Source organism: Paenibacillus sp. 01T47, assembly GCF_056398245.1.
The window spans coordinates 288,357-403,699 of the sequence record NZ_JBFTPA010000001.1 but is presented as its reverse complement, the minus strand read 5'-3'; the positions used below and the strand labels follow the sequence as shown (position 1 = coordinate 403,699).

The window sequence follows — 115,343 nt, the reverse complement described above, 5'->3', positions numbered from 1 at the left end:
TTAGGGCAAATAACGGATCTCATGTCCGTTAGATAATAATTTATGCCCCTAAATTCAGAAATAATGGATCTCATGTCCGTTAGATAATAATTTATGCCCCTAAATTCAGAAATAACGGATCTCATGTCCGTTAGAAAAGTAACTTCACCCTAAAACCCAGAAGTAGCGGCTCTCATGTCCGTTAGAAAAGTAACTTCGCCCTAAAACCCAGAAATAACAGCTCTCATGTCCGTTAAGACGATACCTAAACAGGGCAATCACTGAATATAGAGTTAAACGTGTATGAGATAAGCTTATTCGTAAAAGCTGTGGAAGAGGAGCTGTATCCTATGTCCAAAACCATTCTCGTATTTGCAGAAAGCCGGAATGGCGCGCTGCGCCGAGTGGCGCTGGAGGCACTCGGTGCAGCGCGCCGGCTCGCAGGCAAGGACGGCCATGTCCACGCCGTCCTTGCCTGCTTCGGCGGTGCGGCGGATGAAGCCGCCGCACTGATCGCGCGGGGCGCGGACGTCGTGCATATCGCCGACGATCCGGCCCTTCGCGCCTTTGCGCCCGAGGCGTACATCGCCGCCCTCGGCGCAGCCATAACTGCGGTGCGGCCGGACGCGCTATTGCTCGGCCACACCGCTTTGGGGCGCGAGCTCGCGCCCCGAGTGGCCGCTGCCCATGGCGCCGGCCACATCGCTGACGTCATTGCCATCGAAACATCTGACGATGGCAATGACGTCTTATTTACCCGCCCGCTCTACGCCGGCAAGGCGTTCGAGCGGCGCAGCTTTGTTTCGGGCGCGACGTGGGTCATCACGGTGCGCCCGAACAACCTGCCGGCGGCAGAACCACTGGACGCCGCAGAAATAAAGGGCACCGCAGCGGAGCTGCCGTTCACGGTGCCGCCGCTTTATACCGCTGTGCGCAGCCTTGTGCGCCGCACCGGCGGGCAGCTTGATCTTGCCGAAGCCGACGTCGTCGTGTCCGGCGGCCGAGGCGTTCGCAGCGCAGCAGGCTTTGAGCCGCTGCAAGCGATGGCAACAGCGCTCGGGGGCGCAGTCGGCGCCTCTCGCGGCGCATGCGATGCCGGCTACTGTGATTATGCCCTCCAAATCGGGCAAACTGGCAAAGTTGTTACACCTCAGCTCTATATAGCCTGCGGAATCAGCGGCGCTATTCAACATCTGGCGGGTATGAGCCAATCTCGCGTCATTGTCGCTATCAACAAAGACCCCGATGCCCCTATTTTCAGCGTTGCTGATTATGGCATCGTAGGCGATTTATTCGAGGTCGTACCGCTACTAACAACAGAGCTTCAACGCGCTCGCGCTTAATTGTCCTAGTTTTCATCTTATTGCCTCTCACCCGTATCGTGCTTAAAATTTTTTACCAAAGTTGATTCCATCTACAACCAACTAAATCATTATGTTTCTTATTCAAGCACCTAACCCTGTCCACTAAATAATCAAAAAAAAGCGTCTACCCTGTTTCGGCCGCATACAGAGCCGAGTCAGAGATAGGACGCCTTTTTGGTTAACTACACTTCATTTTACTTAAGCAAAATCAGGACGGATTTCACGGATGCAATCCGGCGATTCGTACAGATCATCATGCACTGCGTTCGTTACCGGGTAGGCGCGCATGAGATAAGTGTCCATTGCCTCTAAATGTTTCCGCAATCCACTGAATTCGGTAATACGCGGATTGAGCCAATCTTCCATGCCCTCTTCGTCCAAAATAACCGGAACTCGAGGCTGCCACACCGACATCGCTCCTGTCGAAGCTGCGGTAATCATAGTGAAGGCACGCACTTCCTTGCCGCTCACGTTTTTCCAGCAGTCGTAAATGCCCGCTATGCCAAAAAGCTGCTGGCTTGGAACAACGATATGCATCGCCCTCGGATCACGCTCTTTGCCGAATTGTTTCTGACCAAAAAAGCCGCTGCATGGCAGCACACATCTTTGTCTGCGAAGCATTCTTTCTAAGAAAGGCTTCTCGGACAATGTCATATGATCTGCATTAACCGCATCCTTCGCCCAAAAAGGAAACAGCCCCCATCTCGATTCCTCCATCGTCCGCTGATCAAATCGATCATTCATGACAATCGAAACCATCTGAGTCGGAGCTGCATTAAATCGGTTTGTATGCCCTCGAATTACTTTTCCTACCTGAAACATATCCACTATATCGCCAATATCTGCTGTTAACGAAAACCGTTCAATCATCGCGACCACCCTTTTCACGTTGTTGAATCCAGTTTTTGTTAAAGTCGCGATATTTATGCAACGTTTCTAGTCAGAATATTAGAAAGTCTAAACAACAGTTTGCCGAAAATAGTTCCTCTACTCTTCAAGTCCGCCCGTCTACATCGTAAATCTTTTTCGGAATTTAAGAGGAGGCATTCCCGTATGGGATGCAAACAGCCTAGAGAAATGCGGCGTCTGCCGGAAGCCCGTTTCCTCTGCTACTTTTGCAATCGTCCAATCTGTCTTAATAAGCAGCAGCTTTGCTTGATCGAGTCTATAATAAAGCAAATATTGCTGCGGCGTACAATCAAAAACCTCACTCATGCAGCGAGTAATATAATTCGTATGTAACTCCAGCACATCACTCAGCATCGTGTTGCTGATTGGTGTACGATAATTCAGCTTTAAGTAGGCAGCCGCACGCTCTGCTACCGATACGGCAGCTTTAGCCGCATCCGAGCGCCAGCCTTCGTCCAGCATTTGAAGCAAATGCAGAAACCGCTGCTGCCGATCCCAGAACGCACCATGTGACGAGCCTTTGGAAGCCTCATGCAATTGCGAGAAAATAAGACTCGCTTCATCTGTGTAGGTAAGCTTCATTTGTTTAGGCAGACGTATGGCATAAGTGTAGTAGTCCCCTCTAAGCGATCCGCTTTGATTGCCTACCGTCTCCTCCCAAGCGCCTACTGTTTGAAAATGAATCCAATCAAACACAGTCTCTTCCTCGCATGGACGTGTAGAATAATGCCAGCGGTCCGGCCTTAAAATAAGCACATCTCCAGGACCGAGCGTCCATCTGCGATTATCCTCTGCTACATGCAGTGCTCCCTTGTTCACATACAACAAATCAAATACGCCGAGGTTCGTCCGATTCGGATGCTCCTCGCCCGCACGATAAACCAAACGGTTGGATTCTATGAAAAATGGCAATGGTGGTGAACGAAACGTTAGTAATAGCTCCTCTGACAACCTAATCTCTCTCCTTCTAAAGTTTTGCATAGCAAAACTTACTTCGTAAGCACTAGCTTAGTTTTGCGAGCAAAACTTTCTTCGTAAGCATGAGCTTAATTTTGCATAGCAAAACTTTCTTCGTAAGCATGAGCTTAATTTTACGCAACAAAACTCTCTTCATAAGCATTAATCCAGTTTTGCATAGCAAAGCCTGCCATCCTAGCCCATGCTCAATTTACCTAGCAAAACTTGCCTCAAAAAGCATACGCTTACTTTTTCACAGTAAAATAAACTTCACAATTAATAATCATGTGTAAATGTGCAAAAAATGACTACTGCTCATGTTACTTGAAAACCATTTCATTTGTCTACAACAAAAGAAATCCCCCACCATTCCGCTTCCGGAAATGACTTGGGGGATTTGCAAATTTTGTATTATTTTCAGCAGCAATTTCACATAACCAGCTGTACATCCGAGCCCGGATTAACCTTAAAGAAATCTACGTCCGGCAGCAAGCTTTTGACCAAAAACATATAATCATAAGAAAGCTCAAGCGATTGCTCGTCAGGCACGAACACGACCTGCTTACTGCTTAAAAGGGAGAACACCTCGATTCGGTCAGGGAGCTTCTCGAATGCACTCATACAAAATACCGATGTCATATGAAAATATAGATTAAGAGCGTCTTCATCTGTATCTACTGCTAGCTTTTGAACTATATAATGATCAAGCGAATCCTCTTGCTCGGCAGAAACCAAATGAAAGATTTGTGAAATCTCCAAATCGAGCTCCTCTACATAAGCCGTCATTTGCTCATAAAAGATAATCGGCATACTCGGTGCTCCGCCTCCAAGCAAGAAGGCTGCCAAATGCTCCTTAATCGTTTGCTTCATCTGCAAGAAATGCTGGTCGGAATGAAATTTATAATTGCGATTCGTCCACCAATTCTCAACGGAAGTATGTATCGTCTCTACTCCGCGTGTCTCTTTGGACCGACGATAAAAGTCGTTTACCGTGTGGCTGGCTGCATATTGAACAAGCTGCCGCCAGTTCACATCACTTTCCTGCTTGCGACCGGACTTTCTTCGAGCGAACCGTTCGGGGCAACGCAGCAGCTCTTCTAGCTTATAGTCTTCAACTCTCAAAATCGCTGGCAACTGCTCCATTACAAAGTCCGCCTTTCTCGTTCCACTATCCGGCTACCGCTACAAGACCCGCAATTTGGCGTCCTAATCTTCTTCCTTGCTCTTTCTCTTCTTCAGACGCGTTATATTCAAATTTAATGCATTCGCCCGCAATTTCTGCGCCGAGCTCCTTCAGCTTCGCTTCAATCGTATCTACAGCGCCGCAATAGATTGGGTATGATGTATCACCTGAGCCAAATACGGCTGCTTTCTTGCCGCTAAGATCAAGTCCATCCATTTCTTCGAAGAAATCGAGAAATTCATCCGGCAGCTCACCGTCTCCCCATGTGTAGGCGCCTATAATAATCGCGTCATAATGATTCAGCTCATCTGCAGTGGCATCGAAGGCCTCTTTAGAAACAACCTCGGCACCCGCTTCCTTAGCGCCTTCTACTATCGCCTCGGCCATTTCTTCTGTATTTCCGGTCATGCTAGCATACACCACAAGTATTTTGGGCATCTTTTTTCCTCCGCTTTCTATTTTTTGTCGTTAGACATTTATCGTTTGAATGCCTTGGAAAAGCGTAGCGAGATACAGATTTCCATCTTGCATATCAATATCTGTTACAGGATAACCAAGTTTAACGGATAGAAGAGTTACTTGATTACACAAATAAGTAAGCTGGAATAATCCGCGATCCGTACATACATAAACCTCATTGCCCTTCGCCTGCACAGAAAAAATAAAAAGTTTGCCGAATCTTATCCGGTCAAATCTTCCTTTTTTATCGCCAATAAACAGCTCGCCTTGATCGCTCGTTCCAATTAAGTGGCCTCTGAATACCGCTAAGCTTGTTACACTTGCATCCAGCTCAAAATGAGCCCAATCATCCATAAAACGATCATATAAAGAGATGCCGCTCTCATGCGAAATAATCAAATATTGAGGCAAATTCATAAAATCATATACACGTTTATCTTGGCATGCTATTAGCTCCCATTTGGAGCTAGCTTTGGACCAAAGCCCATATTCCGTTGCAACGTAGCTGCTTCCACCAATCTTGCGATACTGATAACTAGGAATCAATATGCCATCATTGACCCATGCTTCTCCGTTCCATTCATATAAGCCGCTGCTTGAGCAGGCATGCAGCAAATCATGCTGCAACTGCAGCCGATTTACATTAGTCTGGTCTTCCATGCCTTGATCAAGCTTCTTCCATTCTCCTTCAGCATCGATTTGGTAAATCCCGTGACCGACTGAAGCGGCATACAAGCTATCAGCTCCTGCTTTAACGGACGAGAAGGGAAAGAGCAGCCAATTCCAAGGCTTGCTCGTTTCAGTCTGCATGTCTCTCACTCCTATAAAAATAATCGTTATATCGTTATCCATTCACTAATAATGCAATATGTTTCGTTTCTTATAAGGTGTTATTGGGGATGTCTATCCAAACTCTTTCATGGCAGTAGTAAAAGAACAACACCATATAGTGATAATGATTATCACTTTCGTATATATGATAACCATTCTCAATAATAATGTCAATCCTGTTCTTCATTTATTCTTCATTCATGCTCTTCTACTTCTCTATCATTTAGTAGTTGATCATCCATCCCATACAAACACACATATCCGCAAATATAGTTGAAGGACTATGACCATAGCAGATAGATACCCAATCAATAGATAGAGTACAGCCGTATAATAAGGCATCTAACAAGGAGTTGTTTTCGCTGAGTCATTATTATTATAAGAAACGTTGTGTCAGAAAACCGACTGCAGGTTGCAGTCCAAGAAGGAAGAAACACGATGACAAAATAATAGTTGTAAAGAAAAAAATTATATCTCAAAGAGTTAAAGTCGTAGCTGAGCGAGGAGAAGAAGGCCACAAAGGCAGAAGAGGACCGCAAGGACCACAAGGTCCACAAGGGCCTCAAGGAATAGCTGGTCCTACAGGTGCAACAGGATCTGCAGGGGCAGCGGGTTCTACCGGCGCTACTGGAGTTGGAGTTACGGGAGCGACTGGTGCAAATGGTATTAGCGGCGTAACCGGTGCTACTGGTCCAGCAGGTCCTACAGGACCAGGAGTAGGAGCTACAGGAGCGACTGGTGCTACTGGAAATCCAGGTGTTGCAGGAGCTACTGGCGCTACTGGTACCGCTGGCGTTACCGGTGTTACTGGGGCTACTGGCGCTACCGGTACTGCTGGTGTTACCGGTGCTACTGGGGCTACAGGAGATCCGGGTGTTACTGGTGCTACTGGTACTGCTGGCGTTACCGGCGCTACTGGGGCTACTGGGGCTACGGGCGCTACTGGAGGTACTGGCGCTACTGGGGCTACTGGTATTGATGGTGCGGGCGCTATTATTCCTTTTGCTTCAGGAATTCCTACCGAATTAACGACAATATTAGGCGGTTTGGTAGGTACTTCGAGTCTGGTAGGTTTTGGTTCCTCCGCTGTAGGCGTTAGTATACTTGGCGGTATAATCGACCTCACAGGCGCTGCAGGAACACTTCTTAACTTTGCTTTCTCTGTGCCGCGCGATGGTACGATCACTTCTCTTGCAGCTTACTTCAGTACAACAGCAGCGCTTTCGCTTGTCAACTCTACAGTAACTATTACTGCTCAGCTTTACCAGTCAACGACTCCAAACAATTCGTTTACTGCAGTTCCAGGCGCTGTTGTAACATTAGCTCCTCCACTTACCGGCATTCTGGCTCTAGGCACTATTAGCAGCGGCATTACTCCAGGTTTATCTATTCCTGTTACTGCTGGAACACGCCTTCTTCTTGTCTTCTCTGCTACAGCTACTGGTGTATCACTTGTCAATCTTGTAGCTGGCTATGCTAGCGCTGGATTAGGCATCTCTTAAAAAACGAAATTATGAAAAACGACAGATTAAGGATTCGTCCTTAATCTGTCGTTTTCTTTTCCAAGATTCTTCGTTCATTACAGCTTTAATTGAATTTGGAGCTTGAAACGAATTTTTATCTGATTATTCTCGAACTGTACATCTCTCACCGTTACAACTTCCTGTGCCGGCAAATCTAGTGGAATGACGATCGTTTCTAGCATACTTAGCGGCAGCTGAATAGCTTTGACAGAAAGCGATTGGGGTTTAAGAATAATGTTTGGAGACTCCCAGTCCAGTGAATATACCGCATCCAATCTCGCAGGAATTTTGTTCTTATAGGTAATATTCATTTGTGCAATCAGCTTGTTCTCTTCGAGGTCAAAGTTTGCCCCATCTAGATGAATATCCCTCGCCATTTCTTGATCAGCGGATTCTGGTCTGCTGATGGCAAGCTCGTCTTTCATATTCATTTTGATCAAATGGTTAATATCGGATTCCGTGAGGACGAGCTCCAGCTTCAGCTTTTTGACCATATCCAGTGCTTTCTCTTTCACATCAATCGGCGCATAGCTCATGTCCAGCGGCTCATCCGGTGCAATGTACGACAGAAACCACCATAGTGCGCCGCCAAGCAGCAAAAGAATAACAATGAAGCTCATTAGAAGTCTTTTTAAGGTTTTTCCCATGTGAATCCTCTCCTTGCTATACAGATAAACGATTTCTATTACGTCATCTCATAATGATAGTGCTATAATGAATCCAATCATTTTTACTGTTGATCAAAAAAATGCCGAGAGGATGGTCACCTATGAACACAAATCCTATACCGCTGCATCGTATTGGGCTTGAAGAAATCGTTCAAGCTCAAATGCACTTAAAGGATATCATTACACGAACACCACTTCAACATAACCGTGTGCTGTCCGAGCGGTTTGGATGTCATGTTCTTCTAAAACGAGAGGATCTGCAAATCGTTCGTTCCTTCAAAATACGCGGAGCGTACCATATGATGCGTTCTCTGTCACCAGAAACACTCGCTAAAGGGGTGGTTTGCGCCAGCGCCGGCAACCATGCGCAAGGCGTAGCCTACTCGTGCCAAACACTTGGCATCCCCGGCAAAATATACATGCCCAGCACAACTCCTCGCCAGAAGGTGACGCAGGTTAACTTTTTTGGCGGATCGCAAGTTGAAGTCATCCTTACAGGAGACACCTTTGACGATGCTTATGCCGAAGCAGTCGCAGAGAGCAACCGCAATGGCCTTGCCTTCGTACATCCCTTTGACGATCCCAAAATCATCGCAGGAAACGGAACGGTAGGACAAGAATTAATGGAAGCCGCGGATACCGTACCTGACTTCGTATTCGTGACCGTCGGCGGTGGCGGGCTTGCAGCCGGCGTCTCATCTTATGTAAAAATCGTCTCACCGACGACAAAGGTAATTGGCGTGGAGCCGGAAGGCGCGCAATCACTAAGAGCATCGCTTGATGCAGGTGAAGTCGTTACCCTTGATCAAATTGAGAAATTCGTCGATGGCGCAGCTGTCAAACGTATCGGTGATTTATCATTTGAGCTATGCAGAGACCTGCTTGACGATGTTATTTCCGTGCCTGAAGGAAAAGTGTGTACGACGATGCTCGATTTATATAATGAGAATGCCATCGTAGCCGAGCCGGCAGGCGCACTGCCCATTGCTGCGCTAGAAGCATACCGTGATCAAATTCAAGGCAAGACGGTCGTCTGTGTCGTTAGCGGCGGCAATAATGATGTCGATCGGATGCAGGAAATCAAAGAACGTTCTCTCATCTATGAGGGCTACAAGCATTACTTTATGGTCAGCTTCCCGCAGCGCGCAGGAGCGCTTCGTGAATTTCTCGACAGCGTGCTTGGTCCTAATGATGATATTACACGATTCGAGTACACCAAAAAATCAAACAAAGACAACGGTCCGGCGCTCGTCGGCATCGAGCTTACGCACCGTGAGGACTACGATCCGCTCGTTGCTCGCATGAGCAAGAAGGGCTTTCAATTTCTTGAGCTGAACAAGGACCCTGTTTTGTTTAACTTGTTGATTTGATCGGCATAATGTGAATAAGATACGCCCCGTATCCATGAATGGATACGGGGCGTTTGTCATTACCAGGCGTAAGCACGCGGTGCATCTCCGCCAGGGCCAGGGAATATTTCATCAATACGTTTCAGTGCAGATTCATCTAATGAGATTTCAACTGCGCGAAGCGAGCGCTCGAATTGATCCAGCGTGCGGACACCGATAATCGGAGCCGTTACTGCCGGATTCGCAAGCAGCCATGCGAGTGAAACCAGATCCTCAGGCTCGCCAAGCTCGTCACAAAATGCAGCATAGGCATCTAATTGATCACGATGCTGCTCCAATCGTTTCGAATCTCCGCTGCGGCGGCCTCCGTCTTTACGACGATGATTGCCTGCAAGCAAGCCGCCGTCAAGCGGACTCCACGGAATAACGCCAAGTCCTAATTCCTTCGAAGCTGGCAATACTTCCAGTTCCGGCAAACGGCATAACAAATTATATTTGTGCTGCTCAGATACAAGACCGATCGATCCTCTTGCCTTCGCTTCGCCTTGCGCAACTGCAATATCCCAGCCGGCAAAATTACTTGAGCCTATGTAGCCAACCTTGCCTTGGTTTACTGCTGTTTCGAATGCTCCCCAAAGCTCATTCCAATTTGCACTGCGATCCACATGATGCATTTGGTACAGCTCGATATGATCCGTTTGAAGACGCATAAGCGAACCTTCCAAATGTCTGCGAATTTTATATGCGGATAGTCCCGCTTCACGGTTCGGACCGTCATGATTATCATGCATGTCGCCGTATACTTTTGTAGCCAGCACCGTACGTTCACGGCGTCCGTCGCCCTGCTTGAACCATTTTCCGATAATTTCTTCTGTACGGCCTGCGTTCTCGCCCCAACCGTAAATGTTAGCGGTATCGATAAAATTAATGCCTGCATCTAGAGCTGCGTCTAATATACGAAATGATTCCTTCTCGTCCGTGTCCACGCCAAAATTCATTGTGCCCAAACATAAACGGCTTACTCGAAGTCCAGATCTTCCTAGTTTCGTGTATTGCACTCTAATCATCGCTCCTTCAATTTTGAAATAGGATGGATTGCGTATTCATTATACTAAAAATACACAAAGTAACCAAACGGCGTTCACAATCGCATAACAAATGTTCGTTACACTAACGGCAGGAGGTGTGTCTATGATACGTTTCGAGGAAAAACCGCAGCCGAAATTGTTAATTTTGTACGCTTCATATGGAGAAGGCCATCTTCAGGTTGCTCGCGCGATTAAGAGCGCTTGGGAGGAGCACGGCAATTATCGTACGGTAATGGTCGATCTCATGGCAGAATCTCACCCTTGGATAAATGAGTTTGCTAAGCGCTTTTACTTAAAGAGCTATACGCATATGCCCTCGCTATATGGCTGGGTATATGATTTCACAAGGCTAATGAAGCATGATTCATTATTTGGCGGGCTTCTTCATTCCTTTGGTACAGAAAAAATTAGGCGTATTCTTGCAGTCGAGCAGCCGGATATCGTCGTGCATACTTTCCCCAGCTTTGCTCTGCCGAAGCTTAAGAAACGTAAAAGCGTTCATCCTCCCTCCTATGCTGTCATTACCGATTTTGATCTTCACAGGCGCTGGGTTCATCCAAGCGTCGACCGCTATTATGTCGCTACAGAGGATCTCCGATTAGAGCTTTCCTCGCTGGGAATACCGGAGAGGGCAATTCAAGTGAGTGGCATTCCGCTCCAACGCGGATTCCGTGCTACAGCCGCCTCAAGCGAGCTCTACGAGAGATATAAACTAAATTCTAATCAACCTATCGTCCTAATCATGGCGGGAGCGCAGGGCGTTTTGCCTGATGTATCGCAAATTTGCAGCAGCCTGCTGCAAAACGCCGAGGTTCAGGTCGCGCTGGTATGTGGACATAATCTGTTTATGAAAAATATTATTGAGCAACAATTTCAAGCACATGAAGGAGCTTCTCGCCTGCAGGTGTACGGGTTTATTGAGTCTATTCATGAGCTTATGGCTATATCTAATTGTCTCATCACTAAGCCAGGTGGCGTTACTTTATCAGAAGCGATCGCTGCCGAGCTGCCCATATTCATCTACAAGCCAGTTCCTGGACAAGAAAAACAAAATGCATTGTATCTTAAGTCCAAAGGCGCAGCTGTCGTTGCCTATGAGGTGAATGAGCTGACGGAACAAATTTTGAAACTCGTTCATGATCCATTACGTCTTACTAATAGCAGACAATCCACTAAACAGCTTCAAGCCTCACAAACCGCAGCCGACAGCATCGTTTTGGATATTTTATCCAACTTGCGTATAATGGAGAAAGCAATCACTTTATAATGGATAAGGGGCTTGCCCGTGATTACAAATCAGAAAAGTTGGTTTGGAGCGGAGATGCGACTTATCTCCGTTATTTTGTTTGTTGTGGAGTTTGTAAGAGGTGCTGTTCTTATTAGTTTGCTGCCTATTTTTGGGGCAAAAACATTAGGCCTATCACCTGATGTAATTGGCGCTGCGATATCAGCTCACTATTTAACCGATACGCTGCTCAAAATGGCTATTGGCTACTTGCTCGATCGTTTCTCAACTCGTATCGTCGTTCAAGCAGGTTTAATTATTTCGCTGATCGGCATATATTTGCTGCAATTCTCCGAGCTGCCATGGATGTTCATTGGTGCAGCCGCACTATATGGCATCGGAATGTCACCGATCTGGATCGTATGTTTAACGAAAGTAACTGAGCAGCAGCGTGCAACCCAAATGGGAACGCTCTACACCATTTGGATGGTGGGACTAGGAAGCGGTCCGATCGTATGTAATATTCTGCTCGATTTCAGCGTATCTTTTACGTACAAGCTGCTTGTCAGCATGTCTGTGGCTGCATGCGTATTAACGCTTTTCATGAGCAAAGAAAGGGCTGCTGCATCAAACCGTATGCCATTTCGAACGCAGCTCGTCATTCTGAAGGAACGACTCGGCCATATGAAGATGCTGCTGCCGGGGATGATTTTGCAGACGACAGGCGCAAGCATGCTCGTTCCCATTTTACCAAGCTTCGCAAATCAGGAGCTGGGTATCTCAGGCACGCAATACTCCATTCTTTTAACGGCCGGAGGACTTTTTGCTGCAGGTGGGCTCATCCCCATGGGGAAACTTGCCGATAAGCTGGCTAATAAAAAATGGTTTCTCGTGACTGGATTTGGAGCGTTTGCATTTGGTTTATATATGCTGGCATCAGGACTTTCGTTCTGGTATTGTTTACTAATAGCGGCTGCTCTTGGATTATCCTATTCAGCTATTTTGCCTGTTTGGAATGCACTGCTCGCTGCCTATGTTCCACCTAATCAAGAAGGGCTTGGCTGGGGGGTATTATCCACCTTTGAAGGCATTGGCGTTATGATCGGTCCAGCTGCTGGCGGCTTAATCGCGGCTTGGAACGGAGAAGCATCCGTTTTTTGGACAAGCGCAATCCTCTTTGGATTGATCGGCTTATTTTATTTATGGTTCCCATTTCCGGCATTCGCTACAAATGAAAAAGCTACAAACAAGTAGAACGGGGTTAGATCTATGGATGATTGGCGCAACTGGCTTGAATACTTAAAACACTTGGATCTCGATTCAATCCAATGGACATTGGAAAGCTATTCGCAATGGGGGCCTTTTCCAGGCATTTTGCTTCCCATGCTTGAATCGTTTCTCCCTTTCCTCCCATTAATTCTTATCATTGCGGCTAATGCCAACATTTACGGCCTCGGCTTTGGATTTCTTTTTTCATGGATCGGTGTAAGCGCTGGTGCCTTCTGCGTATTTTGGATCAGCCGAAAGCTCGGACGCAATGTAAAAGGGAAACTAGAGCGAAGATTTCCAAAGTCGCAGCGGTTCTTCAATTGGGTTGAACGCCGCGGCTTCACACCGCTATTCCTGCTGGCTTGCTTCCCTTTTACACCTTCAGTTGTTATAACTGTCGTATCCGGACTTAGCAAGGTGCCATTTCCTACTTTTATGCTCGCTACACTGCTTGGGAAGGCAGTTATGATATTTTGCATTTCCTTGATTAGCTTCGATATTGGCAATTTAGTCAATGAGCCTTGGCGTATATTCGTCTCGATTACCGCTGTTCTGGTCATGTGGTTCGGGGGCAAACGTCTCGAATCCCGCTATCAGCTGAATGGGTGAGGTGATGGAGTATGTTTTCATGGACCATCTTGGCTAGTTTGCCTGTACATACATCTCTCCCTCTCCTCACATGGTTTGATGTTGGGGCAACGACGATCGTGCTGGTCATTGCGTTTGCTCTGCTCGCTGGCATGTTTATGTTCATTCGAATTGTTACAGATGACTCAGATAAATTTAAGGACATGAAAGAGATGGTGGAGACGATCTTCGGAACGCCTGCCCATCTCCGTCCGAATCCCGAACAAACCTCCGCCATAAAAGAAGGCAAAGGCCAGCTCATAGATGATGCCGCAGCTGCTAAAGCACCATTTTCCGAACCATGTCCCGCTTGCGATGAGATCGTCACTGAACGTGATTCGGTTTGCCCCTCATGCGGACTCCAGTTATTATAGATTGCTCCTGTTCTTCCACCTTGTACTCATACATTTCATCCTTTTGTGGCACACTGTTGAGGATCTTCTTCTGAAGATAAAGAAAATAAAAAAAACGATGAGATTCTCGAGGAGGGTGACCACATGTCAGGCAAACAGCCATCCGATCAACAGAAGGCAGCAAGCAAGGCGCAATCCCGAGCAGACCGCAATCTAGCCAGCAAATCGTCAGCGAGCGAACTGCAGTCAGATGCCGATCGTTCAGCTGTGCCGAAGCACGGATTATAAGGACAGGAAGGTTGGTTGACACCATATGAGCAATGATAATAACCATAATGAGATGAATCCCCTATCTGGTGAGCCTGTTGAAGTAAAAGGCACCTACCGCAATGAATGGGGACGTGAAGAGCAGCTCGAACGCGGAGATGTGTTTCCAGCAGATCCGATGCTTGGATCAACCGAGTGGCAGCTCGTTGAGCTCTTCTTCAATAATCATCATGAGGGGCATACTGATCCGAGGCTGGTGCCGCATGATGATGATAATAACCCAGAGGCTCATATGCAGCATCCAAGGCGTCATGAAGGCAGCAACAAAACTGACGATGATCAGTAAACATTGAGCATGCTGTAATATAAGCAGAAAAACAGCAGGCAAGAACGCTCTTAAGCGGCGTTCTGACCTGCTGTTTTTGTTTTATTAGCTAAACTAATCAGCTAAATCCGTTCATGATGACTTTGGTCCATTCTCTGCCTCTTCAGCACAGCGCTTTGCGTTTTCCTCGCGCTGCGTCACTTGATCGAGCAGCTTCTCCAGTCGCCGCAAATGGTAAGCATATTCGAACAATGCCGAAGCGACAAAGACGAGACGCTTATGCTCGTCCGGATCTTCCAAAATGTACGCCGTCAATTCCTTCACAAAACGCGCTTCTCGTTCTTCCTCAGGCTCAATCAGCGCATTAGGCTTCATTTTCCCTTCAGCTTTCAACAAGATGTGCTCGTGATACTTCGATAAATCCTCAATTTGCCGATCGAAGCGCAGCGCCCACTCACTGGCACTTTGGGAGGAAAAATAATGCTCCTCCACCACATCGAGCAGATCAGCCCCTTTTTGCAGAGACTTAATCATTTGTTTCGATACAAGCAGCTGACGGGCATGGCTCGTCTTCGTCTTCGCAAGCACTTTGCGCTCCTCTTCGAAAACGGTGTGGCGTTCCTCCAGCTTGTGCAGCGTATCGTGAAGCTTGTCCTTCTCTTGGCGGAAAACCTGCTCCTTCATCTCATTCGAAATGGCTGTGCGAAGCAGCAGAGAAAGCTGTGAATAGGCATGATGAACCTGTTCGGTAAATTGCTTTCTTGGCCGTGGAGGGAATACGAGCACGTTAACCGCAAATGATGCTCCAATACCCGTTAGCACCATTAAAAATCTTCCTATTGCCACGTCCCAGCCTTGTCCATTCGCTTCCATAATGGCAACGACCGTAACCAGTGTCAAACTAATCGTGCTCTCCATCTTCAAGCGAATACTAATGAGAATGACAAGGATACATACAAGACCTGCCGCAATCGGCGTATGACCGAATAACCGAACGGCTACAATCGCCATTACAGCACCCAGCAGATTCGTTTGGACTTGATCCGCTACACGCTGCCATGAGCGGTAAATAGAAGGCTGAATCGTAAATATAGCTGCCACGGCAGCAATAAGCGGGGAAGCGAAGCCGAACAAGCTGCTCAAATAAATCGCTAAGGCAACAGCCATCCCCGTTTTTAAAACTCTTGCACCAATCGTCATGTTGATTCTGCCTCCGTCACCAGAAGTTCGGCTGAAGCCACCTCTCTTCCATTTACCCAAAGCGTTACAAGATGAAGCCCGCTATAATGCTTGCGCGTCGTTAAATCAGCAAAACGATGAGTGCGAACACTTGAAGCTGACGCTCCTCCGGCATACTCGCGATCCGATAGCAGGAAACGTTTCAATGAAGTTTTCCCTCCAGACTTCACGAATGCAATTCCATATTCGATACGCAGCTTGGCCGGCTCACCCTCACGCAGCTGTACGCGATAGCGTATAGATACCTCACCGCCAATAGCAACTGTCTCTGGATCTACCTCGATTGCAGCAAAAGCAACAAGCGGGTGTTCCTCTTCTTCTGCAGACGCGTGCTTCGCGTACCCAAACAATTCCATGATCTGCGGGCTTGATTGCTTAATCAGCGTACGGCAGCCATGACGAATGATCCAATCCGTCTTCGCATCATTGCCGATCCAAGCCTGCGCAAGCGATATGACAAGCTCGGGATGATCTTTCGCAATATCATTCAAGTTGTTAGCTACGCTCTTGCGCACATAAAGTGAATCATCACATTTGAGCTTCTCCAAAATCGGAACAATCGGCGATGGGTCTCGCTTAAAGAGCGGCAGCGCCTGCGCCCACGGCAGGCGCGGTCTTATGCCTTCGCTCGCGAGCCGCCTTACGTGCTCATTCGGATGATCTGCCCATATAAGCATTTGCTTAGCCATACGCTGTGGATCGGCAAGAATGAATGCTCTTATTGCAAATTCTGAGGTCGAGTATTTCGTAAAGCGCTCCAGCGCGTCCAAAGACAGCTCCCAGTTTTGCGGCTCCAGTCCAAACACCTCGACGAAGTCTGGAAATATGATAAAAGGCAGCCCAGTGCATTTTTCATCTATTTGATATAAAACAGCCAGCGCTTCATCATATGCCTGCGGTAATGTAGCACCCAGCGCTTCTGTAATTTTTCGAGTTCGAGCCTTTAACTCTAATTGCTCCCAGTCACCATCCCTTACACGCTCTGCGAAAAGAACGGCGTCAAAAGGACTCCATGCTGACTTCAGCAAACCCGCAAATTTCTCCAAAAATAATCCATCGTACATAGCCTTAAGCGGTTCTGCCAAATTAATCCCCTCCTCCAGTTATTATACCGAAAAAACCGATTCGATCACTACTTGCATCCGTTATTCATTTATAACTGCGCTGTAAGCAGCAAAAAAGCTCCGAAACGCCCCTGCAGGAGCGCTCCCGAGCTTGTTTTATTTATAAAAATTAAATATAGCGCGCTATGATTCCAGACAACTGCTGCGCAATTGCGTTCGGCCCTGCTGAGAGCTGCTCATTCGTGAAGCGAGCCCGAACAAATGTCTCATCCATATCCATAGCCTCTGCAAAAAAGGATGATAACCCACGTGCGCGCCGGTCGATTTGGAGCACCAGCTCAAGCTCGCGATCCGATGGATAGAACATCACTTCCAGCTCGTCGAGCTGGCCTCGGAATTGCGAGGTCGGCACAAATTCCAGCTCTTGAATAAATGGCATTTTGCCGCCAAGACGGGAAGAGTACTCGCATTCTGCCTTGCGCAAACGGAAGCCGAGCACATTCAGCGCCTCCAGCACCGTGTTCATGGCGTGTGTCGGAACCACTTCGATTCGGTCATTATCACCAGGATCGACGCCTCCGCGAACGTCTAATTCCGTCTTCACCCATACTGGCGCGCGGCCAATTGTAAGCGGTGTTTGATGGGGCAGCTGAAAGGAGAACGGCACCTCGCGACTTTCATTCGCCTGCAATGTGAAGGGAGCGCTCACGTGATATCGTCCCACCACTCCCTGCTGCGTTATTTTACTGTCATTGCTCTCACGTATATATTCTGTCATGACCGATAGCTGTATCGTTTCAATTCGCTGCTCTACGTTGCCGCCTTGCATTTTGACGATACCTCGAACCTCTTCACCTGGTGCATAACGTGCTTTTTCTAATAGTGTATCAATCTTTGCTGAGCCAATACCGATGCTTGCCAAAAAACGATTAAACATCAAACCGACCTCCACTCAAATTATCTTCATTCCGAACTGCATAACCGTATTACGATGTCTTGAAAATTAAGTTTCAAATTCAAAAAGTCATCCCTTGGCGTGTGAAAAATTGTTGATGATGAATGGTGGGAACCCGTCTCTAATGGTCTGAATCATCTGATTGGCCTAGCTCGCTCTGCTTCTGATCCATCGGCAAATTCGGCTGCTCCATATACGGCAATTGGATGATGAAGGTCGTCCCGACTCCTAGCTTGCTTTCGGCCGTAATTTGTCCCTGATGATTATTAATAATTTTGAAAGTGACCATTAATCCAAGTCCGGTCCCTTTATCCTTTGTTGTATAAAAGGGTTGACCAATCTTCGACAGCTGCTCCGCAGGCATGCCTGGTCCTTCATCTTTAATGCGTATCATTACTCCGCGATCAGGATCAAGGGACATATTAATCATGACGATGCCACCATTATGCATCGCTTCTATCGCATTTTTAAGCACGTTAATAAACGCTTGCTTTAATTGATTCTCAACACCGTATACCCACAATGGGCGATAGTCAGAATGGAATTCAATGATCACATTGTGCAAAATAGCTTGTGTATCCAGTAAATTAACCGTGTCCGCCATTAATTGACGGCAATCTTTATGCACAAATTCATAAACCTGAGGCTTGGAGAGCATAAGTAGTTCGCTGACGATTGACTCGATACGGATGAGCTCTGTTTTCATAATGTCGTAAAAATGGTTGATATTGCCCCGGCCCGATGAAAGCAGCTGCATAAACCCTTTTAACGAGGTAAGCGGATTTCGGATTTCATGTGCAATGCCCGCCGCTAATTGACCTGCGACATAAAGCTTTTCAGAATTAATGAGCAGCTCCTCATTCTTCTTCCTCTCAGAAATATCCCGAATAATGACTTGTTCAATTTGTTTACCCGAGAAGGTAGAGCTCACCCGTACCATTTCTGTATGAAGCAGCATCCCTTGCATGGACATCCATTGCAGCTCGATTGGCTTATTGGGCGCATCATCTCCTGCTTGGCCTGCCGTGAGCCATGCTTCCAGTTCATTATGATAGGGTTCGGCCAATAAATTATAAACATTTGAACCGATTATTTTATCCGCTGAATGCACTTCGAATAAACGCAAGCCAGCACGGTTCATAAATTCCCATTTGCCGTCGCTTATTAAAGCTATCGTATCTATGGAGTTCTCCACTAGAAGTTTATAACGCTCATTCATTTGAGTATATTTGTTGGATGCAAACCAGGTGGTAAGACTGAAGCTGAGGATAAATAAAGTAGATAAACCAAGTAAAGATGCAAGAATCAACAAATATTGGTTTAGAAGATCTGTAGATAAAACATCGCTATAATCAATCTGCAGCGCGTGCATGCCAACTTGATGAACGACTATGTTAGACAATCCGAGTGAAAAGCAGCTTTTTATCTTATACCCTGACCCTTTTGTTTCCAGCCAATAAAAAGCCAAATATGCACCAATAAAGTTGACTCCAAAGGAGATCCAATAAAGCGGCCAATCCATTTTTAGTATAACGACCGATTCGGAAAGCATCGACAAGTAATGAAGCATATTAACTCCCAGAGCCATTAATAGGGCTCCAAATAAGAAGCGTACCGATGAGAGATTTTTCTTTTGCATAACAACTAATGAGACATAAATGATAATGACACATGCGAATACTATAGGGAGCATGCTCCAATTCATGACCAATCTATAATGGGATGCAAGCAACAAAACAACATGCATCGTCCATAGGCCAAGTCCAAATACAGCAGCGCCGCCAATGATCCAATTGAAGCCGTGTGTATGTTCATTTTGCAGAGGCTTTTCAATCATTTTCAGCATCGTATAGGAGGCAAAACACATGATGAAGAGTGATAAAACTAAATAGAAACCATTTTCATGTATAACGAGGTCGCTCATAGAACTCCTTAAATAACCATTAATTTGCTTTCAAATAGTAAAATTCGACAATATCCTTTAAAAACCTCTCTTTGTCCCGGCAATATTTCAATTTTTTGTAAGAAATCGCGCGTGAGTTTCTCTTCTGCTCATCTTCGGCTATTATGTTAGAATGACCTTAGTAGAAACAGGCGATAATAGTCTAATAGGCATTGCTAGATTTGATCATTCCGCTTCGTAATAGCACGAGGCTTGCGTCAGACATTATTACCGTTTCTTAAAATGTGTAGGAGGAAAAGCAATGAAAATCATTAAAGAGTTTAAAGAGTTTGCAATGAGAGGCAATGTCATCGATTTAGCGGTCGGGGTCATTATCGGAGGAGCTTTTGGTAAAATCGTAACTTCTCTGGTTAACGATGTAATTATGCCGCCGATTGGTGTGGTTTTGGGAGGCGTCGATTTTAAGGATTTAAAAATCCCTCTTTATAGCAAAGAACACGCCGCCAGTGTCACCGCAAGCAACGGAGGCAAAATTGATGAAACCTTGCTGCCTACCATCAATTATGGCCAATTCATAAACGTAATGCTGGACTTTATTATTGTTGCATTCTGTATCTTTCTGCTTGTAAAAGTAATCAATGTGCTTCGCCGCAACGAGAAGAAGGAAGCTCCACCTGTTGAAGTGACCGAGAAGGATTGCCCTTACTGCTTGTCCAAAATACCTGTGAAAGCTACGCGCTGCAAGCACTGCACATCCCAGCTAGAGGCTGCTGCACATGGCTGATGAGCTCTTTGACATTTATGACGAGCAGCTTCGGCCGCTGGGCACAGCAACACGCGCAGAGACGCATGCGAAAGGTTATTGGCACCGCAGCTTCCATTGCTGGCTGACGCGCCGTGAAGGAAACCGCAGGTTCGTGCGGTTTCAGCTGCGTCAGGCAGGCAAGGATACAAATCCGGGCTGCTATGATATCACGGCGGCCGGTCATTTGAGTGCGGGCGAAACTATTCGCGAGGCCGTTCGTGAGCTTGAGGAAGAACTAGGGGTTTCCGCCTCATTTGAACAGCTCATACCACTCGGGCAAATCAGGGAAAATATTAGCGGTGAAGTAAACGGAAAACCCTTTATCGACCGTGAGGTCAGTGACGTTTTTGGCCTTGTGTGCGAGCTGCCTTTGACAGAACTTCTGCTGCAGCCTGAAGAAGTGGCCGGCGTTTATGAGGCTGATCTAGATGAGCTGATTGCATTGTTTGAACGCTCTTTATCTGCGGTTTCTGCGTCAGGTGTTGAGCTCGGTGATCAGAACGAGCAGCTGACGATTGTCCAGCGCTCCGTTTCGGCGAAGCAATTCGTGCCTCGCGAGTTTTCTTATTATACGAGCGTACTTCAGGCTCTGCGCGGTTGTACTTAAGGGATGCCCTGCTTTTGCTAGCTGGATCGCGAACGCCCATTGTTCGCTCCCAATTGCTATACCACTGGTCAATTAAACCATGGATATTATAAAATTCAGTATGGCGCGGCGCTAGGTCAAAATCATTCAGCTCAGGCTGATTGTACAACCTCGCCGCCATTTCATGAAAACACCCGTGAAGATTGTACTCAATAAAGCTGCCCAGCTGATCGGCTGTAGCGAATGAACGCGGATTGTTCTGTACTCGCTGCTCTGCGCCTGGATTAAAGCAGGAGGAACGCCTGATCTCCTCAGGCACTTGGTTCCAGCCAGCAATCCAGCTGCGGTCATAGCCCATCGAATCATGCCAGCTGTATACCCTATTAATAAAATCTCGATGAAATCGCAGAAACCGATCGCCATAACCCGGCGGCGGTATCGTTCCTGGAACCAAATGATTCGTATGATGCCATACGCGGTGCTCATCCAACAACGCTTGCGGAAAATTAGGTATTCGCGGCATCCTCTTTTCCCTCCAAACTTATACATGATTCTCGTCTCTCACTCCTATAACGTATGCAGCCCATACAACTCCTGTGATATGCCTCCTTTTTAAATAACAAAAAGGACTGCCAACATAGAATATTGACAGCCCTTCTTATTAAATTGAAATTACCAGAATTGACGACGGCATTCATCTACTTCTCTTTTGACGCAAATATCAAATGAGACGGTTACATCTTGATTTCTTCCAAACGCACAGAAAATTCTTACACAGTCCTTGTCACGCGTGCAGAAGAAGTTAACTACACGGCAATGGCAATCGATTAAGCTTTGAACGGCTCTTGCATCACGACATCGTATCGCTCTCACAAGTTTTGCAGCAGTGCGCTCATCTTTCAACTGTTTAAAAATATCACTTAACTCAGCTCCTGCTTCTTGCATCGCTTCAACTGCCGGGTCTTCTCTGCGTCCGCAGCTTTTTTGCTCCACTGGGCTTATGCTTTCAGAAGAAATACGAGCTCGGCTTTTTGTTTTGCGAGCAGCTTTCACATTGCTAACTTTCAGTATTGATTTAGCAGACATATTATTCCACCTCCCTATCGAACATACTCTATTCTATGTAAATTTAAGAGATTTGCATGGACGAGTATCGCCCTCCATGTGTTGAATTTAACCTTCCATTTTTGTATGACCCGCTCGCTTCCTGCATACCTATATGACATACCATACGAATGGAGGTCTTTGGCTTGGCAGAAAATATGATGAGCATGGGCAATATCGGCAATATGGGCAATGTGCCAAACCCCGGCAACATGGGGAGCATGAGCAATATGCCGAACGCTGGGAACGCGGGCAGCATGCCTAACATGAACACCATGAGCAGTATGCCGAATGCAGGGAATATGGGAAGCATGTCCAATATGAGCAACATGGGCAATATGCCGAATGCGGGGAATGTGGGCAGCATGTCCAATATGAGCAACATGGGCAGTATGCCGAACGTCGGCAGTATGAGCGGCATGCCCAATATGAGCAACATGGGCAATATGCCAAACGTCGGCAGTATGGGTGGCATGCCTAACATGAGCAACATGCAAAACGCAGGCAGTATGGGCGGCATGCCCAATATGAGCAACATGGCAGGCATGGAGAAACCCGCTCCAGTGATCTATGAAGCCGAAGCGCAGCACACGGCAATGGTGATGGAGGTACGCGATAGGATTATGAATATGTGCGGCGGTCATATGCATAAATACGTTTGCGTCCAGACCATCGATGGACATGTATTTGAAGGCAAACTTATGCATATTGATCACTGCATTCTTTATTTGCAATGTACGATGCGAGACCCGCGCGCTTTCATGAACCCGTACAATGCGGTGCTGCCACTCGTTCTGTATGAGCTTCTTGTCATCACACTGCTCTAAGTATTAAGTTAGGCTTTGATACATTCGACAAAAGCATGTCCCTTTTGACATCGACGGTCTATGACTGCGAAAGCTGTCATACATATGCATAGAATGAAACGTCGATGAAATGAGGGGAGTAAACTCATGATTGAACGGATAAATCGGCTTCAGATAGAACTCCCGCCATCACCTTACGCGGATGCGAACGCCGCGGCAGCGGTGCAGGAGCTGCTTGGAGGAAAATTTGGTGAAATGTCCACCTTAAACAACTACATGTATCAGTCCTTTAATTTCCGTGAGAAAAAGAAGCTTAAACCGTTCTACGACCTCGTATCCAGCATAACAGCAGAGGAATTTGGCCATGTGGAGCTTGTTTCGACAGCTATTAATATGGTATTAACAGGGACAACAAGTCCCGGTGATCCTAATTCTGCTCCACTAAAGGAAGGTGTAAATAAGCGCAACAGCTATTTTTTTATACAAACCGGTCAAACCTCGCTGCCAGGTGATTCGATGGGACGCGCATGGACTGGTGATAATGTATTTAGCAGCGGCAATCTCGTGCTTGATCTGCTGCATAATTTCTTCTTGGAGTGCGGAGCACGAACGCATAAAATGCGAGTATTTGAGATGACGGATCACCCTACAGCAAGGGCAATGATTGGCTATTTACTCGTTCGCGGCGGCGTCCATGTACTTGCCTATGCCAAAGCGCTCGAAATCGCAACGGGTGTTGATGTGAAGAAGCTTATCCCTATTCCCGACCTTAGCAACAACAGCTTCGAAACGGCTCGAAAATACGAAGCAATGGGGCTTGGCAACAAGCTGTACACATTCAGCCAGAACGACTACAAGGATATTGTCCTCATTTGGAATGGACAAAATCCGCTTACCGGCGCTGAGCTTGAGGTCATTCAAGGCGCACCGCAAGGCGCACCTATGCCTGATTTGAGCGAGCTTCCAGAAGAGTTTGCGCCAGGCATCTCGCAAGAGGATTTTATTGAAATTGCCCGTCGGCTGCAGAAAAACGCCGGACTATAATCATGTCATGATTCAAGGAAGACCTCCTCATGCGCGCAAAGCGGCTTGGAGGTCTTCCTGCTCCTATTCCCTCGTTTTCCTATGCTATACTAAACAAAAGGCGAGGGAACGAAGGTGATTGCGATTCAAGTTTTGGCTATGCTTACTATGCTTATTGATCATATTGGTCTGTTATGGTTCCCTGAGAACGTCGTTTGGAGAATCATTGGACGGCTGGCACTCCCCTTCTATGCGCTCGCGATTGTCCTCGGTTATTACCGAACGAGCAATTTGGATCGTTATCTGAAACGGGTTGCATGGATCGCGCTTTTATCGCAGCTGCCTTATCAATTTGCTTTTTACCGGCTTGAAGTCAATACGGTAGGCACTTTATTCGTCTGCCTGCTGCTTCTGCGCCTTCTAGACAAATGGAACGGAAAGCCGCTTCTTCAAGTTCTGCTTTGCCTTTCACTCGCTGGACTTCTCGAGTTTATGCCCTTCAGCTATGGCGCATATGCTGCACTGCTCGTACTCATTTATCGTTATGCTCAAAATCAATCCTTTGTTGTGTTTCACTTCTCCTTGGAAGTGGTAAGCATCTTTATAAAGGAATGGTTCATACAGCCCTTTAGCATATTTGCTACTATTCTTATGGTCTATGTGCCTGATTTCATGCGCAGCCTCGAAACCATCAAAGTGCCGCGCTTCGTCTGGCGCAGCTTTTATCCGCTTCATTTGACGCTCATCGCAATCGTTTATTACGCAACCAGCAGCGAAAGCTTTAAGGAAATATTTCGCAAGCTATCATTCAGTTGATCATTCCGCCAGTTTTTCTATGGCTTTCATACATTAGATTGCAGCTGCTACACCTCTAAAGCATGTGCAGTAATTGTCGAACATGTTAGAAAAGTGTAAATAAAGTAAACAAAATTCTGACCACATATTCATAAGGGGCTAAAATATTTACGTTAGAATGGAGGAAATTGATCGGAGGTGTTATAGGAAATGATGAAAATCGTTACCTTTAAAAGTCGTTCTGTCCCAGTCTATTACCCTAATGAACAATCCGCATCCATAGATCTGCTTCATCATAAATTGTACGAACTAGAACTCGATTTTGACTTCCGCAAAAAGTGGAGAAGAATCAAATCTGTTGAAATGGTGCGTGATGTCGCTATTTTCCAATATAACGACGGCACAAAGCTCTACCTTGAAGTATGTTAGATAACTCGTAAAGAAAGACCTGCAGGCAAAGTGCCCGTCAGGTCTTTTTGTGCTTTCATCCCCCCCATTCACCTACAAAAAATGCCCCAACAGCATAACGCTGCTAGGGCATTATTCATTCTCCTTTAAGCTAAACCTTAAATTTCATAATTTCCTTCTGCAAATGCTCTGCCATATTGGCAAGCATAGCTGATGCCGCTGCAATTTCTTCCATCGAGGCCGTCTGCTGCTGCGCCGCTGCAGCTACAGATTGCGTACCAGAAGCCCCTTCAACCGCGATATCAACGACCTCTTTAATGGTCAGCATCACTTGCTCTGTACCTGCTGCAATGCCATTTGCTGCTTGCGAAACCTCATCAATTTGCTCAGCAACCTGCATAACCTCGTCCCGTATAGAGCCAAACATGCGGCCTGCTCCTTCAACTGCTTGGATGCCGCCGGATACGACAGTGCCCGCATCATTCATCGCCAGCACCACACGTTCCGTCTCCGTGCCAACAGCCATAACAATTTTCGTAATATGATCGCTTGATTCCTTCGTTTGCTCTGCCAGCTTGCGAACCTCGCCAGCTACAACCGCGAAGCCTTTGCCGTGCTCGCCAGCCCTTGCCGCTTCTATAGAAGCGTTCAGTGCAAGCAGATTCGTCTGAGCAGAAATGTCTGATATAACCTGCACCATTCTAACGATTTCCGTGGATCGATTCCCAAGTCCTTGTACGGCTGCAGCCAAACTATTAAAAGATAGCTGTATCGATTCCATTTGAACAACTGCCTGCTGCAGCGTCTCGTTTCCTTCTGTTGCCTGGCGGGAAGTTTTTTTGGCTGCATGTGACGCTTGCTCCGTGCTGACCGCAATTTGCTGAACGCTTGCCGACATTTCATGTATAACCTGAAAACTCTGCTCAGCACTAGCCGATTGCTTCTCAGCCCCATCTGCTACCTTCTGAATCGTATATGCGATATGTTCGCTTGCATGGCTGGTTTGTTCTCCGCTAGCCATAAGCTCCTCCGAGGAAGCAGCTACCTGATCCACGCTGCTCCCCACCTCGTGCACAAGCGTTTTAAGCTGCTTTACCATTTCATTAAAGCTTACAGCAAGTACGCCTGTCTCATCTCGGTAATGGCAAATAATTGGTTCTATTTGAAGATTACCTTTTGCAACCTCCATCGAAAGCGCAGAAACCTGCTTGATTGGCCGTGTCATGCGGATCGTAAAGAGTATTGTTGCTGCCATACCGACCGCTATCGTAATTAATAAGGTAACGATTGTAACCGTCACAATCTGTTCAGCACCCTTATTAAAATCCTGCATATATGTACCCGAGGCAATAATCCAGCCCCAGTGAGGGTCCTTCTCTAGGTAAGTAATTTTCGACGCCAGTTCATTCTCTGTACCCGGAAGCGCCCAAGTATAATAAACAAAACCGCCACCCGACTCCGCTTTCTTCATGAAGGCATCCGAAACAGGGAGACCCCATTCAGAATCGAGCACTGGTTCTCCATCGCTGTACTTAAGTCCAGCAAGACTGCTGCCCTCCATCGTGGGATGGGCAATCGTGAGTGAGTCTTTGTCTAATGCAAAAACATAACCGTTTTCGCCGAGATCAATGCTTTTATTGATAGGCCGTTTGCCTGCCTCATTCTTTGGTCCAAGCATAGAGACTTTGACGAACTCCTCTGCTTTGGCGCGGTCAATCGCTCCTGCTTTCACCTGTGTGTCGAGCAATGCAATTAAACCGATGGTGCTTTTAACGCTATTTTGAAGCAGCTTCTCGCCGCCGTTGTCCAGTTCGCTAACAGCAGTATTGTAACTTAAAGTACTAACTAGAATGCTAGGAATTAAAAGAAGCGACAAGCATAACGCCATTAGCTTTATACGAATCGTAGGTTTGATCGATCGAAGATTTTTTACCTTGTTCAATAGACTCACTTTACAGTTCTCCTTTAGTCATCTTCTTTGCTGTGTATTCCGAACATCGTATCATGGATATATCAAGCACGTCAGGTTCCTGTGGTTTGCCCAGAAGGAATCCCTGTACATAATTGCAACCCCATTCGCCTAATAATTCGTATTGTTCCTTGTACTCTACACCCTTGGCAATCACTTCAAGACCAAGCTTATGAACGAGATTAATGATGCCTTCAACGATAATGCGATCCGCGCTTTGCAGATCAATGTTTCTAATGAATGACTTATCGATCTTAAGGCAATGAATCGGCAATTGATTCAAGTTGTTGAGGGAAGAGAATCCTGTTCCAAAATCGTCTAGTATGATTCGAACGCCTGCTGCTCGAAGCCAGCTAAGTGTAGATATGGCTGTAGTTGAAGTATGAAGCATACAGCTTTCCGTTATTTCAAGCTCAAATGATGAAGGCGCAAGCTCATACTCCTTTAACACATGCAGCACCGTTTGTGAAAAGGTAGGATCTTGCAGCTGAAGAGAAGATATATTAATTGACATGTTAAGACTATTCAAACCATATTTGCTCATGTTCGCGAGCGTTTTGCACGATTCTCTAAGCACCCATTCTCCAATAGGTGCAATGAGACCGCTATGCTCTGCTATAGGTATAAATTCTGTAGGTGAAATATCGCCAAGCTCAGGATGCTGCCAGCGCAGCAGCGCTTCAAATCCTCTAAGCTTGCCGTCCTCCATGCGATAGATTGGTTGATAGCTGAGGTGAAATTGCTGTAAATATAATGCCGGTCTTAATGCCGCTTCGATAGCGATGCGTCGGTTAAGCTTATTCGTATCTTCCAAATTATAAAATCTTGCTCGATTGCCGCCCTGCTCTTTTGATTGGTATAGGGCAGACTCCGCTCGGCATATGAGCTGTTCGCTTGTTCGTCCATCCTTCGGGTATAACGTTGCCCCAATACTCGAGGTCATATATAGCTCCGCTCCGTTAATATCGATGGGACGCTCAATTGCATTTTTGATAGCCTCCACAGCTTGCATGCTTTGACATTCATCATGTTCTACAGGCATAGCTACCATAAATCTGTTTCCACCAACTCTACTCACCGTTGTAGCAGCCTTTCTAGCTTCAGCCAGACGCTGCCCCATCATGAGGAGTACATGGTTGCCAAACTCTGTTCCTTTGGTTTCGTTTAAGCGATAAAATTTATCCAAATCCACCAACGCCACCACCATCCGCTTGCCTGCTGCACGTACGACATTTACGGCCAATTCCAGCTGTGCAAAAGCCTCCTTGCGACAAGGCAAACCGGTCAACGCATCCATGTTGTTCGACCACCATCCATTTCCATTTCAGTTGTATAAAGTTATTTTGTCATAAAACTATTAGAAAAATTAATGATCGATATTTAGAACTATGTTAGATATCTTAATACCCATTCATTTAACCTTACAATTAGGCCAAAGGTAGCGATTTTTCGCACCAATTGTTAGCAAAAAAAAAGAACCACTCCGCTACAATGGAGTGATTCTTATTAAAATCTGTATTCAGCTTTGATTCTTGCTCGTATGCTGAGCGGTATACTTATAGCCGAATCCCCAAACCGTTCGAATGAGCCGCGGTTCCTTCGGGTTCTGTTCAATCTTCTTGCGAAGGTTGACGATATGTACGTCTATGGCACGGTCTGTTACGAAGGAATCAAAGCCGCGGATCGTATTTATAAGTTCTTCCCTGCTAAACACCTTGCCCGGATGTGCAAGAAATAATTTCATCAGCTCATATTCCGAGAAGGTTGTTTCAACTAACTTCCCGCGAACCAGCAATAGGCGTCTCTCAAAATCAAGCTGAATGAGCTCCCCCTCTTCGGTCGCTTCCACTGCTGCTGAAACCTGCTGCGCTGTCTCTGTCTGCATCGTATTCGATCGACGAATTAACGCCTCTACCCTAGCTGTCATTTCGTGCATGCTGAATGGTTTGCACATGTAATCATCCGCTCCAGCTTTTAAAGCCTGAACTCTTTCTGACACTTCACTCTTCATGGATAGAATCATAATCGGTACGTTAGAGCGCTTTCTAATTAGCGCACACACTTCCATTCCGTCCAGATCGGGCAAGATTAAATCAAGCAGCACCAAGTCCGGATTAAACTCTGATGCGAGTCTTAATCCGTCATCTGCTCTATAAGCTTGCATGACAGAATAGCCTTCCTCGGATAAATACATAGACAGCATATCACTCATCATGACGTCATCTTCAATAACTAAAACCTTATACATTGTCGTCACCCTTTTTGAGGATTGAAGATTTCTGTCGAATATTTTTTGTATCTCTACTATACCTTAACGTTATTAAAGGAACAACAAGTTGTTAGAAATTTGTTAGGTTTTATTGTCGAATACATCTTTCGCTTTCCGAAGCCCATCCAAAAGCCGCTTTAACGTCACCTCTAACTGAATAATAGCTTTTTGCAAATTGTCCGATTCAAGCTCCGGCAGCTTCACGATTCGCTCAACCTCACAAGCCGCCTCTAACAATTCGTATGCGGATAAATAACCGGCAGCCCCCTTAAGTGTGTGAGCCATTCGTTTGACAATTGTTAGCTCCGATTGCTTAATCATCATTCGCAGCTGGTCTGCAAATGAATCGTAATCAAGCATAAATTGCTCCATCATATGCAGCAAGATCGGCAGTTTTCCATTCACTCTTGCCAGTGCGCTTTCAACGTCCATGCCGTCAATAGACGGCAAACTATCTATATTTGCTGGTTCTAATGCACGTGAACGATCATTTAGCCCAGATTTGACGACCGGCTGAATAGTCGAACCGCTGATTTCCTTCAACCAATAGGAAATGACATTATGAATTCGCTCGGAGGAAATAGGCTTCGTTACCACATCGTTCATCCCCAGCTTCAAATAACGCTCGTGATCATTGCGAAGCACGTTTGCCGTCACGGCAATAATCGGAATATGATCATATTTAGCTTGTGTGCGAATGATGCGAACTGCTTCCGATCCATCCATTATCGGCATATGAATATCCATTAATATAAGATCCCAGCGCTCTTCGCCCAGCTTAATCAGCACTTCCTCGCCATTCTCAGCTAAGCCGACCTCGTAGCCCCGCTCCTTCAAAATTTCGATTGCAACCAGCTGATTAATTTTATTGTCCTCTGCTAACAAAATCCGCGTATTTGTCACATTTTGCTGAATCGTGGCTACTGACTCGATTTCTTGTTCCTTCCCATCCGTGCCTTTATGATCGAGAACACTTTCAATTGCACGAAGCATAGCCGTCCTCATGATAGGCTTAATCAACAATGTTACCGGTCTTTGCTCAGCAGGAAGCTGCATCATTTCGTCGCGTCCATAAGAGGTCGTCATAGCAATGGTTTTGACACCAGCTAGTTCCGCATCACGATGGAATTCAAGCCAGGTTTCTGCACCGTACATATCCGGCATCTCCATATCAAGCACGATAAGCTTCGGCAGAGCGCCAGCTCCAATGCGGCGCAGGCGATCCCTAGCCATTTTCCAAGAGTGAAATGGAATAGGCGTCAAGCCAAACGATTCGACAATATCGCTCCAGTGCTCCCGCATCTCGTCATCATCCTCTACGATCCACACGGGCTGCTCCAATAAATCCTGATGAACCTGCAAACGCGGTTCTGTATACTTATGAATAATAGTGAATGGCAGCGTAAAGTAAAACTCGCTTCCAACAAGCGCTTTGCTGGTAACCTTCAGCTTGCCTCCCATTAATTCAACAAATGATTTGGATATGACAAGTCCAAGTCCCGTTCCACCAAACTTCCGTGTTGTTGATCCATCCGCTTGCGTAAACGGTTTAAAGAGCTTCTGGACCTGCGCCTCGCTCATCCCAATCCCCGTATCCGAGATGATAAACTTCACGTCTACCCCTTTATCCGTCTGCTCCACTATCTCCAGCTTCAGCCTTACTTTTCCTCTATTCGTGAATTTGATCGCATTCATGCACAAATTGAGCAGCACCTGCTCAAGACGCAGCGCATCGCCAATAATCGTTTGAGGCAATTCCTCTGGCGTATCAATAATGAATTCAAACTGCTCTTTACCGCCCATAAATACGCTTAATTGATCAGTGATCCGGTGCATCAGCTCCTCAGGCTGGAACGGCTGACGTTCGATGTCGACCTTGCCTGCTTCAATTTTGGAGAAATCCAAAATATCATTAATAATTCGCAGCAGCGTCTCCGAGGAGGTATTCATCTTGTCCATATAATCCTTCTGTGACGAAGAAAGCCCTGTCTTGCGCATTAATTGCGTCAAGCCGATAATGCCATTAAGCGGCGTGCGTATCTCATGGCTCATGAGCGCCAGGAATCGACTCTTCGCTTGATTCGCTTCCTCCGCTTCGAGTGTGGCGCGAACAAGCTTCTCCTGCACCATCTTCTGCTCCGAAATATCTCTTGCTATACAAGAGAAAAACAGCTCACCCGTATCTTCATCCTTATGCGGCACGATGACCATGGAAACGTACAGCGGCTCGCCATTTTGCTTCATCAACTGCGCGTCGCTTTCCCAGTAACCAAACTCTTTGGCGAGCGCTGCTCCTCTCACAAGCTCCGAATACATTTCTGGATGAGAATATTCCTCTACCATATGCACCTGATCCGCATTGCTTTGCAAGCCCAGCATTTCTCTGCCTGCCCCATTCATATAGACGAGCTTGCCTCTTGAGCTGACTGATGCTATTAAATCCTTGGCTGATTCAACGATGTCGAGCAAACGGTTGCGTGCTTTCTCTACATGCTTACGGTCGGATATATCGAGCACCATACCTACAACACCAGAGAACCGTCCATTGCGGTCACGCAAACCATTCGAGCTGTGCAGCGTTGGAATTCTTGTTCCGTTTTTATGAATAAAGGTCCATTCCCTCTCATAGGAGAAGCTCGTGCTGCGGAGCTCCTTGAATACTTCAAGACCAGGCTGAACCGTTCTGCCAAGCTGTTCGGTAAGCTTCTCAGCTTCCAAGCGAACCTCATCTAGATCCATGAACAACAGCGGTGTAGCGCTCCCAGCTAGCTCCGAAGTCTTGTAGCCCAGCATCTCTTCAGCTGTTTTATTCAAATAGGTGACCTTATACTGATCGTCGAGCACGATAAATGCATATTGATTCTGATTAATAATTGCTTCAAGGCGATCGAACATTTCTTGCAAATGCTCCATCATGCCGTTCACAGAATGACCAAGCTGACCAATCTCATCATACGGCTCAACTTCAAGATGCTCAGCCTCGAAGCTCCCCGCTGCAGCCTGCTCCGTCACGCCCAAAATACGTTCTAATCGCTTCACAATACGTTCGAAGTAGAGAAAGAAGAAGATAACAATGATCACTTCCGAGACAGCAATCGTCGTGAAAATACGCCAAAAGATCGGCTTTACCTCTTCTTCCAGCTTGGACATTGGCTCTTGCAGTGCAAAACGCCATGGCGTTTCACTCACCTTCGTATGAAAAACCGCGTACGATCTTCCCGCTATATTAATTTCCGAAACACCCTCATAAGAGCCAAGCATCTTCTCCGCAATCGGAGACAAGGAAGACTTCTCATGAAATAAGCCTTTGCTAATGATTTCTTGGTCATCAGAGCTATAGATGATGCCACCTTCATCATTGAATAAGCGTATAATCGTTTGATCGCCAGTAAATTCAATGAATGGCCGGAGTGTCGCCATGACAATAGAGGCATACACAACTCCTTTGAGTTCATTCGTAGCCCCATATACTGGTACAACGATAAATGATTGCGTAGCATCAGAAAAAGAAGGCTTAAAAGGGTCTGTAATGACCACTTTGCCTGTAATCGACTCCTGAAAAAATGACTCCATGCTCATATCTCTTCTAATACCATCGGTACGCAGGCTTATGCCTGATTCATCTATATACCCAATCGAGTGATAGATAAAGCCCCCACGAACGAGCTCACGTCCAAAATAATGAAGACGCTCCTCATCTGTGCCAAATCGGACAACCTCTGTTCGGCTCATCACAATAACCTCCGCTTTGCGGATAGCCATCCATGACGCCAATTCGTTTGCACGTTTGTTTTGCATACTGCTTGTTTTCTCGATTTCAGATTTGAGCATTGCATCCTTGACCGCAGAATAGTTGCCTATTCCAGCAATCAACAGCGGAAAAAAAGAAATGAGAACAATCAGGATCAAACCTTTTGTACGCAACGACATTTTTTTCAAACCACTTCCACCTTTCGCTACGCATGAGCCAAATCTGCCTGACTTTGACACTATTATATCTCTTTCAACTATTATTTGGATAATAAAAAAACGCTAGAGCCTGCATGCCGCAACACTGCGGTTAGCTGCTCTAGCGTCTCATTATCATTTATACTAAGTTATTCGGCTGCAAGCACCGATTCAATACGGCTAAGCTCCTCGTCGCTGAAATCAAGACGGCTCAATGCTGCAACATTATCATCAATTTGTTCAACACGACTTGCTCCGATCAAAGCCGAAGTTACTCTTCCGCCTCGGAGTACCCAAGCAAGAGACATTTGGGCAAGCGATTGTCCACGATGCTGTGCAATCTCATTCAACAGCTTAATCTTATTCAATGTGCTGTCTGTAATATGATCCGCCTTCAGAAATACACTTGGTCCTCCAGCGCGTGAATCGGCAGGAACACCGTTCAAATAACGATTCGTCAACAAGCCTCCAGCAAGCGGAGAAAATACGATCGAGCCAATGCCTTCTTCGTCCAAAACATCCTGCAAGCCGTTCTCGATCCAGCGATTGAACATCGAATAGGATGGCTGATGAATAAGGAAAGGCGTACCTAGATCCTTCAGAATAGCGGCCGCTTTAGCTGTTTGCTCTGGATTGTAATTCGAAACGCCGACATACAACGCTTTTCCTTGGCGCACAATATGATCAAGAGCCCCCATTGTTTCTTCAAGCGGTGTATCCGGATCTGGACGATGGTGATAAAAAATATCGACATAATCAAGGTTCATCCGCTTTAGGCTTTGATCCAAGCTGGAAACCAAATATTTGCGTGAGCCCCATTCGCCATAAGGACCTTCCCACATATAGTAGCCAGCTTTGGTTGATATAATAAGCTCATCACGATATGCTGCAAAATCTTGTTTAAGTATTTGGCCAAACATTTCTTCTGCTGAGCCAGCAGGCGGTCCATAGTTATTCGCAAGATCGAAGTGCGTAATGCCTAAATCAAATGCACGGCGTACCATGGCACGCCCATTCTCATGACGGTCAATGCCGCCGAAATTATGCCACAATCCTAAGGAAATTGCCGGCAGCTTTAAGCCGCTTCGTCCGACACGGTTATACTTCATGCTCTCATACCGATTATTAGCCGCTAAATAAGTCATGTTCAATATTCCCCCAAACCGTTATTGGAATCGCTTATTGTGCTTATTAAGCATCAACAAGCTGCTTCCCGTATATTGTACAACTGCAGATTGCCAAATGGAAATGCAACTATTTGATCTGCCTTTTCTCCAGCTTCAAATGCGGACTGTTGCGGACGGTTTCCTCGAAAAAGCTCGTTTGCTCCCGAACAAGGCGCTCCCATGCCTGAACGCACACGGGGTCGAAATGTCGCCCGCTCTCCTTTAGGATAATTTCCATAGCCGCCTCATGCGACATCGCCTTTCGATAAGAACGTGACGAGGTCAAGGCATCATAAACATCCGCTACGGCAGTCACCCGTGCAAGCAGCGGTATCTGTTCACCTACAAGCTGATCGGGATAGCCGCTGCCATCCCACTTCTCATGATGTGACCTTATAACGGAAAGCTCCTCCGGCATAAAACCTAATCTTTTGCACAAATCGTAGCCCGATATAGGATGCACCTCAATAATTTCACGTTCCTCTGGTGTAAGCTTGCCTGGCTTGTTCAAAATCGTATCCGGTATTCGCAATTTGCCGACATCATGAACTAACCCGCCTTGCGCAATCGCTCTTAATTCAGCTGAGCTGAGTGAGAGCTCCTCGCCCAGCTTCAAAGCATAGAGGGCTACCCGATAGTTATGGCCTGCTGTGTAAGAATCACGTGCTTCCGTTGTCATCACCAGCTCTCGAACGCTTGAAGACATATAGGTGTTAATCCAATCGCGCGGATTGGCGCGGAACATCAGCTTAATAGAGGCTGTAATGGACTTGGAGCTGACATATTGATTCACAATACCCCAAACCATGACGACAACTGAAGCAAGCAATAGGATATGGTAAAGCCACCAGCTTATATTCCAAGCCTCGCCACTCACGATAATCAGCTGTGCAATAATCATCCAGCCTGAGCTGTACACGATGGCTAGCTGCAATGGAAAACGAGAGGATATGTACGCTTGCAAATACCGATATATTGTCCAGCCATTCAAAGCGATCGTAAATAGGCTTGCGGCCCATTTCATTGGCAAATCCTTAAAATGCAGAAATAGTATAAGATTCGGGTAAAACCAAAGGATGGTGCAAAGGGCAAGAAGCAAGGATATCCATAAGGGCAAAAGCATTCGCTGCAACTGAGCAAACCATTTGATGAGAGGACGATCTACAGATATAGAGGACAACCACAACCATACAACGGCCAGTATAACGCTAAGCTGAGCAGTGCTGCCTGCAGTACTTGAGTGATGCGTTAAAAAACCAGGGGTAGATAAGCCATGCAGAACAAACAATGCAGATAATGATACATAAGATAACGATAGAAAACTAATCTTAATATTGCGAAGGGTAATCGCGACGAATCCTACAGCAATAGCAAGGATCAGTGAGATCAATGCTACGAGACTGACGATATAAAAATGCTCTTGAGGTGCGTTAATGCTCTTATCAAGCTCCGAACCTCGCAACGCGAAATAGCCTGCCAACGGCAAAATCATTAATAAAACTAAACGTGTGTACACCCACATATTTTTGCGCAAGCTTATTCCTCCTAGATGTCGTTCTTTATATGTATTTGCTGGTAAACATACCGCCTGTGGGAGGCGCAAAATGTAAAGCTTCATCAAAAACCAACATGAAACTTGTAGGATAATGTTGGATATTCGTCTTTTACTATCATATCATCACGCAGTCAACCTATAAATAGTGAAATTTCGCGGAAATACGGATAATTCGAACCGACAACATATATTTTTATTTTAGATTAAGGTTTTTTCAATCTTGTTTTGTTATAGTAGTTGAAGACAGGTAAATTGAAGGGAGTTTATGGAATGAATAACAAGGAATCGCAGCCAAACAAAGACGCAGAAAACGAATTGACTGCGAAGGAAGAACGTTACGAGCTCGAACAGACAGAAGAGCAGGACAAGCTTTCGGATCAAGATACAGCTATCGAAGAGGAGCTTCAACAAGAATTAAACGAAGAGCTTCCTGAAGCATCAAACGACGAGGTTCGTGCTGCTGCCCTAAATTCGGAGAGCGTTCATCAGGCTCCCAAAGGCGGAAGCGGTAAAGCATGGTTGATCGTCTCAGCAGTACTAGCTATTTTGCTGATCGTCGTATTAATTAAACCGCCATTTGGATCAAGCAATGAAACCGTGGCAACAGTCAACGGTGTCAACATAGGGAAAGACAGACTTTACGATGAGCTAGTTAAAGCAGGCGGTCCGGCTACACTTGAGAACATCATTACACAAGAGTTGATCTTCCAAGAAGCAGAAGCAAATAACGTCAAAGTTACAGACGCTGACGTGGATGCTGAAATTGCGCTGATCAAGAAGAGCTTCGGTACGGACGAGCAGTTCAATAATGCACTTGCTCAGTACAACATGACGCTTGAAAACTTGAAAAGCGATACAAAAATCAATCTAACGATTCGTAAAGTTTTGGAGCCAAAAACAGACGTAACTGCGGAAGAAATTCAACAGTTCTATGATACGAACAAAGCTGCACTTGGCACACCTGAGCAAATTCAAGCTTCACACATTTTGGTAGCAACAAAAGAAGAAGCTGACGCTATTCTAGCTGAGCTTAAGCAAGGCGGCGACTTCGCTGCAATTGCAAAAGCGAAATCGATCGACCCAGGATCGAAAGATAATGGCGGAGATCTTGGCCTATTCGGAAAAGGAAAAATGGTTCCTGAGTTCGAAGCTGCTGCTTTTGCATTGAAAATTAATGAGATCAGCGGTGTTGTTCAAACCGAAAACGGCTTCCACATTATTAAGAAAACAGCTGAGAAAGCTGCTGTTGTTCCAACGTTCGAAGAGAAAAAAGAAGAAATTAAGAACCAGCTTGTTGCTACAGAAGCAAATGAGCTATCCGAAGCTTGGATGACAGAAATTCGTGCAAAAGCAAAAATCACGAACACACTGACTCCAGCAGCTACTGACGCTCCAAAAGCTGAATAATAGCTAATGCTTTCTTTAAAAGGACTGTGCTTCATAGGTTATTTATAACCTGTGGGCACAGTCCTTTTTTCACAATAAAAAGCCCCCCTTTCGCCCGGAGGGATGGGCTTCAGGGAGGCTTTGGCTTCAGAAAGACAGATGAGCCTCTTCAATTTTATGTCATTCTTCTGAAGTTAATATATATTATTCTATGACTATCAATTGGCGTAGATGATTGTTTTACTAGATTCGACCATTTTAAAACAGGCAATCGATCGGTTAGGGATAGTCGTACGGATGACGGGGAGGGCGAAATGACTCTGTAGGCGTGATTTAGGACATAAATAGTGAGGTAGCGTGTATTGCGAATATGATATGATGGTGAAATATGCCATGTACCTATTATTGGAGGGAAACAAGTGAGCAACTACGAAGTACGCAGCTATAAGGATACGTATACCTTGTATGAATTAACGGAAGAAAGCACGCAATCCCGCATCATTGTATGTCCAGAGCGCGGCGGTATCGTTATCGGCTGCCAGCTGCATGGACTAGAGCTCTTTTATTTGGACAAAGCGACGTTTGAGAACCCCACAGCCAATATCCGCGGAGGCAATCCGATCCTGTTCCCAATTAGCGGGCAGCTTGCTAACCAAACTTATGAGTGGAACGGTCAATCGTACACGATGGCTAATCACGGCGTTGCCCGTACTGCTGTATGGGATGTTGTCAGTACAAAAACGGATGGTGAGGCTTCGATTACAATCCGCCTGCAAAGCAATGAAGAAACGCTGCGCTCCTACCCTTTTGCATTCGAATTGTTGTTTACCTATGTACTGCAGGATGGTCAATTACATACGCGTCAGCTGTACCGCAATCTAAGCGAAGCAGCTGCGATGCCTTTTTATGCTGGCTTCCATCCTTATTTCGCCATTGATTCGGGTAAAAAGATCGCATATGAAAGCGATGCTACCCGCTATGTCGATTATAACGATAATGTAGAAAAACCATTTGATGGTGTTATCGACTTGGAAGGACTTGTGGAATCCGTATGCCTGCTCGATGCGAAGAAGAGCGAAATCTCCTTCGTCGCTTTGCAAGGCGCTCGCGTTCGTCTAACTTACGATGACATTTTCAAATATATGGTGCTTTGGTCCGTTAAGGATCGGCCTTTCGTATGTGTAGAGCCATGGATGGCTGAAAATGGTGAGCTTAATCGTCAAGAGGAGCTTGTCCTGCTGAACGCTGGCGAAGAGCTGCATGCCAACATGACGATTAGCTGCGAACGTTAAGTCCCGTCTCTTTGGACGAACGATTCAGCCATTAAGCAAAAAAAGAGAGGGAAGCCTTGCAAGCCATGGGTTCGGTTCCATGGTGCAAGGCTCCCCTCTTTTCATTTTAAGAGCAACGAACTAATAGCCTTCGCCTTGACCGCCTGTAACGATAGCGATACCAGAGCTTGCTCCAATACGTGTAGCGCCCGCTGCGAACATTTGCAAAGCAGTTTCCCGGTCGCGTACTCCGCCGGATGCTTTCACACCGAGGTCAGTACCTACCGTACGGCGCATCAGCGCGATATCCTCTACCGTAGCGCCTCCCTTGCCAAAACCCGTCGATGTCTTCACGAAATCTGCGCCAGCCTGTTTGCAAATTTCACATGCGACAACCTTTTCTTCATCCGTTAGAAGTCCCGTTTCAAGAATAACTTTAAGCAGGGCTTGTCCTTTAACCGCCGCAGCTACACCCTCAACATCACGCTTCACGCCTTCAAGATCGCCTGATTTCATCAAGCCGATGTTTAAAACCATATCCACTTCCGTTGCTCCAGCTTCAATAGCAAACTTCGCTTCTGCTGCCTTAGATGCCGTCATCGTCGCTCCTAATGGGAAACCAACGACTGTCGTTATGCCTACTCCCGATCCCTTTAGTTCTTCAGCAGCTGTTGCTACCCAGCCTGCATTTACGCAAACCGTTGCAAATTGATACTGCTTAGCCTCGCGGCAAATTTGAAGTACCTCATCCTTTGTTGCATCAGCTTTAAGTATTGTATGATCGATCATCGCCGCTATTTCCGCAGGCGATAAATTCATATCGTTGCTCATTTTGCTGCTCCTCCTCTATCATTTTGATTGCTCCAAACATTGCTCTGCCGGTACGCCTCATCCCTATCCTATCCAAACGAATGGGCGAGATACGCATGATACGTTTCATTATACGAAGCTTTGTTCAAAACAACAATAATATAGCGCCGAAAATACCACATGCTTACTTTTTTGCAGATGATCTTTCCTACAGAAGTCATGTGGACAAACGGATGGTTGTGTTCTATTCTTTACTATGTACTAACAAACTTATCCAGTCTGAACCGCAGAGAGGTGCGCAGCTTGACCTTGTTTTCGAAATCAAAGCGCGAAGCTGATTTATTCGGCAGCGCTTTTCATTATGCCTCAATAGGCATGGCATTAGTAGATTTAGATGGTCGTTTTATCGTAGCCAACCCTTCCGCTCAAACGATGCTGGGTTATGAGGAGAAAGAGCTTATCAATCTTACGTTTGGCCAAATTACCCATCCGGATGACTTGGAAGAGGATTACCGCTACGTGAAACAGCTGCTCGAGGGCGAAATCGACACCTTTCAAATGGAGAAGAGATACTTCAAAAAGACCGGCGGCATTGTAACCGTGCTTCTTTCCGTATCCCTTGTATATGATAGGCATGGCGCCCCCCGTCATTTTATATCGCAAATGATGGACATTACAGAGAAGACGCAAGCCGTGTCGGAAGTAAGGCAGCTTACGATGCGTATCTCCACTATTTTGGAGAGTATCTCAGATGCATTTTTCTCACTGGATCATGAATTTAGGTTTATCTATACGAACAATGCGACTCAGGAACTATTTAAGCGAAACAAGGAACAATTGATTGGTTATAGCATATGGGAGCTATTCCCTTGGCTCGCAGAGTCCATAAGCCATCTAGAATATAGGTTGTCTATGGAAACCAATCAGCACCGCATGTATGAGCAATTTATTCCACGGCTTAATAATTGGTTTGAGTCGAATTTATACCCGTCCGAATTTGGACTCTCCGTTCATTTTCGCCAAATTACAGAGCGGAAGCGAATCGCTGACAAGCTGCTGGAGAGCGAGAAGAGCTTCCGGCTGCTTGCTGAGAATTCAAGCGACATGATCTCCAAGCATGATCGAGATGGGTTATTTACTTATGTATCCCCTGCTTGCTATATGCTGCTTGGCTTTCGTGATGATGAGCTGATTGGATCGTCACCGTTTGTTTTGTATCATCCTGATGACAGAGGGAGAATGCTCGAAAATCAGGAGCTCATTTACAGCAACGTTGAAGCCAATACCATTACTTATCGCATGCGCCGCAAGGAAGGCATTTATCGCTGGCTCGAAACGACCTCCCGCGTCATTTATCATGATGGTGATCGCACGCAGACGATCGTTTCTGTCTCCAGAGACGTTACCCCTCGCAAAGAAAATGAGTTGAAAATGATTAAGAAGTATCAATTATTGCATAAGCTCTCGCATGTGGATGAGTTGACCAATATTGCAAATCGGCGAGTGTTTGATGAGTCTTGGAACAAGGAATGGCTGGAAGCGCAGCATCACCATATGCCGATCACGCTTATGCTGGGCGATATCGACAACTTCAAATTATTCAATGATACGTTCGGGCATCAAAAAGGCGACGAATGTCTCAGACAAATCGCCGCCGCATTGCGAAGCGCCCTGAAGCGTCCGCTTGATATTGTCGCCCGCTATGGGGGCGAGGAATTCGGATTTATTTTACCTCAAACGAGTGAAGAACGTGCCGCCAATATTGCATCTAGACTTCTGGAAGCGGTCAGACAATTAAAAATACCGCATGCAGAATTATCCGGCTACCAGCAGGTTACGATAAGCTTGGGATCAGCAACATGGAAGCCTGGCTGTTCCGCTAAGCAAGATGAGCTGTTTACCCATGCGGACAAAGCGCTGTACCAGGCGAAGCGCGAAGGAAAAGATCGATACGTATCACACTAATTCCACGCGATCGTCGCTGCTGTTTTTCACGGCTACGATCGCTTTACTATTTCCGCCAAACCCGCTTGCTTAAGCTGCTTCTCATATACGAAATATACAACTAAGTAAATGACGAAGAACAGACTGGATACGAGATACATCGTCGCATAATTCGACCATGTCGCGACTAGACCAAGCAGCATGGCTCCGCTTCCGATCCCGATATCGAATGCATTATAAAAAGTTGCAGTCGCTACCCCTCTTCGCTGCGGCTCCACCCTGTCAATCACCCAAGCCTGCAAGCCTGGGAAAATAGCCCCGAAGCCCGCTCCATAAAACACCGCTGCAAGCAGCAATGTTCCAGTTGATTTGGTCATATAAAGGATTATGCAGCCCACGATACAAGAAATTGCCGCAGGAAACAGTACCCAGAATCTCCCCTTCGAATCGAAAATCCGACCGCTGATAAAACGTATTAAAAATTCGCTTATAGCAAGGACAAGGAAGAAAAACCCTATATTTTGTACGCCTGTTTCTTTGCCGAACAATGTGATAAAGCTGATAACACCGCCCAGAGACAAACCTACAAGCAGTCCTAATAAAGAAGGCATAAGTGCTTTCGGCTCAATAAACCGCAGCATGAATGAGGTTTCCGTGGCGGACGCTATTTGCGCCTTTGCCCTCTCCTCTTTGGTGTCACCTTTGACGTAGGCCGTACAAACCATCGCAATCAGCAGTATACATGCGCCAACAATGAACAATACGGAGAAACCAAACTCCTCCATCAACCATATGCCAAGGAAGGGCCCGAGCGAAATGGCTACAGCATTCCCTGTACCGAAAAACCCCATGCCCTCTCCTCTTCGGGAGGCCGGTATGATGTCCGAAGCAACCGTTCCGTACAAGGTCGTTGAAATACCGAAGCCTACACCATGTACGATACGCAGCATAAGCATCATCGCAATCGTCACTGCGGCGTAATAGCTGGCCGTACCGATTAAACAAATGGCTACGCCGACGAGAAGCAGCAGCTTTTTGCCGAACTTATCCGAAGCCATACCAACAAAAGGTCTTAATAAAACAGCTGAAAAAGTAAATAAACCAATAATGAGTCCGATCTCAGCATCCGAGCCTCCTTTATTTGCCGCAAACATCGGAAGTGTAGGCAGCAGCATCTCCAGTGATAAGAACAAAAATAAATTAGATAAAATCAACAAAACAAACGGTTTGGTCCAGAGTGATTCCTTCACCTTATTAATTCCTCTCTTGTTGCTTGTAGTCGTGTCTATATTTCCTATAATGGAAAATTGATCTTCTGCACAAAATGGCACTCCTACATGATATCAGCAAAATTGATGTTCGTGACGATGTTTTATTCAAAGAAGGCAAGCTGACCGACGAAGAGTTTGATCAAATTAAGCTCCATCTATTATATTAGGGAAAGAGTTCTGTTTGGAATAATATTTGACAGAACCTATTAAAAAAAGCTCCAAAAGGAGCCTTATCATTACTCTTCTAGTTCACCAATTTATTTATAATACCATGTTATCGACGTAAAGAATTACTTTGTTAACATATGACTTTTTTTCGTTTCGAAGTAGCTGCAAAAAACAAACGTCAGTCCATTATTGGGCTGACGTTTGTATGTGAAAATTATTTCAAGCCCGTATTGGCAATGCCTTCAATAAACTTATTTTGAGCCAGGAAGAAAACAACCAGAATCGGGACAGTTGCTATGGTCGAAGCGGCAAGCAGCAGCGGCCAGTCCACGCCGGTATCCGTAGTCAGCAGCGATAAGCCGATCGGCAGCGTGAACAATTCCTTCGTATTTAAATAAATTAGCGGTTCAAAAAACTCGTTCCAGCTATTCATGAATGTAAAGATGCTTACGGTTGCCAATGCGGGCGTGGCAATCGGGAGCATAATCGACCTGAATGTGCGCCACGGCGAACACCCGTCTACTTTGGCTGCTTCATCCAGTTCAATAGGAACTGTAATTAGAAACTGACGTACGAGAAATACGCCGAACATCCCTCCCGCTCCAAGCATTGGCGGAAGAATCAGAGGAATATGCGTATCGATGAATCCGAGTTTTGATATCCAGCTGAATAATGGAATGGCCGTAACTTCCGTAGGAATCATCATCCCGCTGAGCAGGAACAGAAAGATCGCGTTTTTGAATGGAAAGTGCAATCTGGCAAACGCATAGCCTGCCAATGCGGACAAGAAACAAGTGCCTGCCGTGACGAGCACCGCGATATATATACTATTAAAAAAGTAGAGATGAAACGGCATTTCCGTAAACACGCGAATATAATTGAACCATTCCCAAGCTTCGGGTATCCACTGGGGCGGAAATAGAAACACCTCGGAATCCGTCTTCAAGGATGTGCTGACCATCCAAAAAAAAGGGAACAACACGATGAAGGAAACGATTGTTAGAACCAGATAGGATGCAAGGTTGGATGTTATCTTTTTATTGTTCATAATGTACCCATCTCTTTCTCAGTTTCCACTGTATCAAAGTCAGAACCAGGATAATGCTGAACAAAATAAATGCCAGTGCCGATGCATAACCGAATTCGTAGGAGCGGAACGCTTGTTTGAAAATGTAGAAGACCATCACGTAAGTGCTAGTTCCCGGCCCTCCGCCTGTCATCACATAGATTTGTCCGAACACTTTAAGAGAACCGATAACGGTTATTATCGTTATCATGAATACGGCTGGCGTAATCATTGGCAATGTAATGGATTTAAAGGTTTCCCAGCGCGAAGCACCGTCAATTTTGGAAGCCTCGTAATAATCCTTCGGCACATCGTGCAGAGCGGCCAGGAAGATGACCATGTTCATGCCCACGCCTTTAAGCGCACTAACCACTATAACGGTAGGCATCGTCCAAGTTTCCGAGAAAAGCCACGCAATCTCCGTTCCGCCAAACGTTCGGATCAGCAGATTGACTAATCCGCCGTCCGTAGAGAAAATAAACTTCCATACGATCCCCCAAACCACGAGGGAAACGACTACCGGCGTAAAGATCGCGGTCCGAAACAAGCCGATGCCCCATATTTTCCGTTTCAATAGCATGGCCAGCAAAAGCGATAAAACAATGTTCAGCGGGACCAAGCCCGCAGAGAAATATACGGTATTCACGACCGTATCCCAGAAGACGGGATCATCGCGCATGGCGTAAATATAGTTATCTAACCCAATGTACGTTGTATTTCCAAATAACGACCAATTCGTAAAGCTCATCACGAAAGCGTACACGATCGGGCCAAACAGAAAGATTATATATCCCGCCACAATAGGCAGTATGAATAAATATCCCATCCACATTTCTTTTGATTTCAAAGATGCTAAACCCACAGACTTACCTCCGGCCATTCGCGCCTACCTCCTGTTGTCAATATGACGCAACCCTCCCTATAATTTACGAGATCGCCCTATTGTTCATATGGCGATCTCGCAATGCTCCATCGTTCTGGAGGGTTATTTCAATAGAGGATTAATGCTGTCTTCCATAATTTTTAACGCTTGCTCGGTTGTCGTGGAACCGAGCAAAATCGCATCCATGTTTAATGTCACCTGCTCGTCAATCTTGACCCAGTTCGGATGAGAAGGCCGGATTGTACCTTCGGCCAACCGATCGTACGCAGCCACTTTCATCGTTTCAACAGTCGGGAACGGGAACTTGTTAAGATACTCATCGGAGTACAGGACAGACTTTCTCTGCGGTACAAAAAACTGGGCTACTTTAGCTGCATTTTCCTTATTACTAATAAATTTTAAATATTCCAGTGCTTCTTCCGGATTCTCTGCGTCTTTGAAGATCGAATAGCCTCCAAAGCCGATAGGCACCGTGACGCCATGGTCGCCTTTCGGAAGCGGAGCAATATCCCATTCGAAATCGACTTTGTCACGGTAAGCGCTTGTACGGGTAACGTTCTCAAACGCCATACCAAGCTTACCTGTATCAAAAGTTAACTGCTCGCCGATGCTTGGATGCGCTTTCTTATCGAGCAGCCCTTTAAAGAGATTGATCGCTTTGGCCGTCTCCGGCGTGTTCATAGCGAATTTAGTTGTGTCTTCGTTGAATATTTCGCCACCCATCGCCCAAATCAATGGAATCAGATTGTCGGACCAGTTGGAGGAACTTTGTATGAACTTCACGCCGTATACCCCTTCTTGCGGTTTGGAGATCGCTTCGGACGCTTTGACCATCTCATCGTAAGTCCAGTTGCCCTCTTCATAAAGCTGCATTGGCGACTTTAATCCATTCGCTTCAAACAGTTTTTTATTGTAGAAAACGACCTGAGGCGGCGTAGAGAATGGAATGCCGTAGAGTTTGCCGTCCTTTTCAAATGCAGTGAGCGTGGATGGTATTATATCACCGAACGCATAAGCCGCGTCCTCTTTCACGGACGAAATATCGAGCAGCTGGCCCCCATTCATAAATTGCGGAATCATGCGCTCTGAGATCCATACGATATCGGGCGAGGTTTTGGTCGCAGCCATGATCGCCAGTTTCTGCTGGTAGTCCGCCCACGGAATCACGGAAGTTTTGACTGTCACATTCGGATGGAGCTTCTTGTATTCCTCGGCAAGCTCGTCATACAACGCCACCTGGGCATCACTGCCCCAAACGGACATCTTAAGCTCGATAGGATCTTTTGACTCAGCAGCCACTTCCCCACTCGGCGTATTGTTCGTTTTTTCCTTTGCGGCTCCATTATTGTTATTGCCTTTTCCTCCACATGCGCTCAGCAACCCGAGCAGCAATACCATTGACAGCAAGACAAACCCGTATTTTTTCATTTTTATGCCCCTCTCTACGTTTGTAATCGCTTTCTATCACTAGTATAGATGTGATGGCTTCCAGAAAAAATAACGCGAATTCGAGAAAAACTATGTAAATTCGAGTACTTTAATTGAACCAGCTGAATAACAGAACTTCGGCCTAAGCCCGCGTAACAAGGACTTAGGCCGAGATGGTTCCTAATCGTTGACGAAGCCGACAAACACCTCATTGATTCTGGCCATCATATCGTTCAAATTGCCGTTGCCCCATGACGGACGGACAAAATGGAAGCGCAATGCAGACGTCACGACGGGGTTTTTCAAATTCAACGTCGTATACTGACCCAAAAAAGCGTCCTGATCATTATCTCGGACTTCGGCTATCGTCTTCCACTCTCCGTCTTCCAAGATCTGCAGATCAAAATCTCTGACATGCCAGTTGGCCGAGCCTATAACCGGCACATGTCCGCTCCACAGCTTCACTTGGTTGATCGTTTGCTCCGTTGTCCAGTCCAGCATCAGATAAGGCGTTTGGGTACCTTTTGATATCCACCTTGTTTCCAAGCTTCCGTCAAGCACTCTATCTTTTGTATTTGTACCCAGCGTGGAGTCGACCGTCAACTGCGCAGTAATCGCCAGATTATTGGTTATATTAAGAACGAGCTCTCCAGTGCGAGCAACGCCATCCAAGACGACAGTTGCCTGTAATGCTGCTTCTCCAGCTTGAATCGCAGTAACCACGCCCGTATGATCAACAGTCACTAGATCCGGCGTCAGACTTATGAAAGATATGTCCGCATTTTCTAACGAAACGTGAGATCCTGTATTGTATGTGCCGGTCACATGCAGTTGGGTAGTCATGCCCGGCACCAGCTGCGAACGATCCGCCTTTACCGCTACGGCCGCAAGTTCGACAGGAGGGTAAGTTTCAACCCGCAGGTAGGGCCTATAGCTAGAGTCTTGTCCATTGTATAGCTGCGTCAGATAACCGGTTTGATCGGCATCCTGCGCTAAAGCAAGCGATATCGTACGATCAACATCCAGACGTTCATGCACGAGCACAGACGCATCGAATACATACCAGACGTTCTCGCTGTTATTATTCAGCCGCACAGTCGAGAGCTTTTGCCCAAGCTCTGGCGGAGACTGATACATATCCCATTTCATGGTATCGCTGTCCCAGTCATTGCTATCCACTGCATAGAGAGAAGTTGCCGCTCCCGTCTCTCCAACAGGGCTCTCAAGCGCTTGTCCATACACGTAGAGCCATGCGGTAGCCAGCTTGCCTTCAATGGAATTCAGATCGAATTGCAGATAGCTTCTCGCCGATTCGCTATCATCTCCGCCTTTAATTTGTAAAAGATCCGCAACCGGAGCGTTCTGAGCATTTTGCTGTACGCTTGCTGCCTTGGTTGCCGGCAGCAGTTCGGAAACCACCACTTGATTCTCATAATCCGTCCCGGTATTTCCACTGATCTCATTGCCGGAGAGAAGAATATTCGTGCCGTGCGAAATCTTAACGCCATTCGTATTCCCCGTAACATGATTATCCTGAATGACAATATTCTCAGGTATGCCTGCGCCGTTCCCGGCGTTGGTGGGATCGCCGTCGTCTTTCATTGCAATGATACCCCAGAAGCCAGAAGCCGTATTGTTCACGATCTGATTGCCCTTCACAATTGTTCCGGGCGCATTTTTCAGACGTATTCCCTGGCTCCCCACGTTCGTAAATCCGGTAATGATATTATTCTCGATAATCGTATCCGGAGATCCCAAGTACACCTGTACCCCATACCGTTTCACATTCTCGATTAAATTGTTATGAATGTAATTGCCTGGTCCAGCGGCATCATGCGTAGCGCCCGGATTGCCGACGCCTACAGCCGCTTCGCCGCCGCCAACGATATGATTGCCGCTTACTTCATTCATATACTCGTCTTCTCCGTGGAAATCGATAGCGTCTAATGCCGAGTTCAAGTAGTAGTTGTTTTCAATGAGATTGTTATGCGTGTAAGAATGCGCCATCGTTCCGTGACGCAGATAGGGACCGATAAACTCGTTGTTGCGAACGACATTGAAACGAGAGTCGTCCTCTCTGCCGAGCCGGCTTTCCTTGGACTTGCCTTCGATGGAAACGCCATATCCGTTCCCGCCCTCGGCTAAGTTCGTCGCATTGCGAAAAAGCGAATTTTCCACAATAACATCATGACTGTTCGTAATGACAACGCCGATCCGTTGAAACTTCTCGATCGTCAGTCCGTCCAGCGTAATGTTATATGACGGTTTGCCGGAAGCGGCGGTAATCATGATCACCTGCTTAGGTCCGCCCCGATCGGGATTCGCAACCGACGTATTGGTTGAATAATTCAAGTCCCAGCTGGACGTAATTGTCATGTTGCTGATCTTAATATTGTTTTGTCCGGCCATGCGGAATACGATGCCTTCAACCGAAGCATATTCTTCCTGTTCATTAGCATGGTCGGAGACAAGCAGAACGCCATCCTGGCTCTCGCCGCGCATCTGCACGCCGGATTTCATAATGAAATGGGTAACTCCGTCCCTATCTGTGCTCGTTAATTGATAGTGTCCGTTCGGAAGATACACTTCGTCCCCAAGCGTCGCTGCAGCCAGTGCAGCCCGGATAGCTTGAGCATCATCTATTCCGTTGTCGGCAGGATCGGCGCCGAAGTCCAGGACATTATACGTAGATCCGGTCACTGTCTGAGCCTCATGCGGCACATGCGGTGTGCCATCCGCATAATAGAGACCTGCTTTTGTCGGAATTGGGGAATCCGGGTCCGGTCCCGTTGGCGGAATCTCCACATCCCTTACTATAAATCCGTCCACATGGGGAGGGTAAACCTGAATTTCTGAAATGCTTGTCCATTCGCTTGCTCCGCGCCCGACAACCCGTACATAACGGGCGGTGACGGCTTCAAAACCAAAGGCCTCAACTTGGATCGTAGTGCCGCTGCTGTCGCCGCTGTATACGCGGGTCCAGTTGGTCTGGTCGTTCGAAACCTCGATATCAATGATCTTGCTGCGATTGTCTCCCCGGTAGAAAGCGACTCCCAGATAAGAAACCAGCTGTTCCGAGCCCAGATCCAGTTCGATCCATTGCCCGTCATCATACGCCGACCACCTTGTCTGAATATCACCGTCAATGGCATATTCCGGAATATTGGAATCGCTGCCGCTAGCCCGATAACCCGCGATCGTCAGCGGGGTTGCACTCGTCGTCTCCATGACGTGAACAACGAATGGAGGTTCCGCCTCAACACTGTAATCGTCCGAAGCGCCGTTCTCGAAATCCTCGAATACAATTCGGTTGGCAGACTCCGCTTCGGCTTTGGCCTGCACGCGGCTCGAGCCTATCAAACCCATGAACAGCATACTCAGGATTAATAATAACACTGTAGATCTTTTTGCAAGACTAGTCATTATCCACCACATCCTTTCTTTCATTACATTTCATTTGCTCTTCTCTTGCAGTCTTGTTGTAAGCGTTTCCAATAAAACCCAGCCCAAGCTTCCTCTCACACCTCCCGAATATCCGAATGTAATCATTCCGTCGCAATACATGAAGTCTCTGCACCAATTGGAAGCGCTTAACAATAAGTATACAAGTCAGCCTGTCAGTGAAAAACAACGCATTTTCGAGAAAAACTACGATATTCATAGCATCTGTTTTGTTTTGTGCTCAATGATCTGACCGGCCTTAACTCAGCGGCCTTTTTCTATATTCGGTTGGCTTCGCTCCGCAATGCTGCCGAAACACGGCCATAAAGTGATTGGCGCTGGCATAGCCGCAAAGGTTGGCGACCTCGTATATTTTCAGATGTGTATGGGTTAGCAGCTCCTTGGCTTTACTCATCCGGCAGGCCGTCACATAATCAGAATAGTTTTGTCCGGTTTTCACTTTAAACAATGTGGATAAATATTGATGATTCAAATGCACCTGCTCCGCGATGAATGGAAGTGAAACATCCTGATCCAGACAAGAGACGACCAGTTCCTTCACTCTTCGAATCGTCAGATCTTCATGGGCTGCTTCGGTGTTAGGCATCTCTACCGCCCGCTCGCGGTCCAGCCGCGCTTTCAAATTCAATAGAAAATGGGAAAGCTCAATCCGGTCCACCGGCTTCAGGATGTAATCCGACGCATTGTGACGCATCGCCGCCTTGGCATAAGTGAAATCTTCATGCCCGCTGATGATTAATACAGGAAGGCTCGGATACAACCCCCGGACATGCCGCAATAACTCGATTCCGTTCATCTGGGGCATACGGATATCCGTAATCAGCAAATCCACCGATTGCATTCTGAGAAGCTCCAGCGCAGCGAAACCGTGTTCCGCTTCCGCGGTTACCCTGTAACTGCCGATCACTTCCTCGATCATTATCTTTAACCCTTCCTGAATTTTCTTCTCGTCTTCTACCAGCATCACATTGTACATTCCAATTCCCCCTATCGTAATGGCAGCCGGATTCTCCATTGTGTTCCGGAAGCCTCATCGCTCTCCACGCTTAAGCCGTATTCCACGCCATAAAGCAGTTGAATGCGATGGTGAATATTTTTGATGGCATAACCTTTAAGCGTATCTCCAAACTTTGGACGGCTGCCGTCCCGCTCCGGCTTGCACAACATCTGATGGCGAACCTCCAATAAACGTTGCGGAGGCATCCCCACCCCATTATCCTGTACAGTCAGGAGTAAATCCTGATCCAAAACGGATGCCCTGATCGTTATCATTAATCCGCTATTGCCCATTCCGTGCTCCAATGCATTCTCAACCAGCGGCTGAAGCAGCAGCTTTGGTACAAGACAAGATTCGAAGGACGGATCCACATACATTTCCGAACTCAGCTTCTCGCCATGCCTGGATAACTGAATTTGCAAATAAGCGTTAACGAACCGTATCTCCTCCTTCAATTGCACCGGTCGTTCCTGTTTGTCAACCGTGTATCTCAGCATTCTCCCCAAACTGGCAACAATGTCGCTGATTTCGAGATTTCTCTCCTTCAGCGCCTGCATGCTTACCAACTCCAACGTGTTGTACAGAAAATGCGGATTAATCTGGCTTTGCAGAGCCGACAGCTCGGCTTCGCGTTCGCGCAGTTTCGTTTCATATACCTCCTTGACCAGCCGCTCCACTTCCGTCACCATCAGATTGAAACCCTGGGCCAATTGCCCGATTTCATCGCGATTCATCAAGCTCAAATCTGCCCGTTCGCTGAAAGCCCCGTCCTTTACCCGCCGCATGCGCGATTGAAGATAACGGATCGGCCTGACCAGCCGCTCTGACGTGAAAATCGCAAACAAATAGGCAATGATAAGCGATATGACTGAAATGAGAATCGTAAATCCGACGATTTCCTTGCCGCCCCGTTGCAAATCAGCCATCGGGATAAGTCCATGAATATTCACTTTCGTTGATTTGGAGTGCATGGTTGTGTACAGATAAGTCTGACCGTTCCAATCTACCGTTCCGTCCCCCGGACCATTATCCGGGAAATTAACCGGTTCATCCGGAAATAACAGCTCGCCGTTATCCTTTGTCAAGTAAAACTGGCTGTTGTCGCTGAGCCATACTTCTGACAATAACGCCTCGAGCTCTTTCATGTTAAAATCAATTTTGACGACCCCAATGCTTTGGCCCGTTGCAGGGTGATTCAACGCTCTGGCAGCGGAAACAACCCGTTCCGATCGTTTGTAATAAGTCGTCTCGTGAGGTTCGATAATGACAAGCCTACCTTCCGCATCCAGCACCTCCTGCATCCAGCTATTCCCTTTCTCGTTCCAATAACGCTGCGTCAGTTTTTCTTGGACGCTGTACATAATGCCGTCGCGGGTGAAAAAGATCATTCGTTCAATTCCGGGCTGATCCAATGTGAGCGAAGCCGCTACTCTTGCCATTTTGGTAATTTCCGCCGACGGAATAAGCTTCTCCTCGCCTGGTTCTTCATAACTGTGCTTCTCCAAAATCCGCAGCACGTCTTCGTTATACAAGGGAGCCACAGTTAATCTGTCCGCGTCTTTTATCGTATTTTCCAAATTAATTTTCACTTGATTCATAATTTGCATGGAGTACGCCCTGGAGTTTTTTTCGGTTTCCTCCGCAAATTTATTGTAAGTGCTGATTCCACTTATCAGGAATGGAATGGTGATAAGCAGAACGAACATGGTAATAAATTTGGCTCGTATCGAAATATACCGCTTCATTCACCCATTCCCCCTGACAGATTCTAAACGCACACATGTACTATCACATGGTAAAAAGGCCGCTCATCCGGTAGAATGTTTGTTTTCCAACAAACTTCCGATACGAGGCGACCTTATGAAAAAGTCTACCATGACCCAATTATTACTTCAATTGAATTTAGCCGTTATCTCGCTGGCGGATGCGCGCTATACAGTCTGCCCACTGCGCAGCAGCGCGCCGTTATGAATTAGACGCTCCTGCAGCTGTCCAATGTCGATTTTTCCCGGTGATATCCCCTGCTCCCATGCCATTGCTGCCGCCGTACCCGCAGCCTGTCCCGTCGCCATGCAGCTAGGTGTCAGACGCGTCGTTGCCAGTGCCTCATGCGTCGTCGAGATGCAGCGGCCTGCTACGAGCAGATTGTCAATCCGCTTCGGCAGCAAACAGCGGTAAGGAATATCGTACGCCCCGTCGCCCTGTACCCATGCGGCCTGTACGCCCTTGCCGGACGGATCGTGAATGTCGATGGGATAGCCGCTTCGTGCAATGCAATCATCGAACGCGCGTCCATCTACAACATCCTGTACCTGGAGTGAATAGAAGCCGTCTATTCTGCGGCTTTCACGTATGCCGATTTGCGCTCCGACCGAAGAGATGGAAGCGTTCTCGAAGCCTGGCAAGCAGCGGGTCATGAAATCCGCGACCATGCGCACCTGCTTCCTGCCCTGCACCTCTCCTTCCGTCAAATCCTCCAATTCAGTTCCGTCCAGCCCTTGAACACGAGTCGTATTGACAAGCACTTCGTCCGGCCCCGGACCTGTGAAGAAAAGGACCTGGTCTCTGTTAATGGGCAGATCAGCCTCCTTCCAATGCTTGAAGTAACCCAATACGCCGGACAATGGCAGTTCCTCCAGCTCATCGAAAGGCGTCTTCTTGTAAAACTCGTCCGGATGGTCGATCATATACCGTTTAACTCTCGCCAGGTCAACGCCTCTCATTCGGAACTTCATCGTCATCGGCTGCGTCAATTTGTCGCTGTCGCGTCCTTGCAAGCACGGCGCACCTGAAAGATAGGCCAGATCGGCGTCCCCTGTCGCATCGATGAACTGCTTCGCCGAAATTTCGTACTTCCCGGACTTGGTAGCGAGTCGTACCGTTTCAATAAGGCCTTCCCTGGTCTGCACTTCGTCCATGAAGCTGTGCAGCAGCACCTTCACGCCTGCCTCGCGCAGCATATCAATAATTAACACCTTATACACTTCAGGATCATAAGGGGTGATCGTCTTTACAAAGCCTACCGTATCGCGAACGTGTCCGGGCGATGCTCCCTCGGCCATCAAGCGGTCTACAATTTCCTGCGCCGTTCCGGCAATGACCTGTTTGCCATCCATCGTGTGAAAGGTCATCCATGGATAGACCAGAGCTGCAGTCGACATGCCGCCAAGAAAACCGTATCGTTCAATCAGCAGCGTTCGCGCCCCGCTTCTTCCAGCTGCCAGCGCCGCATTGATCCCCGCCGGCCCTCCGCCACATACCACAATATCCGTCTCTATTTTTCTCATGCTTAACCCCTCCTCTGAAAGTACTCTCATTATAGGAGCGGGGGGACTTCTAAAGTAGTTTAACTTTAGTTTAAAATAGAACTGTCGAGCGTTAGCGTGGACGATAGCTTTACGTACGCATCCCCTAACCAAACGGAGAAAAGAGGAAGGCGGTTTTGAAATTGGGAACTCGTAAATCGATTACTCTGCACGATCTTTCCAAAGAACTTGGTCTTTCGATTCAGACCATATCCAAGGCGCTGAGCGGACGAGCCGGCATGTCCGAGGAAACGCGGAGCCGCATTATTCGAACAGCCTTCGTACGCGGCTATTTGACTGTATCTCAGGCACGTGAGATGGTCAGCCGCGGCATCACGCCCTACCCTACCTTCCAATTTCGATTTGTATTGATACAATCCCGGCAATCTATGAATTACAACGTATTGTTGACAGAGGGGATAAGAGAAAGGCTCGATCAATTGGAGCATCGACTGGATAGTTATGTGCTGGATGAGGATGTGCCGGATCACGCATTCTCGGACTGGATGGAGCAGCGCAATTTGCCGACGGCCGACGGTCTGTTCATCGCGCCCCGGCTACTCTCGGACTCCACGGAGCGCAAGCTGTTCGAGCTGCCTTTACCCAAGGTGCTGATCAATTATCCGAGACCGCTTTCCCGAATCGACAGCGTAATCTGGGATGTGTTCGAAGCCGTCTGCATGGCCGTAGACCGACTCGCGCAGCTTGGCCATACCCGTATTATGTACATAGGAGATATTCACAGCCAGCGGGGGTATACAAGAAGGTGGCAGGCGTTTGAGGAAATGATGGGTGAGCTTCAGTTGGATCATGAAGCAGATCTGCATATTACGGACGTTTGGGACGAGTGCATGCTGATTAACAAGCTGCGCAGCAGCCAACCAACAGCAATCATTGCCGGCATCGATGAAGATATCGTAAGGCTGTACAACAGCCTTACCTCCCTCGGCTATCGCATCCCGGAGGACATCTCCCTAGTCGGCTTGGCCAACGGACCGGTGGCGGCGCTACCGCATTTAAGCCGCCCCCAGCTTCTGATCAAGGAGACCGGATATAAAGTAGCTGACAAAATGCTGTGGCGCCTTGCCAACAATGGCGAGCCTTGCGAGCATATCCGTATTGCCGGCCCTTTCCATAACGGACAAACCATCCGGCGCTTCAGCTGAGAAGCGCCGTTATCGTTTGATGTTCGGACGAGCATTGGGTTGCAGATTTGACATTAAATGATATAGATTGGTAAAGCTAGTTTGCACGCAGCCCATCGGTGCTGTTCTGCAAACATCCTGTTCTACTACGTACCACTCGACTCCATTCTCCTCTCCCCAGCGAATAATCGGTTCGAATTCAATCGATCCTGTACCGATTTCCGCGAATGCCTGCTCACCGTCTGCGGTCATATCCTTCATATGGATAATCGGCATCCTGTCCGCATAGGGCTTGAAGAATGATGCAGGCTCAAAACCGCCCTTCTGAAGCCAATATACATCCAGCTCTGCAAGGATTTCATTGTCGGCACCAGCCTCAAGCAAGTACGAAAGCGCATCCTGCCCCTCTATCACCGTTTCAAATTCAAAAGCATGATTGTGATAGCTGATTCGGAAGCCTTCACCCTTCAGCTGCTTCGCAATACCATTTAAATCTTTCTTCAGTTGTTTGTATCCGCCTTCATTTTGCAGCTCAGCGGGAATACTCGGGCAAATAATATCCCTTGTGCCAAACAGCCTGGCGTCCGAGACCACTTTGCTTGTGTTCGCAACAATGTCATGGTAACCAACATGCATGCCTGCGGTCTTCAATCCAACTTCGTCCAAAACCGCTTTGAGTTCCTGTGGGTCATAGCCTTGAAAGCCCGCAAACTGTACGCCGCCATAGCCAATTTGACTTATTTTACGAAGAACTCCCGGGAAATCTGCAAGGCATTCCTCGCGAAGCGTATACAATTGAACCGCAATCTTATCCTTCAACAAACTACCATCTCCCTTCACTTCATTAATCCCCAGTATAGTGACAACTGATTTAGAAGTGAATATCCGATTCTCTGCTTGTTGACTTATTTTGCAACATTTATGATAGTAGAAATAGTTTACTCACTTGGAGGTGGCAGCAAATGATGGACGCATCGCGGATCGATTGCCTGTTGATCGGTTATTCTCATCATACTTCTCCATTCACCGGCTCCTTGCAAAAAGGCGCAAACGACAATCGCTTGCTCCTGCGCTTCCAGGTAAAAGGGACATGCCGTGTCGAGATTAATGATGAGACATATGTTGTACAGCCTGGTGATCTGATCATCCGCAAGCCAGGGGAATACTACCGATTAGTAGTTGAAGCCGATAAAGACACTGAAGTTTCCCAGTCAATTGAGAGTGCCGATTACTACTTATCCTGCAGCGGAGTATGGGCTCAGCAGTGGTGCATCAAGAATGATTTTCCAAGCAAGGTTCATCTGGATACGGCGGAAGACTTCTTGGCATTGTGGAGAAAACTAATTTATGAGAAGCGGAATATTCATGGGGATAATGCGGAAATGATGGACGCTTTGATCAAAGTTTTATGTCTAACTATCGAGAGGTATGTAAAGATGGCGGCGGCCTCCAGGCCGGAGCTTAACATTCCTTACAAAATGAAGCAGTATTTGGAGAAACATGCTACCGATCCGCTGACGCTGACCCATATCGCCGAACGTTATGGCATCAGCGTATCGACAGCCTCCCACTTGTTCAAGCAAGCGTTCGGGCAATCTCCAATGCGTTATGTCATTGAGATCAGGCTGTCTATTGCCTCGGAGAGAATTCAATATAGCGACATGAAACTGGAAGATATCGCCGAAGCCTCCGGGTTTCACAGCTATCCTTATTTTAGCCGCGCCTTCCGGAATCATTTTCACACCAGTCCCAGCAAATACCGCGTTCGGAACCAGCTTCGCAAGGCAGAGAATCCTTAATTGGAACGAAGCATCTATTCTATTGCCGCTGCTCCCCGCTACAGCCTTAGACGGTATTGATGCGGAGATACGCCCATAATCCGTTTGAACAGGCTAATAAAATAAGAGGTGCTCGTAAACCCTACCTGCTCACCGATCACTTCTATGGATTTGTTCGTCGTTTGAAGCAGACTGCAAGCCTGCTGCATTCTGCGGGCTGTCAAATAACCGGTAATGCTGCTACCCGTCTCTTGCCGAAACAGCCGGGACAAATAAGATTTTGACATATGGAGCTCGTCCGCAAGCAGCTCCAGCTGGAAGGGCTCCCCGTAATGATCTTCAATCCATGCCATAACACGTTCCGATTGGCGAATAGGCTTCATATGCTCCTCCTGCTCGGGCCCCGGAATAACCTTTCGTTTAATTAACGACAATACCTTTAACAAATAAAGCGCGCTCTGCTCTTCGTTGCTGCTGGCGGAGGAAGCGAGTAGGCCATTCTGGAATGCGGAGCAAGCGGCATTCAACTCTTCATTGCAATCGATCATATCTATGCCCTGCAAAACGATAAGCCCTTGAAGCATTCGTTTATAGACGTCATAAAGAGCCGGAAACGTTCTTAAGTAGCCCTTCATAAATACAGGGTCGAAATGAAAGACGCTGCGTTCATATGGCCGGCTTTCATCCACTTCCACATAAACATTATGCAGCTGATAGGGCTCGAAATAAAACAGCATGCCTGGCTTAAGCTCGTACGTCTTCTGATTAACGGTAACCATGCCGTGTCCCTGATGCACAGCCAGCACCTCGAAACCTCTATGAAAGTGGTAATACCCCTCGAAATCTTGCTGCGACCAGTTGCGATATGACCAAAGAAAAGACAGTCCCCCGTAGTCCATTTCCTGAAACAGCGTCCCCTTCACTGACTGCACCCCTTCATTTCAACAAGTCAACAGAACAACATTTTTAACCATTGTAGCGTAACTTTGTCCATTTGTCAGAGACTATAATGATAGCAAGCAGCTTAACCACAATCATGGGTCAACGAGGAGGCTTACTACAAAATGAATCAGGCATACAAAGAAAAAATATTGGTGCAATTAACCGAAAAGGTAGAGCGCATGATAAACCAAATTGGAGATAAAACGCCTCATGTGGCAAAAACCAACGGCATCTATGACAACACAGACGATAACTGGTGGACGTCCGGCTTCTGGCCCGGCATGCTCTGGGTTATGCATGATGCAACAGGGAAAGAGTCATTCAAGGCAGCTGCTTGGGAATGGGACGCCAAGCTGGAGCGCTGCTTCTGCGAGTATCCGGTACAATTGCATCACGATGTGGGCTTTCAGTTTCTGCCGACTGCTGTCATCAAATACGAATTAACGGGCGATCAGGAAGGTCTGCGAATCGGTTTGGAGGCGGCAAACTTCCTAGCGGGCCGCTTCAACGTGAATGGCGAGTTTATTCGTGCGTGGAACGGGCAAGAGGCTTACGGCTGGGCCATTGTTGATTGCATGATGAATATCCCCCTATTGTTCTGGGCAAGCCGCACGACAGGCGACCCGCGTTACAAGCATATCGCGATACGTCACGCGGATACCTTCCTCCGTTACGCCATTCGCGAGGACGGCTCGGTATGTCATATTTTATCTTTTGATCCGGAGACAGGCGCGTTTATAGAACCGCTGGGCGGTCAAGGCTTTTCCAGCTCTTCGGCGTGGAGCCGAGGCAATGCCTGGGCACTTTATGGCCTAGCGATTGCTTACCGATGCACCGGGCTTGAGCGTTATTTGCACGCGGCGAAGCGGGTAGCGCATTACTTTGTCGCCGCCCTGCCGGAAGACGATGTGCCGTATTGGGATTTTCGCGTAGCAAACATAGAAAATGAGCCGCGCGATACTTCCGCTGCCGCCATCGCAGCATCCGGCCTGCTCGAACTTACCGAGCTGGTTCCATCTGCGGAACGCCGGATCTATAACGCGGCTGCCGAGAGAATCCTGTATTCACTAAGCGTGAATTATGCGACCTGGGACAATCCGGACCATGAAGCAATTCTTCTCCAAGGCACCGGACATAAGCCTGAAAACGCCAACATCAACGTATCACTTATTTACGGAGACTACTACTTCGTAGAGGCATTCGCCAAACTTAACGGCTGGAGCCACCGAATCTTTTAGCCAGCCTCGTTCTTTTGGTCATAACAGGCCACGTACGAATCTTCTTAATTGCAAAATAAGAGCCATCCGGGAAAGAAACTTCACTCCTCGGATGGCTCTTCAACATTTATTTAATGATCGTAATTATCGCTTAATGAGCTGGAAATCATCATAATGAAAACCTGGAGCTACAACGCATGAAACGAGTACAGGCTCGTCCCCTAGCAGGTGGGACATTTGCCATTCGTTAGCCGGAACTAATGCTTGCGGCTGATGACCTGCCAGCACATCAGGCCCAACAATAATTTCTTTTCTAGTTTCCGGCGCATCTTCGGTACCGCCAAGCGTAAGCATTAATGGACTGCCCGAATGCCACATCCACAGCTCGTCTGAATAAACCTTATGCCAATCTGAAAACTCACCTGGATGAAGCATAAAATAAATTGATGATGCTGCGAAGCGTGGTCCTGAATAAGGAGCTCCAAGCACCTCCTGCGGTATTGTGAAACCAGCCTTCCAAATTTCCTTGTACCAGCCACCCTCGATATGCTCCTTCAAACCAAGCGTTTGTACGAGCGGTGACAATTGTTTCACTTCTGCTCCCATCCATTACAACCTTCTTTCTCTCTTTTTCGTTCTATTCGCCTTAAAAAAATCGTTTACTTATTTTATAACGCTTACGGTTTATCGTCAATTCATTAAACAGCTGGGAATAGAGGGCAATATTCAATTTTTCTTTGTTAATATGTAACATCGCCTTTTTAATTTTCAATTTATAAGTTATACTTATATTAACGAAATCTTTTGGAGGTGGACAGATGAACAATGGCATACATGATTTCAGTCGCATTAGCCGCAAGCATTTAATGAACTTGTTCCTTATTGTTCCGCTGCTGCTCGCAGCGCTGTTCGCCTACCAAGCAGGCAATATGTTTGAGTTAACAGCTGGTGCAAGCCGCATTACTGCGGCAGCCAAATATGCGACGTCAACCGTACGCAAACAGAGCACCACTGCCACAACATTTTTACCTGAAAACGCACTCGTTGCCGCCTATATGCATGCTCTCATGCTTATTTATTGGCGTTCCACAACCCTATCCGCACTCGTCACTACTTATCGACAGAGATTGCGCGATCTGCTCATGACTCCGATTAAATTCACTTCCCATTTCGTTGGTTAATCCTCTCATTTTGTTCGTATACTAACAACAAATGAGGAGGCATACACAATGAATATTAGAGAATCCGATCTGCCCGGCATTGGTCGAAAGTACCAAGTTATGACGAGGAGCGGCGATAAGTTTGTCATTATTATTCATGATGACGGACGCCGTGAGATGTATCACTTTGACTATGAGGATCCAGATGATAGCATTTCCATGGTTACCCTAGAGGATGAGGAAGCAAGACAAGTCGCTGCCATCATTGGCGGTATGACTTACAAGCCGAAAGCGCTTGAAACGATTGAAGTCGCACTCGATGATTTAACGATTGAGTGGTACAAGATTGAACCAAACGCCGCATGCATTGGCAGAACAATCGGCCAGGCCGATATTCGCCAAACGACTGGAGCGACCATTATCGCTGCGGTTGAGAAGGAAGCAAAACATATTAATCCCGGCCCCGACTATATATTCAAAGCAGATACTACCCTCATCGTTGCAGGTGAACGCCAGCATCTGAAGCTACTTAAGCTGATGCTGCAAAATGGGAGCCGTTAATTATGGATCACATGGTGCTGGAGATCGGTCTTGCTGTTATACTCATCGCCTTAGTCGGGCTGTTAGCTGCAAAAATTCGATTTTCCGTCATCCCGTTTTATATTTTAATCGGCATGGCCGTAGGTCCACATGCTCCGCACGTAGGCATACTGGACTTTAGGTTTATTCATAGTGCAGAACTAATTGAATTCATGGGGCGGCTAGGTGTGCTGTTCCTCCTGTTCTATTTAGGTCTGGAATTTTCTGTGGGTCGATTAATGAAATCGGGTCGCTCAATAGCGGTAGGCGGAACGATCTATATTCTGATCAACTTTTCACTTGGCTTATTATTTGGCTGGATCAACGACTTCCCTGTAGCGGAAACCATGGTCATCGCCGGCATTACAACGATCTCATCGAGCGCTATCGTCGCGAAGGTGCTCGTCGATTTAAAGAGGACTGCCAACCCGGAGACAGAAATGATTCTCGGCATCATTATGTTCGAGGATATCTTCCTTGCTGTATATATTTCCGTGCTCTCCGGACTCGTGCTCAGTGATTCGTCATCTTTAGGCGGAGTACTCCTGTCTGCTTCCTATGCATTAGGATTCATGCTGCTCTTCTTGATTATCGGCAGGAAGGCTGCACCGCTTCTGAACAAAATTCTCAATATTCGCTCGAACGAGCTTTTTCTGCTGCTCGTATTCGGCTTCTTGTTCCTCGTAGCAGGCTTCTCTGAAACGATTCACGTCGCTGAGGCGATCGGCGCTTTGCTTGTAGGCTTAGTACTAGCTGAGACTGTTCACATGAAGCGAATTGAGCATATGATTTTGCCTTTCCGTGACTTCTTCGGCGCTTTATTTTTCTTCAGCTTCGGACTGACCATCGACCCATTCGCACTTGGCGGAGCCGTATGGCTGTCACTTGGTGCAGTTGCCGTTACATTATTCGGCAACTTCTTGGCAGGCATGTTAGCCGGTAAAAGTGCTGGCTTAACGCCGAAGGCATCGGCTAATATAGGTTTGACCATCGTATCTCGCGGCGAGTTCTCCATCATTATGGCGAACCTCGGCAAAGCAGGCGGCTTGCTTGAGCTCCTGCAGCCATTCGCTGCCTTGTATGTACTCATTCTGGCGATATTGGGACCACTTCTGACTAAGGAGTCAAAGTGGGTATTCAAAGTGTTAAACAAAGTATTTAGGTGGGAAAAAGGAAAGAAAGTACGGGAGCCTGGAAGCAAGGGCTGACCAAGCAATGAATAGAAAGGGATCTAGCCGTTGTCGGCTAGGTCCCTTTCTATATTTTCAAATAAATTCCTATTGCTGATTCACATCAAACGTTGCTTAATGGTATGCATTCCGCCAAGCTCTACCGTATAATCGAAGCAGACCAGTTAAAATAAGGAATCAAAATGAATGAACGAAAGGAAATTTATAAAAATGACGGCATCACTGCTATATATTGAAGATGATATCGAAATCGGAAGCTTTGTCTCACAGCATTTGCAAGAGCAAGGCTATAAGGTTGAATGGTTAAAAAATGGCGAGCATGCACTCGAGGCCGCTGCAGGCTGCCGACTCGTCATCCTAGACGTTATGCTGCCGGGTCTCGATGGTTTTACTATTGGACAACGTCTGAAAAAAGCGGCGCCGGATGTCCCGATTCTCATGCTTTCAGCGCGCACCTCCATCGATGATAAGCTGCAAGGGCTGCAGTTCGCTGACGACTACCTCACCAAGCCTTTTCATCCCGACGAGCTGACCGCACGAATCGAAGTGCTCCTTCGCAGGTCAGGCGCACGCCTTGCTGAACCTTTGGCGATTAAGCATCTGCTTGTCTATGAGCAGCAAAACCGGGTGGAGAACCGCGAGACCGGGGAAGAAATTATGCTGACAGGCAAGCAGTTTCACATTTTCAGCTATCTGCTGCGCCATTTGGGACAACTGCTTACGAAAGAGCAAATCTATGAGGCCGTATGGGGAGAATCCTTTATTGATGGAGATAAAACGTTGATGGTTCATATCCGTTATTTGAGGGAGAAAATCGAGCGAAACCCCGCTGCACCTGAAATTATTGAGACGGTACGCGGCATCGGCTATCGGGTGCGCGCATGAAGAAGCCCAAACCACATGCTGGAGGCATGAAGTTTCGCCAAACCTTGTTGTCTCGCTACCTGCTTATTATTTTGTTTGCTTTTCTATTTATTCCGATCATATTTCCGGTGGCTTCTATTCTTTATATACTCATTCAAGAAAATACACAAACCGCTAATATGGACTATTTAAAGTATGGCAGCGGGAAAGAATTAACTACAATTTGGCATAAGCAGGCCGCCGAGTTAACGGAGAAAGATCCCGCTCAAATCGACAAAAGATTGCACGAGCTAAAACAAACTTACCCCGAGGCTTCCCTCTTCTGGGTTGACTCTGCAGGATCAACAAGGCTGCAGCTTCCTGTACAAGAGCAGCTTCCAAGCAAGTGGACACCTGCCAGCTCCATTCAATTTATGAAAGCAAGCATCGACAGCGATCCCTTTACGGTCGTGTCCTTCCTTGGCGCAGACCATAAGGAGCCTGGGTTTATGGTGATGCAGCTGCAGCGCTCCATCATTCAGATTAATAAGCCAATCGGTTCAGGAACACCCTTTTATTTGGCGTTTCTGTTTATTATGTTCGCCTTTTTCTTCTTGATATCTCTGCTCTTCTTCCGGCATATTCGCAAACGTCTGCTCAGTCTGCAATCAGCGATGACGCTGCATGGCGACAACGGTCTTCCGATGCCAATCCTTATTAACAAAAATGATGAGATTGGGCAGCTGGAGACCGCTTTTAATCAGATGGTTGAACAGCTTAAAGAGAGCAAGGAGCGCGAGCGTGCAGAGGAAGAGCTTCGCAAGCAGCTCATCGCCAGCTTGTCGCATGATCTGAGGACACCATTAACCGTCATGAACAGCCATCTGTATTCCTTGCATAAGGAACCATTAAGCTTGAATGCGCAAGCAGCTGTGAAGCAAATGGAGCAAAAAATAACCAGCTTAGACAGCCTCATTGAAAATTTGCTTTCCTACACGCTCATGACAAGTGGCCGCTATCCGCTTAAGCTGGAGCCACTGGATCTGCTGCGATTAGTTCGTGAGAGCGCCGCGTCTTGGTATCCCCTTTGGGAACAGGAAGGTATTGTCGCTGATGTGGAGCTGCCTGATGGCGCTATGCTCCGTGTTGTCGATAAGGCAGGTTTCCGCCGCGTGCTTGATAATCTATTTCAAAATGTGACGAGGCATGCGAGCGGCGGCAAATACATCGGCATTACTGTTGAGTATTACCTAGGCCAATCTGCGCTCGTTATTCGCGATCATGGCAACGGGCTAGAGGCTGCTCCGACGGGCAAAGGTGCAGGCATTGGGCTAGCCATTGTCGATTATCTTCTGAAAGAAATGAAGCTCGAATGGCATAGGGATACCCAAGCTAGTGGAACGACCATATACATTTATTCAAATTGATTTTAATTTTTTTAAACAAAATTTAAACTTGGGGAGCTCTTCGTTTAACCTTCACCCGTTAATGTAAGTAATGAGGTGATTAACGTGAATGAATGGGTAATCGAAACGAAAGGACTAAGCAAACGTTATAAAGGGCGTTATGCGGTGTCCAATCTGAATTTAAAAATTGCAAAAGGTGATATTTATGGCTTCCTTGGACCGAACGGCGCTGGTAAAACAACGACAATCCGCATGCTGCTCGGATTAATCCAGCCCTCGGGCGGATCGGTTCATATTTTCGGGAAATCTTTGAACAAGGAAAGGTTATCTATATTGCGCCGAGTCGGCTCGCTCGTTGAATACCCTTCGTACTATGGCCATTTAAGCGCCGTCGACAACCTAGAAGCTATTCGCCGCATACTCGGTGCTCCTGTATCCAAAATTGCTGAAGTGCTCGACATCGTTGGACTGGCCAAGGAAGCGAGGCGTCCAGTGAAAGGCTTCTCGCTTGGGATGAAGCAGCGACTAGGTATCGCAAGCGCATTGCTTGGCAGCCCAGAGCTGCTGCTGCTCGACGAGCCGACAAATGGACTAGATCCATCCGGCATATTGGAAATTCGTGAATTAATTAAAGAAATGCCTAAGCAGCACGGCATTACCGTCCTTATATCCAGTCATTTGTTAAGCGAGGTTGAGCTTACAGCAGGAACCGTCGGTATTATTCGTCAGGGGGAGCTCGTCTTCCAAGATACGATTAGCCATTTGCATGAACAGGCACAAGGCACAATATCGCTGGTTGTGTCTGAGCCAGAGCTAGCACTTGCTGCCTTGCAGCGGCAAGGTGTGGGCGCTGTACAAAATGGTTCCGCCATTATGCTGGAGCATACCGATAACCCTGCGCTTGCACGCATTGTCAAAAATCTCGTAGAGCGAGACCACTCTATCTACCGTGTCGAGGAAAAACGCAAATCACTGGAGGATCTCTTCCTGCAAATTGTCGGGGAGGGTAAGCTATGATGCTCAAAGCACTTTCAGCTGATTTTTTGAAAATACGCGGCAAAGGGCTATGGTTTCTTATCTTTATTGGCCCTATCGGATTGATTGCTATGCAAGCTCTTAATTACGGACTTCGTTATGATTATTTAACGAATAGATATGCAGGGAGACTCTGGGAGGTCTTGCTTCAGGACATCCAAATGTTTGTTCCAATCTCGCTATTCCTTGGAGTGACACTTGTCTCTTCCCTGCTAGCAAATATCGAACATAACACAAATGCGTGGAAGCAGCTGCTCGCCCTTCCTATTTCCAAGGGTGCCGTGTTCCGCTCCAAATTCGCATTAAGCTTCCTGTTGCTGCTCTCATCATGTGTTTTGCTGGCGATAGGTACCGCTGCGCTTGGTTTATCGTTACGATTCGGGCTTAAAGAGATGCCAGTAATCGATATTTTGCGGCTTTGCTTCCTGCCGTTTATCGCATCGCTCCCGGCGCTTGCGCTGTTTGTATGGCTATGCATGACCATGAAAAATCAAGCCATTCCTATTACGTTTGGCGTGTTGATCGCAATCAGCTCCATATTCACAGGCCTGATTTCAAAGGATTGGTCAAAGCTGCTGCCGTTAAACTGGCCGATGCTAGGTTATATGGATCCGCAGCGAGAGCTATTCGTAGGTGGAGGCTTTCTGCTCGGGTGCATCCTTCTACTTGTTGGCGCCTTTCATTTCATCAAAAAGGATGTGAATTGAAATGATGGGTTTCCTACGTTTAGTCGCTGCGGAACGGATTAAGTTATTCAAAACGTTTATTTGGATACTCATCCCGCTCAGCTCGCTGCTGTCACTTGCTCTCGGCATGTTAATATCGTTTGATTCGCCGGATGCGTCCGCTCAATATGCCTTACTCATTGCTTCGATGGCTTCGTTCCATGCTATGCTGTTCTTACCAATATTAACGGGCATTCTGTCCGCTTTCGTATGCAGATACGAGCATGTAGGAGGAGGCTGGAAGCAGCTGCTTACGCTGCCTGTGTCTAGAATCGGACTCTACTTCGCCAAATTCAGTGTAGTTGCTGTTCTCCTTGCCATAACGCAGCTTTTGTTTCTAGGAGCAGTTATTATTGCAGCGACCTATCAAGGCATCGACGGCCCGCTTCCATGGGCAATGCTTCTGAAAGGAGTTGGCAGCGGCTGGCTTGCCTGCCTCCCGCTTGCCGCGCTTCAACTGCTCGTATCTGTAAGCTGGAGCAGCTTTGCCGCTCCACTCGTCATTAATGTGATGCTTACGCTGCCTAATATGCTTATCGTTAATTCTGAACGCTTCGCGCCCTTCTACCCATGGGCACAACCAATGCTCGCGATGCTAAGCTTCGAAGGCGACAATTTCGGCGCTTTTGCGCTCCCTTTAGAAAACTTGCTCATTACGATAACGAGCAGCTTTGTTTTGTTTTTTGCAATTGGCCTACTTTATTTCACTCGCAAAGAAGTGTAAGCCGCTCAGATACAAATGAAAAAACGGTCAATTCCACTGCAGAGGCGGGATTGACCGTTTTTTTTACTGTATTGGTGACTCACTCATCCCAATCCACTCATTCTTGACGGCGTCCTGCCTTATAGGCTTTCAGAAAAACCAACTAACCGGAATTTCTCCCGCTATCATTCGCTCTTTTCTGATAAAAACCAATTTAACGGGAAATCTTCCCGCTAATCTAGGCAGTATTTTAGGAAACAGCCCATTTCCATTGATTTAACGGTACAAATTCCTTCTAATTCAGAATATACGGGCATAATCGCAAAATTAACTGGAGATTTTCCTGTTGATTTTGATCTCTACCCGCAATCAAAATCTGCTCGGTTAAAAGGTTACGAATCCCATGGCGCGTTTCGCTTGAACAAGCGTTATTTGAGCCGTTTCCGAGGCTCTCATCGCTCCTTCTTTAAGGATACGGATCAGCTCATCTGAATCGATAATATCTCTATATCTCTCTTGTATAGGTACTAGCTTCTCGACGACAACCTCGGCTAAATCCTTCTTAAACCCGCCATATCCTTGGCCCTCGTAACGCCTTTCAATCGTCTCGGTGGACTCTCCTGAGAACACCGCATAGATCTCGATCAAATTGCTGACCGCAGGTTTATTGTCCCAATCATATCGCACAGACATTTCTGAATCGGTAACAGCTCTTGCGAGCTTTTTACGAATATCAGCTGGCGAGTCAAGTAGCAGCACGTAGCTATTTTTATTGGGGTTGCTCTTGCTCATTTTTTTAGTTGGATCATCAAGCCCCATAATACGGGAGCCAATAGTGGGGATGATTGGTTCAGGAATTACAAATGTTTTTTCAAAACGACTATTAAATCGCGCAGCCAAATCTCTAGTCAACTCTAAATGCTGCTTCTGATCCTCCCCGACAGGAACATGGGTCGCTTGATAAAGGAGAATGTCCGCTGCCATCAAGGCAGGGTACGTAAACAAAGCAGAGCTGACAGAATCTTTCCCATCTGATTTCTCTTTGAACTGCGTCATTCTGCTCAGCTCTCCAAAGTGAACCTGAGTCTCCATTATCCATCCCAGCTCGACATGAGCAGGCACATGCGATTGTATAAAAATCGTCGCTTTTTCAGGATCAATTCCAGCTGCAATATAAAATGCCGCAATGTCCTTTGAACGCTGAAACAATTCTTTCGGGTCCTGAGGAACAGTCACCGCATGAAGATCCGGCACAAAGAAAAAGCACTCAAAGTCATGCTGCATTTTCACAAATTGATGCAAGGCACCTCCATAACCGCCTATATTAAGCTCCCCACTTGGTTTTATTCCTGAAAGGATACGTTTCATGTTACTTCCTCCTTATTTGCGGCTAATCATTATTGGAGATGTTCTTGCTCCAAGCGCTTCGTGAGGTCGGTACTACAAAAGATAGAACTATTGCGATATTCAGTATAACGTTATGCTTTAGGGGTACAAAGCTCCCATACACACAGAAGAGGTGTTGTCCCAATGAAACAAAAGCTATTTTACGTTTTAGTTGCTATAGCCAGCTATTTTGCAGGCGTACTCGCTTATTTAGGTTATTGGGCGCTCGTGTATGATCAGAGCCTCGGAAGTGATTCGAGCAAGCTAATCGGCTGGACGCTTCCTTCATATCTATTCCTTATTCTCCCGTTTTACACCCTGATGTTCCGATGGAGGAAGTCGGCTATTTTTCTGCGTACTGCCCTGCTAATTGTTCTAAGTATCATTGCCGCAGCTTCCGTAACCGTTATGATGGGCTTAGGAATATGGGGAATACAGGATCTCTTTTCTCCTGAGTTCGGACTGTTTATTTTACTATTTGCCAGCTCTGCAATTGTATTCTCTGTAGGTTCTCTTGTTGCTATAAAAGAGAAGGGCTATCTCATTTTCTTGCTTGCTTCACTTGTAATCATATACCTGCCGATCAATATGCTGGTCTCAGAGGTTGAGAAAAGCAGACCAGTTATCCATCACATTCCGCAAAGCTTTCACGGCACTGTTGTCATTCATTTTGGCGATTCAAACTCTCCGCCTATCTCTAAGAAAAAAGGATATGAAGTCATTAATATTCCGGAAAAGGGTATCTATAAAACCTCTAGTCCTCGGCCTGTGCGAGGCATTAGGCATGTATTAGTAGATGAACTGGGCAATGAAGTAAAGGAAATTTCGATCTCTGGCGAAACCATGAAATACGGCTCCGATCCTGGAGTAACGATTAGCGAGTATACTGTGCCTTAACAAAATATGGCCCTAATTCAGACTCATGGGTTACCACATAGGTCCACTTAAAATGCTCATCTACAATATAGATGTCCTGCTCGCCTTCCACATCCTCAGGCATTAAACGCGCTGCATCTTCTATCAGCAACACTAAATCATGCTGCTGATAGAAGACATAACATGCCTTTTTAGGCTCATTACGGAATGCTTCTACCGCTTGTTCATCGCTTAAGCATGATTTTTTTGCATAGCTGAAAACATGCCATAAATATTGTTCCATATAAATGTTCGTCTTTTCTTGGGCATCCAAACCCTCTGCAAAAATGTCTTCCCACTCGCGCTTCATGTCACGACCCTCAAGCTCTGCCTGAGCCACTCTCATATGTTTAGCTTCAAGTTTGGGTATCAGCTTAAGATGCTCGATCCTCGCCTGCCATTCGCCAAACAGAAACTGTTTGATCACCTCTCTTAATTCGTCGCTGGCATGCTCCAACATTTCGCGTAGTGTGCTCGCTTGGCTGCTGATTATAATCGGATCGATAGTGCCCTTGCTTTCGAAGAAACCGCCAGGATATTGTCTAACATTCGGTGCATGAACCCAGCCAAAATATTTAAATAAATACTCGAATGTATTTTGTTCAATACTCTCATCAATAATTTTCTCAATATGTGCTCGACTTACTTGATCGACAATAATCAAATTCTCTTCTGACCAGACGAACGTATTGTCCCCTCTGCTCAGCCGATCGTTACGGATGGATTCGATACATTTTACCGTATAAAAATTAGCTACCCACCGGGAGTAATCTGGAAATGTGACATAAACACAGACGCGAGCATCTGTTTCGTCCTCAATGGAGCATTCCCAATCTATCCTCACATGCCTCTTTTTCGAAAACAATGCTTTACCCCCTTAAATGTTAGGCCTGCTATTAAAATATTTGTTCATCGTACCATAAAGTTTTTGGTCATTGTTTACAATTCACTGAACTTATGATAAATTTATTGTATAACGTAATTACGTAAAACAATAATATTAAGAGGTGATGCCGTTTGACCGCTTCTAGAGACTACGGAACTGAGCTTGATTTACTTACCAAAGAGATGAACGAGCTCAAACAAATGTTAAGTCAGGTCATTAATACTCGTCCTTCTCCAAAACAAGCATTAACTATGAATTTAAATGAGAACTCATTAAACGATGAAGTCCCGCATGATTTAGGCAGCCTCTTTTATTCCGGGCAATATCGCGGGCACAATGGCTTCAGGTGGGACCCTAGGCAGCAAGAAGTCCATCACTTACTTGGTCTTGACACCGATAAAGCAGCAAAAATTTTGGCAGCACTCGGAAATAAGCAGCGGCTCGACATCCTGCTTGCTGTATTGCTGGAGCCTCTCTCCGGCTCAGATATCGTAGAACGACTAAACCTGGGAACTACGGGGCAGCTTTACCACCATACCAAAGCCTTACTCGGGGCTGACCTTTTGGTTCAAGAGGAACGTGGAGGCAAGTATTCTCTGCCTGCTCATCGAACGCTTCCGCTGCTGCTTTTGTTGACCGCTATTACTGATCTGCTCGATACGAGCCATTATATGGAGCTTACAGAGGCTAGAAATAACGTTGAAGAGTATTTAGGCGAAAATAAAGAGGGTTACGATCCGAATCATCTTTTATGGTCCGTCATTGATAATTCGGTGTTGGAGCACCAAGCAGGCTATAGTACGGAGCTATATATCGTGCTTCACAGCGATACAAGTATTACCGTCTCTGATAATGGTCGAGGCATTCCGATTCAAGCCTTCCCTCAGTCGAAGACAACTCCAGTACAAACTGTGCTTACGGAGCTTGGGCATTACAATAAAAGCGCATCCGTTGTAGCTTCCGAAGGGTTAAAAGGCATAAACATGCCTGTAGTTAACGCTTTGTCTGAACAGCTTTCTGTAGAGGTTCGCCGTGAAGGAAAAGTATTTCGTCAAGACTTTAAACATGGCATACCGCAAAGTGAACTGCTTGTCTTAGGCATGACGAAGGAAACAGGCACAAGCATTACCTTTAAGCCGAATCCGGACATTTTTAAATATCCATTTGATAAAGCTGCACTACTAGATCGTTTAGCAGATCTGCAAGGTCGTTTCCCTGACCTAAAGGTTGAGATGCTATAGCTGCTTCAAACTTGAAGCTGCGCTAGCGAGATGCAGAAGACGGTGGAATATGTCCACTATCTTCTGCATCAGCACTATTCATGAGTTGGAATGTAAACATCAACATCTTCGGGGAATTTGGGATTTGCGAAGTGGTAAATCTCCAAAGCGAGCGCTTTAGGGCTGTTCATTATGCCTTGTTTGTTTAAATAGCTGTGAATCTAAAGTAAACATGACTTCAGAATTAAAATGTGCACATATGTAACGCACAGGGTACAGAATATGTTGAATTTCAACTCTACGTTCTTGGAATCTCTCTCTTGCCTGCTTCAGCCTTTCCCAATTTGCATGAAACGGATGGGGAATAGGGAGCAATCAGCTTTTCTCAAGACTTAATTGCCATGAAACGCCGAACTTATCTGAAACCCAGCCAAACTTCTCACTAAACGGATAAGCGGCAAGCGGCATGAGTATGCTGCCCTCAAGTGATAGGCTTTCAAAAACCTGATCTATTTCCTCTTCCGTATCGCAGGTAACGAACAAAGATATTGAAGGTGTGAACGTAAAGCCATGGTTGACGCCGCTATCGATACACATAAACTGTTGTCCTTTTAGAGAAAATGTAGCTTTCATCACGGTTCCTTCAGGGCCTGTCTCATTCGCTCCGTATCGCTGGATGCTTATGATTTCGGATTGATCGAATAATGAAGTGTAGAAGTTCATAGCCTCCTCCGCTCTGCCTTCAAACATAAAAAATGTTTTAATTTTTTGATTTGCTTTCTCCATTGTTTCGTCTCGTCCTTTCATGTCTTTTTTTGCTTTATAATGCCCCATTATATGCGGTTTCTTTCCTTATTAGGGAAATGACATATAAAATGAGAACCGCTGCATAGAGATTCCAAATACTCGGTATAGATGCTACAGATAAATAAATGCCATACGGCAGCGACCAGATGAGTACCACTAGCATTAACATTCGGTTTCTCAAAATTGCAGCTAAAATTCCTATACAAGCTGGAAGGATCAACATCATAAACACGATAAGAATCGTTTTATCACTCACCAGTATATCCGTGTAAGGGTTCCAAAACAATAAAAGGCAGCTCAACATGATACATCCCACAGAAGCCGCTCCTGCACAAAAGGAATATTTCATATGAATACATACCTCCTCTGTACTATTTTATAAATTGGAACCCCTATTGCTATCCAACGTTTAGCCTCATCAAAAACTAACCTCGTTAATCATTCTTTATGTTGTACGTAGTATAGCTCATTGAACCTTTATCGTCGAAATCGTTATTTTATGCGAAATCCCGAGGTGGTTATATTTGATCGTGACCGATTCAATCGTTTGCTTATCCCCTATTGTTAGGGCATAGGTATGATCCGCATCTGTGACTTTGCCTTTATTCTCTTTGGCCGTCTGTGCCTGCGGGGATGTTCCTGTTGGAATGGTCACTTCATTCAGATCCTTAAATGAGTAATCCTTTTCTTCCGTCTCATCGAAGCGGTCGGTTACAATAAAACCTTTAGCAGGACTGCTAACTTGTATTTTGACTCGCTCAGGCACGTCGCCATTATTTATTAATACTTCATTAATATCGATAGATCCAACCAAACTTTTATTCCCGACTATCACTAAAACAATTTGTCTATCGTTTGTTGAAGAGAACGCCTGTGCTGTTAAAGGCGGCTTCGCTTTCGAGTAGACATAAGAACCACCAAATACAAGGAAACAGCAAACAATTAGTAAAATGATTTTTTTCAGAATGGATCACTCCTTCTTTAGCCTCATTTCACATTATGTGCTAACATCATGGATTGCCACTAGCAGCTTCTCTCGTGTTTCGCTTAAACGCTCCTTTGCATGTGTAAAATCAACAGGCTCCACCCAAGCAAACCCATCCGAATCATACCGAGGGAACACATGCATATGATAATGCGTCAAATCGTTGAATTTTCCGCCATTTTGAATAATCGTTATACCGTCTGGCTGAAAATGTACCTTTAGCACCCTTGCCAGCATCGCAGATGTTTTCATAATTTCATTAGCGGTTAACTCGTCTAAATCATCGACATCATGAAAATGCTTCTTAGGGAGTATGAGCAGATGACCCTCATTAAGCGGTGCTATATCTAGAAGACAAGTCACCCATTCATTTTCGTATACGGTTTGAGTCTCTAATTCATGATTGGCCAGCTGACAACCTAAACACGGCTTCTTTTCCATCCTCATTTCCCCCTCTGCACTTATGCCTAATGAAACAAACGAGAATTTTATCAGAAATTATCTCATTTTCCACTATTTATAACTTAGCATGATATGCAGACATAATCGAGTTAAAAGTTTTTATGCTATTCCCTCTCCCCTTTCTGTTGCAGCTTATTGTCCAGCAATCGAAAAGCTTCAAGAAGCGTTTCTTTAGGAGCCGCATCATACCGATCGCCAATATTAACCTCAAAATAGCAGCCTTCCTCGCCTTTATCACGGACAGATTGCGTCAAGCCGATGCCTGTTTTCGCTGCGATATCGATTAGGATTGAATCAAGCTGCTCCTTCTTTGCTGTGGTATGAACATGAAACATATTGGAAACAGGTACCTCCGGGATGGTCTTCATGCCCTCGCACCCGTTATATAATGCAGCAAGCTCCTGCGCTTCCCTGTAGTACTTCTTCATATGTGGAAGGCGCCGCTCCATGTAATAGTCTGCAGCAATAATATAGGGATATAAGCTGATGAGATCACCGCCGTGGCGTCTTTTCCAAATCTTCGATTCCTCTGTAAAGCTGCGATCTCCGGCTAATATCGCTCCTGCAATACCGCCAATTCCTTTATAGAACGAAATATATACACTGTCGAAGAGCGCGCAAACCTCTTGAGCAGACTTTTCATAATACGGAAGAATCTCGAACAGCCTCGCACCATCCAGATGAAGCTTAATTCCTCTCTCCCGACAAAATGCCGACATAGCCTTGAGCTCTGCAAATTCCGGCAACTGTCCGCCAATTTCGCGCTGCGGCAGCTCCAGCAGCAAACAAGCGATGTTTTCCTCTAGACCAAGCAAATCATGAAGAAGGACAGGCCTTTCTACATCCGCCAACAGTACAGCTTCAAGATGATGCAGCTCTTTCATGCCGTCTTTCTCGTGAATCTCCAGATGGCTTAAAGGATGATAACCGACCTTCTTATTTCCTTTCTCGTCACACCATATACGAAGCGCAATTTGCTGAGCCATTGTACCGCTGGGGAAAAATACAGCCGATTCTTTGCCTAACAGTTTAGCCATCTTTTCCTCAAAATTCTCAATTATCGCTCCATTGCCGTACATATCGCTATCCTGCTCTGCGTCCCACTGCTCTAGCGCTTCTTTGAGAACCTGTACATTCCGCTTTCCATGACCGATTAACGGATAGCTGGCTTGATTATATGCTTCAATTAGTGTCTTCGTTTGTTCCATCTTATACGTCCCCTTTACTCTGTTAATTGTTTATTCCTTAGGCAGTATAGTTTTGTTCATTACAGGCGAAGAGAGAATGACCGACGTGTTGACATTGCCGAAAGGCATAAGCCTCTCTACAAGCTCGCTTAGACCATCCATCCCCGTTATCGCTGCTTTCAGAACATAGCTGACCGTTCCTGTTACCCGGTGGCATTCTATAATTTCATCATCATTCATGATGCGCTTCTCAAACTCCATCGGAAATACTTTCAATTCGCTCATTTGAATGATGACCTGTATGTTTCTGCCGATAGCAGCAGGCGATACTCGTGCGCCGAATCCAGTAATGATGCCTTTCTCCTGCAAGCGCAGCAGACGCTCAGATATGCTGGGGCGGCTGAGAGACAATCGTTTGGACAGCTCACTCACCGTTATTCGGCCATCCTCCTGCAGTAATTGGAGAAGCATACGATCCAATTGATCCATGATCACAACCTCCTTCATTTTGCAGGAAAAGCAATAAAAATTCGTTCAATGTTATATAAATTCACATCAATTTCATTCTGTTTATCATATATACAATTGATGCTGTTTTGTATTCTTATAGTAACAAACTTAAGCAGGCGGTGCATGTGAGATGTTACGCATATTGGATTACAAAATGAAGGAAAATATCAGCAAATGGCTTCTTATTGCAATAGGCTGCTTCGTTACTGTGGGCGGATTAGTCATTTTAAAGCATTCACATATCGTAACTGGAGGAACAGCAGGACTCTCTTTAAGCTTATCACCCCAGCTGCAAGTCTCATTCCACTATTTGTTTTTATTGCTCAATCTTCCATTTCTAATTTTCTCTTACTTTTACATGGGCAAATCCTTTACCTTCAAAACTATTGGTGCTATCGCGCTGCTCTCCTCATTAAGTGCAATAAACGATATCTTGCCTGCCTTTACGATTCCGCCACTAATCGGAGCGATCGTCGGAGGATTATTCATCGGAGCAGGCATTACCGCCTTATTCCGCAACGGTGCTTCGCTCGGCGGCGCGACAATACTAGCCATCTATTTGCACAAAAAGCATGGCGTCAACGCTGGCATTACCAACTTCGCATTCGATTTTCTAGTTGTCCTCACTAGTCTATCCGTATTTTCGCTTAAAAGTGGATTGTACTCTGCCTTGTCGATTGCCGTTACATCGGCCTTCTTGTCGTTTTATAAGAGAAGGAAAACAGGCGCAAAGAAAGACAAACAAGAAGTATTGTCAGGCGCTGCTAATACCGTTTAAACAAGATCAAGCCTTTAGTGTTCCTTTAGCATGGAGTGGAGTACGTTGTAATGGCGGATGTGTGGGATTAATTTGTAGGATTAATATTTGAGCTTGATGCGTAGCAGTTCCTGTTTGTTTCATTCTATCTGTTAGTGATAAACAGCCTCGGCTGCTTTGTTAATAAAAAAAAAGCTGCCGATTCATCGATATCGGCAGCCTTCATTCAAATTCAAATTATCTATTGCCAAACTGTGCTTTATGCAAGCGGCTGTAAATGCCACCCGCCGATACAAGCTCTTCATGACGGCCTTGCTCGGTAATTCCTTGCTCCGTTACAACAACAATGCGATCCGCATTTTTGATCGTAGCGAGGCGATGTGCAATAACGAGCGTTGTGCGGCCTACGGACAGCTCTGCCAGCGACTGCTGGATTGCTGCTTCCGTTTCAGTATCGAGCGCCGAAGTTGCCTCGTCGAGAATAAGGATCGGCGGGTTTTTGAGGAACATCCGCGCAATCGCAAGCCGCTGTTTCTGTCCGCCAGACAGCTTAACGCCGCGTTCGCCTACTACCGTTTCCAGTCCGTCCGGCTGCGCGTGGATGAATTCCTCCAGCTTCGCTCTGCGTGCGGCTTCCCAAATATCTGTATCCGATGCGCCAAGCTTACCGTAACTGATGTTTTCTCTAATCGTACCTGCGAACAGGAACACATCCTGCTGTACGATACCGATCTGCTTCCGGAGAGAATCCAGCTTCAAATCGCGAGTATCATAGCCATCGACGGAGATGCTTCCGCCTTCAATTTCATAGAAACGCGGCAGCAAGCTGCAAAGCGTCGTTTTGCCGGCGCCGGAAGGTCCAACAAAAGCAATTGTCTCACCTGCACGAATAGTAAGATCGATATTTTGAAGCACCTTCGCTTCGCCTTCATAACCAAACGTAACATTCCGATATTCAATATTCCCGCTTAAGCGGTTAACCTCTTTCGCATTGGGTTTATCCGCAACATCAGGTGCTGTCTCCAGCAGCTGAACATAACGTTTAAAGCCGGCAATGCCTTTTGGGTAGCTTTCGATAACTGCATTGATTTTTTCAATCGGTTTAAAGAAGATGTTCGTAAGCAAAACAAAGCTAATAAATTCGCCGTACTTCAGATCACCTTTAATAACGAACCAAGTGCCTGCAATCAATACGAATACAGATACAAGTCTCATCAGCATGTAGGTAATCGAAGAGTTCAAACCAATGATTTTGTAGGAAATGAGCTTCGCTTCACGGAAACGCAGGTTGTTCACCTTGAATAGCTTTTTCTCATGGCTTTCGTTCGAGAAAGCTTGAACAACACGAATCCCGCCAACCGTATCCTCAACCCGAGCATTAAAATCGGCCATATCCGAGAACAACCGATTCGCAGCTTTCGTCATTTTACCGTTGAACATCAGAACGAGCCAGATAATGATCGGCACAATAACAAAAGTAAGAATGGCTAATTCCAAATTAATATACGCCATAATGCCGAACGCTCCGACGAGCGTCATCGCAGCTATAAACATATCCTCTGGGCCATGATGGGCAACCTCGCCAATCTCGAATAAATCATTCGTTAGACGCGAGATTAGATGACCGGTCTTCGTGTTATCGAAGAAACGGAAGGACAGCTTCTGTACGTGGTCGAACAGCTTCTTCCGCATGTCCGTCTCAATATTAATACCAAGCATATGGCCCCAATAGGTGACCACATACTGCAACAGTGTATTAATAATATAAATCAGAAGCAAGATAGCACAGGCAGTAACAATAAGGCCCCAGTTCTCGTCAGGCAACAGCGTATCTATTACATAGCTGACTGCCAAGGGGAAGCACAGCTCAAGAATCGCCAGCACTACTGCACAACAGAAATCAAGCAGAAAAAGCTTCTTGTAAGGCTTGTAATAAGCAAAAAAGCGTAAAAGCATCATAAACTCCTTCTTCTCACATGGTGATAATCATTTTCATTTAAAATGATATACAATCACTACCATGCTGTCAATCCATCGCCGAAATCGATTCGGTCATGATGGGTATATACATTCATCTCTCCGCCTCTAATAAAACCGACGCAGGTAATGCCTAAATCCTCTGCCAAACGAAGAGCAAGATCAGTAGGCGCCGACTTACTGAGCATGATACCGCAGCCGATTTTGGCCGCTTTCAGCACCGCCTCCGAGGAGAGCCTGCCGCTGAATGCAATCACTTTATCCGAAGTTCGAACACGGTGCAGCAAACAATAGCCGAACAGCTTATCGAGCGCATTGTGGCGGCCAATATCCGTTCTTACTGCAAGCAGCTCCGATGGCGTTCCAATGGCTGCATTATGAACACCGCCCGTGCTGCGAAATTCCGAGGATGCCTCTTGAAGCTCGCGCATAAAGCGAATACATTGCTCAGCCGATATTTTGGTGCGGGTCATGATCGTTTTGGCCGTCAGCATATCATTGTGAAAATAAAACTGCCTACTCTTGCCGCAGCATGATCCGATAAACCGTTTCGCGTAATGATCCTGACTTAACGTATGCTTATGCTCTAGCTCAACATAGGCAAAACCCGTATCCTCTTCGATCCGCAGCGATTTCACCTGACCGGCAGCACGTATAACCCCTTCGGAAGCAAGGAAACCAATGACCAGCTCCTGCAAATGTGATGGCGAGCATACCATCGTTGCAAATTCCTCACCGCCTAGCTTCAGAGTAAGCGGATATTCCGCAGCGATGTCGTCATCCTTCTCCCAGTGGCCGCTGCTATCGTATTTGAGTATGCGCCATTTTGTCGTGTTCGAAAGATCCATTCGAATACTCCCCTTCCACGCTCAGCTTGCTTATGCATCATTACGACCACAGCAGTTCTACGCCGGCGGCTCGATTTCCAGCTCCACAATCCGCTTCTCCATATACTTGGTATCCTTAAAGGCATGATAGGTTTCAGCCTTCTCCACGATAACGGAAGCATTATACTCTGGTATGCCTGCAAACGGCTCATATACTCCTTTTGGAAATAGACTATTTCCTTCCGGCCAATACAACTCGATATTGCCTGGCGCAATATCCGCTGGTTTCGCCCTGCCATGGAAGCTCCCGCTTCGGTTATATACAACAATCGCATCACCTTCGGCGATCGCAAGCTCCGACAAATTCGCTTCATTCATCAGCACGTCGTAGCGCCCTGCATCGTTAAATGCATCCTTCTCGCCATAAATCATAGAGTTAAACTGCTTTCCGCGCCTTGTCGTTGCATAGAAATGCCCTTCCGGTATACGCAGCTCTGGCAATTCAATGGGCAGCAGACTGCCCTTCCCGTCAGAAGTTGGACAAAAACCACCCTCGCACAGCCACGCCCCGCCCCATTGGAATACGTCACCTTGGTTCCGCAGCAGCTCTACGCCCTCGTAGTTCGGTGAAGCCATCGCAATCTCTTCCCTCACGCTAGCAGCGTCTTTGAACGCGATAGCCGCTTTGAGCTCCGGCCTAATGCGTGCAGCTAAATCCGCATAGATTTGCCACTCCGCACGCGCTTCTTCGATCCTCGGCCCTTCAATAGTTGGCGAAAAATAAACCATTCGTTCCGTCGAGGTTGACGTACCTCCGCCTGGCTGTTCATACCTTGTCATGGCAGGCAGTACGATAACTTCCTCCTGCGCATCTACAAGTGTCGAGCTGTTCAGCACGATATCCTGATGCACCCGCAATTCGACGCTCTCTAAGCAGCGCTTCACAAAATCAGGATCAGGCATCGTCTCGATAAAATTGCCGCCTGATGTATAGAACAGCTTCAGCTTGCGATCCGCATGCTCCTTCAACATTGCGTTTTCAAGCGATACGCCAACAATGTCCCCTTGCCAATCCGGTAGCTTGAAGCCCCAAAGCTCCTCTAAACGGCGGATATCCGCTCCTTTGAACTCACCGCCAGGCAGACTGAAGGGGTCAGCCCCCATTTCGCCTGAGCCTTGAACGCCGCTATGACCGCGAATCGGCATCAAGCCGCAATGCTCCCGCCCGAGAAAACCTCGGAGCAGCGCAAGATTGGCAACCTGCGAAATATTGTCCGTGCCGAATCGATGCTGCGTCAGTCCCATGCTCCATACGAATACGCCTGACTTCGCCTCGGCAAGCAAAGCAGCGAAAGCCTGCATCCGCTCTCTCGTCAGCCCGGATGATTTCTTCAGCAGCTCCCAGTCCTGCTGCTGAATATGAGCCTTCAGCTCCTCGTACCCCTTCGTATGCGCGCTTACAAAAGCATGATCGATCGCTGAGCCTGGCTGCTCCTCCTCCATCTCAAACCAGCATTTCATGACGCCGTGCATGAAAGCAATGTCACCGCCGATATTCACCTGATAGAAATCGTCTGCCAGCTTCGTGCCAAAGAGAGCTGATTCCGGTATAGACGGTATCCAGTAGCCCTCCATTGCCGGCTCGCGATAGGGGTTGATCACGATGATTTTGGTACCCTTGCGCTTAGCTGCGTACATATACTTAGTCGATACAGGCTGATTGTTCGCTGCCACACTGCCCCAAAAAACGAGCACATCCGTACCAATCCAGTCCTTATAATTGCAGGTAGAGGCGCCTACCCCAATAGAGCGCTTCATCGCTGTTTTGGATGGAGAATGGCAAATGCGGGAAGCGTTATCGATGTTATTTGTCCCAATGAGCCGAGCCGCCTTTGCCGCCACATAATAGGATTCATTCGTTATCCCGCGCGCAGTTAAGTAGAAAGCCATCTGCTTCGGGTCTATTGCCCTCGCTTTGGCAGCGATGCGGTCCAGTGCCTCATCCCATGAAATTCTGCGAAAGCTTCTTTCTCCCTTGCTTCTTATCAGCGGGTAAGGCAGCCTTCCCAGCTTGCGCAATTGCGTGCTATCGAGCTTTCGCAGCTCCTCAATATCGCCATGCAGCACATCGCCTTTGATAGCAGGCATCGTATTCAGCCGCAAGACATTCAATCTCGTCGTACAAATATGAGGTCCTTCCAGCGTCTGATCATATAAACCGGACACGCCAAGCGCACAGCCGTCACATACACCCTGCGTCAAAATCCGATACGCATACGGCAAGCTGTCTCGGTTATCCCACGCTACCTTGAGCGTATCACGAATATGATGCGGCTTAATGCGTCCTAGCCCAAACGGCGCTTTGCTCACCCACAGCTTAGGGTCTGGCAGCCTCGGCAACTTGATCGGTCCTGTATGCAATGTTTTCTTCATTAATGATTCACCCCGTTAATGATCATTATGGAACGATTGCCATTCTACTTACTAAGCTACCACAAATGAGTAAGCGCATACATTTTATATTTGAAAATAGATGCAAAACAAGAAGCCTTCACATCAATCATCCTATCAGCTAACCTATATGTAGCTTTAGGAGAAAGCAGTTGCCTCCTCCTGTTAGTTCCTGTTGTCGCCGCCATCAGAAAGGCTCTATACGCAATAGTTACACCGCTGCTTACCTTTCACATTCAACATACCTTTATAAAGGCAGCACCTGCACCGCTGCTTGCTTCCCGCTTACTTGTATGCCGGATTGCTTCTTGCCGCTCTCCTCCAGATCCTTCAGCATGCGCTCCAGCAGCTCCTTCGCTTTGGGGCCTTCCTTGCCTTGAATTTTTACAACGAGCTGCACGCCGTTGCCTGAACCAAGAAGCTTCGCTGCCTGCCGCAGCTTCGTATCATAATCATGATCTTCTATATGCGCTGTCAAGCGGAGCTCTTTTATTTTGCTAGGCTGATCCTTTACCTTTGCCCCGCGCTTCTCTTGGTCAGCCTGTTTCTTCGCTTGCCCTTTGGCTACCAGCTTGCATGGCGGAGGACTGCTCATAAGCGAGGTGCAGACCAAATCCACTTTCAATTCCTTTGCTTTTGCCAGCGCTTCATCACGCGAGACAATACCTAGATCCTCGCCTCGCAAACCAGTCAAGTGCACCTCAGAGGCGCGTATTTTTTCATTCATAATAACCATCGATGCCATATCCGTTAATCGCTCCCTTGCCGTGAATACGGAAAACAGCAGCCTTCACTTGCGAAGCCGCTGTCTATTCCTTCCTCTATTATACGCTTTTATTAGATATCCAGCGCGGTTTGTTTATGTGTTTTTCCACTAATGCCGCTCTCTGCACTTCTCTTCCCTTCGGCTTCATCCCGCTCTGCTCTGCGCAGAAACTTTTGGCCTCTCCAGCGAATTAAAGACAATATTCCGCGGATGTACTCATCTAAGATCATGCAGGCATATATCCCGATCAAGCCCCAGCCAAGTTGAATTCCCACAAAATAAGCTAATCCCGTTGCAATCAGCCACATCGAGAATACCGAAGTCCACATCGTAAAACGGGTATCGCCTACCGCATTTAGTGAATTGCCGAGCGCCATATTGATCATTTTGCCCGGCTGCAGCAGTAGATTCATTCCGAGTAGGGACACGCCTAACGCTACGATTTCTTTGTTCTCAGTAAACATGCCTAGCAGCTGCTTGCCAAACAAATAAATAAGAAACGCGTTAACCGTCACCACCGCAAGCCCAATCCACATCGCTCGGAAGGCGATATGGTACGCCTCTTTGACCTTGCCTGCTCCAAATAGATGGGCAATCTGAATTTGTACTGCCAGTGCAATCGAATAACCAAGCATGAAGCAAAAGGACTCCAACGTATTCATATACGTCCGTGCCGCCAGCTCATTCGAGCCGAGAATAGCCAAAAAGGTGAAAATAAGCAGCTGCGTAAATACCCAGCAAGACATATTTACGCCAAGCGGCCATCCAATACGGAGAATTTCGCCGAACAGCTTACGATTAAATACATTAAAGTCACTAAGAGCAATTGTACGTTCAAACGAGCTAAGGAACATAATGAACAGCACAATCGTAGCGAGCAAGCGGCATAACACGGTTGAGATGGCTACGCCCATCAAGCCCCATTTTGGAAAACCGAATGCCCCGAAGATGAACGCATAGTTGAAAAAAACATGCACAACGTTCATTCCAATTGCCGTATACATTGGCCCCTTTGTATTTCCCGTATTCCGAATCGATGTGCTAAGCGCCGACATCAACGCAATCAATACCATCCCGCCGCCGACTATCGAGATATACGTCTTTGCCAGTGGAATTAAATTTTCTGGAAGCTGCAGCACTGCAGCGATCTCGCCTGGAATGAGGATGAGCAGCCCGCTAAGCAAAAGCCCAATGATGGCACTTACTTTCACCGCCATTATCGCGATCGTGCGAGCGTCCTCGCCATTTTTGGAGCCTATTTTTTGTGCAATGAGTATGCCCGCTCCACTCGCGACCGTTATAAATAAAGTCGTCAACGCTTGAAACAGCTGGTTAGAGAAGCCTACTACCGCTACTGCATCATCCGATATCCGGCTCACCATCAGCGTATCCGCCGCACCGAGCAAAAATTGTAAAAACAGCTCTATGAATATTGGCCACGCCAGCATCCAGAGCGAAATCTTTTTGTTAGATAAAGCCATCCTGTTGTCCTCCTGCATCGGCTGCCTAATAGCGGCCGTATCCGTTGTCTTATCATCAATCGTCATATCAAATTATAGATGCTATACTGAGCTTGATGTATCACTTTTACAACTGAAACTATAACGATTCAAACTTCAATATTTGAAGGAGAAAATCCTAACATGACCATCATTCATATGACGATTCCACCGCTGCCGCATTATATCATTGGGGGTTATACGGTTGCCCCTTCTGGCCGCAAGCATCCAAGCAGATGCAACATTAATGTGTTTGATTTGCTTGTCGTAACGCGGGGCTGCTTATACATGGGAGAAGAAGATCAGCATTATGAAGTGAGCGCAGGGCACGCACTTATTCTCAGGCCGGATGCCCATCATTACGCAACGCGTGCATGCGACGAGCAGACCGCTTATTACTGGATTCATTTTCAGACGACGGGGATGTGGAGTATAACAGATCAATCCATGCCTGAGGTACCGCCTGACAGTTCCAAAACAAGAATACTCAACACCAACATTTATACGGCACAAACCTTTGCCAAACAGCTTCCCCAGTTTGCTAAACTGCTGCAGCCCTCCAAGATGGACAGTCTGCTGCGCCAGTTGGTTCAGCTTAATATGAATGATCATATCCCCAGCGTAAAATGGAAGCAGCAGCTTGTATTCCAAGAGGTTATCGAGCATTTATCCGCATCGATGGAAGCGGAGGGGCCTTCTCCCTCTATTTTGTGCGCAGAGCAAGCAGCTTCCTATTTGCGAGAGCATTATCGTGATAGCATAACCGCGCAGGAGCTGGGAGACAGCATTAACTTTCATCCCGTTTATATCGCAAGATGCATGCAGAAGGAGTTTGGCTGCGCGCCATTCGATTACCTCATGCGTTTCCGGATTGAACAAGCAAAGCTGCTGCTGCTTCAAACGGATCTGCCTATCGCCCGCATAGGAGAACAGGTCGGCTTTAATCACGCTGCCTATTTCACCTCTTGCTTTGCCAAATACGAGAGCATATCGCCGCGCAAATATAGACAACGATTTTCTCATGGGTAAGGATGGGTGCATTCCTGCCAAAACATTACACCGAACATCAGGCTTTTCCTTCGACATCAGTCACTTGCCTGCTTGCTCATAAAAAAGGAACGGCTCCCACTAAGGGAACCGTTCCTTCCTTATGCCCTATTGATTATGCACCGGTCGATACGCCATCACTGCCGCTTACAGCAGCCGTACTTGGCTTCTTGCCCCAGCCAGTAAGCCACTTGCCTAACCGAATGGATGGCAGCTCTATGAAATAGTAGCTTAGCGCCCCGGCTCCGAATGAAGCAACAAAGGCGAGTATCACAATAAACGTTGTTTCCAGCTCGCCATTCAGCAGATGGATGAGCGACAACAGGATGATCATATGATACAAATAGAGACTGTATGAGATTTTACCTAAAAACAATAACGGCTTTCGCTGCAGCTGCCTCGATAAACGAACGGATGATAGCGCTGTAATAATGAAGATCGAAGCGCCGATAGCCGTCATCCAATCGCCGCTGTGCGGCATGAGCATGTCATGGAAGTCCTCGCCATAACCGATCCATTTGAACGAATAGAAGCACAATCCGATAATAAGCATCAGCATAACCCGCCAACCATGCAACCGTGAAAATGCTGACTTCAGCTCTTTCTGATATTTGGCCAGCAGCGCCCCTATAATGAAGAAAGAGGCATAATGCAGCGAGATCACAAAGTTCGTCATATATTTCGTTTCAAAATTTTCAAGCATAATTTCAGCACCAATGGATAAGACGAGTGCCAGCGGCAGCCCTACCTTCCAGCTGCTTTTTACAATAATGAACATAATAAACGGGAACAATAACGAGATACGCATTTCATGAACGAGTGTCCACAAAATCGGATCATACCTCGTCGTATTGTAGTTTCCTACGAACAGCAAATGATGAATGATTGAGGTCACATTAGGGGGGATCACCCACAGATTGTTATAATAGCTCGTCAAATTCGTCAGCTTCGATACATAGACGATTTCCCTCATTAATATGGCGATCAGTAATGCGACGAGAAAAGGAATGTAAATACGGCAAATCCGCTTAATCACATATTTTGAATAGGATTGCTGGCGGTTGCTGAAAAACGGCAAGGAAAGTACAAACCCGCTGAGCAGAAAAAACATAATGACCGCTTCATGACCGCCCCATATCGCATGCAGCGGCGTGTATTTAAACAGGTTAAGCGGGTAATCAAAATAGCTGAGATCCGACGTATTTTGCGCAATAGGCGCAAATACCAATAAGAAATGACCAATCATTACGGCTAATGCCGCCAATCCCCTAAGTGAATCTAATTCCTCATAGCGCTGCAAGCTGCAATTCCCCCACATTTACCGAATCTATACAATGTCAAAGACGATTATAATGGATAGCAGCCTGCTTTGTCCGCAACTATTTTTGCACGCCGCCCGCAAGCTAAAAATGATTAATTAGAATAACTTCTATCATCAATATTGAGATCGATTCCGTGACCTTGATCGCCACAGCTTCACCACTCCTAAGATACACAAACAGATGAGCAATCCCGTACATCCCCCTACAAAATCAAGAACGACATCAGTTGCGTTACCCGTACGCTCGTCAGAGCCTAATTGATTCCATTCATCCATAGCCGGGACAGCAATGGCAACCGTCAGAGTAAGTATAATGGAAAGGAACCAGCGTCCGCGGGTCAGTGCTCGCAGGAACATAAACATCAACGCAGTAAAAGTCGCATACACAAACAAATGTGCGCCCTTTCGAAACAAAAATTCGATAAAGCTATAAGGCCGATCATGTGAATTAACGATGCTCGTTCGATAGGTAAGCGTAACATCCGGCAGCCATCTAACTAACTGATCGTATGTAAAGTGACTGCGCAAAAACGGCTGAATACTTTGTTGTTCATATGTTTGGGATGAAAATAGGAATAAAAGCCCGAGCCACCCTACTAATAATAGCCCCCACAGAATAGTCGGCTTCCATCTAGCAGGTCTATACATATTCAATTACACCTCCTGTAAAGCAACCAGCTTCCAATTTATTATCCCTCTATCATACTTGAAAAAAACACTCAAACAAAATGCGAGCATAGGCGTACTAAATTAGGCATGCCAAAGAACGGCTTGCTCGCAAAAGTGAAGCAGCCGGCGGCGTTGAAATTTTCAACTGAGAAATAAAGAAATATAATCCATCAATTATCAATATAAATGATATAAAAGTCCTATTTCAATATAGTCAATAAGCCTAAAGTTTGGTATTATAACTAAAAAGAAGTGAAATGAGGGCGATAGACATGTCTAGTTATTTAATGTTTACTGAGCTATCAACGCCATTGAAATGGTTTGGAATTCGGATTTTCAAGGATGAGAACGGCAGCTACTGGTATAAATACAAACAAAATAAACGTAAACGTATTTTTAAATAGAGCTATCGTCATCTAATAATGTACGTGATGCACAATTTTCCTCATTCATGCAGCCTCTCTCAAATCTTACGCAATCATAGCAATTAAGAACAAGATCAAGCGCCCTGCTTGCTCCCAACACTTCATCAGCTTGATAAGACTGGCACACTAATAGCTTATCGATCATTTCCTGCCGCAGCAACTCAATCGTCTGCTCTAGCTTTATTTTGTGTAGAACAGTATTTCTATTAATGGTCCCTCACCTCTCCCTGAGCATGCGTATTACGAACGGTATCAACATTTAGTTCCTCGCTATACATATTGCTTATTCTTCTCATCACTTGACTAGCCGCTGCAAAATCGCCATCTTTTTTATAGCTATCTGCGAGCGATTCAACAAGGCCCAGCAGCATGTATTCCAGCCTGCTTCGTTCCTGAACCGCCCAGTTATCGTACAAGCCTGCGAGCATTTCTTCTACAGGATAGACAAGCAATTCTTTAATAAGAATAAATTTCCTTAGTGCTCTTTTCTCCATATGAGCTTCTTCAAGTGACTGAATCCATTTCAGCAAGTCACACACGACAACCGCGTTCAGCTTAACATGGCTGCGATTAGCAACAATCGGATTCGTCCCCGCCGTATCGAACAATCCTTTTAAATGAGAAAGACTAACTCGCAGCAAATTACTTGCTTTGCTAATCTCTGCAAGTGGCCATAACGCATCGCATAACTGTTCTCTGGTCGGATTCGGGTAAAACATTAAGTAAACAAGCAATCTCTTCGCATTACGCTGCTGCCAGCCACTCGGTATTTCCTGGCCATTAATAAATACACGAAATGCTCCAATTAGCTTGACCTCGAGCAGCACATCCTTGCTTGGAGTACTCTTATAGGCATCGCCAAACATTTTAATGGCATCGATCCTCATTAACCCAAGCAGCGGATCACCGACATGAGTGCTCTCCGTGCTACTTAAAGGGTTGGAGAGGAAATCTAATATCTTCTGAGCAGCATAGGTCTGATTATCTATAAACACCAAGCTAGCTGCATCAGGCACCGTTACCGAGAACGCATTCGGAATAAACTGCGCCGTAATCTTCGACATATAGGATGGATATATCGTATCTTTGTCCCCCGCCATAACGAGGCAAGGCTTATTAATTGCGGATAAGTCATCCAAAGGATTCTCGGCTGCAAAGAGCTCAATTAATTTAAAATACACCTCCATGTCACACTGCAAGTACGCCTCTTTTACCCACCTTGTCTCTTCCCTATCCTGAGGCAGACAGGTCACTAAACTAGCCATCTGCTCCGCCAGTGCATCTGCCACACCGTTCTCAGCATACCTCCGGCGCAGCTCAACCGAACGCTCCATTGCCTCAGGAGGATAAAACCCAATCGTCGAAATAAGAACAAACGACTTCACTCGCTCCGGGCGGCTCATTCCATACCTTGCAGCAAGATTACCGCCAAGTCCGTGACCGACCAAATGTGCTTCCGTTATGCTATATAAGTGGAAAATGTCATCAAAATCATTGCAAAGCAGCTCCCATGTTAACTGAGAACCGTCATGTGATCGCTCCCCATGCCCGCGCAAATCATACCGTACAACATGATACCGTTTAGTTAGCACAGCAGCCAGCGGCTCCCACACACGAGCATTTAGACCTAGGCCGTGTAAGAGTACTACAACTTCAGCATCAGGATCAGAAGTGCACTGATTGAATTGGTAGAACAAATTAAATATGTCCATAGTCCCCCTACATTACCACTACTGTATGATTTTAGGTTAGTCTGTAATGCTAGTGTAATGCAAATTTTAGTACTATGGTAGTGGCTTTGCTAGTGAAATGAGTCATTTTTTTACATTTTACAACAAATTCTTGTAAGGGGAGACAAAAAACATGCAAAGCAAGCTATTTGAACGCAGCTTTTTGCTGTTAATGATCACTCTGCTTGATTTGGGTAATCCTTTTCTTGTTAAAATATATCAGGAATTGGATTGGAAAATTCATTATACATTTTCAATCTGCATGACAACCTACAATAAGCTGAACGTACCGCTAACGACTTACAAGCCTTAAAATTTGTATTTAAGGAAGTGTGGGCTAAATAGGAGCCCTTATCCCCTATAGCTGCAACTGATTTCTTATAACTAAGATAAATTATAAATAAATGCAAGCAAATGCATTTATCACTTCTTATCATTGGAAAGATAACGCAAAGCAGGGGCAGAAGAAGTCATCGCGACCTCTTCTGCCCCTGCTTTAATTTTACAAAAAAGAAGTGAAAACTCCTATTACATCAAACCTTCTGCAATAGCTCTTCCTGCTTCAAGCTCTTTGTTAAAGGCTTCTCTGTAGGAAGCAAGAACGTCTGTGCTATACCCATTCGTCGTCAACTTAGCTTTCGTATCTGACATGATAACTTCAAACCTTGCAGAGCAATTGTCTACTTCTTGAAGTCCTTTAGCTTTAAGCTGAGCTTGAACCGTCTTATCCGTTGCCGCTACATACTGCAAGCCAATATCCATAAGAGTTACCTTGCAGCTTTCTTTCAGCGCAGCAAGCTTGTTCTCTGCTTCTGCCGTAATTTGCTCATACGTCGGTTTAACTGGTACGCCACCACCGCCGGCATTACCCGTACCGCCTGTACCACCAGAGCCTCCAGTTCCGCCACCCGTGCCTGGAAGAACGACTCCGCCGCCACCTTGCTCAGCTCGATATGCTGCTGACTCACCGCTAACTGTTTTCGTCACCGGATCGTAGCTAATCTGCGTGCCTACTGATTCTGACAAGAAACGAATGGGCACATAGATCGAGCCTTTATAGGCATAGAGGGATTGACCAGCCGGCAATGCCTTCGTCTTTCCATTAAACACAAGAGTTGCATTAACTGGCTGTATCGCAATCGTAACGCTCGTTTGCGGCTTCTGGCTGCCCGTAGCGGCACTTTGCAATTGTTTCTTCAGCGCTGCAAGCTCTTTCACTGTTGGCTCGGAGATCGTCGCTTTCGCACCATCCCAATTCACTGTTTTTAGCAGTGCGTAAGAAATATAACGAATCGGTACGTATGTACTTCCTTGATGAATAAATGAATATTGTCCATCGGGCAGTTTAAGCGCTTGTCCATCAAATTGCAGCTTAATGGGCTGTGTCTTTGTCTTAATTGTTTCGGTTGCTGCGGATGCAGCGGTTGCAAGTACGGATGACAACATCATTACAACCAGAAAAATAGATAGAATACGTGACTTTTTCATAGAGCCTCCTCAGAATAGTAAAGCTTACTTGTTTAGCGAGTTTGCAATTACTGCAAGCGCATTGGCTCTAGCACCAGCCTTCGCACTCTCGTATTGCGCACTCCAATCCGGAAAGCTTTGCTCACCTAGATCGGCTGCTTTATACTCGCTCTTGGCATTGCTTATTAATTGATTGAATCTGGCATCACAATCGGCTTCCGCAGAAAATACCTTATTCAGATATTTACTTTGAATAGTAGCAAGCGTAGCTTCTTCATCCCCGCTAAGCTCTTTCGCAATCTGCTTAACCAAGCTATTGCTGGTTGCTTGACACGAAAATTTCAGTTTTTCCAGCTTTGCTGTAACCGAAGCATCAATCTCTTTTTTCTTCTGGGACTTATTTTCGGAGTTTGTAGATCCCTTATCCGGCTTTTGTCCCTTGTCTACATTATTAGACGCTTCATCTGGCGGCAAAGTTGCGCTCGGACTAGGTTTAAGGACTTCATCTGGCTGCGTCGTTGGAACTAGATCAGGCTCTTGTGATGGAGTAGCATCAGGTTCTGAAGTCTGATCTGTCTGATTAGTAGATTGTTCATTGGGCTGCTCCGTAATCTTCGGTGACTCTTGCCCTGCATTACTATCTGCAGCTTCTTCAAGACGCCCATTCAGTTCATCTACCTGATTTAACTTCGAATAGAGACTCATGCTTCCATAAATGACAATACCGATAACAACGAGCGCACCTGCGATAATCAAAATTGTTTTGTTCGTTTTTTTCATTGTTTTGGTTTCATATGAGCCACTAAAGAAGCAATGATTGCATATGAATCTCCTTCTTAGATTTTAAAATAAAAAAACTGACGCTTCATAGTGACGGGGCGTCAGCTTGCGGATATAGCGTTTTCAGATCTGTTAACGACGCCCTACGTGCTAGTTCATGAGACAGCTGCTAGTTTATTTTTGTGATAAACAATCCTCAAATAAATCTCCATGCGCTTTTTCTCATCTAAGCAATCTTTCCACAGCAATTCATTGAATCCCATACAGAGCTGATGCCATTCACGTACAACGTTTGCGCGCATGAACATAATAATAACCTCCATGTTTCCACATAAACCACGCGGGAGGCACGATATTCGGTAGCTGGCTGGCAGTCTTTTAAAAGATAAGCCCCTGTAGCTTTGCGTCACCATTTTTCAATGGTTTTGCCTTTATCGTGTGGGTTATGCGGTTGTTTTGTTTAATGGTATGGTAACAAAATTGTTGGGGGGTGTATAGGGTATATTTGTTAACAATGTAGAACTGATGTTAGTAACAAGATATAGTCTTAATTACTCATCATTGCTCTTATAATCACCGCTAATAATACATTCCCACCAAATCTTGTTGGACAAATACCATTCTATGGTTTGTACTATCCCTGTCTCAAAGTTAAAGGTTGGCTTCCATCCGAGCCTTTCTAACTTAGAAGAGTCAATAGCATAGCGTTTATCATGTCCTAATCTGTCCTCAACATATTCTATGAGATCTTCAGATTTTCCAAGCGTCTTAATTATTGTCTTTACCACTTCTAGATTCGTACGCTCATTATGACCACCTACATTATACACCTCACCGCTAATACCTTCATGTAGAACCAGATCTATTGCTGTACAATGATCGTATACATGCAACCAGTCACGTACATTCTTGCCGTCTCCATACACTGGAACCTTTTCATCATTAAATACACGCGATATGGTCAAAGGAATAAGCTTCTCCGGAAAATGATACGGTCCATAATTGTTTGAGCACCTTGTAATATTAACAGCCATGCCAAACGTCTCGTGATAAGCTCGTACTAGCAAATCAGAGCCCGCTTTACTTGCACTATATGGACTGTTAGGTTGAAGCGGTGTTTCTTCTGTAAAGAAGGTTGTCGGATCGAACTCCAAATCACCATAAACCTCATCTGTGGAGACATGAACAAATTTTGTAACTCCATATGTCCTTGCAGCTTCCAGCAGCACTTGTGTTCCCAAAACATTCGTACGAACGAATACGCCTGGATCTGTAATGGAGCGATCCACATGGCTTTCAGCCGCAAAATGTACGACATACTTAATTATTTCCGATTCGAAAATTGAAGTAATCGCGTCACGATCCGCAATATCTGATTTCAAAAATCGATAATTCTCTTTATTCTCAATAGCTTCATGCTTAGATAATTCACCGGCATACGTTAATAGATCTAAATTAACGATTTCATATTCCGGATATTTGTTAACCATATATTGAACGAAATTACCGCCAATAAATCCAGCGCCGCCGGTAACGAGTACTTTACTTCTAGTCATTTGTCCACCCCAAATGTGAATTTATTTAAAAAAAGTAAATAGTATCCTGCCAGTTTGGAAGGCGATTAAAACTATTATCCTCTAGTTTCTACTTGGACATTCTAGAAATAGACCACCAAACAGCAGGAGTAGGGTAACGCCCGGTTGGAATTCCTTCTACGATAACCTCTTTTCCAGCTTACTGAAACATCTCTATTGAAAAATCCACCCAACTACAAATTCCTTTATTTAGAAGCATGATAAGTGCCATATTTTGCTGTCTGGATCATATCTATTAATAATTTAGCCAGATCTAAAGTGTATGTAGGGAACCAATTTGATCGAAAACTACATTTAACAGATTTCGGCTTTCGGCTAATCTAAGCATGGTTTTCACAAAGTTATTTCCATTCACACCGAAAACCCACGATATACGAACAATAAAAGATGTCTGAATTAAATCTTGTACGGCTAGTTCGCCTTCATATTTCGTTTGACCGTAATATCCAAACGGATTAGGCTTATCCAACTCCATGAAGAGAGCCTTACCTTCACCATCAAATACATAATTCGTACTAATATACATAAACTTTGCGCCAATCTCTTTAGCTAATGCTGCCAGATACTTTGTTCCTTCAACATTGACCTTCCAGCATGTTTCTTTGTCACTTTCCGCTGTATATGCTGCACAATGTATGATGATGTCCGGTTTTATTTGAAATATGTACGCCTGAACAGCAGAATTATCTATACAACCCGTCCCTATCATATTTAAACCACTTCGCTGTCCATCACGGGCCTGTCACTATATTCTTTATCTATTCTCCATATCCAAAGTTTTGTTCAGCATCTTTGAAAAGTGGAGCTTTGGCGTCTTTATCAGATAGAATAGGTGAAATATTTATAGGCCATTTAATACCGATAGAAGGATCATTCCATACTATTCCCCGATCGCATTCAGGGGCATATAATTCATCTACCTTATATTGTACTTCCACGTCTTCTGTTAAAGTCATAAAGCCATGTGCAAATCCTTTTGGAACAAGCAGTTGTGCTTTATTATCGGCACTTAACTCGACACCATACCATTGTCCATAAGTAGGACTTCCTTGACGAATATCAACTGCGACATCGAATATAGCCCCTTTCGTACAACGGATTAGCTTTGTTTGAGCTTTTGGATTGAGTTGATAGTGCAATCCACGTAATGTCCCTTTAGCTGCCGAGAAGGATTGGTTATCTTGAACAAACTCTAATTCTAAACCAATTTCTTTGTACTTTGCTGTGCTATATGTTTCCATAAACCAGCCACGATGGTCACCAAATACACTCGGTTTAAGTAGCAATACGCCTTCTAGTTCTGTTTTTGTATATTTCATGTTTACCACGCTTTCGATTTAATACTGAATCTCACCATTTGCTACTTTCATTAAATATTGTCCGTATCCTGTCTTACTCAATTTTTCTCCACAATCCCAAAGTTGTTCTTTAGTGATCCAAGAGTTAATATAAGCTATCTCTTCTGGAGCAGCAATTTTGATACCTTGATGATCCTCTACTGTTCGAACAAAATTAGTCGCATCTACCAGGCTCTGATGTGTACCCGTATCTAACCAAGTATAACCTCGTCCTAACAATGCAACTTCCAGCTCGTTAAGTTTCAAATATGATTCATTGATTGACGTAATTTCTAACTCACCACGAGAAGAAGGCTTTATCTCTTTTGCAATATCCACAACTCGATTATCATAGAAATATAGACCTGTAATGGCATAGTTAGATTTAGGATTCTGCGGCTTCTCTTCCACGCTTAACACTTTACCAGCCTTATCAAATTCTACAACACCGAATCTTTCTGGATCTTGTACGTGATAACCGAATACAGTTGCACCTTGTTCTTTACTTGCTGCACTCTTTAAAATCTTACGAAGTCCACTACCATAGTAAATATTATCTCCTAAAATCATAGATACCGAATCATTTCCAATAAACTGCTCACCTAAAATAAAAGCCTGAGCTAAGCCATCAGGACTTGGTTGTACTTTATACTGTAATGATATACCAAATTGTGATCCATCTCCTAATAAAGCCTCAAATCTTGGTGTGTCTTCAGGAGTAGAGATAATTAATATTTCTTTGATTCCAGCTAACATTAGAGTAGATAATGGATAGTAAATCATTGGTTTATCGTAAACAGGTAATAATTGTTTGCTTGTAACCATGGTTAACGGGTACAATCGCGTCCCACTTCCACCTGCTAAAATGATACCCTTCATTTTGAAACTCCTTTCATGTATTATTCAAATTATAAGTAATAATAATAATCTTTTAAAATCAATTAAATTTTTATAATAAATGTTTAAAATTTATTTTAAAATAAGATGATTTGTCAAGCTAAGTCCGACACTTCAGCCATGAAAGATTCGTGAGCGGTCTTCCAGCCCAATCATTTTAGAGGTCTGTTGTTAATAAGGTGAATGGCTTCAGCTATTTCCTCATCCGTAACCCTTGCGAAATCGTATCCCTTGAGGAAGAACTCCCGCAGGAGACCATTGCTATTTTTGTTGGAAACTCGTTTCCAAGAGGAATAAAGTTCCGCAAAGTAGACCTTTACATCGTGAAGTTTTCCATAGCAACATAACAGACAAATTCTTTCCCTCGATCGGTTTTAGCGCTCTGAAATGCGGCTTGCTGATATTGGCTTGTGATTACACCAAAAGGCTACCTTCATGGAGTAAGCGGTGCGATCTGGCATCTTTAAGGCCATGTACATTCTTGTTTTACGTTCTATAAAGGTAGCAGCACAAGCTCGGCTCTTTCCACGACTAGAAACAATCGTATCTAGCTCCCAATGTCCAAAGGCTTCTCGCTTTCTAACCTCCTTAGGACTTTGGCTAATAGGTATTCCTGTGAGGAAGCGTCGTAAACCACGTGTTTCGAGTGGTTTACGACGCTTCCCTTTGTGGTGCAGGTGCTTTTTATATCCCATATTGCAAGTAGGCCAGCATAGAGGCATCTGTATATAGATTTGAAGCATATAAAGCCCCTTCCCTCTAACCTTCGCTTCTCTTAGCGCCCGAGCCGACCAGCCTAATTGATGTAAAATCTCTAGTTGTCCGTGCTCGACTATTCAAAAACGGGAGTAGCTTATGTTGGATTCTCCTGTAATCATGGGGTGTGGTAACTCCCATTTTACACGAATCTAATCGTGGAACTTTTTGTTTTCTTAGGTGTCGCACTTCATATTACGATCCGTCATTTCATTAATAAAGTTCTTATTTTTTTTATAGTTCTCATAATGTCATTTCTCTTCATGATTAAATAAACACAATATACAAATCCAAAAACAACAATTGAATACCATGAATCTATATACCAAGCAGATAAAATGAATATTAGTGTTACAAATAATTCTAGGAAAATATCTTTATGAATAGATATTTTAAGTATCTTAGACAATAAAAATTCTGCCAGTACAGATCTAAAAGCTAGTAAAATCACAATAGATAAAATAGCTAGATCTAAACTTTTAAGTAACTGAGTTGTTATGAAAGTTATTATTAAACTCAAGAGTAGAGATATAAGATTAATATTTAACATCATCTTTTCTTTCCTCATATTTTTTAGATAGCTATTTATTAATAGTTGCATCTTGCCTTCATAGACAAACATAGGAAATACTAGAATCATATACATCAAGCTTTCTGCATATTGCGGCAACCAAGTTGATATTAATACATTAAGGGGGTAATAGAGTAATAAAGCAAATAGTAATATAACCATTAAAAAATCTCTCATTGTAACATAAATATCTGCTAATTTTTTGGGATCTGTTCTTCTGAGGATTGGAAACATAATAATGCCTACAGCATTTATAAATAACATTGTTAAATTCGATATACTTAATGTTAATGATACCTTCCCAAAGGTAGCTACACTCCAAGATCTTTCTATACCAAAGCGGACAACCCCTATAATTAACATGCTTGCCAGATTTGCAAACATTAACTTCATACCTATATTTATATTTTCTAAGGTTTCTTTAAAACTAAAATTAAAATTAGACAGCTTATTGAAAACAATTTCTTTACAGTAATACATTGCATATATAAGAGCTATAAATTTACTAATTAAATCAGCAATAATTAAAAGCTTATAATCCCTAACACCAAATAACAGGAAAGAGATAATTAAGATAATATAGAGTACCCTATCCAACATTGTAATCTTGGCATATTCTTTAATTCTATTGGTTGCTTGCAAAATGAAAAGTAACATAAATCTTGTATTAACGATAACTAAAGCAATAGCAACCATTTGCATGATAAATAGTCTATTGGCATTATCCATTAAGAATAACGAAGAAATAAAAATTATTACGGCTACAAATGCTTGTGAAATAAACAGCATATAAAACTGAGAGAAAAATAGATGCTTGTCTAGATCTTTATATTCCCTACCACCATACCTGAGATAAATACCATCATTCCACCCCAAATGTATAAAACCAACATAAAAAGAATAAAATAAATATAACTGCCAAAAACCATATTCCTCGACTCCTATTAACTTAGGAAGAACTAAAATAACTAAGGCAGAGGAAAGGAGTGCAGTTAAGTTTGAAGTTAATGTATAAGAAAAATTTTTAATAAATTTCAATGCACTACTATTCAATTCCTTACCATCAAATTTGCACTCATTTGATATCCTCCCTATTTATTATGTAAAGGAAATTTTAGGTTTTAAGCATTTGAAAATTTTACTTTTTTTAACCTAATTATTTTTTCTGCTTAAAATATCTAATTATTTTTAATAGTTTAGCATCTGTTTCTTTAATATTAAAATACCCAACTCTACTTAAACCATTAAGTACTATGAGTTCAAATTTACTTTTATCATATGTCCCGCCAGTTCCACCAACTATTCCAGTGAGATCGGGATAGTTTCTAAAGCAAGCTACATCAGCTCTAGCGTCTAATAACCTTTTATAGTATATTCGCTCTATACCTTTTCTATTAAAATCATCACATTCATATTGCGCATCAGATAAATATAAAAGAAAATCTTCCTTTCTAATTTTAAAGAAATTTGTAAAACACCACTTAGTATCATTTAATGCGACAAATTCATTGTGATGAGCGGCCTTACTTTTACAAATATCTTTTGAATTTCTAAGAAAAACTCTACCAGTTACTTTATATATATATTCCTCTTTCTCTAACAATTTACTGTGTTCAATCCCATATCTAATACACTGCGCTTCACCATAAGACTTACCATATTTTATTACATTTTCCACTTCACCCAAGAACGGTAAATATTCAAATTCTTTTCCGTAAGCTTTTGCATACTGAAAAAAATGTTCTTCATCAATAGAATATCCAGAGTTTTCCACAAAAACAATCTTATCAAACGAGCTTTCTTTAATATACCTTTTAATTGTACTAGTATACTGATCCAGACGTTCTTTGACGTCAGTTAGCATATTTTTAACATTATTAAATACACTAGCATCTATTGTTCCTGTTAATAGCAACGCATATCTCAAAGTATTCCCCCCAAACATCTAATTAAAATACAAAAACATTGCATTTATTTTTATAATATATGCAATATGTTCTACATATCAGATAATCACCAATTTCACCGATTAAATTTCACTTACAAACTACCCCATAAAGAAGTTCATTCACTGTATGCTAATAAACTAATAAGTATTAAATTTTCTATTTATCGTTCCAAAAAAAGAAATATGGATAAGTACTTTGCCATTCGGGTCTTAAAACTTGAATCGCTATTATGTAAGCAAAAAACAAAACAACGACAAATATCAAAATGGTGGTCTTTAAATGTCTATCTTTAATTTTTCCAATTGCATTTGGAAGATAAACAATTGCAAATACACTATATATTTGACTGAATCTTGAGAATATATCAACTCTTAAAGCAACTAGCATAATTACACAAGCAATCAATATAAATACTGACTGAATTTCATCATGGTTTGTTTTAATGTAACTTAAACTTTTTTCTTTAATATTGGTTACTTTCGATTTAACTATCTTATTATTAAAAATCTCTCCGGCAAATAGTATTATTACCATAACTAATAACCCAAGTAATGTGGCTAATTTAACTTCGCCTTCAGCTTTGGCGGAGTACACATATGGGTAATAATGAGGAAAAAATGTTAATATCACATTTATAGATTCTTCAAGAAATAACAAAAGAAATATACATGATAAGGATGAGATAGTAATTAATCTCTTAGTTAATTTGAATTTTGAAATAGGATAAGCTAGTAAAAATATAAAAGCTGCATTATGGAAAGTTGTAGCTATGATAACTGTTATAACAAATTTAATAGGATGCTTTTTTATTATAAAATCATATGCGAATAATACTGTAGTAACAGCAAGCATATGCCTTATTCCACTTAATGATAAATCAAAATACCTTAAGCTAAAAAACAGTATTACACTTAGCCAGGCCATATTAGAATATTTATAAATAAACCTTCCAACTCCAAAAAATATATAAATGCTTGTAATTATTAATAATACTTGGTGGTGATGAAATATTGAACTTAACCATTTATTTAAATACAAATACCCTATTTCAAACCGGCCTTGATAAGGTGATATGTCACCAGACTGCATAATATTATTGAATATTTCTACATAAGCAATAGTATCGTTTCCAACAGTAATTGACCTAAACATTGATAAAAAAGAAAACAAAGCCATATTATAAGTGACATATAAAAAGTTAAACTTCTTACCACTTGCTATTGTTTTAAAAAATAAAGCACTAAATATCATATTAAAAATCAGAAAAATAAATAGACCCATTAAACCACCTCTGGAACCGCTAATTGTAATTGCTAAAAACTAATTTTATAAACAACTAAAGTTTTCTAGCAGTTACTATCTAGACTATTATAATAAATTTATTTTAAACAACACGAAAATAATTATATACCTAATCAATTCATAATTAAAAAAGCGTGTCAATTTTATATACTGGTATATCTATACTATTTGATCCATTTCTGGTTACAGTTACCAGACCTCTTCCTAAATATCCTTTTACTGAATAATTAAAACAAATCGGAAACTTTGGAATATTAAGATTAAGTGCATCCTCTTTATCAATACCCCCCATAACAAAGTAAATATTAAAACGTTGTTTTTTAAGAAGATATGTTTTATCTTTTATTGAAAAACGATAGAGGGAAGTTCTTGATTTGTTGTTTTTATCTCCTAGCAACCATGCCAAATACTTTCTATCAATCCTGTCTACAGGATCTTTACTCCAATTGAATATTTTGTATCTTTTTTTATCCTTTTCTTTCCAACCCATTTTCAAATAGCCAGAATATGAATTTTCATTTGGAAAATTATAAACTAATGTGTCTTCATCGATTGCTTCAAGTGCCTTTAAATTCATCTTTTTGAACAATCCCTTGCCTCTATGCTCACTCAAAACTGCAGTATCACAAGGTTGAAATGCTTTTATTCCGTTAATGTCGTTTCTCCAAAATGCTCTTGCCGCAATGCATTGATTTTCAATGTAAGACAATACAATTATTGAATCCCCATATATATTATCAAAATATTTCCTAATAAACGTTTCTTCATCAAAACTAGAATTAAACACTTTTCTGTGAACTTCTATAAAATCATGTTTAGAAGAATCATCTAATTGATTTGTCCAGTATAGCTTAAATTGAATGCTATCTGACTTCTTCATGTTTTCTCCTCTTTCCTACTTTAAGTTACAGTTTAATGCTTATTTATATATCATTAATTAAATAAACGAAAATACATTTTTTATCATTTCCTTTTAAAATATTAACTATATTAGGACCCCTTACATCTAGTCAGTAATTACTCTTTTAAAATTATTTTTGATTGCTGGTATTAGTCCATTCACATAGTAATTTGGAAATGGAGATTCCGCGCTCGGATTTAATGAAATTCTTGGTAAACTATTTGTGTAATCTTTATGATTTTCAAATATGTTTCCGCACCTTGTTGTTGTAACTGTTTTAAATCCTACTCTCTTAGCAAGTTCAAATTCTCTAATACTGGCTTCATGCTTCGAGCCAAATGGATATGCGAAATGTTCTACTTTATTTTGAGTAAGCATTTCTATTCTATTTTTAGATTCCATCATTTCTTTCTTTGCAGAATCTGTATCTAATTCTCTTAAGTTATAATGATTAATCGTGTGTGCACCAATTGTAACTAATTTGTCATTAGATAAAATCCTTATTTGGTCCCAATTCAAGGTAAGTTTTTTAGTATATTCAGCTATGTCAATATCATTTTTTTCAAATAAATTGACGAACAACTCATTATGTTCATCTCTGCTTAAGCTTAAAATGTATCTCCGTATTTTTAAATATACTCTATGTTTTTCATGTCGATTTTTTATATCATAACAATGGTACTGCTCCTTATGATAAAACTTTAATATTGTATTAGTTTCTATTAAGTCTTTCAAAGCATACCACCATAATTTTGCGGTTTTATCAGGAAAGCTTGTTGTAATATAAATCGTAAAAGGTAAATTATGTTTTTTAAATATTGGATATGCTATTGTGTAATTATCAATATATCCATCATCAAAAGTAAAAACAACTACCTTCTTATTTATTTTATATCTTTTGTTTAAAATCTCATAAAACGTATCTAGGGAAACCACTTCGTAATTGTTCGATAAAAAGTAGTTGATCACTTCTTCTAAGTACTTATCTGTGACTTCTAAATCCTCACATGAATTATGATTTATTTGTTCAACTATCCTGTGAAACATTACTATGCTACCAATTCCTGAATAAATAGGAGAGAATATCTTAGTTAGTGGTAAAAGTGATGGTGAAGCTAGAATTTTTTTTGCACCTTCTTTAATTACTGTTTTCATTTTTTCTCCTTTCACTTGTAATTAATGAATCCATTTAATTATTTATTTTGAATTTCTAAATATAGATTCTCTAAGGTCCTAACACTGGATTTAACATCAAACCCTGAATCAACAATTTCTTTGTAAGTATCTCGTCTTTTATAATCCATGTCTCTTAATATCTCTTCCGCCCATTTTTCAGGTCCCTCATCAAATGACATGTATTCTACTAAATTTGTTATTCTTACTTCTCGTGGAACATTATTAGAAACAATTGTTCTTAACCCTGCAGCTTGTGCTTCAATTGCTGCAATACCTAACCCTTCATACTTTGATGGTAGTGTGAAGATATCAACCGCCTGTAATAAATCACATGTGTCTTTTCTATACCCCATGAAAAGAACTAACTCATTTAGATTTAGGCTGATAACTTTTTTCCTTATTTCTTTTTCTAACTCCCCATCACCTATTATAATTAGTTTAGCGTTCTTGTTTCTTACATGAATTTTTCCAAAGACCTCAATTAAGAATTCATGATTTTTAGCATGACATAGTCTCCCTACATGACCTATAACATAGTTATTTTCTAGATTATATTTTTTCCTTATTGATAGTCGCATTTCTTTATTAAATCTAAATTTTTCTGCTTCGATTGCATTATTAGATATAAATACTTTATTCTGATCTATTAACTTTTTTCCAAATAGAAATTTCCCAGCTTCTTTTGAACAGGCGACATAATAATTAGCAATATATCTCAAAGGTAATTGAAGTATAAAGTTTCTAACAGCACGAGTCCAATAATCCGAATAATTAATACTGTGACTATGTACCATTCGATACTTCACACCATGTAGTTTAGCAATTGAAAGATATATAGAAGCAAGACCGGTAAAATGTCCGTGCACTATTTTATACTCGTTATGTCTTTTGAAGAAGTTATTCATTTCTCTAATATATTTGAATAAATTACTATATTTCAACGGTGAAAAAATATAAACTTTACCACCAAGCTCTTTTACCTTTTTATCAAAATCACTCGAGGGCTCAACGTCACAAACAATATAATCAAATTGCACTTTTGAGACGTCAATATTTTGATGCATATTAAGTAAATAAGATTCTATACCTCCACTAGGTCTCTGAGCAAGAATTTGTAAAATCCTTATCGGTTCTTTCATAACACACCCCTATTAAACAAGAACGATGTTTATTTACAATCATACTTTTACTCTTATTAACGAAAAAAATAAAAATAATTTGAATATGATGTTTTTATTCCATCAATTCCTCTATCATTCTTAATATTTTTGGATAAGTATTTTTCCTATTAAACTTTTCCTCGGCGAGGTTGCGAGCATTAATCCCCATTTGTTTTCTCTCTGTCTCACTCATCATATATACTTTTTCTATTGCTTCTAGTAGGCTTGTTGTATCTTCTGGTTCATAATCAAGGCCAAACTTATAATCTTCTAGTAATTCTCTAAATTCTTCATTTAAACTTCCGTTCAATATAGGCCTCCCTGATGACAAATAATCACCTATTTTATTAGTTATACTTTGTGCTGCTTTTCTTTTTATAGCATTAATTACTGCATCTGACTTATTTAAATAACTCCACATTGTAGGATGATCAACCCAACCCGTGAATATAGCATTACTCCCAGTTTCATGAGCAAAGTCCTCTAAATCCTTCTGCAAGGGTCCACTACCAATTATTATTGGTTTTACGTTCAAACCTTTTTCATTCGCTAACTTGGCACTCATAATTAGTGTTTTAATATCGTAACTATGACCTAAAGAACCAATATAAGATAACCAGAACTCTCCTTGTTCTTTCTTAATACCTTGATTTTCTCTTGCACTATAACTATCAATACGATCCAAATCAGTTCCAATAAATACATAATCTCTTTTAGAGCTTTTTTTATTTCTTCTTTCAGCAATTTCTAAATACGTTTTAGAAACTGCTATGATTCCATCTGCTATTCCATAAACCTTATTCGCCATAATTTGTAATGGCGAAAATAAAATATTACTAATTACTGGTACATCTAAGACTAAGTCGTACATGACCTCAGGCCAAACATCCTGTATATCTATAACAAAGGGGATGTTTTTTCGCTTTGCATATTTACCAGCAGCCAACGCACTATCTAAGCCTGGTACACAAGAATAGACTAAATTAAATTCTTCTTTGGTTTCATTAAGGAATGTTTTTAAATTTTTAGTGAATGACCACATACTATAAATACGTCTAAAGCTGATATTACTGTAATATCCTACTTCGTCTAGAATTTCAATCTTATATGGCGCTTCTTTATAACATGTTTCATCTTTTCTAAAAGTACGATCTAATTCTCTAAATCGACTAGTTACAACAGTAACCTTATATCCCTTTTCTGCAAGCATTTCAGATATTAATTTAAACCTTCCTCTATTATTACCTTTTTCTCCTGGTAATTGTGTAAACTGCGCAATTACTAGTATGCTCTTCATATTATCATCACTTCTTATTTTTTATTTTATAAGTTCCATAAGTGGTAAACTTGATGACACCCTACTTGTTTACAACCATTCTTATGATAAAAGTTAATTGCATCCAAGTTTCGTACTTGGGTACCAACATTAATTCCTTTGACACCTTGTTGATGTGCTCCATATTCTACTGCCTTGAACAAACTAGTGCCAATGCCACCTTTAGTCTCTTTTTGAGAAACAGCAATTAGCTCAATTACACATGCATTATCTGAATATGAAAATAATAAAAAACCATTTATATCACCCATTTTATCCTTAGATAGTGCGTAAAACTTGTTGTTTTTTCCAAAAGAATTAATAAGCCATTGTTGATAGACCTGATCTCCACCTCGTTTAGCCAGATCAGGATCCTCTGTGAATTTCGAGAACTGATAAGTAGCTATTTCAATGATTTGATCATTTCTTTCTAGTGCTTGGTGGATTGTGACGTTTTTTGGTATTTCTTTTGGATCAACTAGTTTTTTTTCAAATTGTATATTTACATCTGCTAAAAACGCTGGAGCTTCTTTTCCGATCAACTGAGCATTAATAGGTTCAGAGTTTTTATTCATAATTGATATAAACTGATATTCTTTAAATCTAGCTTTTAGTGCTTCCCATTCAATTAAAGTAAGAGGTCTATGTAGTATAGCTTTAGCACTAGAAACACCGAAAAAGTATGTATCCCACTTTAATTCACTGAAGGTCACTGCATTTTCTAGACTTTCCATGAGCATCCCCCCTTACATTCCTACACCTGTATTTTGTTTGAATTTGTACTCTTATCGGCAACAAATACATCTTCACGTTTCAATACAGAAATAGCTGTTTTAAAAAAAATTTTAATATCAAGCCCCCAAGAAAGATGATTAATGTAGTAAATATCATTTTGAATTCTTTCTTTCCATGGCACAGTATTTCTATAATACGCCTGATTAAATCCCGTTACTCCAGGTCTAACTTCTAGCTTTCCTTCCTCATTACCCTCATATAATTCACGATGTTCCGGTAAGTCAGGTCTAGGACCAATGATACTCATGTCACCCTTAATAATATTTAAAAGCTGTGGTGTTTCATCAAGGCTTGTTTTACGAATAAACTTTCCAATCTTAGTTAATCTAGGATCATCTTCTGCATTAAAAGTTGACCCATCTTCATTTCTAAGATCAGGAGCATTCATTTTCATAGAACGGAACTTATACATCCTAAATACTTTTCCATTCTTACCTAATCGTGGGGCATTATAAAAAATTGACCCTTTGTCTTGATAGTAAATAATCGACGCTACGATAACTAGGATAATAAACCAAAATGGAAGTGCTATTAAAGCTAGGATTAAATCAAATACTCTTTTAAGGAACTTCTTATACATGCAGTAATTCCACCTTAGACTTCATTTAGTACTCTTTTTAAATTTCCAATTACATACTTTACATCCTCATCACTCAACAAAGTATGAAGCGGAAGAGTAATTTCATTAACATACTGTTTAAAAGCATTAGGATAATTAATGATATCAAATCCTAAATTCTTATAAGCCGTAAACATAGGTAATGGCTTATAATGTACATTACAAGCAACTCCAGCCTCAGCCATCTTAATGATTATTTCATTTCTTTGTTCTTCATTAATCCTGGGAATCCTCACTAAATAAAGATGGCCAGAAGAAGCAAAATCCTCACCATAATGTTGCAATCTTTGAATACCCAAAGGCAGAAGTGCCTTATCATACATTCCAATGATCTCTTTCCGTCTATCTAACAGACATTCATACCTATTAAGTTGTATCAAGCCAAAGCCAGCCATAATGTCTGTCATATTGCACTTATAGCCCGGATAGACAATATCATATTCCCATGCACCTTTTTGTGTTTTGGCAAGTGCATCTTTTGATTGACCATGAAGACTGTACAACATGAACTGCTCATATAGCCATTCATCATCTAAATCTCGATCATTTCTCCAAACAACCGCTCCACCTTCAGCAGTTGTAAGATTCTTTACAGCGTGAAAAGAGAAGCATGTAAAATCAGCAACTTGCCCACATTGCATCCCTTTTCTCTTGGCACCAAAAGCATGAGCAGCATCAGTCATCACTATTACTCTATTAAATAACCACTGGAGTTCATTATTAGGTTTAAACAGATCTTTCTTACTTTCTACTACTTCATATATCCGACCGTAATCACACATTATTCCTGCTATATCAACAGGAATAATCGCTTTTGTATTCTCTGTAATTGCATCAGCAAGTTTTGAATAATCCATCTCAAAAGAATCCACAGCCGTATCAACTAGTACAATTTTTGCACCAACGTGGTCTATAACTGCAGCCGATGCTGTATAGGTGTATGCTGAAGTTATGACCTCATCTCCTGGGCCTATACCTAAAATACGAAGAGTAAGCTCCATTGCTGCTGTTGCAGAATTTAAACAGACAGCTTTATTTGTACCAACGTATTCAGCTATTCTTTTTTCAAACTCTTTTGTTCTCGGTCCAGTTGTAATCCACCCAGACTTCATGGCTTTTACAACTTCTTCTATCTCCTCATCTGTAATATCTGGTGGAGAGAAGGGTATATTTCTTAATTCAATATCTATCATTTTATATTCCTCACTTTATTTAAGTTTTAGTTAAAGCATTAAAAAGATTTAGTAGATTAGGATTTAATTAGAAACTTCTTATTCTCATTCCAATTAACTACTAAACCACTAAAATTGTTATTCACTTCAGATAGTCACCTCGAATTATCTATTCAATCTAATAACTAAATATTAAATAGATATCCTTGAATTAATTATCCTAAACTGAGATTCTTCCTATCATACAAACCATTTATCAATCTATAAATCTTACTAAACAAGCCTTAGATCCTTTGCGTACAAAGTTTCTAGCGTTCCATCTGACTACGATAGTCAGCCACTTTTAATATACAATTAGATTCATTGAATATCTCTATATTAGTTCAATTTGTAACTGTTCAGCCCCTCACAAGCCCATTTGATAATCAAAACAAATAATAGAGAATTAATAATAATGGAAAGAATCAAACACTAGACTTTGCATAATTCAATCAATTTTATACCTGAAAAAGAAAAATCAAAAGGTGTACGAATCAATTGTATTAATGAGTCTAACCCTTTTTTCCATCCAGCCGTACAAAGAGCAAGTCTGGATGAAAAAGATGTGCCCTGCTCACCTGCCTACCTACCCACATACATCAAAGCACTATTGCACTCCTTTTTCCGCAACTAAATTATGTATAGGAGGGCAGCAACTTAACGAATCTAAAATAGTAAGTTGACACTAGTCATAAACGAAATTAACAGTTAAACCAATTCATATGCAAGCCTTTAGAGTTAAACTCTTTTGAACCTCCTAGTCAGCCTAGTTAATTATAATTTTCCTATCCAACAATCTAATCACCACAAAAGCAGCTTCTTATCTATATAATAATCTTTAAATAAGTTAGAGCCTGCGTTATCTATTTTTCTACTTTATTTTTTTCAATAACTTCCTCCAAAAAGGTGAATAATTCAAACTTTAATTCATTATTTTGCAGCGCCATTTCAATCGTTGTCTTTATAAACCCAATCTTCTCGCCCACATCGTACCTTATGCCTTCAAAATCATAAGCATAAACAGCTTCCGTGCGGTTAAGCTCAGCTATAGCATCTGTCAGCTGAATTTCACCACCAGCACCTGGCTTTTGATTTTCCAGTATCTCAAAGATTTTCGGGCTCAATATGTAACGCCCCATAATAGCTATATTAGATGGAGAATCTTCTTTCTTTGGCTTCTCCACCAAATTATTCACACTAAAGAGACGGTCGTGGATTTCCCTCCCGTCTACTATGCCATATCGTGAGACTTCATCCGGTAAGACGGTCTGAACGCCTATAATGGATGAGGTGTAACGGTCATATTGTTCAATCATTTGCTTCAAGCAAGGTTTTTCCGCTTGTACGATATCATCACCAAGCAACACTGCAAAGGGTTCATTTCCAATAAACTTCCTTGCACACCAAATTGCATGTCCAAGCCCTCTAGCCTCTTTCTGACGAATATAATGTATATCCACCATTTTAGAAGACTTTTGCACTTCATTTAGCAGTTCAAACTTCCCTTTTTCGAATAAATTTTGCTCCAATTCGAATGAATTATCGAAATGATCTTCAATCGCTCGTTTCCCCTTACCCGTGACAATAATAATGTCTTCGATTCCCGACTCTATCGCTTCTTCTACAATATATTGTATTGTTGGTTTATCAACGATTGGCAACATCTCTTTCGGCATCGCCTTGGTGGCAGGTAAAAATCTTGTTCCTAGACCAGCAGCAGGAATGATGGCTTTACGGACCTTCAAATGTTACTCCTCCTAGCAATCAATATGTTTATAATCTATTGGTTTTATTTTTCTTTTTTAACTTCATCGTAAGACTTACCCTGACTCATCCCATACTTTTTAGCAATTTTAATCAATTCATCATATTGCTCAGCTGATAATTTATCGAGAATAATGCTCCGTGCCTTTTTCTTTTCTTCTAGGTTCATTCCACCACTCGCCAAAGCTTGTAGCTCTTTAATATCAGACATACTAAGCTCTTTGAGCAATACAGTTGAAACTTGTGCCTTCTCAGATACCGTTATTTTTTCCTGAAGATCTTTAGCTTTGTCTATAGAAACCTCACCGCTATAACCGTCTTTAGGCTTTTCTTCTTCTTTGGATCCGCTTGAACCATTAGATCCACTATCCGTCGTATTATCTTTTACTGGCTTATCTTTAGTTCCGTTTGAACTATTTGTCGTTTCATCATCATCAACTGTTGAAGAAGGATCATCCTTCCCCGCCGTATCCGTACCCTGCTCATCTGTCTTCGTTTCCGGTGTTGTCACTTCATTCAACAAATCACCCTCAAGGTCAGCAGCCAACGTAGAAATAAGCTTATCCACAGCATAATTAGCTGCAAATAAGCCCCCTACTCCTAGTATGACAATGATTGATGCGACCCAAATTAATATCTTCTTCCACTTTTTCTTACGCATGTGTAATCTCCTCCGTTATGGTAATCTGTCTGCTAAGATACATGTGAATAAAAAGGAACAAGATGCTCGATAACATCTTTAATTGTCGTTTGATTATCTCCAATGGCTTTCTCGATTCGTTTGAATTGAAGCTCGAGTTCTACTCTATTGATTTGTGTTGGCTTGCCTATGTAAATTCGCTCATGTTGTGTGGATGACACTGCTTCTTCATCCGTTAACAGCTCTTCGAACAGCTTCTCGCCTTCACGCATACCGCTAAAGTTTATTTCGATATCTATATTCGGTTCGTAACCTGATAATCGAATGAGATCCTGCGCTAGATCAAGAATACGAACCGGTTCTCCCATATCTAGAACAAATATTTCTCCACCTTTGGCAAATGATCCCGCTTGAATAACGAGCTGTACCGCTTCAGGTATCGTCATGAAATATCTGACCATGTCGGGATGTGTAACAGTAACCGGACCGCCTGCAGCAATTTGCTGCTTGAACCTTGGAATAACGCTTCCTCGACTTCCTAGTACATTACCGAAACGTACTGCCACGAACTGGGTCTCACTTATTGTATTAATACTCTGTATGTACATCTCTGCAATTCTCTTGGTCGCCCCCATAATGCTTGATGGATTAACCGCTTTATCGGAGGAGATCATGACGAACCGTTCTGCTTTATATTTATCCGCGCAATCAGCTACGTTCCTCGTACCGAAAACATTGTTCTTAACTGCCTCCGATGGATTTCGTTCCATAAGAGGCACATGCTTATGGGCTGCTGCATGGAACACAACCTGTGGCCTAAACCTGCGGAATACATCATCTAAACGACTTCGATCTTGAATGTCAGCTATAACCGTTTCCAAATGTACATTAGGGAATTTCGTCTTCAGCTCCATCTCAATCGTATAGATACTGTTCTCACCGTGTCCAAGCAGGAGTAAGGATTTAGGTCTAAATGAAGAAATCTGCCTGCATAGCTCTGAACCAATCGATCCTCCAGCACCTGTTACTAGAACAACTTTATCGGATACATAATTGGCTATACCTTCTAAATCTGTCATAACAGGTTCTCTACCTAGCAAATCTTCTACTTCAACATTGCGTAAAGCTTTTACCGCGAGGCGCCCTTTGATAAAATCGTTAATAGAAGGGATAATCTTGACTTTTGCTCCGGTCAGCTTGCAAATATTAATAATTTCCGTTATATGCACTCGCTTTGCAGACGGCATCGCGATAATAATGTCATGGATGTGATGTTTATGTACGATCTCTTCAATGTTCACCCTAGTTCCCAGAACTGATAAACCGACTACCTGCATATTGCGTTTATGTGGATCATCATCAATAAACCCTACTATACGATTGCCTAAAAAGCTGTTGCTTGTCATGATTTCCTTTGCAATTAACGCCCCACAATCTCCAGCGCCAACAACAAGTACATTGTTTGTCAAAGCGGTCTTTTTGGTTCTATTTACTCGGATTAAGCGCCAGAGGAACCGTGAGCCACCCATTAATAGGAGCATGAGTTCAAGTGTTCGAGAGCTAATGGAGATAGGGACTCGTTCCCCATTTAATGCATAAGTTGCTCCGTACGATAAAACAAGTCCAATCACTATGGCTTTGGCCAGCTCAATAATTTCACCAATACTGGCATATTGCCACATTCGTCTGTACATTCGAAAAAAAGCTAAGCTGCTGCCGCATATAATGGTAGTTAAACATGCGAATTCAAGCATTTGTCTCACGTAGATGGGAGGGATGTTTCCGTTAAAACGAAAGAGATAGGATACCCCAATCGCTATCCATATAATACAAATATCTACCACCAGTATGACCAGCATTCTATTTCTATTACTCAACTAACTCATCCCTCCGCCAAAAGACATCTACTTGTATTTTTTCATTTCTCTTGAACACCATAATAATAGTAGTAAGCCTCTTCATTTGCCTTACGCTTCACATTATTCAGCACTACTCCCAAAATACGTGCATTTACACTCTCAAGGTTTTTTACAGCTTTGCTGGCAATATCCCGCTTTACTTTCCCTTGATCAACAACAAGAATTACGCCATCACTTTTCGTAGCTACAATTTGTGCATCCGTTACTGCAAGCAGCGGCGGCGTATCAATGAGTACAATGTCATACATTTGTCTAAGCTGCTCAATTGTTGCCGTCATCCGCTTTGAACCCATCATCTCTGCCGGGTTTGGCGGTATGGCGCCAGATGTAATCACATCTAGATTAGGAATGTCTGTAACTTGTATTCCTTCCTCGAGCGAGCACTGCTGTGAAATAATGGACGACAACCCATAACGATTAGAGATAGAGAATGTATGATGGGCAGTAGGCTTACGAAGATCGGCATCAATAAGAACAACTTTCTTCTCGGATTGCGCGAAAGTGACAGCCAGATTCGTTATCGTTGTCGACTTCCCCTCACCAGGGCCTGCTGAAGAGACCATTAGCACCTGCAATTTCTCATCTATTGATGAGAACTCTATGTTCGTCCTCAGAGCGCGATAGGATTCTGATATGGGAGAACGAGGATTCGTTAGCGTAATGATCTGACGCTTATTTTTCAATCGAGACACCCTCTAATTCACCTGCCTTGTAAGTTTGAGTTGTTTTGCTGGTTTGGCTAGAATTAGCATCCTCCGTATTCATTCTTGAGATCATAGCAAGCGTGGGCTGACCCAAAAACTGCAGCACATCTGCTTCGGTTTTAATCGTGTCATCCATATACTCAAGTAAGAATGTAATACCTACAGCAATCATTAAAGATACAATAAACGCGATCGCGACATTAAGAGGAACATTCGGTGACACCGGACTTGGCTGCGCATCGACCACAGCTTCATTCAGAATCGATACATTCTCCACTTTAAAAATATGCTGGATTTCTTCGCGGAAAACATTCGACACCGCATTCACAACCTGTGCTGCTTGCTTATAATCCACATCTTGCACGACTAATGTCATGACCTGTGTATTATTTACAGAGCTAACCTGGATTTTACGTGAGAGCTCAGTTGCAGTTAATCCAAGCTGTGGATATTGCTCAGCCACTTTATCCAATATAGCTGGTGTTTTAATAATCTCTTTGTACGTATCGATCATTTTGATATTGGAGTTGATTTGATTAAGATCAAGCTGGCCGGTTGCCATTTGTGTCGTCGTTTGATTTACGATTATTTTAGTAGATGCCTCATAGACCGGATCTTTAAAAAACATGCTAATAACGGCCGCAGCTGCTGTACAGAGGAAAACAAATACTAATATTAGCGCCAATCTCTTCTTTATGATTGCCATATACTGTCGTAAGTCTAGTTCGTTAGACATGCATATTCCTCCATGGGATATAGTTATTTAGAATGAGAATATAATCCTCAAGAACTATACCTTACTACATAATAATCTATAATCTTACAATATCCTATATATTCCCGAAAAAAATCTTCCTCTCATCCACATGAGAGGAAGATTTTGTATATATTTATACTTAATTGTCGAAGTTCAGTGCACGGTAAATAATTACTGCTGCCTCTGCACGAGTCGCATTGTTATTTGGCAAGAACTTGCCTGCATTTCCAACTACGATTTTGTGAGTTGCCGCAAATGCAACGCCATCTTTTAATGACGCATTAATTTTTCCAGCGTCCGCAAAGTCTTTTAGTGCAGCATTTACATCAGCTACATTAGAAGCGCCTTGCGATACTTTCAATGCGCGAGCGATCATCGTTGCCATCTCAGCACGAGTAATCGTTGCATTTGGATCAAATTTAGTATCTGAACGGCCGTTAATGATTTTGAGTTGTGCCGCAGCAGCTACGTATGGTGCATACCAAGCAGCTGAATCGACATCAGCAAAACCTTCTGTAGCTGAGCCATTCTCAAGATCAAGAGCACGGATAAGCATTTTCGCGAATTCAGCGCGAGTTACTTTGTCCTTCGGTGCAAATTGACCTTCTGATTTACCTTCGATTGCACCCTTAGCAGCTACAACGCTAATTTCGCGGCCAGCCCATGCTTCTACAGAAGCAATGTCTTTGAACGAAACTTTGTTTTCTACAACAACATAAGAGGAGAACGAATCACGAGATTCGATAATAGAGTTGCCCGATACACGTCCACCGTGGAATACTAGCTTGCCATCAACGATTTTCGCTACGGAAAGAAGCTCTTTATCAAGACCAGTTGTATCGCCCAGCGGAATGCTGATTACAATCGGTTGATCGAATGAAGTTTTTGCAGTGCCGCCAACCGTTAGGTTGAAGTCATAAACTTCAGATACTGATTTCAGCGTGCCTACAACGTCAGCAGATACATCGCTCTTCTTAATAGTAAGACCAATAGCAGAAGAGAATGAACCGCCTACAGGAACAGTCACTTCAAATTTGCCAATCGTGAATGTTGCACCAGATACATTTCCAGCTGCCGCAGCTTTAACCACTGCATCAGAAAGGTTCAAAACAACATCCTTTTGTGCTACTTCACCAAGATTGATTTGCAAAGCAGTCTTGGCAAGTGCAGAAGCTGGTGCTAGTTCTTTCACCTTGGATGCAACCGTGTTAATACCAGCAACTGCTGACAATACACTCTTCTCATCCAATTGAAGAACAGCTTGTCCATTTACTGTAGTAACACTTGAAGCTGCACTGATTGCTGCAAGCTTAGCAATTTCTGCTTTTGCATCAGCAACAAATTTAGTAACAATAGCTGCTTTCTCAGCATCAGTTGCTTTATCAAGCGCTGCTTTCAAATCGTTTAGCAATTTGTCAGTTGATTCAGGAAGCTGTGTAGCTGGTGTTACTGTGCCACCTGGACCACCCGGAGTAATTGGAGGTGTAGTCGGATTCAAATATTGATAAGCTTTGAACAAAGATCCTGCCGCAGCAACAAATGTAGCATCTTTGTCTACAGCTTCTCTTGCACGTGACAACACGCCAATGACATCATCTTTAGTAATACCGAAATTTGTAAGCAATACTTGCGCTTTATATTGTTTAGTCGACAATTCGTTCAGTACGCTTTGCATTAATTGCTTAACACTGTCTTTATCAGTCAAAAGAGCGAGCAAACCATCAAAGTCCTTGGCACCTACTTGCTTAACCAATTCTTTCTGAATATCGAAGAAGTACAGCGCAATGTCATCGATTGAAAGATCGGACACCTTTCCACGATCAGCAAAGGTTTGAAGCAGCGTGCTATACTTTGTATGCAATTCCTCAAGTCCTGCTACCGTTGGACCGTAAGACCAATCTATTGCATCCAAGAAAAGTTGTTCCAATTCTGTTTCTTCTTCATCCGATACAATAATTTTATTTACGATCGGATTTACGATATCGCCTTGCTTATGAATATCTAAAGAACTAAGTGCATCTTGCAGCGCTCTTACATTAGCCCAACCGCCTGTCGCTTTGAGTGCGTTATCTAGTTTCTTCGCTTCAATTACAAGAGCGGAATCCGCCAATGACGAAGATGCATAAACAACCCCATTTACTCCAAGCTTCTCTGCCAAACCTTTGCTACTTAGCGGAATGCCAGCGAAAGCCGTAAGGGCTACGCTTGCCGCAATTGTAGAAACTGCTAATTTTTTTCTTAATGTCACTTTCTTCACTCCTAATTATATGATAATAGTTGCACTCATCTAATAGATGAATGACTAATAACGCCAATAAAATCATTTTTAGTATGCGCTTTCTTCAACTACCAATCATTCTAGCGCGCACTATTTTTTGTAGAAATAGGAAATAAAACGACGCAAAACCCCGTCTGAAGAAACTATAGTAATAGGCTGGTTATGTATAGGTTTGTCGTCTAACACAGACTGAGCGTTGGATTGCAAATAGGTAACCCACTGTTCTCCCATCCGCCTCTCAATGGACGCGTAGGCTTCGCCCAGACGAAAACCACGGCGCTCAATATGATGAGCATCGGAAGATACAAAATGAATATGGCCCGCCTTCAATAATGACCATGCGGACTGTTCAATGCGCTTACCAAATCCCCCAAGCAGTGAGTGGGTCGTAACCTGTGCGAATGCGCCTGCTTCAATAAGCTCAGCTAATCGATCGGGGTGCTTCACAACTTCTGCATTTCTTTCTGGGTGAGCGATAATCGGTTTCAACTTCAATACATTAAGCTCATGCACGAGCTCAATCATCGCCTTCGGAATACGGGAGGATGGCATCTCAATCAATACATAACTAGAGCCGGCTAAGGGAAGCAATTCTTTTCTATACCAAGCATCGAGCAGATCATCATGAACGCGAATTTCTTGACCTGTATGTATAGCAATAGGCACACCCGCAGCTATTAACTGTTCGTTAATAGAGAGAGTGTGCTTAGCTACGTCGATTGCTGTATTGGTATAGGTTCCATTGGCATGGTGCGGAGTGGCGATGATCGTTGTAATTCCCTCTGATACAGCTGCCCGGGCCATATTCAGAGTATCATCGAAACTTGCCGCACCATCATCCAATCCAGGTAAAATATGCGTATGGATGTCTATCATGCTGAGTTCACTTCCTAGTAGAATTTACCTGTTAGGTAGGTTTGAACCTATTCTACCATAGG

The 115,343-nt window shown here is 44.1% G+C and carries 106 protein-coding genes, 1 pseudogene and 1 riboswitch; of the genes and pseudogenes, 35 read left to right on the top strand and 72 right to left on the bottom strand.

The window, feature by feature from the left end:
* Positions 1 to 329 precede the first annotated feature (329 nt).
* On the top strand, positions 330 to 1,322 hold the full coding sequence (locus AC1DOV_RS01720; RefSeq protein WP_441877902.1) for an electron transfer flavoprotein subunit alpha/FixB family protein: 993 nt from the start codon (positions 330 to 332) through the stop codon (positions 1,320 to 1,322).
* 219 nt (positions 1,323 to 1,541) lie between these two features.
* Here the strand turns inward: AC1DOV_RS01720 and AC1DOV_RS01715 are convergent, their stop codons facing one another.
* The 5 genes from AC1DOV_RS01715 to AC1DOV_RS01695 form a co-directional block, all read right to left on the bottom strand.
* Complete coding sequence (locus AC1DOV_RS01715) at positions 1,542 to 2,213, bottom strand: SOS response-associated peptidase (protein ID WP_076268391.1); 672 nt, start codon at positions 2,211 to 2,213, stop codon at positions 1,542 to 1,544.
* A gap of 138 nt (positions 2,214 to 2,351) precedes the next feature.
* Positions 2,352 to 3,203: a helix-turn-helix domain-containing protein gene (locus AC1DOV_RS01710; RefSeq protein WP_441877899.1), complete on the bottom strand. Its 852-nt coding sequence runs from the start codon at positions 3,201 to 3,203 to the stop codon at positions 2,352 to 2,354.
* Between the two features lie 435 nt (positions 3,204 to 3,638).
* Complete coding sequence (locus AC1DOV_RS01705) at positions 3,639 to 4,352, bottom strand: hypothetical protein (protein WP_441877897.1); 714 nt, start codon at positions 4,350 to 4,352, stop codon at positions 3,639 to 3,641.
* 25 nt (positions 4,353 to 4,377) lie between these two features.
* Positions 4,378 to 4,830 (bottom strand): flavodoxin, encoded by a 453-nt coding sequence (locus tag AC1DOV_RS01700; RefSeq protein ID WP_441877895.1) that lies wholly within the window; start codon positions 4,828 to 4,830, stop codon positions 4,378 to 4,380.
* 30 nt (positions 4,831 to 4,860) lie between these two features.
* Positions 4,861 to 5,661, bottom strand: a complete 801-nt coding sequence (locus AC1DOV_RS01695; protein WP_477548999.1) for a hypothetical protein — start codon at positions 5,659 to 5,661, stop codon at positions 4,861 to 4,863.
* Positions 5,662 to 6,035: 374 nt separating this feature from the next.
* Here AC1DOV_RS01695 and AC1DOV_RS01690 point away from each other — a divergent pair, with 374 nt between their 5' ends.
* Complete coding sequence (locus AC1DOV_RS01690; RefSeq protein WP_441877891.1) at positions 6,036 to 7,184, top strand: exosporium glycoprotein BclB-related protein; 1,149 nt, start codon at positions 6,036 to 6,038, stop codon at positions 7,182 to 7,184.
* A gap of 77 nt (positions 7,185 to 7,261) precedes the next feature.
* Here the strand turns inward: AC1DOV_RS01690 and AC1DOV_RS01685 are convergent, their stop codons facing one another.
* Positions 7,262 to 7,852 carry a hypothetical protein gene (locus tag AC1DOV_RS01685; protein ID WP_441877889.1) on the bottom strand — a complete coding sequence of 197 codons (591 nt, stop codon included), beginning with the start codon at positions 7,850 to 7,852 and terminating at the stop codon, positions 7,262 to 7,264.
* Positions 7,853 to 7,974: 122 nt separating this feature from the next.
* Between AC1DOV_RS01685 and ilvA the strand changes: the two genes are divergently transcribed.
* Positions 7,975 to 9,243, top strand: coding sequence for a threonine ammonia-lyase IlvA (ilvA, locus tag AC1DOV_RS01680; protein ID WP_076268397.1), 1,269 nt, complete (start codon positions 7,975 to 7,977; stop codon positions 9,241 to 9,243).
* 59 nt (positions 9,244 to 9,302) lie between these two features.
* On the opposite strand, the gene AC1DOV_RS01675 is transcribed toward ilvA, so the two are convergent.
* Positions 9,303 to 10,280, bottom strand: a complete 978-nt coding sequence (locus AC1DOV_RS01675; RefSeq protein ID WP_477548998.1) for an aldo/keto reductase — start codon at positions 10,278 to 10,280, stop codon at positions 9,303 to 9,305.
* 133 nt (positions 10,281 to 10,413) lie between these two features.
* Here AC1DOV_RS01675 and AC1DOV_RS01670 point away from each other — a divergent pair, with 133 nt between their 5' ends.
* The 6 genes from AC1DOV_RS01670 to AC1DOV_RS01645 all read left to right on the top strand — a co-directional run bounded on the left by AC1DOV_RS01670 (position 10,414) and on the right by AC1DOV_RS01645 (position 14,397).
* Complete coding sequence (locus AC1DOV_RS01670) at positions 10,414 to 11,577, top strand: MGDG synthase family glycosyltransferase (RefSeq protein ID WP_477548997.1); 1,164 nt, start codon at positions 10,414 to 10,416, stop codon at positions 11,575 to 11,577.
* 18 nt (positions 11,578 to 11,595) lie between these two features.
* The gene (locus tag AC1DOV_RS01665; protein WP_477548996.1) at positions 11,596 to 12,789 is read left to right on the top strand and encodes an MFS transporter; all 1,194 of its coding nucleotides are present in this window, start codon (positions 11,596 to 11,598) and stop codon (positions 12,787 to 12,789) included.
* Between the two features lie 15 nt (positions 12,790 to 12,804).
* Complete coding sequence (locus AC1DOV_RS01660; protein ID WP_076268400.1) at positions 12,805 to 13,413, top strand: TVP38/TMEM64 family protein; 609 nt, start codon at positions 12,805 to 12,807, stop codon at positions 13,411 to 13,413.
* 11 nt (positions 13,414 to 13,424) lie between these two features.
* Positions 13,425 to 13,805 (top strand): zinc ribbon domain-containing protein, encoded by a 381-nt coding sequence (locus AC1DOV_RS01655; protein WP_477548995.1) that lies wholly within the window; start codon positions 13,425 to 13,427, stop codon positions 13,803 to 13,805.
* Between the two features lie 123 nt (positions 13,806 to 13,928).
* Complete coding sequence (locus AC1DOV_RS01650) at positions 13,929 to 14,072, top strand: hypothetical protein (protein ID WP_179089810.1); 144 nt, start codon at positions 13,929 to 13,931, stop codon at positions 14,070 to 14,072.
* A gap of 25 nt (positions 14,073 to 14,097) precedes the next feature.
* Positions 14,098 to 14,397, top strand: a complete 300-nt coding sequence (locus AC1DOV_RS01645) for a transposase (protein ID WP_076268402.1) — start codon at positions 14,098 to 14,100, stop codon at positions 14,395 to 14,397.
* 111 nt (positions 14,398 to 14,508) lie between these two features.
* Here AC1DOV_RS01645 and AC1DOV_RS01640 read toward each other — a convergent pair whose 3' ends face one another.
* The 4 genes from AC1DOV_RS01640 to AC1DOV_RS01625 all read right to left on the bottom strand — a co-directional run bounded on the left by AC1DOV_RS01640 (position 14,509) and on the right by AC1DOV_RS01625 (position 19,471).
* Entirely contained in the window at positions 14,509 to 15,576 is a 1,068-nt protein-coding gene (locus tag AC1DOV_RS01640) for an FUSC family protein (RefSeq protein ID WP_441877878.1), read from the bottom strand.
* Entirely contained in the window at positions 15,573 to 16,700 is a 1,128-nt protein-coding gene (locus tag AC1DOV_RS01635; protein ID WP_477548994.1) for a DNA alkylation repair protein, read from the bottom strand. Before AC1DOV_RS01635 ends, AC1DOV_RS01640 begins: the two co-directional genes overlap by 4 nt.
* Before the next feature lie 148 nt (positions 16,701 to 16,848).
* Entirely contained in the window at positions 16,849 to 17,616 is a 768-nt protein-coding gene (locus AC1DOV_RS01630; protein ID WP_339206505.1) for a sporulation protein, read from the bottom strand.
* Between the two features lie 139 nt (positions 17,617 to 17,755).
* Positions 17,756 to 19,471: an ATP-binding protein gene (locus tag AC1DOV_RS01625; protein WP_477548993.1), complete on the bottom strand. Its 1,716-nt coding sequence runs from the start codon at positions 19,469 to 19,471 to the stop codon at positions 17,756 to 17,758.
* A 367-nt stretch (positions 19,472 to 19,838) separates the two neighbouring features.
* Here AC1DOV_RS01625 and mscL point away from each other — a divergent pair, with 367 nt between their 5' ends.
* Together mscL and AC1DOV_RS01615 are read left to right on the top strand one after the other, a co-directional pair.
* On the top strand, positions 19,839 to 20,321 hold the full coding sequence (gene mscL / locus AC1DOV_RS01620; protein WP_339206503.1) for a large-conductance mechanosensitive channel protein MscL: 483 nt from the start codon (positions 19,839 to 19,841) through the stop codon (positions 20,319 to 20,321).
* On the top strand, positions 20,314 to 20,949 hold the full coding sequence (locus AC1DOV_RS01615; protein ID WP_477548992.1) for an NUDIX hydrolase: 636 nt from the start codon (positions 20,314 to 20,316) through the stop codon (positions 20,947 to 20,949). Before mscL ends, AC1DOV_RS01615 begins: the two co-directional genes overlap by 8 nt.
* A 126-nt stretch (positions 20,950 to 21,075) precedes the next feature.
* Here AC1DOV_RS01615 and AC1DOV_RS01610 read toward each other — a convergent pair whose 3' ends face one another.
* Positions 21,076 to 21,477, bottom strand: coding sequence for a hypothetical protein (locus AC1DOV_RS01610; RefSeq protein ID WP_477548991.1), 402 nt, complete (start codon positions 21,475 to 21,477; stop codon positions 21,076 to 21,078).
* Between the two features lie 123 nt (positions 21,478 to 21,600).
* Positions 21,601 to 22,014 carry a hypothetical protein gene (locus AC1DOV_RS01605; protein WP_477510921.1) on the bottom strand — a complete coding sequence of 138 codons (414 nt, stop codon included), beginning with the start codon at positions 22,012 to 22,014 and terminating at the stop codon, positions 21,601 to 21,603.
* A 164-nt stretch (positions 22,015 to 22,178) separates the two neighbouring features.
* Between AC1DOV_RS01605 and AC1DOV_RS01600 the strand changes: the two genes are divergently transcribed.
* The 4 genes from AC1DOV_RS01600 (at position 22,179) to AC1DOV_RS01585 (ending at position 25,085) form a co-directional block, all read left to right on the top strand.
* Complete coding sequence (locus AC1DOV_RS01600) at positions 22,179 to 22,859, top strand: hypothetical protein (protein ID WP_477548990.1); 681 nt, start codon at positions 22,179 to 22,181, stop codon at positions 22,857 to 22,859.
* Positions 22,860 to 22,985: 126 nt separating this feature from the next.
* Entirely contained in the window at positions 22,986 to 23,882 is an 897-nt protein-coding gene (locus AC1DOV_RS01595) for a manganese catalase family protein (RefSeq protein WP_441877864.1), read from the top strand.
* A 114-nt stretch (positions 23,883 to 23,996) separates the two neighbouring features.
* Complete coding sequence (locus AC1DOV_RS01590) at positions 23,997 to 24,677, top strand: TraX family protein (protein WP_477510923.1); 681 nt, start codon at positions 23,997 to 23,999, stop codon at positions 24,675 to 24,677.
* A gap of 189 nt (positions 24,678 to 24,866) precedes the next feature.
* A complete protein-coding gene (locus AC1DOV_RS01585; RefSeq protein WP_076268411.1) occupies positions 24,867 to 25,085 on the top strand; it encodes a hypothetical protein in 219 nt (72 codons plus the stop codon).
* 130 nt (positions 25,086 to 25,215) lie between these two features.
* On the opposite strand, the gene AC1DOV_RS01580 is transcribed toward AC1DOV_RS01585, so the two are convergent.
* The 6 genes from AC1DOV_RS01580 to AC1DOV_RS01555 form a co-directional block, all read right to left on the bottom strand.
* Complete coding sequence (locus AC1DOV_RS01580) at positions 25,216 to 27,015, bottom strand: methyl-accepting chemotaxis protein (protein WP_441877860.1); 1,800 nt, start codon at positions 27,013 to 27,015, stop codon at positions 25,216 to 25,218.
* Between the two features lies 1 nt (position 27,016).
* The gene (locus AC1DOV_RS01575; protein ID WP_441877858.1) at positions 27,017 to 28,330 is read right to left on the bottom strand and encodes a putative bifunctional diguanylate cyclase/phosphodiesterase; all 1,314 of its coding nucleotides are present in this window, start codon (positions 28,328 to 28,330) and stop codon (positions 27,017 to 27,019) included.
* 222 nt (positions 28,331 to 28,552) lie between these two features.
* On the bottom strand, positions 28,553 to 29,281 hold the full coding sequence (locus tag AC1DOV_RS01570; protein ID WP_076268413.1) for a response regulator transcription factor: 729 nt from the start codon (positions 29,279 to 29,281) through the stop codon (positions 28,553 to 28,555).
* A gap of 102 nt (positions 29,282 to 29,383) precedes the next feature.
* Positions 29,384 to 33,232 (bottom strand): response regulator, encoded by a 3,849-nt coding sequence (locus AC1DOV_RS01565; RefSeq protein ID WP_441878035.1) that lies wholly within the window; start codon positions 33,230 to 33,232, stop codon positions 29,384 to 29,386.
* Between the two features lie 167 nt (positions 33,233 to 33,399).
* Positions 33,400 to 34,395, bottom strand: coding sequence for an L-glyceraldehyde 3-phosphate reductase (gene mgrA, locus AC1DOV_RS01560; RefSeq protein ID WP_441877856.1), 996 nt, complete (start codon positions 34,393 to 34,395; stop codon positions 33,400 to 33,402).
* 109 nt (positions 34,396 to 34,504) lie between these two features.
* The gene (locus AC1DOV_RS01555) at positions 34,505 to 35,950 is read right to left on the bottom strand and encodes an HD-GYP domain-containing protein (protein WP_441877854.1); all 1,446 of its coding nucleotides are present in this window, start codon (positions 35,948 to 35,950) and stop codon (positions 34,505 to 34,507) included.
* A gap of 291 nt (positions 35,951 to 36,241) precedes the next feature.
* On the opposite strand from AC1DOV_RS01555, the gene AC1DOV_RS01550 reads away from it, so the two are divergent.
* Positions 36,242 to 37,378, top strand: coding sequence for a peptidylprolyl isomerase (locus AC1DOV_RS01550; protein WP_441910521.1), 1,137 nt, complete (start codon positions 36,242 to 36,244; stop codon positions 37,376 to 37,378).
* A gap of 398 nt (positions 37,379 to 37,776) precedes the next feature.
* The gene (locus tag AC1DOV_RS01545; protein ID WP_441877850.1) at positions 37,777 to 38,649 is read left to right on the top strand and encodes an aldose epimerase family protein; all 873 of its coding nucleotides are present in this window, start codon (positions 37,777 to 37,779) and stop codon (positions 38,647 to 38,649) included.
* 120 nt (positions 38,650 to 38,769) lie between these two features.
* Here AC1DOV_RS01545 and deoC read toward each other — a convergent pair whose 3' ends face one another.
* The gene (deoC, locus tag AC1DOV_RS01540) at positions 38,770 to 39,459 is read right to left on the bottom strand and encodes a deoxyribose-phosphate aldolase (protein WP_477548989.1); all 690 of its coding nucleotides are present in this window, start codon (positions 39,457 to 39,459) and stop codon (positions 38,770 to 38,772) included.
* Positions 39,460 to 39,741: 282 nt separating this feature from the next.
* On the opposite strand from deoC, the gene AC1DOV_RS01535 reads away from it, so the two are divergent.
* Positions 39,742 to 41,403 (top strand): PAS domain S-box protein, encoded by a 1,662-nt coding sequence (locus tag AC1DOV_RS01535; protein WP_477548988.1) that lies wholly within the window; start codon positions 39,742 to 39,744, stop codon positions 41,401 to 41,403.
* 32 nt (positions 41,404 to 41,435) lie between these two features.
* On the opposite strand, the gene AC1DOV_RS01530 is transcribed toward AC1DOV_RS01535, so the two are convergent.
* The 8 genes from AC1DOV_RS01530 to AC1DOV_RS01495 form a co-directional block, all read right to left on the bottom strand.
* A complete protein-coding gene (locus AC1DOV_RS01530) occupies positions 41,436 to 42,632 on the bottom strand; it encodes an MFS transporter (protein ID WP_477548987.1) in 1,197 nt (398 codons plus the stop codon).
* Positions 42,633 to 43,035: 403 nt separating this feature from the next.
* Positions 43,036 to 43,869 carry a carbohydrate ABC transporter permease gene (locus AC1DOV_RS01525; RefSeq protein WP_076268419.1) on the bottom strand — a complete coding sequence of 278 codons (834 nt, stop codon included), beginning with the start codon at positions 43,867 to 43,869 and terminating at the stop codon, positions 43,036 to 43,038.
* The gene (locus AC1DOV_RS01520) at positions 43,859 to 44,767 is read right to left on the bottom strand and encodes a carbohydrate ABC transporter permease (protein WP_477548986.1); all 909 of its coding nucleotides are present in this window, start codon (positions 44,765 to 44,767) and stop codon (positions 43,859 to 43,861) included. Before AC1DOV_RS01520 ends, AC1DOV_RS01525 begins: the two co-directional genes overlap by 11 nt.
* 105 nt (positions 44,768 to 44,872) lie before the next feature.
* Positions 44,873 to 46,198 carry an ABC transporter substrate-binding protein gene (locus tag AC1DOV_RS01515; protein ID WP_477548985.1) on the bottom strand — a complete coding sequence of 442 codons (1,326 nt, stop codon included), beginning with the start codon at positions 46,196 to 46,198 and terminating at the stop codon, positions 44,873 to 44,875.
* Positions 46,199 to 46,378: 180 nt separating this feature from the next.
* Positions 46,379 to 49,621, bottom strand: a complete 3,243-nt coding sequence (locus tag AC1DOV_RS01510) for a discoidin domain-containing protein (RefSeq protein ID WP_477548984.1) — start codon at positions 49,619 to 49,621, stop codon at positions 46,379 to 46,381.
* Positions 49,622 to 49,898: 277 nt separating this feature from the next.
* A complete protein-coding gene (locus AC1DOV_RS01505; protein ID WP_477548983.1) occupies positions 49,899 to 50,675 on the bottom strand; it encodes a response regulator transcription factor in 777 nt (258 codons plus the stop codon).
* Positions 50,648 to 52,402 carry a cache domain-containing sensor histidine kinase gene (locus tag AC1DOV_RS01500; RefSeq protein ID WP_477548982.1) on the bottom strand — a complete coding sequence of 585 codons (1,755 nt, stop codon included), beginning with the start codon at positions 52,400 to 52,402 and terminating at the stop codon, positions 50,648 to 50,650. The genes AC1DOV_RS01505 and AC1DOV_RS01500 overlap by 28 nt, the downstream gene beginning before the upstream one ends.
* 186 nt (positions 52,403 to 52,588) lie before the next feature.
* Positions 52,589 to 53,944, bottom strand: coding sequence for an FAD-dependent oxidoreductase (locus AC1DOV_RS01495; protein WP_477548981.1), 1,356 nt, complete (start codon positions 53,942 to 53,944; stop codon positions 52,589 to 52,591).
* A gap of 155 nt (positions 53,945 to 54,099) precedes the next feature.
* Between AC1DOV_RS01495 and AC1DOV_RS01490 the strand changes: the two genes are divergently transcribed.
* Positions 54,100 to 55,128: a LacI family DNA-binding transcriptional regulator gene (locus tag AC1DOV_RS01490; RefSeq protein WP_477548980.1), complete on the top strand. Its 1,029-nt coding sequence runs from the start codon at positions 54,100 to 54,102 to the stop codon at positions 55,126 to 55,128.
* Positions 55,129 to 55,137: 9 nt separating this feature from the next.
* Here AC1DOV_RS01490 and AC1DOV_RS01485 read toward each other — a convergent pair whose 3' ends face one another.
* Positions 55,138 to 55,929 (bottom strand): sugar phosphate isomerase/epimerase family protein, encoded by a 792-nt coding sequence (locus AC1DOV_RS01485; protein ID WP_477548979.1) that lies wholly within the window; start codon positions 55,927 to 55,929, stop codon positions 55,138 to 55,140.
* Between the two features lie 140 nt (positions 55,930 to 56,069).
* On the opposite strand from AC1DOV_RS01485, the gene AC1DOV_RS01480 reads away from it, so the two are divergent.
* The gene (locus AC1DOV_RS01480) at positions 56,070 to 56,906 is read left to right on the top strand and encodes a helix-turn-helix domain-containing protein (RefSeq protein WP_477548978.1); all 837 of its coding nucleotides are present in this window, start codon (positions 56,070 to 56,072) and stop codon (positions 56,904 to 56,906) included.
* Positions 56,907 to 56,944: 38 nt separating this feature from the next.
* Here AC1DOV_RS01480 and AC1DOV_RS01475 read toward each other — a convergent pair whose 3' ends face one another.
* Positions 56,945 to 57,808, bottom strand: a complete 864-nt coding sequence (locus AC1DOV_RS01475) for a helix-turn-helix domain-containing protein (protein WP_477548977.1) — start codon at positions 57,806 to 57,808, stop codon at positions 56,945 to 56,947.
* 141 nt (positions 57,809 to 57,949) lie between these two features.
* On the opposite strand from AC1DOV_RS01475, the gene AC1DOV_RS01470 reads away from it, so the two are divergent.
* On the top strand, positions 57,950 to 59,065 hold the full coding sequence (locus AC1DOV_RS01470; protein WP_477548976.1) for a glycoside hydrolase family 88 protein: 1,116 nt from the start codon (positions 57,950 to 57,952) through the stop codon (positions 59,063 to 59,065).
* 123 nt (positions 59,066 to 59,188) lie between these two features.
* On the opposite strand, the gene AC1DOV_RS01465 is transcribed toward AC1DOV_RS01470, so the two are convergent.
* Positions 59,189 to 59,650: a cupin domain-containing protein gene (locus AC1DOV_RS01465; protein ID WP_076268430.1), complete on the bottom strand. Its 462-nt coding sequence runs from the start codon at positions 59,648 to 59,650 to the stop codon at positions 59,189 to 59,191.
* Positions 59,651 to 59,862: 212 nt separating this feature from the next.
* Here AC1DOV_RS01465 and AC1DOV_RS01460 point away from each other — a divergent pair, with 212 nt between their 5' ends.
* The 8 genes from AC1DOV_RS01460 to AC1DOV_RS01425 all read left to right on the top strand — a co-directional run bounded on the left by AC1DOV_RS01460 (position 59,863) and on the right by AC1DOV_RS01425 (position 66,706).
* Positions 59,863 to 60,225 (top strand): hypothetical protein, encoded by a 363-nt coding sequence (locus AC1DOV_RS01460; RefSeq protein ID WP_477548975.1) that lies wholly within the window; start codon positions 59,863 to 59,865, stop codon positions 60,223 to 60,225.
* 48 nt (positions 60,226 to 60,273) lie between these two features.
* Positions 60,274 to 60,765: a cation:proton antiporter regulatory subunit gene (locus tag AC1DOV_RS01455; RefSeq protein WP_339206454.1), complete on the top strand. Its 492-nt coding sequence runs from the start codon at positions 60,274 to 60,276 to the stop codon at positions 60,763 to 60,765.
* Positions 60,766 to 60,767: 2 nt separating this feature from the next.
* Positions 60,768 to 61,991, top strand: a complete 1,224-nt coding sequence (locus tag AC1DOV_RS01450) for a cation:proton antiporter (protein WP_477548974.1) — start codon at positions 60,768 to 60,770, stop codon at positions 61,989 to 61,991.
* Between the two features lie 192 nt (positions 61,992 to 62,183).
* A complete protein-coding gene (locus AC1DOV_RS01445) occupies positions 62,184 to 62,858 on the top strand; it encodes a response regulator transcription factor (RefSeq protein WP_076268628.1) in 675 nt (224 codons plus the stop codon).
* Positions 62,855 to 64,243 carry a HAMP domain-containing sensor histidine kinase gene (locus AC1DOV_RS01440; protein ID WP_477548973.1) on the top strand — a complete coding sequence of 463 codons (1,389 nt, stop codon included), beginning with the start codon at positions 62,855 to 62,857 and terminating at the stop codon, positions 64,241 to 64,243. Before AC1DOV_RS01445 ends, AC1DOV_RS01440 begins: the two co-directional genes overlap by 4 nt.
* Before the next feature lie 84 nt (positions 64,244 to 64,327).
* Positions 64,328 to 65,239 (top strand): ATP-binding cassette domain-containing protein, encoded by a 912-nt coding sequence (locus AC1DOV_RS01435; RefSeq protein ID WP_339206451.1) that lies wholly within the window; start codon positions 64,328 to 64,330, stop codon positions 65,237 to 65,239.
* Positions 65,236 to 65,964, top strand: coding sequence for an ABC transporter permease (locus AC1DOV_RS01430; RefSeq protein ID WP_441877813.1), 729 nt, complete (start codon positions 65,236 to 65,238; stop codon positions 65,962 to 65,964). The genes AC1DOV_RS01435 and AC1DOV_RS01430 overlap by 4 nt, the downstream gene beginning before the upstream one ends.
* A 1-nt stretch (position 65,965) precedes the next feature.
* Complete coding sequence (locus tag AC1DOV_RS01425) at positions 65,966 to 66,706, top strand: ABC transporter permease (protein ID WP_076268437.1); 741 nt, start codon at positions 65,966 to 65,968, stop codon at positions 66,704 to 66,706.
* Positions 66,707 to 67,069: 363 nt separating this feature from the next.
* Here AC1DOV_RS01425 and trpS read toward each other — a convergent pair whose 3' ends face one another.
* The gene (trpS, locus tag AC1DOV_RS01420; RefSeq protein WP_477548972.1) at positions 67,070 to 68,053 is read right to left on the bottom strand and encodes a tryptophan--tRNA ligase; all 984 of its coding nucleotides are present in this window, start codon (positions 68,051 to 68,053) and stop codon (positions 67,070 to 67,072) included.
* A 162-nt stretch (positions 68,054 to 68,215) separates the two neighbouring features.
* Here trpS and AC1DOV_RS01415 point away from each other — a divergent pair, with 162 nt between their 5' ends.
* The gene (locus AC1DOV_RS01415; RefSeq protein ID WP_477548971.1) at positions 68,216 to 68,968 is read left to right on the top strand and encodes a DUF6843 domain-containing protein; all 753 of its coding nucleotides are present in this window, start codon (positions 68,216 to 68,218) and stop codon (positions 68,966 to 68,968) included.
* Here AC1DOV_RS01415 and AC1DOV_RS01410 read toward each other — a convergent pair.
* A complete protein-coding gene (locus tag AC1DOV_RS01410) occupies positions 68,946 to 69,851 on the bottom strand; it encodes a DUF4275 family protein (RefSeq protein WP_441877807.1) in 906 nt (301 codons plus the stop codon). The two genes, AC1DOV_RS01415 and AC1DOV_RS01410, sit on opposite strands and share 23 nt — an antisense overlap.
* Positions 69,852 to 70,003: 152 nt before the next feature.
* On the opposite strand from AC1DOV_RS01410, the gene AC1DOV_RS01405 reads away from it, so the two are divergent.
* On the top strand, positions 70,004 to 71,113 hold the full coding sequence (locus AC1DOV_RS01405) for an ATP-binding protein (protein WP_441877805.1): 1,110 nt from the start codon (positions 70,004 to 70,006) through the stop codon (positions 71,111 to 71,113).
* Between the two features lie 354 nt (positions 71,114 to 71,467).
* On the opposite strand, the gene AC1DOV_RS01400 is transcribed toward AC1DOV_RS01405, so the two are convergent.
* From AC1DOV_RS01400 to AC1DOV_RS01375, 6 genes are all read right to left on the bottom strand, one after another.
* A complete protein-coding gene (locus AC1DOV_RS01400) occupies positions 71,468 to 71,878 on the bottom strand; it encodes a VOC family protein (RefSeq protein WP_339206440.1) in 411 nt (136 codons plus the stop codon).
* 34 nt (positions 71,879 to 71,912) lie between these two features.
* On the bottom strand, positions 71,913 to 72,248 hold the full coding sequence (locus AC1DOV_RS01395) for a hypothetical protein (RefSeq protein WP_477548970.1): 336 nt from the start codon (positions 72,246 to 72,248) through the stop codon (positions 71,913 to 71,915).
* Positions 72,249 to 72,365: 117 nt separating this feature from the next.
* Positions 72,366 to 72,713 carry a hypothetical protein gene (locus AC1DOV_RS01390; protein WP_477548969.1) on the bottom strand — a complete coding sequence of 116 codons (348 nt, stop codon included), beginning with the start codon at positions 72,711 to 72,713 and terminating at the stop codon, positions 72,366 to 72,368.
* A gap of 183 nt (positions 72,714 to 72,896) precedes the next feature.
* The gene (locus tag AC1DOV_RS01385; protein WP_477510954.1) at positions 72,897 to 73,325 is read right to left on the bottom strand and encodes an HIT family protein; all 429 of its coding nucleotides are present in this window, start codon (positions 73,323 to 73,325) and stop codon (positions 72,897 to 72,899) included.
* 125 nt (positions 73,326 to 73,450) lie between these two features.
* The gene (locus AC1DOV_RS01380; protein WP_477548968.1) at positions 73,451 to 74,554 is read right to left on the bottom strand and encodes a threonine aldolase family protein; all 1,104 of its coding nucleotides are present in this window, start codon (positions 74,552 to 74,554) and stop codon (positions 73,451 to 73,453) included.
* A gap of 30 nt (positions 74,555 to 74,584) precedes the next feature.
* Entirely contained in the window at positions 74,585 to 75,022 is a 438-nt protein-coding gene (locus AC1DOV_RS01375; protein WP_477548967.1) for an Lrp/AsnC family transcriptional regulator, read from the bottom strand.
* 151 nt (positions 75,023 to 75,173) lie between these two features.
* Between AC1DOV_RS01375 and AC1DOV_RS01370 the strand changes: the two genes are divergently transcribed.
* On the top strand, positions 75,174 to 75,821 hold the full coding sequence (locus tag AC1DOV_RS01370) for a YitT family protein (protein ID WP_477548966.1): 648 nt from the start codon (positions 75,174 to 75,176) through the stop codon (positions 75,819 to 75,821).
* 216 nt (positions 75,822 to 76,037) lie between these two features.
* Here the strand turns inward: AC1DOV_RS01370 and AC1DOV_RS01365 are convergent, their stop codons facing one another.
* From AC1DOV_RS01365 to AC1DOV_RS01345, 5 genes are all read right to left on the bottom strand, one after another.
* Positions 76,038 to 77,756 carry an ABC transporter ATP-binding protein gene (locus tag AC1DOV_RS01365; protein WP_477549216.1) on the bottom strand — a complete coding sequence of 573 codons (1,719 nt, stop codon included), beginning with the start codon at positions 77,754 to 77,756 and terminating at the stop codon, positions 76,038 to 76,040.
* Positions 77,757 to 77,815: 59 nt separating this feature from the next.
* Positions 77,816 to 78,625 carry a formate dehydrogenase accessory sulfurtransferase FdhD gene (gene fdhD / locus AC1DOV_RS01360; protein ID WP_339206430.1) on the bottom strand — a complete coding sequence of 270 codons (810 nt, stop codon included), beginning with the start codon at positions 78,623 to 78,625 and terminating at the stop codon, positions 77,816 to 77,818.
* Between the two features lie 57 nt (positions 78,626 to 78,682).
* Positions 78,683 to 81,037 carry an FdhF/YdeP family oxidoreductase gene (locus tag AC1DOV_RS01355; RefSeq protein WP_477548965.1) on the bottom strand — a complete coding sequence of 785 codons (2,355 nt, stop codon included), beginning with the start codon at positions 81,035 to 81,037 and terminating at the stop codon, positions 78,683 to 78,685.
* Positions 81,038 to 81,302: 265 nt separating this feature from the next.
* Positions 81,303 to 81,791 (bottom strand): translation initiation factor IF-3, encoded by a 489-nt coding sequence (gene infC, locus AC1DOV_RS01350; protein WP_477549215.1) that lies wholly within the window; start codon positions 81,789 to 81,791, stop codon positions 81,303 to 81,305.
* A gap of 101 nt (positions 81,792 to 81,892) precedes the next feature.
* Positions 81,893 to 83,302, bottom strand: coding sequence for an MATE family efflux transporter (locus AC1DOV_RS01345; RefSeq protein WP_477548964.1), 1,410 nt, complete (start codon positions 83,300 to 83,302; stop codon positions 81,893 to 81,895).
* 162 nt (positions 83,303 to 83,464) lie between these two features.
* Here AC1DOV_RS01345 and AC1DOV_RS01340 point away from each other — a divergent pair, with 162 nt between their 5' ends.
* On the top strand, positions 83,465 to 84,349 hold the full coding sequence (locus AC1DOV_RS01340) for an AraC family transcriptional regulator (RefSeq protein ID WP_477548963.1): 885 nt from the start codon (positions 83,465 to 83,467) through the stop codon (positions 84,347 to 84,349).
* 133 nt (positions 84,350 to 84,482) lie between these two features.
* Here AC1DOV_RS01340 and AC1DOV_RS01335 read toward each other — a convergent pair whose 3' ends face one another.
* Positions 84,483 to 85,667 carry an acyltransferase family protein gene (locus AC1DOV_RS01335; protein ID WP_477548962.1) on the bottom strand — a complete coding sequence of 395 codons (1,185 nt, stop codon included), beginning with the start codon at positions 85,665 to 85,667 and terminating at the stop codon, positions 84,483 to 84,485.
* Between the two features lie 135 nt (positions 85,668 to 85,802).
* On the bottom strand, positions 85,803 to 86,336 hold the full coding sequence (locus tag AC1DOV_RS01330) for a VanZ family protein (protein ID WP_477510960.1): 534 nt from the start codon (positions 86,334 to 86,336) through the stop codon (positions 85,803 to 85,805).
* Positions 86,337 to 86,629: 293 nt separating this feature from the next.
* Here AC1DOV_RS01330 and AC1DOV_RS01325 point away from each other — a divergent pair, with 293 nt between their 5' ends.
* Positions 86,630 to 86,761: a hypothetical protein gene (locus AC1DOV_RS01325; protein ID WP_256710911.1), complete on the top strand. Its 132-nt coding sequence runs from the start codon at positions 86,630 to 86,632 to the stop codon at positions 86,759 to 86,761.
* On the opposite strand, the gene AC1DOV_RS01320 is transcribed toward AC1DOV_RS01325, so the two are convergent.
* Positions 86,754 to 86,948 (bottom strand): hypothetical protein, encoded by a 195-nt coding sequence (locus AC1DOV_RS01320; RefSeq protein WP_441878029.1) that lies wholly within the window; start codon positions 86,946 to 86,948, stop codon positions 86,754 to 86,756. The genes AC1DOV_RS01325 and AC1DOV_RS01320 overlap by 8 nt on opposite strands.
* Positions 86,949 to 86,988: 40 nt before the next feature.
* Positions 86,989 to 88,494, bottom strand: coding sequence for an alpha/beta fold hydrolase (locus tag AC1DOV_RS01315; protein ID WP_477548961.1), 1,506 nt, complete (start codon positions 88,492 to 88,494; stop codon positions 86,989 to 86,991).
* Positions 88,495 to 88,645: 151 nt separating this feature from the next.
* Here AC1DOV_RS01315 and AC1DOV_RS01310 point away from each other — a divergent pair, with 151 nt between their 5' ends.
* On the top strand, positions 88,646 to 88,825 hold the full coding sequence (locus AC1DOV_RS01310; protein WP_477548960.1) for a hypothetical protein: 180 nt from the start codon (positions 88,646 to 88,648) through the stop codon (positions 88,823 to 88,825).
* Between the two features lie 215 nt (positions 88,826 to 89,040).
* Here AC1DOV_RS01310 and AC1DOV_RS01305 read toward each other — a convergent pair whose 3' ends face one another.
* The 24 genes and pseudogenes from AC1DOV_RS01305 to AC1DOV_RS01190 form a co-directional block, all read right to left on the bottom strand.
* Positions 89,041 to 90,000, bottom strand: a complete 960-nt coding sequence (locus AC1DOV_RS01305; protein WP_477548959.1) for a copper amine oxidase N-terminal domain-containing protein — start codon at positions 89,998 to 90,000, stop codon at positions 89,041 to 89,043.
* 24 nt (positions 90,001 to 90,024) lie between these two features.
* Positions 90,025 to 90,759, bottom strand: a complete 735-nt coding sequence (locus AC1DOV_RS01300; RefSeq protein WP_477548958.1) for a hypothetical protein — start codon at positions 90,757 to 90,759, stop codon at positions 90,025 to 90,027.
* Positions 90,760 to 91,114: 355 nt separating this feature from the next.
* A riboswitch (cyclic di-GMP riboswitch) is annotated at positions 91,115 to 91,199 on the bottom strand.
* Between the two features lie 111 nt (positions 91,200 to 91,310).
* Complete coding sequence (gene rfbB, locus AC1DOV_RS01295) at positions 91,311 to 92,315, bottom strand: dTDP-glucose 4,6-dehydratase (RefSeq protein ID WP_477548957.1); 1,005 nt, start codon at positions 92,313 to 92,315, stop codon at positions 91,311 to 91,313.
* Positions 92,316 to 92,607: 292 nt separating this feature from the next.
* Complete coding sequence (locus AC1DOV_RS01290) at positions 92,608 to 93,063, bottom strand: SDR family oxidoreductase (protein ID WP_477548956.1); 456 nt, start codon at positions 93,061 to 93,063, stop codon at positions 92,608 to 92,610.
* A gap of 49 nt (positions 93,064 to 93,112) precedes the next feature.
* Positions 93,113 to 93,673: a dTDP-4-dehydrorhamnose 3,5-epimerase gene (gene rfbC, locus AC1DOV_RS01285; protein WP_477548955.1), complete on the bottom strand. Its 561-nt coding sequence runs from the start codon at positions 93,671 to 93,673 to the stop codon at positions 93,113 to 93,115.
* A gap of 18 nt (positions 93,674 to 93,691) precedes the next feature.
* Positions 93,692 to 94,570 (bottom strand): glucose-1-phosphate thymidylyltransferase RfbA, encoded by an 879-nt coding sequence (rfbA, locus tag AC1DOV_RS01280; RefSeq protein ID WP_477548954.1) that lies wholly within the window; start codon positions 94,568 to 94,570, stop codon positions 93,692 to 93,694.
* Positions 94,571 to 94,740: 170 nt separating this feature from the next.
* Positions 94,741 to 95,363, bottom strand: a pseudogene (locus tag AC1DOV_RS01275) (IS30 family transposase); the annotation flags it as partial.
* A 186-nt stretch (positions 95,364 to 95,549) separates the two neighbouring features.
* Complete coding sequence (locus tag AC1DOV_RS01270; protein ID WP_477548953.1) at positions 95,550 to 96,968, bottom strand: MATE family efflux transporter; 1,419 nt, start codon at positions 96,966 to 96,968, stop codon at positions 95,550 to 95,552.
* A 103-nt stretch (positions 96,969 to 97,071) separates the two neighbouring features.
* Positions 97,072 to 97,842, bottom strand: a complete 771-nt coding sequence (locus tag AC1DOV_RS01265) for a hypothetical protein (RefSeq protein ID WP_477548952.1) — start codon at positions 97,840 to 97,842, stop codon at positions 97,072 to 97,074.
* 178 nt (positions 97,843 to 98,020) lie between these two features.
* Positions 98,021 to 99,145 carry an EpsG family protein gene (locus AC1DOV_RS01260; protein ID WP_477548951.1) on the bottom strand — a complete coding sequence of 375 codons (1,125 nt, stop codon included), beginning with the start codon at positions 99,143 to 99,145 and terminating at the stop codon, positions 98,021 to 98,023.
* 145 nt (positions 99,146 to 99,290) lie between these two features.
* Entirely contained in the window at positions 99,291 to 100,046 is a 756-nt protein-coding gene (locus AC1DOV_RS01255; RefSeq protein WP_477548950.1) for a GNAT family N-acetyltransferase, read from the bottom strand.
* 126 nt (positions 100,047 to 100,172) lie between these two features.
* A complete protein-coding gene (locus tag AC1DOV_RS01250) occupies positions 100,173 to 101,222 on the bottom strand; it encodes a polysaccharide deacetylase family protein (RefSeq protein WP_477548949.1) in 1,050 nt (349 codons plus the stop codon).
* A gap of 38 nt (positions 101,223 to 101,260) precedes the next feature.
* On the bottom strand, positions 101,261 to 102,382 hold the full coding sequence (locus AC1DOV_RS01245; protein ID WP_477548948.1) for a glycosyltransferase family 1 protein: 1,122 nt from the start codon (positions 102,380 to 102,382) through the stop codon (positions 101,261 to 101,263).
* 94 nt (positions 102,383 to 102,476) lie between these two features.
* A complete protein-coding gene (locus tag AC1DOV_RS01240; RefSeq protein ID WP_477548947.1) occupies positions 102,477 to 103,700 on the bottom strand; it encodes a glycosyltransferase family 4 protein in 1,224 nt (407 codons plus the stop codon).
* Positions 103,701 to 103,726: 26 nt separating this feature from the next.
* Positions 103,727 to 104,452: a GNAT family N-acetyltransferase gene (locus AC1DOV_RS01235; protein WP_477548946.1), complete on the bottom strand. Its 726-nt coding sequence runs from the start codon at positions 104,450 to 104,452 to the stop codon at positions 103,727 to 103,729.
* Positions 104,453 to 104,472: 20 nt separating this feature from the next.
* Positions 104,473 to 105,093, bottom strand: a complete 621-nt coding sequence (locus AC1DOV_RS01230; protein WP_477548945.1) for a sugar transferase — start codon at positions 105,091 to 105,093, stop codon at positions 104,473 to 104,475.
* Between the two features lie 14 nt (positions 105,094 to 105,107).
* Positions 105,108 to 106,325, bottom strand: a complete 1,218-nt coding sequence (locus AC1DOV_RS01225; protein WP_477548944.1) for a DegT/DnrJ/EryC1/StrS family aminotransferase — start codon at positions 106,323 to 106,325, stop codon at positions 105,108 to 105,110.
* Positions 106,326 to 107,206: 881 nt separating this feature from the next.
* Positions 107,207 to 108,088, bottom strand: a complete 882-nt coding sequence (gene galU / locus AC1DOV_RS01220) for a UTP--glucose-1-phosphate uridylyltransferase GalU (protein WP_477548943.1) — start codon at positions 108,086 to 108,088, stop codon at positions 107,207 to 107,209.
* A gap of 44 nt (positions 108,089 to 108,132) precedes the next feature.
* A complete protein-coding gene (locus tag AC1DOV_RS01215) occupies positions 108,133 to 108,768 on the bottom strand; it encodes a hypothetical protein (RefSeq protein WP_477548942.1) in 636 nt (211 codons plus the stop codon).
* Positions 108,769 to 108,800: 32 nt separating this feature from the next.
* A complete protein-coding gene (locus AC1DOV_RS01210) occupies positions 108,801 to 110,624 on the bottom strand; it encodes a polysaccharide biosynthesis protein (RefSeq protein WP_477548941.1) in 1,824 nt (607 codons plus the stop codon).
* A gap of 41 nt (positions 110,625 to 110,665) precedes the next feature.
* Positions 110,666 to 111,358, bottom strand: coding sequence for a CpsD/CapB family tyrosine-protein kinase (locus AC1DOV_RS01205; RefSeq protein WP_076268469.1), 693 nt, complete (start codon positions 111,356 to 111,358; stop codon positions 110,666 to 110,668).
* Positions 111,339 to 112,106: a YveK family protein gene (locus AC1DOV_RS01200; protein ID WP_339206390.1), complete on the bottom strand. Its 768-nt coding sequence runs from the start codon at positions 112,104 to 112,106 to the stop codon at positions 111,339 to 111,341. The genes AC1DOV_RS01205 and AC1DOV_RS01200 overlap by 20 nt, the downstream gene beginning before the upstream one ends.
* A 160-nt stretch (positions 112,107 to 112,266) precedes the next feature.
* The gene (locus AC1DOV_RS01195; protein ID WP_477548940.1) at positions 112,267 to 114,375 is read right to left on the bottom strand and encodes an S-layer homology domain-containing protein; all 2,109 of its coding nucleotides are present in this window, start codon (positions 114,373 to 114,375) and stop codon (positions 112,267 to 112,269) included.
* A gap of 120 nt (positions 114,376 to 114,495) precedes the next feature.
* Positions 114,496 to 115,281: a tyrosine-protein phosphatase gene (locus AC1DOV_RS01190; RefSeq protein WP_441877746.1), complete on the bottom strand. Its 786-nt coding sequence runs from the start codon at positions 115,279 to 115,281 to the stop codon at positions 114,496 to 114,498.
* Positions 115,282 to 115,343: the final 62 nt, after the last annotated feature.

Bases quoted from the DNA above. Each gene is read 5' to 3' on its own strand.
- AC1DOV_RS01290 (WP_477548956.1), bottom strand. From the start codon at position 93,063: ATGATAGGGACGGGTTGTATAGATAATTCTGCTGTTCAGGCGTACATA.
- AC1DOV_RS01500 (WP_477548982.1), bottom strand. From the start codon at position 52,402: ATGAAGCGGTATATTTCGATACGAGCCAAATTTATTACCATGTTCGTT.
- AC1DOV_RS01235 (WP_477548946.1), bottom strand. From the start codon at position 104,452: ATGGAAAGTCTAGAAAATGCAGTGACCTTCAGTGAATTAAAGTGGGAT.
- AC1DOV_RS01685 (WP_441877889.1), bottom strand. From the start codon at position 7,852: ATGGGAAAAACCTTAAAAAGACTTCTAATGAGCTTCATTGTTATTCTT.
- AC1DOV_RS01455 (WP_339206454.1), top strand. From the start codon at position 60,274: ATGAATATTAGAGAATCCGATCTGCCCGGCATTGGTCGAAAGTACCAA.
- AC1DOV_RS01610 (WP_477548991.1), bottom strand. From the start codon at position 21,477: ATGTATAAGTTTGGAGGGAAAAGAGGATGCCGCGAATACCTAATTTTC.
- mgrA (WP_441877856.1), bottom strand. From the start codon at position 34,395: ATGACTTATTTAGCGGCTAATAATCGGTATGAGAGCATGAAGTATAAC.
- AC1DOV_RS01355 (WP_477548965.1), bottom strand. From the start codon at position 81,037: ATGAAGAAAACATTGCATACAGGACCGATCAAGTTGCCGAGGCTGCCA.
- AC1DOV_RS01375 (WP_477548967.1), bottom strand. From the start codon at position 75,022: ATGGATCAATTGGATCGTATGCTTCTCCAATTACTGCAGGAGGATGGC.
- AC1DOV_RS01430 (WP_441877813.1), top strand. From the start codon at position 65,236: ATGATGCTCAAAGCACTTTCAGCTGATTTTTTGAAAATACGCGGCAAA.
- AC1DOV_RS01565 (WP_441878035.1), bottom strand. From the start codon at position 33,232: ATGTCGTTGCGTACAAAAGGTTTGATCCTGATTGTTCTCATTTCTTTT.
- AC1DOV_RS01655 (WP_477548995.1), top strand. From the start codon at position 13,425: ATGTTTTCATGGACCATCTTGGCTAGTTTGCCTGTACATACATCTCTC.
- AC1DOV_RS01225 (WP_477548944.1), bottom strand. From the start codon at position 106,325: ATGATAGATATTGAATTAAGAAATATACCCTTCTCTCCACCAGATATT.
- AC1DOV_RS01465 (WP_076268430.1), bottom strand. From the start codon at position 59,650: ATGGGAGCAGAAGTGAAACAATTGTCACCGCTCGTACAAACGCTTGGT.
- AC1DOV_RS01705 (WP_441877897.1), bottom strand. From the start codon at position 4,352: ATGGAGCAGTTGCCAGCGATTTTGAGAGTTGAAGACTATAAGCTAGAA.
- AC1DOV_RS01385 (WP_477510954.1), bottom strand. From the start codon at position 73,325: ATGGAAAAGAAGCCGTGTTTAGGTTGTCAGCTGGCCAATCATGAATTA.
- AC1DOV_RS01400 (WP_339206440.1), bottom strand. From the start codon at position 71,878: ATGGAGAAAGCAAATCAAAAAATTAAAACATTTTTTATGTTTGAAGGC.
- AC1DOV_RS01715 (WP_076268391.1), bottom strand. From the start codon at position 2,213: ATGATTGAACGGTTTTCGTTAACAGCAGATATTGGCGATATAGTGGAT.
- AC1DOV_RS01645 (WP_076268402.1), top strand. From the start codon at position 14,098: ATGAGCAATGATAATAACCATAATGAGATGAATCCCCTATCTGGTGAG.
- AC1DOV_RS01640 (WP_441877878.1), bottom strand. From the start codon at position 15,576: ATGACGATTGGTGCAAGAGTTTTAAAAACGGGGATGGCTGTTGCCTTA.
- AC1DOV_RS01660 (WP_076268400.1), top strand. From the start codon at position 12,805: ATGGATGATTGGCGCAACTGGCTTGAATACTTAAAACACTTGGATCTC.
- AC1DOV_RS01305 (WP_477548959.1), bottom strand. From the start codon at position 90,000: ATGAAAAAGTCACGTATTCTATCTATTTTTCTGGTTGTAATGATGTTG.
- AC1DOV_RS01395 (WP_477548970.1), bottom strand. From the start codon at position 72,248: ATGAAATATTCCTTTTGTGCAGGAGCGGCTTCTGTGGGATGTATCATG.
- AC1DOV_RS01480 (WP_477548978.1), top strand. From the start codon at position 56,070: ATGATGGACGCATCGCGGATCGATTGCCTGTTGATCGGTTATTCTCAT.
- AC1DOV_RS01520 (WP_477548986.1), bottom strand. From the start codon at position 44,767: ATGGCCGGAGGTAAGTCTGTGGGTTTAGCATCTTTGAAATCAAAAGAA.
- fdhD (WP_339206430.1), bottom strand. From the start codon at position 78,625: ATGGATCTTTCGAACACGACAAAATGGCGCATACTCAAATACGATAGC.
- AC1DOV_RS01525 (WP_076268419.1), bottom strand. From the start codon at position 43,869: ATGAACAATAAAAAGATAACATCCAACCTTGCATCCTATCTGGTTCTA.
- AC1DOV_RS01595 (WP_441877864.1), top strand. From the start codon at position 22,986: ATGATTGAACGGATAAATCGGCTTCAGATAGAACTCCCGCCATCACCT.
- AC1DOV_RS01450 (WP_477548974.1), top strand. From the start codon at position 60,768: ATGGATCACATGGTGCTGGAGATCGGTCTTGCTGTTATACTCATCGCC.
- AC1DOV_RS01630 (WP_339206505.1), bottom strand. From the start codon at position 17,616: ATGTTTAATCGTTTTTTGGCAAGCATCGGTATTGGCTCAGCAAAGATT.
- AC1DOV_RS01365 (WP_477549216.1), bottom strand. From the start codon at position 77,756: ATGCTTTTACGCTTTTTTGCTTATTACAAGCCTTACAAGAAGCTTTTT.
- trpS (WP_477548972.1), bottom strand. From the start codon at position 68,053: ATGAAACGTATCCTTTCAGGAATAAAACCAAGTGGGGAGCTTAATATA.
- AC1DOV_RS01445 (WP_076268628.1), top strand. From the start codon at position 62,184: ATGACGGCATCACTGCTATATATTGAAGATGATATCGAAATCGGAAGC.
- AC1DOV_RS01190 (WP_441877746.1), bottom strand. From the start codon at position 115,281: ATGATAGACATCCATACGCATATTTTACCTGGATTGGATGATGGTGCG.
- AC1DOV_RS01380 (WP_477548968.1), bottom strand. From the start codon at position 74,554: ATGGAACAAACGAAGACACTAATTGAAGCATATAATCAAGCCAGCTAT.
- ilvA (WP_076268397.1), top strand. From the start codon at position 7,975: ATGAACACAAATCCTATACCGCTGCATCGTATTGGGCTTGAAGAAATC.
- AC1DOV_RS01340 (WP_477548963.1), top strand. From the start codon at position 83,465: ATGACCATCATTCATATGACGATTCCACCGCTGCCGCATTATATCATT.
- AC1DOV_RS01515 (WP_477548985.1), bottom strand. From the start codon at position 46,198: ATGAAAAAATACGGGTTTGTCTTGCTGTCAATGGTATTGCTGCTCGGG.
- AC1DOV_RS01460 (WP_477548975.1), top strand. From the start codon at position 59,863: ATGAACAATGGCATACATGATTTCAGTCGCATTAGCCGCAAGCATTTA.
- AC1DOV_RS01315 (WP_477548961.1), bottom strand. From the start codon at position 88,494: ATGGACATATTTAATTTGTTCTACCAATTCAATCAGTGCACTTCTGAT.
- AC1DOV_RS01720 (WP_441877902.1), top strand. From the start codon at position 330: ATGTCCAAAACCATTCTCGTATTTGCAGAAAGCCGGAATGGCGCGCTG.
- AC1DOV_RS01505 (WP_477548983.1), bottom strand. From the start codon at position 50,675: ATGGAGAATCCGGCTGCCATTACGATAGGGGGAATTGGAATGTACAAT.
- AC1DOV_RS01325 (WP_256710911.1), top strand. From the start codon at position 86,630: ATGTCTAGTTATTTAATGTTTACTGAGCTATCAACGCCATTGAAATGG.
- AC1DOV_RS01575 (WP_441877858.1), bottom strand. From the start codon at position 28,330: ATGGATGCGTTGACCGGTTTGCCTTGTCGCAAGGAGGCTTTTGCACAG.
- deoC (WP_477548989.1), bottom strand. From the start codon at position 39,459: ATGAGCAACGATATGAATTTATCGCCTGCGGAAATAGCGGCGATGATC.
- AC1DOV_RS01570 (WP_076268413.1), bottom strand. From the start codon at position 29,281: ATGTATAAGGTTTTAGTTATTGAAGATGACGTCATGATGAGTGATATG.
- AC1DOV_RS01310 (WP_477548960.1), top strand. From the start codon at position 88,646: ATGCAAAGCAAGCTATTTGAACGCAGCTTTTTGCTGTTAATGATCACT.
- AC1DOV_RS01695 (WP_477548999.1), bottom strand. From the start codon at position 5,661: ATGCAGACTGAAACGAGCAAGCCTTGGAATTGGCTGCTCTTTCCCTTC.
- AC1DOV_RS01510 (WP_477548984.1), bottom strand. From the start codon at position 49,621: ATGACTAGTCTTGCAAAAAGATCTACAGTGTTATTATTAATCCTGAGT.
- AC1DOV_RS01245 (WP_477548948.1), bottom strand. From the start codon at position 102,382: ATGAAAGAACCGATAAGGATTTTACAAATTCTTGCTCAGAGACCTAGT.
- AC1DOV_RS01230 (WP_477548945.1), bottom strand. From the start codon at position 105,093: ATGTATAAGAAGTTCCTTAAAAGAGTATTTGATTTAATCCTAGCTTTA.
- AC1DOV_RS01495 (WP_477548981.1), bottom strand. From the start codon at position 53,944: ATGAGAAAAATAGAGACGGATATTGTGGTATGTGGCGGAGGGCCGGCG.
- AC1DOV_RS01200 (WP_339206390.1), bottom strand. From the start codon at position 112,106: ATGTCTAACGAACTAGACTTACGACAGTATATGGCAATCATAAAGAAG.
- AC1DOV_RS01255 (WP_477548950.1), bottom strand. From the start codon at position 100,046: ATGAAGAAGTCAGATAGCATTCAATTTAAGCTATACTGGACAAATCAA.
- AC1DOV_RS01215 (WP_477548942.1), bottom strand. From the start codon at position 108,768: ATGCGTAAGAAAAAGTGGAAGAAGATATTAATTTGGGTCGCATCAATC.
- AC1DOV_RS01650 (WP_179089810.1), top strand. From the start codon at position 13,929: ATGTCAGGCAAACAGCCATCCGATCAACAGAAGGCAGCAAGCAAGGCG.
- rfbC (WP_477548955.1), bottom strand. From the start codon at position 93,673: ATGAAATATACAAAAACAGAACTAGAAGGCGTATTGCTACTTAAACCG.
- mscL (WP_339206503.1), top strand. From the start codon at position 19,839: ATGAAAATCATTAAAGAGTTTAAAGAGTTTGCAATGAGAGGCAATGTC.
- AC1DOV_RS01585 (WP_076268411.1), top strand. From the start codon at position 24,867: ATGATGAAAATCGTTACCTTTAAAAGTCGTTCTGTCCCAGTCTATTAC.
- rfbA (WP_477548954.1), bottom strand. From the start codon at position 94,570: ATGAAGGGTATCATTTTAGCAGGTGGAAGTGGGACGCGATTGTACCCG.
- AC1DOV_RS01440 (WP_477548973.1), top strand. From the start codon at position 62,855: ATGAAGAAGCCCAAACCACATGCTGGAGGCATGAAGTTTCGCCAAACC.
- AC1DOV_RS01670 (WP_477548997.1), top strand. From the start codon at position 10,414: ATGATACGTTTCGAGGAAAAACCGCAGCCGAAATTGTTAATTTTGTAC.
- AC1DOV_RS01260 (WP_477548951.1), bottom strand. From the start codon at position 99,145: ATGGGTCTATTTATTTTTCTGATTTTTAATATGATATTTAGTGCTTTA.
- infC (WP_477549215.1), bottom strand. From the start codon at position 81,791: ATGGTTATTATGAATGAAAAAATACGCGCCTCTGAGGTGCACTTGACT.
- AC1DOV_RS01700 (WP_441877895.1), bottom strand. From the start codon at position 4,830: ATGCCCAAAATACTTGTGGTGTATGCTAGCATGACCGGAAATACAGAA.
- AC1DOV_RS01250 (WP_477548949.1), bottom strand. From the start codon at position 101,222: ATGAAAACAGTAATTAAAGAAGGTGCAAAAAAAATTCTAGCTTCACCA.
- AC1DOV_RS01300 (WP_477548958.1), bottom strand. From the start codon at position 90,759: ATGAAAAAAACGAACAAAACAATTTTGATTATCGCAGGTGCGCTCGTT.
- AC1DOV_RS01345 (WP_477548964.1), bottom strand. From the start codon at position 83,302: ATGGCTTTATCTAACAAAAAGATTTCGCTCTGGATGCTGGCGTGGCCA.
- AC1DOV_RS01370 (WP_477548966.1), top strand. From the start codon at position 75,174: ATGTTACGCATATTGGATTACAAAATGAAGGAAAATATCAGCAAATGG.
- AC1DOV_RS01625 (WP_477548993.1), bottom strand. From the start codon at position 19,471: ATGATTGAAAAGCCTCTGCAAAATGAACATACACACGGCTTCAATTGG.
- rfbB (WP_477548957.1), bottom strand. From the start codon at position 92,315: ATGACTAGAAGTAAAGTACTCGTTACCGGCGGCGCTGGATTTATTGGC.
- AC1DOV_RS01240 (WP_477548947.1), bottom strand. From the start codon at position 103,700: ATGAAGAGCATACTAGTAATTGCGCAGTTTACACAATTACCAGGAGAA.
- AC1DOV_RS01425 (WP_076268437.1), top strand. From the start codon at position 65,966: ATGATGGGTTTCCTACGTTTAGTCGCTGCGGAACGGATTAAGTTATTC.
- AC1DOV_RS01605 (WP_477510921.1), bottom strand. From the start codon at position 22,014: ATGTCTGCTAAATCAATACTGAAAGTTAGCAATGTGAAAGCTGCTCGC.
- AC1DOV_RS01550 (WP_441910521.1), top strand. From the start codon at position 36,242: ATGAATAACAAGGAATCGCAGCCAAACAAAGACGCAGAAAACGAATTG.
- AC1DOV_RS01470 (WP_477548976.1), top strand. From the start codon at position 57,950: ATGAATCAGGCATACAAAGAAAAAATATTGGTGCAATTAACCGAAAAG.
- AC1DOV_RS01415 (WP_477548971.1), top strand. From the start codon at position 68,216: ATGAAACAAAAGCTATTTTACGTTTTAGTTGCTATAGCCAGCTATTTT.
- AC1DOV_RS01330 (WP_477510960.1), bottom strand. From the start codon at position 86,336: ATGTATAGACCTGCTAGATGGAAGCCGACTATTCTGTGGGGGCTATTA.
- AC1DOV_RS01615 (WP_477548992.1), top strand. From the start codon at position 20,314: ATGGCTGATGAGCTCTTTGACATTTATGACGAGCAGCTTCGGCCGCTG.